We start from the raw sequence: 111,462 nt of genomic DNA, 5'->3' as shown, positions 1-111,462 counted from the left end.
GTCGGACGGCAATAAAGGTGTCAGGGTTGATGATGTACAGAAGGGAACACCTGCAGAGCAGGTCGGCCTGCAAAAAGATGATGTGATTATTGGCGTCAACCGCACGCGTGTACAGAGCCTGACAGAGATGCGTAAGGCACTGGAGAGCAAACCGCCGTTCCTGGCGCTTAACGTCGTGCGCGATGGTGAAAGTCTCTATCTGCTGCTGCGCTAAATCACGCCTTATCGCATAACGCGGATACAACCTCGTGTGTGTCCGCGTAACTCATGATATTCTGCCTCAGATCTTTTTTGCCGTGACTTAACACCATGTTTCTTAAACTCTTGCGTTCGGTAGTTCTGGGGCTGATCGTCGCAGGTATTTTACTGGCGGTGATGCCTGCATTGCGTATTGGCAGCGGCCTGCTTTCCGAACCGGAAAACAGTGCGGCTCAAACGCCATTCAGCTTCAATCAGGGCGTGCGCCGCGCCGTTCCGGCAGTGGTTAACGTCTATAATCGCAGCGCGTCCAGCAGCAATGGGCGAGGCATCACTACGCTCGGTTCCGGCGTTATTATGAATAACAAAGGCTATATTCTGACCAACCGCCATGTTATCAATGGTGCCGATCAGATTATCGTTGCGTTACAGGATGGACGTTTTTTTGAAGCAATGCTGGTAGGTTCTGACAGCCTGACCGATTTGGCAGTGTTGAAGATCACCGCGGCCAATCTGCCGGTCATCCCCATCAATCCTAAGCGCGTGGCCCACGTTGGCGATATCGTGATGGCCATCGGCAACCCTTACAATCTTGGTCAAACCGTAACGCAGGGCATCATCAGCGCTACCGGGCGCATCGGTTTAAGCCCTTCCGGACGCCAGAATTTTTTACAGACCGATGCCTCGATTAACCGCGGCAACTCCGGCGGCGCGTTGATTAATTCGCTGGGAGAGCTGATGGGTATCAATACTCTCTCCTTTGATAAGAGCAACGATGGCGAAACACCGGAAGGTATCGGCTTTGCGATCCCTACCGCGCTCGCTACCCGAATTATGGATAAGCTAATCCGTGACGGACGGGTTATCCGCGGCTATATCGGTATCACCGGACGCGAAGTGCCGCCGCTGCACGGTCAGAATGCAGGCATCGATCGTATTCAGGGAATCGTCGTAAACAACGTTGCGCCGGACGGCCCGGCAGCAAAAGCAGGTATTCAGGCCAACGATTTAATTGTCAGCGTGAATGGCAAACCGGCGGTTTCCGCCCAGGAAACGATGGATCAGGTAGCAGAAATCCGTCCGGGTTCAGTTATTGATGTACAGGTGATTCGTAACGATAACCGTCTGACGCTGCCGGTAACAATTCAGGAATACCCGGCAGCCAACTGACCTTCTTAACTGTTGGAAAAGCGCTGGTTAATCGACAAATATCGGCCCTGCCGGGTAACGGGCAAGAAACCCTGTGATAGCTAACAGCGCCCACAGCTTCGCCCAGCTAAACTGCTGGGCGCTCAATTCGTTATCTAACGTCAGCAACGCGGTAATGCCCTTCTCACCCAGCACGCCGCCCATCCAAAGCAAACGTTGAGCCTGTTGACGCACGCCGGGCACATCACTTTTCCAGGCCAGCAGATGGAGCAATGTTTGTTGTATACAGACATCGCTTGAGTGTCGATCGCGTAGCAGACGACGCCACGCAGGTAACGCCACACTACGTATTGTATAAAAGCCGCCACGGGCTTCACTATCAATCGCAGGTAGGTCAATACAAAGCTGACTTGCCAGATCGCATAAACGATTACAGGTTAGCGGCTGATCCAGCGCAGCCATCCGTCCCGCTGCGGCACACAGCACGCCGAAACCCTGTAACCACAACGTTGAAGCCTGCACTAATTGATTGGGTAAAGCCGTCAATGCAATGTCCTGTTGTGCTTGCTGCTCGCCACATTGATAACAATCTTTCAGCAGGTGTTGCCAGTTATGTGGCAGCTCTGGGTGATCCAGCAGCGTCAACGAGGGTTGCAGGCGATCAAGATCCTCCAGCGACGTCAACACATCGTGAATAACTTTTCCTTTTATTGAGACAGGCATTTCAGTTGCCGTTTGTATATTCATTGCTCCGTTCCTTCCTGGCCAGGAAAAGGCCACGGCCCTTTCCTGGCGCATTATCACATTACCATCACATATTTAAGCATCACGCCCGCCGCAATAGCCGACCCGATAACCCCGGCCACATTCGGGCCCATCGCGTGCATCAGCAGGAAGTTCTGTGCATCCGCCTCCAGCCCCAGCTTGTTCGAGACGCGCGCCGCCATCGGCACCGCCGACACCCCCGCCGAGCCTATCAGCGGGTTGATTTTGCGTCGGCTGAACAGGTTCAGCAGCTTCGCCATCAGCACCCCCGCCGCAGTCCCGATGCCGAACGCAATCACTCCCAGCACCAGAATACCCAGCGTCTGCGGCTGCAAGAACTTGTCTGCCACCAGCTTCGCTCCTACCGACAGGCCGAGGAAAATGGTTACGATGTTAATCAGCGCGTTCTGTACCGTATCGCTCAGGCGCTCTACCACGCCGCTCTCACGCATCAGGTTACCAAAGCAGAACATTCCCAGCAGCGGTGCCGCGTCTGGCAGCAGCAGCGCCACCAGCAGCAGCAACACTGCCGGAAACAGAATTTTCTCCCGTCGGCTCACCGTGCGCAGCTGCACCATGCGGATTTTCCGCTCTGTCTCACTGGTTAGCAGCTTCATGATGGGCGGCTGTATCAGCGGCACCAGCGCCATGTAGGAGTAGGCGGCCACCGCTATCGCTCCCAACAGCTCCGGTGCCAGCCTGCTGGCAAGGTAGATGGCCGTCGGGCCATCCGCGCCGCCGATGATGCCAATGGCCGCCGCCTGCGGCAGAGTGAAGTGGATAATCCCCAGCGTGTTCAGCGCCAGCGCGCCGAGTACGGTGGCAAAGATGCCGAACTGCGCCGCCGCGCCCAACAGCAGGGTGCGCGGGTTAGCCAGCAGCGGTCCGAAGTCGGTCATCGCGCCGACGCCCATAAATATCACCAGCGGTGCCACGCCGGAGCCTATCGCCGCCTGGTAAAACAGCGCCAGCACTCCGTCGGCATAGCCCATGTCCACCGCCAGCGCCTGCGCCTGGTACTGCACCGACGGCAGCGCCAGCGCCAGGGCCGCCTTAATCGCCGCGACGTCGGGTGCGCAGTGGAGCTTTGCGGCAACCACCGTCAGCTCTGCGGGACTCCCGTGTGCCAGCAGGCTCTCCAGCGCGGTCATTGCCATGCCCGCCTCCGGGATGTTGGACAATAACCCGCCGAAGCCAATCGGCAGCAGCAGTAGCGGCTCAAACTTCTTCGCAATTGCCAGCCACAGCAGCAGCAGGCTCACCAGCAGCATCACCGCCTGGCCTGCGCCGAGGTGCATCAGGCCCATCCCCTGCAGCAGGGCGTTCAGACTTTCCATTTTTCGCTCTCCGTTACGCCAGCTGCATCAGGGTGTCACCCACCGCCACGGCATCGCCAGCCTTGACCCGGATGCCGCACACGGTGCCCGCGCGTGCGGCGCGGATTTCGGTTTCCATCTTCATCGCCTCCAGCAGCAGCAGCACGTCACCCTCCGCTACGCGCTGTCCCTCGGTGACCGTGAGCTTCCAGATAGTGCCTGCCAGCGGCGCGCTGACCGGCGTGCCGGTGTTACCGGTGTCAGTGGCAGAGCCCGCAGGCGTTGCCGTAGTTTCAGCGGCCTGGCTGACATCGCCGCCCTCGCTAACTTTCACCACGAAAGCCTTACCCTCCAGCTCCACGGTATACACGCCTGCGGTGTTTCTTTCTGCGGCGGACTTTTGCACTGCCGCTGCCGGGTTAGTGTCCTGAGCCTGCGGCACCGGCTCAAATGCCGCCGGGTTGCCGCGGTTGTCCAGGAACTTCAGGCCGGGCTGCGGGAACAGCGCCACGGTCAGCACGTCCTCAATGGCGTCTTCCGCCAGCGCGATGCCCTTTTCCTTCGCCTGCTGCCGCACCTCCGCCTCTAACGTCGCCAGCTCCGGCGTCAGCACATCCGCCGGACGGCAGGTTAACGGCTCGCTGCCCTCCAGCACACGGGCTTGCAGCGTGGCGTTAACCGGCGCGGGCGTTCTTCCGTACTCCCCTTTCAGGATCCCGGCGGTTTCCTTCGCAATGCTTTTATAGCGTTCGCCGGTGAGCACGTTAAGTACCGCCTGAGTACCGACAATCTGTGAGGTGGGCGTAACCAGCGGGATAAAACCGAGATCCTCGCGCACGCGGGGAATTTCCGCCAGCACCGCCTCCAGCCTGTCGACGGCGTTCTGCTGCCTGAGCTGGCTTTCCAGGTTGGTGAGCATCCCGCCCGGAACCTGCGCCACGAGGATACGGCTGTCGGTGCCCTTCAGCTGGCCTTCAAAAGCGTGATATTTTTTACGCACCCCACGAAAATAAGCCGCGATACCCTCCAGCCTGTCGAGGTCCAGCCCGGTGTCATATTGCGTGCCCGCCAGCGTAGCAACCAGCGCCTCGGTAGCCGGGTGGCCATAGGTGCCGCTCATGGAGGAGATAGCGGCGTCGACGCCTTCCGCGCCCGCCTCGATAGCCTTCAGCAGGGCCATCTCCGCCATGCCGGTGGTGGCGTGGCAGTGCAGATGCAGGCGCACGTCGTAACGCTTTTTGATTTCGCTGACCAGCTCATACGCGGCACCTGGCGTCAGGATGCCGGACATGTCCTTGATGGCGACGGAGTCGACGCCAATTTCCAGCAGCTGCTCCGTCAGGTCGAGCCAGGTTTGCAGCGTATGTACCGGGCTGGTGGTGTAGGAAATAGTACCCTGCGCATGCGCACCGCACCGGCGCACCGCCTGCAAAGCGGCCTTCATGTTGCGCGGATCGTTCATGGCATCGAACACGCGGAACACGTTCATACCGTTCTTCACGGTACGCTCAACAAAGCGCTCCACTACGTCGTCGGCGTAGTGTCGGTAGCCGAGCAGATTCTGCCCGCGCAGCAGCATCTGTAGTGGGGTGTTGGGCAGCGCCTTTTTCAACTCACGCAGGCGAACCCAGGGGTCCTCGCCGAGAAAGCGAATGCAGGCGTCAAAGGTGGCGCCGCCCCAGCACTCCAGGGACCAGTAGCCCACGGCATCCAGCTCAGCAGCAATGGGAAGCATGTCGTCAAGGCGCAAACGGGTGGCGAACAGCGACTGGTGGGCGTCACGCAGGACGACGTCGGTAATGGCAACGGTCATAGGGACCTCCGGTTATCAGGGGTTAAGGCGACGGTGGTGGTGAACGGCGGCGGCGATGACCGGCTTCAGACGGGCAAAGTCACCAGCGGGTACGGCGGGCGCTGACGCCGGTTGTGGCGGGACGACAGTTTCTGGAAAAAAACGATTAACCGCAGCGGACATGCCGCGAATGGCAAGAATCAGCAGCAGCAGAAAAAGCATCACAAACCCCATGCCGAGAAACATTAGGGTAATACCTTCGCTTAATAGCGCTGTATCAGTCATAAAAGGGCCTTCAAAAATAAGGCACGATAAGGCGTTAATTATGAGGTAACAAAAGATATTCTCCGTTCTGCTTCGGTAATATCTCCCCCGCCCTCAATAAATTTCCGCCTGTTATCGTGCGTCTGATTTACTTTTTGGTTATTTGATGAAACTTACGTTCTGGCATATTTCATCAGCAACGATATCTTTACGTTGATTAAAAATAATCTTGTTCTGTTCAAACAGATTATTACCATGCGTATCGATCGAGACGATTAATGGGCCAAACTCTTTTACCCGACAAACCCACAACGTTTCCGGCATTCCTAAATCACGCCACTGTGCATCTTCAATTTCTTCGACACATACGGCAGCAACGACTGCGCAACCGGCGGGAAACACACAATGCAACGCTTTATGCTGTGCGCATCCCTCTTCTGTACCTTTTCCCATACCGCCTTTGCCGACGATAAGTTTTACGCCGGTTTTGGCAATAAATTCTTTCTCAAATTTTTCCATGCGCATACTGGTAGTAGGCCCAACGGAAACCATTTCAAATTTATCTTCGCTGCCAGCAATCGGACGTACAATGGGACCAGCATGTAAAATAGCCCCGCCGTCAATATTAACCGGCAGCTGACGCCCTCCCTCAATTAAGCGGCGATGCGCCACATCGCGGCAGGTAACAATATGTCCATTCAGGTAAATAATATCGCCCGCTTTAATATCGGCTAAGTCTTCATCTTTAATTGGCGTAGTGAGTATTTTCTTCGTCATCAGAAAGTGACTCCTGTATGAGATAAAATGGTATAGTTCAAATCTTTATCAAAAACGATATGTCCTTTACGATGCGACCAGCAGCCGACATTCACCGCCACGCCGATAGTGGAAGGGTGACGCGCCGTATTTTCAATATTAACGCCCATTACAGACGTATTGCCTGACATGCCCTGTGGCCCCAGACCAATTTTGTTAATACCTTCTTCAAGCATTTTTTCCAGCGCGGCGGCACGTTCATTATCGTTATGACTACCAACCGGACGCATCAGCGCTTTTTTCGATAGCAGTGCTGCCGTTTCTACCGAAGTAGCCACACCCACGCCAACCAGCAGCGGCGGGCAGGCATTGAGGCCATAGCTGGTCATCACATCCAGCACAAAACGCGTGACGCCTTCATAACCGGCACCCGGCATCAGCACCATTGCCTTACCGGGCAGCGAACAACCGCCACCGGCCATATAGGTATAAATGGTGCACTGGTCAGAATCGGGAACGATTTCCCAAAATACCGTTGGCGTTCCTTTACCTACGTTTTTTCCGGTGTTGTATTCATCAAACGTTTCCACGCTGTTGTGGCGCAGCGGGGAATCAACGGTTGCCTTGATTACCGCCTCACGCAGGAGCGCTTCCAGTTCACCGATCAGCGGAAAATGCGTGCCGCACTCCACCAGAAACTGAATCACGCCGGTATCCTGACAGGAAGGACGATCCAGCTCTTTTGCCAGACGCTGGTTATCAAACATGGTGGTAAAGATAACGTTTGCCAGCTGGCTGGTTTCTTTAGTCTGTAGATCCTCCAATTTGGCGGTAACATCGTCAGGCAGAACTTTGCCGGTATATCCCACAAACCTGGCCATAATGTCGGTCATGTGGGATATCTGTGCGCTTTTGCTCATAAATACTCCTTCTTAATCAGAAATTTTTCTGTTAATTACGGGTGAAAAGGGAAAAGGATTGGCAGCAGAATCAGGCTGACAATGGTGGAAACCAGGATGAGAGGCAGGCCCGCTTTGGCGTAATCGACAAACTTATAGCCGCCTGCCGACAGCACCATCATGTTGGCGGGCATCCCGATGGGCGTCGCATAGGCGCAGGAGCCGCCAATAACCGTTGCCATCAATACCGCGCGCGGATCGGCACCCATACCTGCGGCAATGGAGAGACTCACCGGCACCAGCAGCGCCGTGGTTGCCGTGTTGGACATAAAATTGGTCATAATGACGGAGAGAGTAAAGATCACGACCAGCAGCATAAAAGGCGAAGAGTTTTGCCCCAGCATGCCGATCACGTAATCTGCTACCAGCTTTCCGGCCCCGGTGGTTTCCAGCGCCTGTGCCAGCGCCAGCGTGCCGCCGAAGATAAAAATGGTTTGAGAATCAATAGCGTTATAAGCCTGTTTTTCACTCAGCACGCCGCTAATAACCAATACCAGTGCGCCGATACAGCCGATAATGGCGAGGCTGATACCAATCTGCTTTTCGAAAATCATGCCGAGAATTGTGACAATCAATATCACCAGCGACAGTAACTGTTTCCACGCCGGGACATGGCTGTAATCGCGCTGCTCGCCCAGGCCGCCAACCGCACCGCTATTGGGATTATTAGGTAAGAATTTGTAGCCCAGCGTCAGAAAATAAAGGATGCCGCAAATCAGCATCGGCATGCCGATCTTTGCATATTCAAAAAAGCCAAAGCTGCCACCGATATTCTGCAAGGCGGACTGCGCAATCAGGTTGCCTGGCGCGCCGATCATCGACAGATTTCCGCCCAGCGCCGCAGCGAAAACTAACGGCATTAACAGGCGCGAACGTGCGAAGCCCGATTTAGCCGCCACGCCAATGACCACCGGAATTAATACGGCAGCGGTGCCGGTATTCGAAAGCACGCCGGACATCAGACCGGTCACCAGCATGATGGTGAAGATGAGCTGCTTTTCTGTTTTAGCGAAGCGGGTAATTACACCGCCCACTTTATTCGCCATACCGGTTTCAAACAGCGCCCCGCCGACGATAAACATCGCCACAAACAGAATCACATTGGTATCAATAAAGCCGGAAAAGGCCTGCTTCATATCCAGCACCCCGGTGAGCACCAACGCTACACAGATCACCATCGAAGTGACCGCCAGCGGCACCTTTTCCCAGACAAACATCACAATAGCGAAAACCAGCAGAGCAAGCGTAATCGTAATAGGTTCCATAAGATACATCCATTATATATGATATTGTATCCAAAATTATGTAGCCAAAAGTATTCCCACATAAAAAGTAAGTCAATCATTTTCCTGAAAACACAACGGGTTTGGGATCTTCGTCAAAATCGAAGGCGGGATCGGATCGTAAAAACGGTGAACAGCGACGGAGAACGTAAAAAAATGGGGTGATATACGCCTACGGTCTCTTCGCAGGCGGAATAGCCGTTTAGACGGCGGGATCGTCAATATAGCGGGTCAGCATATTTTCCATTGAGCGGATAATATGGTCGCGCATGCGGCAACGCGCCAGCTCTTCGTTATGCTGCTCCAGCGCCTGTAAAATACCCTGATGCTCCTGAATGGAAAGCGTTGCGTACTCTTCTTCAGTTACGTTCTGTCCCATCGACAGGCCGTTCCACATATTGGAAAGCAGCATCTTCATTTTCTCATTGCCTGCCGTATTCCAGATTTCCATATGGAATGCCTGATTCAAATCGGAATATTCGGCAGAATTATTGGCCGCCAGCGCTTTTTCTGCGGCATAGTGGATCTCCGCAATACGCGAAATATCGGTACCGGGGCGCGATGCTTTTGCCACCGCCTCACTTTCTAACAAAGCGCGGATCTCATAATGTTCGCGGATCGTCTGCTCATTGATCCCCAGCACTACCGCCCCTTTATTGGGGCGCACTTTGATCAGGCCATCAGCGGCGAGGATTTGAAAGGCTTCACGCACCGGCATACTGGAAACCCCCACCATGCTGGCGATACCTTCCAGGGTAATTTCCTGGCCTTCAGCTAACTGCCGCGACAGAATAGCCTTACGTAATACCGCTGCTACCAGCTCTTTTGCTGGCAGGAGCTTAATTTTACCTAACTTAAACTTCTGCACTTTCCCAGGCCTTCATATGTTGACGCATCATTTCTGCTAATGAGAGAAAATAATGCTGCGTAGAATGTGCAATGCCGTCACGATCGTTTGCACCAATGGCGGCGGCCAGTTCACTTAACAGCTGTGCCGATTCTTGTTTATCTTCCTTGAGATATAAAATGACGTAAGAAATGTAACCATCAAGGAACTGTTGATAAGCCTTACGTAAGTAACGATTATCAATATATGAAATAAGCGTCAAATGAAAATCAAGCTCACGCGTTTTTTCCTCCTGATAAGCCAAATCCCTTGCGCACAGACGTAGCGACTCGCCTGCCGTGGCGGGAACTAAGGCGAATAGCTCCGCCGCCATCACGGCAATGATACGGAAAATATGGCTGACATCATCGGGCTCAAGCCGCGACACCTGCATATGACGGTTCGGCAGTCGAATGAGAAATCCTTCCTGTTCAAGCGACTGCAAGGCTTCACGCACCGGCATGCGAGAGAGTCCCAGCTGCTCCGCAATACTCTCCTGCGCTAGCTCTTCTCCGGCTTTAATATTGCCGGAAAGAATTTCGTAGCGAATCATCTGAGTAATGTGATCCCTGGTCTGCTTTCTTTCGATTTTTTTCACAGCGTCCTCGTTTGTTGCCGGTTAAAACGCGGGAAGTTTAGCAGATTTAGCCAGAGGTTTAGCAATGAAGCGTAGGGAGATGGCGGGGTAAAAGGGCCGGAACAGGGGTTCCGACCACACAGAGAGTAGAGAAAAAATGATTATTTAACGAACGCTTCGCCCAGCTCTATATCTTTTTTCAGCGTCTCTAACATGCCTTGTAGTGCGCTTTGCTCATAGGCGCTCAGCTTGCCGAGCGGACGCCGTTCGATCACGCCCTCTTTCCCTAACAGCAGCGGCTGAGAGAAGAAACGTGCATATTCGCCGTCGCCTTCAACGTAAGCGTACTCAATAACATTGCTTTCTCCCTGTAGCGCGCGTACCAGCGACAGCCCAAAACGTGCCGCCGCCTGGCCCATCGACAACGTAGCCGATCCTCCGCCCGCTTTGGCCTCCACCACTTCCGTACCGGCATTCTGAATACGCTTCGTTAAATCAGCGACTTCCTGCTCGCTAAACGAGACGCCATGGATTTGTGAAAGCAGTGGCAGAATAGTGACCCCGGAATGCCCGCCCACGACAGGCACTTCCAGCTCGTCAGGCTGCTTGCCTTTCAGCTCTGCAACGAAAGTATTGGCGCGGATAATATCCAGCGTGGTTACACCAAACAGGCGGTTTTTATCGTAAACGCCCGCTTTTTTCAGCACCTCGGCGGCAATAGCGACTGTGGTATTGACCGGATTAGTAATGATCCCAATCAATGCGTGTGGACAGGTTTCCGCTACCTGCTCAATCAAATTACGAACGATACCGGCATTAACATTAAACAGATCGGAACGATCCATTCCGGGCTTACGTGCCACGCCCGCTGAAATTAGCACTACGTCAGCTCCCTGTAATGCAGGAGTGGCATCTTCACCGCTGAAACCCTGGATTTTTACTGGCGTAGGGATATGGCTTAAATCAACAGCCACACCGGGCGTAACAGGCGCGATATCGTACAGGGAAAGTTCTGAACCCGCAGGTAACTGGGTTTTAAGCAGAAGTGCAAGTGCCTGGCCGATACCACCAGCCGCACCGAGAACCGCAACTTTCATCCTAAACTCCTTATTATCGTGAGCAGAAAAATGCCGGAATCCAGCGGAGTTATCATGCTGGATAGCCTGAGGAGTAATAGCGAGAAGTTCATCCTTATTTTGCGGCTCAGGACACAAACGGCCGGTAAAGTGGACGAAAAAGACGCTATGACGTACAGGCCAGATAATGACCGTAATCGGATGCTGAAATATTAAACAATATTACCTTAGCTGTTAGTTCTTATCATAACAACATCAATTCTATAACAACTTTGTCACTTTTTCCGCCATAGCTATGCGGCTGCAGCAAATTTTATCTTGCGCAAAACTCTGGTAAAATGCGCGCCCTCTGCGCCATAACGTCTTTATCCGTTGCGGTTCATTTGCATAAAAATTCATGTAATTGCATAATAATGTATCGCCTGCTGGCCGGGCTTCACTGCATTTTTATATTATCGGTAGCCTATGCGTAATCCATCGAAACAAGAAGATCTGATTAAAGCCTTCAAAGCTTTGCTGAAAGAGGAAAAATTCAGCTCGCAGGGTGAAATTGTGACCGCCCTGCAGGAAGAAGGCTTCGACAACATTAATCAGTCGAAAGTCTCCCGTATGCTAACCAAGTTTGGTGCCGTACGTACCCGTAACGCCAAAATGGAGATGGTTTACTGCCTGCCTGCGGAACTGGGCGTGCCCACTACCACCTCGCCGCTAAAAAATCTGGTACTGGATATCGATTACAACGAGGCACTGGTGGTGATTCATACCAGCCCCGGTGCCGCTCAGCTGATTGCTCGTCTGCTTGATTCTTTAGGCAAGGCGGAAGGCATCCTCGGCACCATTGCCGGTGATGACACGATCTTTATCACTCCAGCCCGCGCTTTTACCGTTAAGCAGCTTTACGAAGCCATTCTGGCGCTGTTTGAGCAGGAACTGTAACCCAGAAGATCATTAGCGTTGCACGCTAATGATCTCCGTTGTTTCCTTTATGTATGCTATGTATGCCGCATCTGTTTCTGTCATAAACCGCTGACTGCCTCTCCTCTCTTTTTTCCGCCCCGATCGCCAGTTCTCTCAGCACACTATGGCATAAGCCTGACGTTTTCATTTTCGTCACCAACCAATTTTTAGCATTTTATGCTGAACTGAGACGATAGTATCAAGAAACAATCTGCTAATAAGCAGCACACCAGGTAGATCTATCGTTAAACAAAGCACGAATAGATAAAGTCGCTTATGTTGCTGTTTTGATAAATATTTAACCGTAAAAGTACAATTTATAGCCTCTTTTAATAACTTTAAGTTATAAAAAAATAACTTGAAGCCAGAGAGTTACAACAAAACATTATTAGGCAGATATTAATTTCGTACGTTATTAGATCTATACTTGTTTTCGTGATGTTAATCACATTATCAAAAAGAGAAAAATAAAAGACGAGGAAAAAATCATGAAAATTACCACTACCATCGCCGCAGTAAGCCTGCTATCCGCCCTGTCATTCGGCACCATGGCAGCAGAATCTGTTAGTGCTCAACAAGCCCAAAATATGCAGCCTGTAGGCATTGTTACTATGAGCGGCGTTGCGGGCGTACCGATGGATATTCATCAGGCGTTAAGCACTAAAGCGGAAAATCAGGGTGCCAGTGCTTATCGCATTATCGAAGCGCGCAATCAGGACACCTGGCACGTTACCGCCGAGCTTTATAAATAAGCCCCGTTGACGCATCAGCACACCCTACAACTGAAACAGGCAGCCCCAGAAATAATAACCGCTATTAAGCCATCCCGGCTGCCGCATAAACGCTACTCTGGAGTGAAGATATGAAAACCACATTTACCCTTGCTGCTTTAGGTCTGGCATCAGTACTCTCTTTCGGTGCCAGCGCTGCCGACCTGGTTACCCAACAGGATGTCAACAGCCAAAACTTACAGTCGATCGGCACCATCACCGTCAGCGGTATAGATGGCAGCCCGTCCTCAATTCGTCAGCATCTGTCAAAACAGGCCGATAAACGGGGCGCATCCGCCTATCGCGTTGTTGAAGCCTATAACAACGGCAACTACCACGCCACGGCAGAGATTTATAAGTAATTCCTCGTCGATAAGTGACGAACCTTTGGCCCGTTCGCCGGGCCTTTTTTATTTCTGCATCCGGCAGAGCTACGCCTGACGGATGTTAAAGCGGAGCTGGCCTTCCAGCTCCTCTTCTGCTTCATCAAACAGCAGAATCAGCGCGCCGTAGCGTCTTTTCTGGCCCGCGCCCAGATGAATAAACTCAATTTCTACCGGTAGCGGCAACACAGATTCAATGACCGCATCCCACAGGGAGTCGAGGTCGAAAATCAACGAATCTGACAGCGTGAAACGCTCGCAAAACTGACGATAGAAGTGCGCCTGGTCGACAATCTCATTAAAATCAAACGTCTCTTTCCTCATGCCGGTTGCTCCGTCATGCTGGAACGGGCGCTCTCACGCCCGTCTGGGTTATAAACCGCCAATGTGCAGCGCTTTGACTTCCAGATATTCCTCAATACCTAATACCGATCCTTCACGTCCCAGTCCGGACTCCTTCACGCCGCCAAAGGGTGCCAGCTCGGTGGAGACCGCACATTCGTTAATGCCGATCATGCCACTTTCCAGCGCGGCGGCGACGCGGAAAACGCGTTGCAGATTCTGCGTATAAAAATAGGCCGCCAGGCCATATTCCGTCGCGTTAGCGCGTTGGATCACCTCTTCTTCACTGGAAAAACGGAAGCAGGCAGCTACCGGACCAAAGGTTTCTTCACGCGCCAGCTTCATCTTTTCATCGGCATCGGCGATGACTGTCGGCTGCCAGAAATTACCGCCCAGTTCGTGACGTGCGCCGCCTGTCACAATGCGACCGCCTTTCGCCTGAGCATCTTTTACATGCTCTTCAACCTTTTCAACTGCTTCTTTGTTAATTAACGGCCCAACGACCACACCTTCATCCATGCCGTTACCTACCCGCAGTTTTTTCACCTCTTCCGCCAGCTGGTTAACGAAGCGATCGTACACGGCATCATGAATAAAGAAGCGGTTTACGCTAACGCAGACCTGACCGGCATTGCGGAATTTATTGGCGATGGCACCCTTAACCGCAGCATCGATATCGGCATCGTCGAAAACGATATAGGGCGCGTTGCCGCCCAGTTCCATTGAGATCTTTTTCATCGTCTCCGCCGCGTTACGCATCAGCGTTTTGCCGACGGCGGTTGAACCGGTAAACGAGATTTTACGCACTGCGCCGCTGGCCATGATCGCATCGCTGATGGCGTGCGTATCACCGGCGACGCCGTTCAGCACACCGTCAGGCACGCCCGCTTTCTGCGCCAGCGCCAGCAGGGCAAACGCGGAAAGCGGCGTATTATTGGCAGGCTTGATAATACCGGTGCAGCCAGCGGCCAGCGCCGGGCCCAGCTTGCGCGTCAGCATCGCCATCGGAAAATTCCACGGCGTGATCGCCGCGACGACGCCAATTGGCTCACGCGTCGCCAGAATGCGGGCCCCACTTTTAGCAGGCGGAATAATTTCGCCGTTGATGCGTTTCGCCTGCTCAGCAAACCATTGAATAAAGCTGGCGGCATATTCCACTTCGCCTTCTGCCTCTTTCAGCGGCTTCCCCTGCTCCGCCGTCATCAGTTTTCCCAGCCAGCTTTTATTTTCGATAATCAGCTGATACCAGCGGTAGAGGATTTCCGAACGCTGCTTCGCCGTTAGCGCGCGCCAGGCAGGAAAAGCTCGCTCCGCCGCCGCAATCGCCTGCTCGGTCTCTTTTTTACCGCCTTTTGCCACCTGAGCAATGGTTTCGCCCGTCGCGGGATTGAGCACCGCAAAGGTTTCATTCAGCGTGATCCACTGACCGTTAATCAGACAGCCCGTTTGAAAAAGGTCACTATCGTGGAGAGAATACGCCATTTCTTTACTCCTGTTAGTCATCCCGGTCTGCAAAGTATAGTTGGCAAAGGCCGCGCTTTCGGCTCGCGCCCGGAACGAAGGAGAAAAATGGCACCCTGCGGTGCCATTGGCGTATCAGATATTGATCAGGGTGTGCTGATATTTCTTCAGCATATCGGCGAGACGTTTCACCGGCTCGGTGACGCTCAGCGGCGCTTCATACTGCGCCAGCTTCTGCTGGTAGATATCAAACTCGCTCAGCAGGCGCTGATAGTAGTAACGGCGCCTGTCATCGCTACGGGAAGCGATGACCCGATCGGCGGTATAGCGCAGCTGTTTATGATACGCCGAGAGCTCGGCATTTACCGGGATCTCCGCGTTACGCAGCCGCTGGTGACCGATAATCAGCGTCAGCGCCAGACGATATTTATCAATGTCGCCAGGGAACAGATTCAGCAGCAGAAACAACTGCTGATAGAGCGCGGGTAGATGGTTCTCTTTGCGCCGAGCCTGGTTGGTGGTCAGCGCGGAAACCGCCGCGTACATAAAGCGGTTCAGCAGGGTTCTGCCGGTACGGGCGCGGGAATTGTCACGGATAATCAGAATCACCATCAGCGCGACAAAACAGCCGATCACCTGCCCCAGCACGCTATCAAGAAAAGCACCGATGGAGAAAGTCATCGGATTATCCAGCACCAGCACATTAAGCGTGCCGACAAAGGCCCCCAGCGTTCCCAGCTGTCGCCGCTGAATAAAGATCCCGGCGACAAACGCCAGCGTTCCCATCGCAATACAAAGCAGCAGCATACTCTGCTGGGTGGCGGGCATAATCACCATAAAATAGAGCGCCCCCAGCGGCACCGCAACCGTCATGCCGTAGAGAAAATCTTTCGCCATCATCAGCGGATTGGGCGCACGCATCGCCAGGGCGGTGATAACTGCCAGCATAATCATACAGCCGCTGCCGGAGGTCCAGCCGGTATAGAGCCAGAACAGCGACCCCAGCGCGGTAGCGACAAAGGTGCGGATGCCGTTGATCATCGCGTGATGGGTTTCTGCCGAACGGGCGCGCACCACCTCAACCTCGGCGCTCAGCAGCGCCTCTTCCTGCTGGCTGATGCTGCTGTTGGTCTGTACGCCTTTTAACAACATTAAATATTGTGTAGCCGCACCAACCCAGCTGGACAGCGTTACCGGCGTGCTCTTGCTGCCGGAAGCGCTGATAATCCGCCGCAGGTTTTTTAAATGCTTATGTAAATCGGCAAGGCTGTTCACCTCTTTTTCTATCAACAGCCGATACTGCGGTGGAATATATTCCGGGCGTGAGTTCTGAATCAGGAACGTTTCTGCCGCCTGGGTAATCAGCGTCAGCGAAAGGGTATGCAACGCCTTCAGGCGACGATTGGCGCGCTGCCAGCGTGAGGATTCCATAGAAAGCTGGCTGCGCATACCGTTAAGGGTGGTAGTACGGCGTACCAGATTGCCCCACGCCTTATCCACCTCATCTTTATCACCGTGCGCCACACAGATTTGTAGCAGGCGATATTGATCCAGCAGCAGCGACTCGATCTCTTTATCGATCACCTTCTTGATCGAGCGCGGTGAGAAAACCATATCCGCCAGGATCGCGCAGACGATGCCGATCACGATCTCGCTACAGCGTTCGACGGCAAACTGCGGTGCCAGCATCGGCGTACCGCCGGGGAACATATCGACGCTGACCACGATGATTAGCGCGGTATAGCCTGCCAGCCCCAGAGCATAAGAGTTTTCAACGCGAATTAGAGAGGAGAGCCAGACGCAGACGCCCGCCCAGATACAGCAGAGCAGCAGCATTACTACCGGCGCGCGGATAGTGGCGATCATGATCGTCAGCGCCGCCAGGCAGCCGAGAAAGGTGCCGATGATACGCAGCATGCCGCGATGACGCAGCGCGCCGGAATAAGGATCGCCGCCCGCAGCGAAGGCCGTGCCGCCCGCCACAATCCCGGCGGTCATGATCGCCCAGCGCGGGGTTTCCAGATTAAAATGAAACCCCACCAGCAGCGCCGTCAAAATAGCGAATGTCAGCTTAACCGGAAAGCGTAATCGTTCGAGTTGCATCACGCCCTCGCTTAGCCGAACTCACGCAGGCGGTGCAGCAACCGGGAAAGCGGCGAACGCGGTGCCTGCTGGCGATCGTTTTCGCCAGTGACCACTACCGTGGCGGTAGTACCGGCGGGATAGAGGTTACCCTGCTGGCGATCGAGACGAATTTTAACCGGCACGCGCTGCGCCAGACGCACCCACTCCAGGTTGGAATCGATGGTTGCCATACCCTTGCTATCCACGCTGCTGCTGCTGTTGGTGACGCCAGCGGCGATAGAATCCACCGTACCATGCAGCACGCGTTCGCTACCCAGCGGCGTAATTTCAGCGCGGTAGCCGGGGCGAATGCCCTCCAGCTTGGTCTCTTCCATATAAGCCACAACGTAGTAGGAGTTCTGTTTTACCAGCGCAACCGATGTGGTGCCGCGATTAATAAATTCGCCGGTAAAGACGTTCAGGTTAGTGACCCAGCCATCTGCAGGCGCACGGATTACAGTGCGTTCAAGATCCAGCTTTGCCAGATCGCGCGAGGCCTGCGCCTTTGCCAGCTGATGTTCGGTGGTTTGCAGATCGTTATTTGACTGTTCGATCGCTTCACGCGACATGGCGATCACGCCCAGCTTGTTACGCCGTGCCGCCTCGCGTCGTTTTTCATCAACAACGGTGCGATAGTACTGCACATCCGCCTCCGCCTCTTCCAGCGCCTTTTGAAAACGCGGCTGATCGATGGTGAAGAGCACCTCACCCTTTTTAACGTGCTGGTTATCCTGCACGCGTACGTCAGTCACCAGGCCTGTGACATCGGGCGCAATCGCCACCACATCCGCCGCAAATTTAGCATCACGGGTCCAGGGCGATTCGGTATAAAAAGCCCAGGCGCGAAACACGACGATAACGGCTATCACCACCAGAATCAGAGTAATGGCATAGCGCGCAATTTTTCTTATTAGAGCTTTCACTTATAACCTCAGACGAACAGACGAGATACCAGGTAGAACAGGCAGCAATAGAGTGCGGTGTTAAACAGCGCTGGATGCCAGACAAAATCATACAGGCCGACCGGCAGCAGCAGACGACGCACCACCCAGAACAGCAGTAGCGAAACGATGATTTCAAAGAATATCGGCGGGAACGACAGCCCAAACACGACAATAACCGGTAACACACTCATTTTTTATCCTTGTTGATACGCAACCGAGCTATTCCGTTATGCCAACACGAAGCCAGCCTGCTGATACAGGACCTTTCACATTACGGGTTGATGATGGTCGGACGACAGGTACACTGTCAGACGAATATCAGAACCTAAAGCATAGCGTGTATGACATATCTTGACACAGAAGGTGAGTAACCAGACGGCAACCCGGCGTCATAGTGTAACGCGCCTGAAGACAGGTTATCTACATAATGTGATCTAAATCACTTTTAAGCCAGAGTGAATAATGGAACGTCTAAAAGGCATGTCAGTTTTTGCCAAAGTGGTTGAATTAGGCTCCTTTACTGCCGCCGCAAGGCAGTTACAGATGAGTGTCTCTTCTATCAGCCAGATTGTCGCTAAACTGGAAAATGAGCTACAGGTGAAGCTGTTGAACCGCAGCACACGCAGTCTCGGCCTGACCGAAGCGGGCCGCATTTACTATCAGGGCTGTCGCCGCATGCTCTCCGAGGCGCAACAGGTGCATGAACAGCTGTATGCCTTTAACAACTCCCCTATCGGCACCCTGCGCATCGGCAGTTCGTCTACCATGGCGCAAAATGTACTGGCGACCATGACGGCGGAGATGCTTCAGGAATATCCCGGCCTGACGGTTAATCTGGTGACGGGCATCCCCGCACCCGATCTGATAGCCGACGGCCTCGATATGGTGATACGTGTAGGCGCGCTACAGGATTCCAGCTTCTTTTCACGGCGGCTGGGATCGATGCCAATGGTGGTTTGCGCCGCAAAACATTACCTTGAGCAGCACGGCACGCCGGAGAAGCCGTCCGATATCGCCAATTTCTCCTGGCTGGAATATAGCGTGCGCCCGGACAGCAATTTCGAGCTTATTGCGCCGGAAGGCATCAGTACGCATCTTTCGCCACAGGGGCGTTTCGTGACGAATGATTCACAAACGCTGATCCGCTGGCTGAAGGCGGGATGCGGTATTGCTTATGTGCCGCTGATGTGGGTGATTGATGAGATTAAAGCTGGCGAGGTGGAAATTCTGTTCCGCCGCTATCAGTCCGATCCGCGTCCGGTTTACGCGCTCTATACGCAGAAGGATAAACTGCCGCTGAAGGTGCAGGTCTGTATCGATTATCTCAGCGCCTGGTTCAAAAAGGTGGCGCAAATCTATCAGGAGCACCGCAACGGCGGTTAAGATTTGCCCCTCTGATAACGTCATCAGGGGGGCGATTTTTCAGGCGGTGCCGCCTACGGTCAGACGATCCAGCTTCAGCGTCGGCTGGCCTACGCCAACCGGCAGGCTCTGCCCCTCTTTGCCGCAAACGCCGACGCCTTTATCCAGCGCCAAATCGTTGCCAACCATCGAGATCTGTTGCATTGCTTCAATGCCGGAGCCGATCAACGTCGCGCCTTTCACCGGTCGCGTCACTTTGCCTTTTTCGATCAGGTAGGCTTCCGAAGTAGAGAAAACAAACTTTCCGGAGGTAATATCCACCTGGCCGCCGCCGAAGTTAGGCGCATAGAGACCATACTCGACGCTTTCAATAATTTCCTGCGGCGTCGACTGCCCGCCGAGCATATAGGTATTGGTCATGCGCGGCATCGGCAGATGCGCATAGGATTCGCGACGCCCGTTGCCGGTAGGCGGGACGCCCATCAGACGTGCGTTAAGCTTGTCCTGCATATAACCTTTCAGTACACCGTTTTCAATCAGCACATTGTACTGGCCCGGCACGCCTTCATCATCAATGGCTAACGAACCGCGCAGGCCGCTTAAAGTGCCATCATCCACCACCGTACAAAGCTCAGAAGCGACCAGCTTGCCCATTTGGCCGCTGAACACTGAAGTGCCACGACGATTGAAATCACCTTCCAGACCGTGGCCTACCGCTTCATGCAGCAGCACGCCAGGCCAGCCAGCGCCCAGCACTACCGGGATCGAGCCTGCCGGGGCAGCAACTGCGGAAAGGTTAACCAGCGCCATACGCACCGCTTCCCGCGCCCAGCGTTCCGCCCGAACTTCGCCCTCTTCATCAGCAAGGAAGAAATCGTAGCCGGTACGCCCGCCGCCGCCGCTGGAACCGCGCTCGCGCTTGCCATCTTCTTCTACCTGTACGCTAACCGACAGGCGCACCAGCGGGCGCACGTCCGCCGCCAGCGTCCCGTCTGTGGCTGCTACCAGCACCAGTTCATACACACCGGTGAGGCTGGCGCTGACTTCCTGTACGCGCTTGTCTGCCGCCCGCGCCGCGCTATCAACGCGGTGCAACAGGGCAATTTTCTCTTCCCGCGACAGGCTTTGCAGCGGATCGTGGGCAGGATAGAGCGCGCGATGGGCTACCGCCGCCAGGGTTCGCGCCTGCCCGTTGCCCTGCTCGCGCACGATGCTACGGGCCGCCTGCGCGCTCTGCTGTAACGCAGCCAGCGTGATCTGGTCTGCATAGGCGAAACCCGTTTTCTCACCGCTGACGGCACGCACGCCGACGCCCTGATCGATATTCCAGGAGCCATCTTTTATGATACGGTCTTCCAGCACCCAGGATTCGTGGTAGCTGGATTGAAAATAGAGATCGGCATAATCCAGACGACGTTCTGAAAGCTGCCCAAGCAGGGTGAACAGATCCTGCTGATTGATGTTGTTCGCAGTTAGCAATTGCTCACTTACCAGATTCAGAGTCATCGTTTCTCACTCGTTATGTGACGTTATGCTATAGCCTGCGGTAATTCCCCTGCGGCGTCAAATTCACTTCGCGCTCTTTTCACGCGGCTTACGCAAGACTTCATTGATTTCCGGCTTATCCAGCGGACCGCTGATGTGGTAGCGCAGTAAAGAGATTTTATTCCACAGCGGTCCCAGCACCTTACTGGCGGCAAAGACCGCCGCGCCTACCACCGGATTAATCACAAAAGCGGTCGCCACACCCACCGATGCAGAAATTTCAGGTGCTACTACCGCTTCCATATCGATCTGCCGCTGCACCAGATCGATTTTACCCTGCATAGCGATATCCGCTTCCAGCCCATCGACCAGCAAATTATCGGTGCGCATTACCCCGTCTTTGATCCACGCCGTGCCGTTGATCGAATCGAACCAGAACCCTTCACTGAAGGTGTCGCTGAAGTCAAAACGCATTTTACGTAGCAGCGCATCGAAGCTAACCAGACGCAACAGCTGACCAGCGCGGCCGCTGCTGACATCGGCAATCTGCCCTTTTCCGAGATGGGTTTTTAATACACCGCTTAGCGAGGATTCCACCGGTTGCCAGGGGGCGTCACGCCAGTGCAGATCGTAATCAATGATAAAAGAAGCGTTACGCATCGGCGTGCTGACGCCAAACCAGTTGGTGGCATCGTTGATGTTTTTACCGCTTAGCTTACCTTTAAGCGAGGTGCGCTGTTCGTCGGCTCGATTAACCCACTCACCGTTTATTTGCAGGCGGGCGTTGCCGGTATCCACTAAACCATTAGTAAGTACTAACGTATCTTTTTGTGGCGTCAGGTTTCCGCTAATCCGCCCAAAATTCTGTCCCCGCAGCCAACACTCATCGCAGCTAAGCTGCAAAGCGGGCCAGCCAGCAAAGTTTATCTTTCCGCTATCCAGCGAGGGCGCAGTATCTTTTTGCGCTGTGGCCGATGAAGAAGTATCGCTTTTGCTCTGCCATTCCGGGTTGTAATAGAGACGCCGGAGATGTGCAAGCCAGGGACCACTGGTGGGAATATCCAGCTTTCCGCTAATTTCACGCCCTTCGGCCTCGACCTGCATAGCGCCTGCCATCAGTTGACGCAAAGTCACTTGCGTGTCGCGCCACTGCTGGCCCGCCAGCTGAAGGGAAGGCGTACTTAGCGTAATATCGCCCGGCAACGCGCTCTGGCTAAAAGAGGTTTCTGTATGCGCCCCAGACTTATGTCCTGCTCCAGAGGATTCTTTACCAGCCATCAGCAGCTTCACCCAGCTGTCGCCATCCAGCGGCGGCAGTTGCAAAAGCATTCCGCGTGTTTCAGGCAGCGCGGGCATAGCTTCTGCATCATTACGCCAGACGCCCCGCTCGAGGCGCAGCTGTTTCCCCAGCAGCCAGCGGCTGTTAAAACGCTGCTGATTCGCCAGTACGCCCTGTAAATCGAAGTGGTGCAGATCGCCAGTCACGGAAACTTTCAACGGGAGCGGTTCGCCGCTCGCTTTTGCCAACGGAGTAGGTAAGTGACTACTTACATCTTTTAAGTCCCCTGCCACATCGATTTTGTAATTCGCGCCATTGCCGTTATGCGGCAGCGTTATTGCCACCTCACCCTGCCAGGGTAAAGTGCCGCTCAGCTGATGGCTGACGGCGGCGGGCAACGGTGAGAGCTGGTTAACCTGCCAGTCTGCCGCCAGGTTAACACCAATACGGTACGCCTCCGGCTGCTCCTGCGTATTGAAGGTGACGTTCACCGGCTGCCCGAACCAGTTCGCCCGCAGCGTATCACTGCGTAAATTGCCGTTATCGTAAGTAAAGCTGCCGCTCAGCCCGGTAAGCTGCGTGCCCAGCGGCGCAACAAACAGTGAGTTATTATTCAGCTGCACATCGCCTGTGGCATGCACCAGTTTACCGTTCAGCGGGATATCGAGTTTCAGATGCCCACCGGTCTGCCCGCCCAGCTGTAGCTCGTCAAGCGCAGCGCCTAATGACGGCTGTAACGGCGTCTGATGGAAATAGTCACGAATATCGGCCGCCTCGCCGCGCAGATCGCCGTTGATGATCAGCTTCTGTTTCAGGTAGTCCGGTATGATCGCACTGACATTGTTTGCCTGCACTTTACCCAGCATCGCCTGTTGCGCTTTCATCCACAGGCCGTCATTAACAAAATCGAGATCGATATCGAGCTTGTCGATAGCGGGCCAGCCTGGCTGGAAGGCGTAGCTGGCATTACGCAGCGGCACCCAGACTTCAAACATGCCATCATTGTGGCGGAAGGGGAAAAGTTTGGGGTTACCGGCAAACAGCAGCGTGGCATTATTGACCTCGCCGCCTTTAATCGCGCCGCTCAGATAGTTGGTCAGGCCAGTGCCCATCAGCGGTTCCGGGAAGTAGCGCCAGGCGTCTCCGGCGTGCGTAACATTAATGCCCGCCAGAATATCGAGCTGTGGCGGCTGGCCCGCTGCCTGACGATAGCTAAAATCACCCTTTGCCCACAACGAGCGCGCCTGGACATCCAACTGCCTGCCCTGTAGCGCCAGGGCATTTTTACTATGCTGCCAGTTCAACGTGCCGGTGGCCTCTTTTACCTCCAGCGGCGCACGGAACATGGTGCCGTAAGGCATTACCGCATCCCTGACGCTGAATTCAAGGCGTCCGTCAGGCAAACTGCCGCTCAGTCGCCCGGCAACGTGCTGCGCGCCCGGCAGCAGATGCCAGTGCTGCCAGTTCATATCATGCCAGCGTGCCTGGAAGCGGCTCTGCTCCGGCTGGTGCAGCGGCACATCCAGCGCCAGCGTATCAATGGTTCCCTGCGGTTGCAGGGTACGCCAGTTTTTCAGCAGCTGCGGCGACAGGCGGGAAAAAAGCGGAATCAAGGGTTCGAGACGTTGCAGGTTCAGCCCCGTTGCGCGCACGCGCAGCTCCTCTTCGGCCTGCGTACCTGGCGCATCTGCGCGCTGCGGCAGCCACGCCAGCGCAAAATGCCCTTTTGGCCATGCCTTGCCATCGGTGCGCAAACTGTTTTGCGGCATGGTAACGGTCCAGCCGCTGCGCCAACGCGCCAGGTGCAGCGTCAGATTATCCACTTCCAGCCGGTGCGGCTGTTTATCGCCCTGCCAGTGCGCACCGCCCTGTTTCAACCAGACATCACCATCATAAATTTCGCCCTCTTTCAGGCTGAGCCAGGCTGCCAGGCTGAAACGCGCACGCTGTAAGGTGGTGTTATCACGCATCCACTGCCCCAGCCAGGGCTTAACATCCACGTCGTCAGCCTGCATCCAGACGCGCCCGCTGTTCAGCAGGCCATTTTCATCGCGCAAATCCAGCCGCACCTGCACGATGCCGTGCTGCCCGGTAAAGCTGGAAAGGCTGACTTCGCCTTCTGCACGATGCCGCGCTTTTTCATTCAGCCAGCTCAGACGGGGAATAGCCAGCTCGGCGCGTTGGCCGGAAGGCGTCTGGAAACGTATGCGGCTGTCACGTAAATCAAAGTGATCGAACTGGCGCAGGAAGAGATCGTTTATCTGCCCCGCCTTCAGGGTGTGGTTGTTTTGATCGTTACTGATGAGCGGAGAACGGCTGTCGAGATCGAGCTGCCAGAAGGTAAGTTCACGAAACTGCCAGCGCAGGTGCAGCAGCGACTGCCAGATATCAAGCGCCAGCGTAACGCGATCGATGGTAAGCGAGCCGCCGTCAGGAAGCGTTACCGCCAGCTGATGGGCATCCAGCGTTGGGCCAAAATTTTCCCAGCGCCCCTGCAACATCGCGGCGTTGACTGGCAAACCGGTAGCGGAAGAGACGGCATCCAGCACAATATCGCGGTGACGATCGATTTGCGGCATCAACAACCGCAGGCCGCTGACCAGTAGCGCCACGATGACAATCAACGCTGCGCCTGTAAGTAACAGGATCCTGGGCAGTTGCCTCACACACCTCTCCTTGTCTTGCGCACACTGAACGGTTAAATAAGCTGTCTTATCTTCCCGAAGATGCGCTAGCCGCCGCTGTCAGGGAGAAGCAGGTCACTCTAGTTTACCTGAAACAGGCGCGCATTTTTAGCGCTTGACGGGAGAGAAACCGGTAAAATCTGGTCAAAATATTAACCAGATTTTACATCATCACAACGTCGAACTGCTCCTGGGTATAGAGCGGCTCAACCTGCACCTTAACCTGCTTGCCAACAAACAGCTCAACCTCTGCCAGCGCGTGCGACTCTTCGCTTTTCAGCGCCTCGCCTACGGTGGGTGATACGTAAACCAGGAAACGATCGGTATCGTAGGCATGATGAACGCGCACAATTTCACGCATGATTTCGTAGCAGACGGTTTCAACCGTTTTCAGCGTGCCGCGCCCTTTACAAACCGGGCAATCCTGACACAGCACATGCTCAATGCTTTCACGGGTGCGTTTACGCGTCATCTCTACCAGCCCCAGCGCGGAGAAGCCGTTAATGCTGGTTTTCACACGATCTTTACTCAGCGCACTGTCAAGCGAATGCAACACGCGGCGACGGTGTTCTTCGTTATTCATATCGATAAAATCGATGATGATGATGCCGCCAAGATTGCGCAGCCTTAGCTGGCGGGCAATCGCCTGCGTCGCCTCAATATTGGTATTGAAGATGGTTTCATCGAGATTGCGATGGCCGACAAAGGCACCGGTATTGATATCAATGGTGGTCATCGCTTCCGTCTGATCGATGATCAAATAGCCGCCCGACTTCAGCTCTACTTTGCGATCGAGTGCACGCTGGATCTCATTCTCTACGTCATAGAGATCGAATATCGGCTGCTTGCCGCTGTAGTGCTCCAGCTTGGCCGTCATTTCGGGGATATATTCGGATGTGAATTCCAGCAGCAGCTCGTAGGTCAGGCGTGAATCAACACGAATACGATCGAGCGCGGCACCGGCAAAATCACGCAGGACGCGCTGCGCCAGCGCCAGTTCGCCATACAGACGACAGCGGGTTTTATTACGCTTTTTGCGCTCAATGACTTTCGTCCACAGACGCTTAAGGAAAGCGGCATCCTGCGCCAGCTCCTCTTCGCCGATGCCTTCCGCTGCGGTACGAATAATAAAACCGCCCTGCTCATCACAGTAGCCGGAAACCACCGCTTTCAACCTGTCGCGCTCCGCCTCGCTCTCAATGCGCTGCGACACGCCGACATGCGAAGCACCAGGCATAAACACCAGATAGCGCGAAGGCAGGGTAATATCGGTGGTCAGACGCGCCCCTTTAGTGCCCAGCGGATCTTTCACCACCTGCACCATCAGATCCTGTCCCTGGCGTACCAGCTCAGCAATATCCCGGACGCTAAAGTTTTTCTGCTCTTCGCCCGCTACGCACTCGGTGTGCGGCATAATATCGGAGGCGTGCAAAAAGGCGGCTTTATCCAGACCGATATCGACGAAGGCGGCCTGCATGCCAGGCAGAACGCGGCTCACGCGTCCTTTATAGATATTACCAACGATACCGCGCTTCGCTTCGCGTTCGATATGGATTTCCTGCAGGATACCGCCGTCAATATAAGCCACGCGCGTTTCGGATGGCGTGACGTTTACCAGTAGCTCAGCCGTCATCATGACCTCTCACCCACCTCACGCAGTGATTGAAAATGGCTGAACAACTCGTGCGTTTCCACCAGCGGCAGGCCAACCACAGCGTGATAGCTTCCATTAATTTTTCTGACAAAGTTGCCGCCAAGCCCCTGAATACCATAGGCGCCAGCTTTGTCCATCGGTTCGCCGCTGGCGATATAGTCATGAATATCTTGCGGCGTCAGCAGGCGGAAGGTCACCTCCGTCTGCACCAGACAATCCAGTTCATGTTGACGATCCGCCAGCGCCACCGCCGTCATCACCTGATGCGTGTTACCTGACAGACGCATAAGCATTTCTGCTGCATGTGCCGCATCGCGCGGCTTTTCCAGCACTTCACCGTTCAGTACCACAATGGTATCCGCACCCAGCACCGGCAGATCCTGCGGTGCGACTGCAACGCCCGCCTGCGCCTTTTCCCGCGCCAGGCGACGCACATAATGTTGCGCGCTCTCTTCTGCACGACGCTGCTCTTCAACCTCGGTCAGGAGACGCTCAAAACGCAGGCCAAGCTGCGCTAACAGTTCACGTCGACGCGGTGAACCGGAGGCAAGATAAAGGGATAACATAGTTGTCCTTATTGCACTGCGAATTGACGACGAATTTTTCTCATCAATAAGAATAGCCACGGCCACAAAATACCGTCGATAACGCTGCTCCAGAAAATTTCCGGGCGAAACGAGATATTAATTACCAGGAACTCGGCCCAGAAAACAATCACGTTCATGGCCAGAGATAGCACCATAACCATTAACGCCTGTTGCCACAACGCCAGGTTACGGAAAAGCTGGAATTTAAACGCCACCAGATAGGCGATAATGCTGAGCGCCAGCGCGCGCACGCCCAGCGTTGAGCCGGAGATGAGGTCCATAATGCCCCCCATCAGAAAGCCGGTGCCGACGCTAACCCGATGCGGCAGCGCCAGCAGCCAGTAAATCAGAATCAACAGCAGCCAGGAGGGACGAAACATATAGAGTTCATCCGGCCAGGGCATGATTTGCAGCACCAGCGCGACAAGAAACGAGAGCCAGATGACCCAGCGGCCGTGACTGCGATAGCGACTCAAGGCTGACCTCCCGATACGCCGTTTCTGGCACCGGCGGATGAATTAGCAGCTGGCGCGCCAGCGTTTGGTGCTGTGTCGTTGACCTGTGGTGGCAGGGGCGGCCCCATTTCTCCCGCTGGCGGCAGCACCTGCGGCATCATCTGCATCAAGCGTTCATTAGCAACCCGATGCACTTCATCCGGTGCCATTGGCAGATCGCCGTTACGATCGGCTCCCCACAGCAGCAGCAGATAGCGCAGACGCTGTAAGCCCGCTGTCGGACGCGCCTGAATCACCGTATAGGCCCGCTGTGTATCTACCTTTACAGACGACACTACCGCTACCGGATAACCTTCAGGGAAACGCCCGCCCAGACCGGATGTCACCAGCACATCGCCAACGCGAATATCGGTATTGCCCGGCAGATGTTCCAGCTGTAAATCTTCCGTACAGCCGTTACCGGCTGCGATCACCCGGATATCGTTACGCAGCACCTGGATCGGCAGCGCATGGGACGCGTCGCAAATCAGCAGCACGCGGCTGGTCATCTGCCCGACGGCAATAACCTGCCCCACCACGCCTTTATCGCTAATCACCGGCTGCCCTTCATAGACGCCGTTAATACTGCCTTTATCGATAACTACCTGATCGGTATAGGGATCGGTTCCGGTAGAGATCACCTGCGTTACCATCTTTTGCTCGTCCTGACGCAGCGGCGAGCCCAGCAGTTCGCGCAGGCGCGCATTTTCCTGCCGGTATTGCCCCAGCATCAGCAGCTCGCTATTCTTCAGAAAAAGTTCGCGCTGTAGCGCCTTATTCTCTTGCTCCAGCTGCTGACGCGAGGCCAGCGTTTCAGCAACGCTGTCCAGAATTTGTCGTGGCCCGTTGGCCAGGAAATAGAACGGACTGACCGCCGTATCCATGTAGTTACGGACTTGGGTAAACGAACCCACGCGGCTGTCGGCAACAATAATGCCGACGGCAACGATAACCGCCAGAAAAAGACGGAGCTGCAGGGAAGGCCCCCTGCTGAAAATTGGCTTCATAAACTCTGCGTATTCCCCGACATCAAGAAAAGGGAGCGTGGCTTGCGCTTCGGCTCCCTTCTGGCGAAATTATTCTTCGCTGAACAAATCGCCGCCGTGCATGTCGATCATTTCCAACGCTTTACCACCACCGCGCGCTACGCAGGTCAGCGGATCTTCCGCTACCACGACCGGAATGCCGGTCTCTTCCATCAGCAGACGATCCAGGTTGCGCAGCAGCGCGCCGCCGCCGGTGAGCACCATACCGCGTTCTGAAATATCAGAGGCCAGCTCTGGCGGGCACTGTTCCAGCGCGACCATAACTGCGCTAACGATGCCGGTCAGCGGCTCCTGCAATGCTTCCAGGATCTCATTGGAGTTCAGCGTAAAGCCACGCGGCACACCCTCAGCCAGATTACGCCCGCGCACTTCGATTTCACGCACTTCGTCGCCCGGATAGGCGGAACCGATTTCGTGCTTGATACGCTCAGCGGTCGCTTCACCGATCAATGAACCGTAGTTACGACGCACATAATTAATGATCGCTTCATCGAAGCGGTCGCCGCCGATACGTACGGAAGAGGAGTAAACCACGCCGTTGAGAGAAATGACCGCCACTTCAGTGGTACCGCCACCGATATCCACAACCATCGAACCTGTCGCTTCTGACACCGGCAGACCAGCACCGATCGCCGCCGCCATCGGCTCTTCAATCAGGAAAACTTCGCGCGCGCCTGCGCCCTGAGCGGATTCGCGGATAGCGCGACGTTCAACCTGCGTAGCGCCAACCGGCACGCACACCAGCACACGTGGGCTGGGACGCATAAAGCTGTTGCTGTGCACCTGCTTAATAAAGTGCTGCAGCATCTTTTCGGTAACAAAGAAATCGGCGATGACGCCATCTTTCATCGGACGGATAGCGGCAATATTGCCCGGCGTACGGCCAAGCATCTGTTTTGCGTCATGGCCAACTGCCGCAACGCTCTTTGGGGAGCCGGCACGATCCTGACGGATAGCAACAACGGAGGGCTCATTCAGCACGATGCCCTGGCCTTTGACATAAATCAGGGTATTCGCAGTACCCAGGTCAATGGACAAGTCGTTGGAAAACATGCCACGAAATTTTTTAAACATACTAAAGGATAATCCTGCAAGCTGGGGGCGGAAAATAAAATCCGCTTACTTTACCAACCACGCGAAGCCGCCACAAGGCGCAAAAACGTTCTACTTCGGTGAAAAATCAAGCTATCTCGCGCTTGTTCTCTGCCTGGCGCAGCAGGGCCACAATATTTAGCCATAAAACCAGCTAAATGCCCGCAAGAGCGGGCTGGTAAGCGGACATAACGGTTATAAAATTTAACATTTAATTTCCACAGCGGTTACCCGCCGTAAATGGCCGCCGGCTCCATAACCGCGCGTCATTATGGCAAATCATCCGGTTAAACCCGAACTCTTTGCGAATATTTTTTCACGTTGCTATCCACCAGCTGCGAAGTGGAAAAGAAATCCCCCTGACCGCCTGCCACGCCCAGTGTCGCCAGCGTTTGCCACTCTTCTCGCGTTCGCACGCCTGCGGCAAAAACCTGCGTTGGCGTCATCTTGCAGACTTCCAGTAAACTTTTTACAAACAGCTGGTTTTCCGTACGCCGCTCGATATTACGTACCAGGCCGGGATGCAGCTTGATTAGCTCAACGCCTGCCAGCGTAATATAAGAGGTGCTAACCACGGTCAGCCCGGCCTGATTCACCGCCAGGCGACAGCCAAAACCTTTTAATAAACGCAGCGCTGGCTGCAATCGGTTGAAGTGTTGACACACTTCCGCCTCTGCAAGTTCAAATAAAAAACGCTGACGCTGCGATTTTGTACACTGCAACAGGATATCACGCAGCGCGCGTCGGAAACCTGGCTGTAATAATGAGTCGATGGTGACGGGCACGGCCAGCGTCTCTTCTGGCCAGCGCAGTGACAGTTTCATAATGTTCTGCATCAGCTGGCGGTCATAGGCTTCTGCCAATCCCATCTGCTGCACCAGCGGCATAAACTCGGCAGCCAACAGTTCTTTCTCACCGTCAAAAATACGCGGCAGCAGTTCACGGTGATGGACATGCCCGTTACGCAGCACCGCCGGTTTTTGATAAAGCCGTGGGCCGCCGCGCTTCAGCGTATGCTCCAGCAACGTGCGCCACTTAACACTGCCGCGCCCGCCGTCGCTATCCGAGCCTTCACCGGTAACCCAGGTGTTCCCTCCCTGCAACGAGGCGTGACGGGTAGCCTGTTCTACGCTCTCCAGCACCTGCTGCGTTGTCTGCCCGCTGCGCCAGGCGCTGATGCCGATATGGATCATATTTTGCCGATCGATCATCGGCGCTGGCGGTAACGCATCCACGGCCTTAATCAGCTGGGCGGCGATGCCATCTGCCTCTTTCAGCGTGCGATGCGGCAACAACACCATAAAATCGCTGCGGAAATAGCGTGCCAGTAGCGCGCCAGGATAACGCATAACAAAAGTAGAAAGCATGTTCACTAGCGAAAAGAGATATTCCTGTAGCGCAGCGCTGCCCCACGTCTCGCTCAGGCTGTCAAAATCAGGCAGACGAATCATCATCACCACGCCGTGGGTGCCAACTTTCTCCTGATCTTCCAACAGCGTTGCCAGCTGGTTGTCAAAGAACAGGCGGTTATTCAGCCCCGTAGCGGCATCCTGAGCGGTGAAGGCGCGGATCAACGTATCAATGCGGATACGCTGCTCTCCCGCCTCCTGCAAATCTTCCAGCAACAAATCGAGAGCCAGCGACGCTTTTTGCGGCCATTCATTAACATTGCCGCGCCCGATGCCGCGACGCTCACCGGCAATAATCCGTTCGGCGCGCCGTTCCAGACTTTCCATCCCTCTCAACTGCCGCCAGAGCCAGCGGTGCGTGGGCACCAGCAGCAGCATCATTACGCCTGCCACCAGCAACATAATGATCAGCGTGGTAGATCCAATAAAGGAACGGAAGAAAGTATCGGCGGGATCGAGCAGGTCGACACGTAACGTCCAGCCCTGCTGGTGTTGCAGAGGCAGTTCGTAACGGCGAAAACGGTTAGGCGCATCTTCCAGCAGCGGATGCTGATGGCGCGAGAGCTTCAGCGCGACGCTTTGTGGTGTATGAATCTCCAGATGTTCAATATCCAGCAGCGGCATAGTATGCCGCAGCCAGGGGGAAAGATTATCGACCTGTTGCATCAACAGCGCCCGATCGATTTCAGTTGCCAGCGTCTGCACCTGGTTTTCTACGCGCTCGCCGCGCAGCCAGAAAAAACTCAGCGCGCAGCCGGCAACCATTAAAACCAGTGCCAGAGTAATAAGTAGCGCGATAAACGTTGACAGTTTGGTGGTTAATCGCATCCCTGTGCCTTTTTCGCTGCGTTTATGACCTCGCCGTTGACGTACAAAGCGGGGATCGGTTAGTTAACGATCTGAAACTATCTGCACCGTCAGCGTTAAATAACCGCAGCAGCCTGCAGTTTATTTGCGGCTGGTCAGACGCTGCGCCCATTCGGCGAGTATAGTTGCCAGAGACCTTATGGTTACCATTGAAAATTAACTTTCAGGAGAATCTCATGCAGGCCTTACTGATTGAACAGTCTGACGGCGCGTATAAAACGGTATTGAGTGAAGTTTCACCGCAACAGCTGCCGCCGGGTAACGTAACCGTGGATGTTAACTGGTCGAGCATCAACTATAAAGATGCGCTCGCCATTACCGGGAAAGGAAAAATTATTCGCCACTTTCCGATGGTGCCCGGCATTGATTTTGCCGGTACGGTTCATCACAGTGAAGATCCGCGCTTTCACGTAGGCCAACAGGTGTTGCTGACCGGCTTCGGCGTTGGCGAAACGCACTGGGGCGGTCTGGCAGAACAGGCACGGGTGAACGGTGACTGGCTGGTCGCACTGCCGGAAGGATTGAGTGAACGCCAGGCGATGATTCTCGGCACCGCAGGCTTTACCGCTATGCTCTGCGTGATGGCGCTGGAAGATGGCGGCGTAACGCCCGATAAAGGTGACGTGCTGGTCACCGGTGCCAGCGGCGGCGTCGGCAGCACGGCAGTTGCTCTGCTGAGCGCGCTGGGCTATCAGGTTACGGCGGTCAGCGGGCGTGAAAGCAACGGCGATTACCTGCGTCAGCTCGGTGCTGCTCAGGTTCTGCCGCGGAGCGAATTCGCAGCAGAAGGCCGTCCGCTGGAAAAACAACGTTGGGCTGGTGCGATCGATACCGTTGGCGGTAACGTGCTGGCTAATATTCTGGCACAGGTGCACTATTCTGGCACCGTTGCTGCGTGCGGCCTGGCGGGTGGTTTCACCTTACCCACGACGGTGATGCCTTTTATTCTGCGCAATGTACGGTTACAGGGCGTCGATTCTGTGCAAACGCCAGCGGCGCGACGTACTGAAGCCTGGAAACGCCTGGTCAAAACTATCCCGGCCAGCTTTTACCAGCACGCCACTACCGAAATTTCTTTACAGGAAGCACCGGACGTGGCTCGCCGGTTACTGAATAATGAAGTGACCGGACGTACGCTGGTGAAAATCAGTAAGGCCTAAGCCAGCCAGGAAATTTCATATTTTTGTGCAAAAAGTCGCGATATCGCGGCTTTTTATTTCATGCTTACTCATCTGCTCCCCACGTTATCGTCGGGAAACTGCACAGGAGTAACGCCATGAAGCCCGTTAATAAACTTACCGAAGCGGACGTCACGCCCGAATCAATTTTTTATCAGCAGCGCCGTCAGGTGCTGAAAGCGCTGGGTTTAGGCGCAGCCGCGCTTACGCTTCCCGGCGGCGCTCGCGCTGATTTACTCTCCTGGTTTAAAGGTAACGATCGCCCACCTGCTCCGGCAGGCCGCCCGCTCGATTTTAGCAAACCAGACATCTGGCAGGCGCAGCTACCGCTGACGCCGGAAGATAAGGTCAGCGGCTATAATAACTTTTATGAGTTTGGCCTGGATAAAGCCGATCCCGCCGCCAATGCTGGCAGCCTGCAAACGGATAACTGGAAAGTTCGTATTGATGGCGAGGTGGCAAAACCACTGACGCTGGATATGGACGACATTTTTAAACGTTTCCCTCAGCAGCAACGTATTTATCGCATGCGCTGCGTCGAAGCGTGGTCGATGGTCATTCCCTGGGTCGGTTTTGAACTGGGGCAGCTGTTAAAAGCGGCAGAGCCAACCAGCAACGCGCGTTATGTCGCTTTCCAGACGGTTTATGCACCCGATCAGATGCCTGGTCAGAAAGATCGCTTTATTGGCGGCGGGCTGGACTACCCTTATGTTGAAGGGCTAAGGCTTGATGAGGCGATGCATCCATTAACGCTGCTTTCCACCGGCGTCTACGGCAAAGCGCTGCCGCCGCAAAATGGCGCGCCGATTCGCCTGACAGTACCGTGGAAATATGGCTTTAAGGGCATAAAATCCATCGTACATATCAAGCTGACGCGCGATCGCCCACCAACCACCTGGAATCAGTTAGCGCCGGATGAATATGGTTTTTTCGCTAATGTGAACCCAAAAGTCGATCACCCGCGCTGGTCACAGGCCAGCGAACGCTTTATCGGCAACGGCGGCATTCTGGATGTGAAGCGTCAGCCGACGCTGCCGTTTAACGGCTATGGCGATCGGGTTGCTGCACTTTATCGCGGGCTCGACTTACGGGAGAACTACTGAGTGCGCCTGACGTTAAAACAGATTACCGGCCTGAAAGTCCTGCTCCATCTGGCCGGATTGCTGCCGTTGCTGTGGCTGATTTTCGCCGTATTGCAGGGCAGCGGCCTGAGCGCCGATCCGGCAAAAGATATACAGCATTTTACCGGACGTATGGCGCTCAAGTTTCTGCTCGCCACGCTACTGATATCACCGCTGGCGCGTTATGCCCGCCAGCCGCTGCTGATGCGGGTACGGCGGCTGGTCGGCCTGTGGTGTTTCGCCTGGGCTACGCTGCATCTGGTAAGTTATGCGCTGCTGGAATTGGGCCTTTCTAATTTATCACTGCTCGGTTCAGAACTGATCTCCCGTCCTTATCTTACGCTGGGGATTATCAGCTGGCTGATTCTGCTGGCGCTGGCGTTGACCTCACTGCAAATAGCGCAGCGAAAGCTAGGCCGTCGCTGGCAATTGCTCCACAACACCCTCTATTTGGTAGCTGTTTTAGCGCCAATACATTATGTCTGGTCAGTTAAAACCCTGTCGCCTCAGCCGCTGATTTACGCGTTACTGGCCCTTATTCTCCTCGCCTGGCGCTATAAAAAATTCTGGCGCTGGTTTGCAAAATAGCGGCACAATCTGTGCCGCAGCCCGCATATTTGCCGCATTACGCTAAAAGTTCGCTGTTATCAGGTTGATAAACTTCGCAGATAAGACCAGTATTTAGCTGCGAAAAGTAACGAAATAGATATAATGCCCGGCTTCAGTTGCAATGATGCTTCATTTTTCGCCTTGATAAAGGTGACAAATGGCTTCTCACAAGGTATTTTACGCGATGCCTCGATTATTGCAGGAGATAGCAGCAAAATGGCGCACAATTTTCACATTCTGCTTTTGAACGGCCCCAACCTCAATTTACTGGGGACACGTGAGCCAGAAAAGTATGGGCATACCACGCTGACCGGGATCGTTGACGATCTGACATCGCAGGCCAGCGCGCTGAATGTGAAACTGAGCCATTTGCAGTCGAATGCAGAACACGTTCTGATTGAGCGTATTCACGAGGCGAGAGGCAATGTCGATTATATTGTCATCAATCCGGCGGCTTTTACTCATACCAGCGTGGCGCTACGCGATGCGCTGCTGGCGGTCGATATCCCTTTTATCGAGGTGCATATTACCAACGTACACGCCCGCGAGCCTTTTCGCCACCATTCCTGGCTTTCTGATATTGCTGCCGGCGTAATCTGTGGACTTGGCGTCGACGGTTACTCCTGGGCTTTACAAACGGCAGTAAAACGCCTGTCAAAATCAAATTAAATAGAGTACGGAACCACACTCATGGATATTCGTAAGATTAAAAAACTGATCGAACTGGTTGAAGAATCCGGTATCGCCGAACTTGAAATTTCCGAAGGCGAGGAATCCGTTCGCATCAGCCGCGCACCTGCAGCTCCCGCTTACCCGATGATGCAGCAGGCCTATGTTGCCCCTGCACCGCAGCCTGCTCTGGCTACTGCCGTCGCACCAGCCAGCGCCCCGGCAATGGAAGCGCCAGCCGCTGCGGAACTGAGCGGCCACATCGTTCGCTCTCCGATGGTCGGCACTTTCTATCGCACGCCGAGCCCGGACGCGAAAGCCTTTGTGGAAGTCGGTCAGAAAGTGAATATCGGCGATACCCTGTGCATCGTTGAAGCCATGAAGATGATGAACCAGATCGAAGCAGACAAGGCTGGCGTGGTTAAAGCTATCCTGGTCGAAAGCGGTCAACCTGTTGAGTTTGACGAGCCGCTGGTCGTCATCGAATAACGAGGCGCACCATGCTGGATAAAATTGTTATTGCCAACCGTGGTGAGATCGCCCTGCGCATTTTACGTGCCTGTAAAGAACTGGGCATTAAAACCGTAGCGGTGCACTCCACGGCGGATCGCGATCTGAAACATGTGCTGCTGGCGGACGAAACGGTCTGCATCGGTCCGGCGCAGTCAGTAAAAAGTTATCTGAATATCCCGGCGCTGATCTCCGCAGCGGAAATCACCGGCGCGGTGGCGATTCACCCCGGCTACGGCTTTTTGTCAGAAAACGCCGACTTTGCCGAACAGGTTGAGCGCTCCGGCTTTATCTTTATCGGTCCGCGTGCCGAAACCATCCGTCTGATGGGGGATAAAGTTTCCGCTATTAACGCGATGAAAAAAGCGGGCGTGCCTTGCGTACCGGGTTCTGATGGCCCGCTGGGCGACGATATGGATAAGAACCGCGCCATTGCTAAACGCATCGGCTATCCGGTAATTATCAAAGCCTCCGGCGGCGGCGGCGGACGCGGTATGCGCGTCGTTCGCAGCGATAAAGAGCTGGAAAACTCCATCAGCATGACGCGTGCGGAAGCGAAAGCCGCTTTCAATAACGACATGGTTTACATGGAGAAATACCTCGAAAACCCACGCCACATCGAGGTTCAGGTATTAGCAGATGGTCAGGGCAACGCTATTTATCTGGCCGAGCGTGACTGCTCCATGCAGCGCCGTCATCAGAAAGTGGTGGAAGAAGCCCCTGCGCCAGGTATTACCAGCGAAATGCGCCGTTACATTGGCGAACGCTGCACCCGTGCCTGCGTGGAAATCGGCTATCGCGGTGCAGGTACTTTCGAATTCCTGTATGAAAACGGCGAGTTCTACTTCATCGAGATGAACACCCGTATTCAGGTAGAACATCCGGTAACCGAGATGATTACCGGCGTGGATCTGATCAAAGAGCAGCTGCGTATCGCTGCCGGCCAGCCGCTCTCCATTAAACAGGAAGAAGTGGTAGTAAAAGGCCACGCGGTGGAGTGCCGTATCAACGCGGAAGATCCTAATACCTTCCTGCCGAGTCCGGGCAAAATCACTCGCTTCCATGCGCCGGGTGGTTTCGGCGTGCGCTGGGAATCGCATATCTATGCCGGTTACAGCGTGCCGCCTTACTACGATTCCATGATCGGTAAATTAATCACCTACGGTGAAAACCGTGACGTGGCGATTGCCCGCATGAAAAACGCACTGGCTGAACTGATCATCGACGGTATCAAAACCAACGTTGAGTTGCAGATGAAGATCATGTGCGATGAAAACTTCCAGCACGGTGGAACCAATATCCACTATCTGGAGAAAAAGCTGGGTCTGGTGGAGAAGTAATTCTCCCGTTGCCCCATTTGAGGCCGGCTTGTCCGGCCTTTTCTCTTTCTGGTTTCGTTCATAATGAAAGGCACGATTATGGATGCGCGCTTTATTCAGGCACACCGCGAGGCCCGCTGGTCTTTTTGGCTGGCGGTAGCGTATCTGACAGTATGGGCTCTGTGCGCCTGGCTGGGCGGCATGCAGCCGGGCATTACCGGGCTGCCGCGCTGGTTTGAACTCTCCTGTCTGTTTGCTCCGCTGCTGTTTATTTTTCTCTGCTGGCTGATGATTCGCACCTGCTTCCGCGATATTCCGCTGGAGGATGAACATGCAAGCTGAAGTGATTCTTCCCCTGTTGGGTTATCTGCTGCTGATCGCGGCGCTTTCCGTCTATGCGGTGCGCAAGCGTAGTCAGGGGCGCTTTCTCAATGAATATTTTCTCGGCGGGCGCTCGATGGGTGGTTTTGTGTTGGCGATGACGCTGACCACCACCTATATCAGCGCCAGTTCGTTTATCGGCGGGCCGGGCGCGGCTTATAAATATGGCCTCGGCTGGGTATTACTGTCGGTTATTCAGGTGCCTGCGGTCTGGCTGTCACTGGGCGTTCTGGGCAAAAAATTCGCTATTCTGGCACGGCGCTATAACGCGGTAACGCTCAACGATATGCTCTACGCCCGCTACCGCAGCACGCTGCTGGTCTGGCTGGCGAGCCTCAGCCTGCTGGTAGCCTTTATCGGCGCAATGACGGTACAGTTTATCGGCGGTGCCCGGCTGCTGGAGACGGCGGCTGGCGTACCCTACGATACCGGTCTGTTGGTTTTCGGTCTTACCATTGCGCTCTATACCGCTTTTGGCGGCTTTCGCGCCAGCGTGTTGAACGATGCTATGCAGGGCCTGGTGATGCTGGCGGGCACCTTTCTGCTACTGTTTGCGGTGATCCATACCGCTGGCGGTATGCACGCCGCCGTTACGAAACTACAGCGGATCGATCCGCGCCTGATTACACCGCAGGGTGTAGACGACATCATCAATCCGACCTTTCTCGCCTCTTTTGTTGTGCTGGTCTGCTTTGGCGTGATTGGCCTGCCGCACACCGCCGTACGCTGTATCTCCTATAAAGACAGCAAAGCGGTGCATCGCGGCATTCTGCTCGGCACGATAGTGATGACGATTCTGGTGCTGGGGATGCATCTGGCGGGTGCGCTGGGGCGGGCGATCCTGCCCGATATTTCGATTCCGGACCGCGTAATTCCGACGTTGATGCTGACCGTGCTGCCGCCGTTTGCCGCCGGTATCTTCCTCGCCGCGCCGATGGCCGCCATTATGTCCACCATCAACGCGCAGCTGCTGCAATCCTCCGCAACGATCGTGAAAGACCTCTATCTGCGCCTCTATCCACAACAGTTGCACAATGAGTTACGCCTGCGCCGCCTCTCCGGGATGATTACCCTGGTGCTGGGGCTGCTGCTGCTGCTGGCGGCATGGAACCCGCCCGATATGATTATCTGGCTCAACCTGCTGGCGTTTGGCGGCCTGGAAGCAGTATTCCTCTGGCCGCTGGTGCTGGGGCTGTATTGGGAGAAAGCGAATGCCGCGGGTGCCTTAAGCGCGATGATTATCGGCGCGGTATCCTATACGCTGCTGGCGGCGCTACATCTGGAGCCGGGAGGCTTCCATCCCATCGTGCCAGCCCTGCTGTTAAGCCTGCTGGCGTTTATTATTGGTAATCTGTTTGGCCGTCCAGCACCTGCTGCGGACAATGCTTCCACCGTATAAATAAAGAGAATTGCTATGCCCTGGATACAAATAAAGATCAATACTACCGGCGCGGATGCAGAAGCGCTGGGTGACCTGTTAATGGAACAGGGTGCCGTGTCGGTAACCTTCCAGGATACGCACGACACGCCGGTTTTTGAGCCGCTGCCTGGCGAGACGCGCCTGTGGGGTGATACCGACGCGATCGGCCTGTTTGATGCAGAAACGGATATGGCAGAGATCGTCAGCCTGCTGGAGCAGGATCCGCTGCTCGGACAAGGCTTTCGCCATAAGATCGAGCAGATCGAAGATAAAGACTGGGAACGCGAGTGGATGGAAAATTTTCATCCCATGCGCTTTGGTCAGCGGCTGTGGATCTGCCCCAGCTGGCGCGACGTGCCCGATCCTGATGCGGTAAATGTGATGCTCGATCCGGGCCTGGCCTTCGGCACCGGTACGCATCCCACGACGGCGCTCTGCCTGAGCTGGCTGGATGGTCTGAATCTGCAGGGCAAAACGGTCATCGATTTTGGCTGTGGTTCCGGCATTTTGGCTATCGCTGCGCTGAAGCTCGGCGCGGCTCAGGCAATCGGTATCGATATCGATCCGCAGGCGATTCAGGCCAGCCGAGATAATGCAGAACGCAACGGCGTCTCCGACCGACTGGCGCTCTATCTGCCCCACCAGCAGCCAGCCGAGCTCAGTGCCGATGTGGTAGTCGCGAATATTCTCGCCGGACCGCTGCGCGAGCTGGCACCACAGATTAGCGCCCTGCCGAAAAGCGGCGGGCATCTGGGGCTTTCCGGCATTCTCGCCAGCCAGGCCGAGAGCGTATGTGAAGCCTATGCCGAACGCTTCGCGCTCGATCCGGTAGCGGAAAAAGAGGAGTGGTGCCGTATTACTGGCATTTGCCGTTAACGTTCTCCATCATTGAGCGCGCTGCAAGCCACTATCGTAGCGCGCCATTTCCCTTTTCCGCTTTTCTATTAATTCAGGGACGATTATTTTTTGTACTATCCCTAAGAATTAAGGCGATATCGCTTTAATCACCAAGGCGCACAAGACGCCCGTATTAATCCAAATAAGGAATATCAGGATGCGAAATAAATCAACCGCACTACTGGGCTTGCTGCTGGCATGGACAACGTCAGCAGCTGCGGCTCCTCACTGGTCATATGAAGGCCAGACCTCGCCAGAAAACTGGGGCAAACTCAATGAACAGTGGCAAACCTGTAACGCAGGCAAGTATCAGTCGCCGATAGATATCAGAAACCCGGTAGCTGGCAATCTGCCGCCGTTAGATCTCAACTTTTCCACCCATGCCAAAACCATCATCAACAATGGTCACACGGTTCAGATTGCCGTTGAGGATGAAGATGATTTCAAACTGGATGAGCAACGCTGGGTCTTAAAGCAGTTCCATTTCCATGCCCCCAGCGAAAACCATATCAACGGACAAAGCTTTCCGCTTGAAATCCACTTCGTGCACGCCAACAGCGAAGATGAGCTGGCGGTAATTGCAGTGATGATGACGCCGGGTAAAGCTAATACCGCGCTGGAAACCATTCTGAATGTGCTGCCTGAGCAGGAAAACCAGGAAGTGCCGTTAAACCAGAAGTTCGCTCTGGAGTCGCTTTTCCCACAGGATAAGCACTATTACCGTTTCAGCGGCTCACTTACCACGCCGCCCTGTAGCGAAGGCGTTATCTGGCTGGTAATGAAGCAGCCTGTTGAAGCCTCCGAAGCACAGCTGAAACGCTTTACTGAGGCGCTGCGTCACTCCAACAACCGTCCGTTGCAGCCGCTGCACGGTCGTCAAATCGTTCACTAACGGCAGTTTCTTACCTGCCCAGACGCGTGATTCCTTCTGAAAGTTCGGTTTTACGCGTCTGAAACCGCCTTTTAGAGTGCGGAGGCGATCACAATTTAAGAAAAATCTTTGCTCACAATTTCAGCTTATATTTATAATTGCCTGTTTTTAAAAGAAAAGTTTTTATTGAACGAACAGTAGCCTACATTTCCATGATTTTTCCCCGCTGATTGTTCAAAGTTTGGCCTTTCATCTTCGCTAAAAAATGCGTAATATACGCCGCCTTGCGAGTAGATATGGTCACTTCTTTTTCATGCGCATTGGACAACACCAGCTCCGTAACCAATTGATAGCCGCTCCGATGGCCGGTATTACCGATAAGCCTTTCAGGACGCTCTGCTATCAGATGGGAGCCGGTATGACCGTTTCTGAGATGATGTCGTCGAACCCAGAGGTTTGGGCCAGCGATAAATCTCGTTTGCGTATGGTACACAGTGACGAGCCCGGAATTCGCACCGTGCAAATTGCCGGTTGCGATCCTGATGATATGGCCGAAGCGGCGCGGATTAATGTGGCATCCGGCGCACAGGTTATTGATATCAATATGGGCTGCCCGGCAAAAAAGGTAAATCGTAAGATGGCCGGCTCTGCCTTACTGCAGTATCCCGACGTGGTGAAAAGTATTCTTACCGCGGTGGTAAATGCCGTAGACGTACCGGTGACCTTAAAGATACGTACCGGCTGGGACAGAGAAAACCGTAATTGCACTGAAATTGCCCAATTGGCTGAACGTTGTGGTATCCAGGCCCTGACCATTCATGGACGTACCCGCGCCTGTTTGTTCAACGGCAATGCTGAATACGACAGCATTCGGACAGTTAAGCAGAACGTTTCCATTCCGGTTATCGCGAACGGAGACATTACTGACCCGCACAAGGCCAGAGCGGTGCTCGACTATACGGGGGCTGATGCCCTGATGATAGGCCGCGCCGCTCAGGGAAGACCGTGGATCTTCCGGGAAATCCAGCATTATCTGGACACTGGGGAGTTGCTCCCACCCATGCCACTGGCAGAAGTGAAGCGCTTGCTCATCGAGCACATACGGGAACTGCACGACTTTTACGGTCACGGCAAGGGATACCGTATTGCACGAAAACACGTCTCCTGGTATCTCCAGGAGCACGCCCCGAACGACCAGTTTCGGCGCACATTCAACGCCATAGAGGATGCCAGCGAACAGCTGGAGGCGTTGGAGGCATACTTCGAAAAACTTGCGTAAACGAAATAAAGAGCTGACAGAACTATGTTCGAACAACGCGTAAATTCTGACGTACTGACCGTTTCTACCGTTAACTCACAGGATCAGGTAACGCAAAAGCCGCTGCGTGATTCGGTAAAACAGGCACTGAAGAACTATTTTGCTCAACTGAATGGTCAGGATGTGAATGACCTGTATGAGCTGGTACTGGCTGAAGTAGAGCAGCCTCTGTTGGACATGGTGATGCAATATACCCGTGGCAACCAGACCCGTGCAGCCCTGATGATGGGCATCAACCGCGGTACGCTGCGTAAGAAACTGAAAAAATACGGTATGAACTAATCCTCACCGCCGTAAAAAAGGCGCTCCTTCGGGATGCGCCTTTTTTATTGCCTGGATCTTATTTTTTGTCGACTTTTTGTAAATTTAGGTTTACCTGCCTAACTTCTCCATCCTACCGCTGTCTGAGTATCTGTACCGCGATTGATTGAAATCCGATTGACATCATTATGCGTTACAACCTTTTTTATTGCATAAGTGAGAGTCATGAAATCGTCGCCACAATTTAGTTTTGATCTGCTACATCCTCGCTATTGGTTGAATTGGTTTGGTCTTATCGTTCTGTTCCTGCTGGTACAACTTCCCTTTCCAATGATTGAACGACTTGGCGTCTGGATGGGGCGCACCTCAATGCGTTTTCTTCCACGGCGAGTACGCATTACGCGCCGTAACCTTGAACTCTGCTTTCCGGACCTCAGCCCTTACGAACTGGATCAGCGTATCGTGCATAACTTCGAATCATTAGGCATGGGCCTGATGGAAACCGGCATGGCATGGTTCTGGCCAGATAGCCGGGTTAAACGCTGGTTTACCGTTAATGGCCTGCATAACCTGCAGGCGGCGCAGCAGAACAAACGTGGCGCGCTGATCATTGGCGTACATTTTATGTCGCTGGAGCTGGGCGGGCGCACGATGGGGCTATGTCAGCCAATGATGGCAATGTATCGTCCCCATAACAGTAAACTAATGGAGTGGGTACAAACCAAAGGTCGCACCCGCTCGAATAAAGCGATGATAGATCGTCGCGATCTGCGCGGCATGGTGAAAGCCCTGAAACAGGGCGAAGCGGTCTGGTTTGCTCCCGATCAGGATTACGGTCCGAAAGGTAGCGTGTTCGCTCCGCTATTTGCGGTGCCTCAGGCAGCGACCACCAGCGGTACTTTTATGCTTGCTCGCCTGGCACGTCCGGCAATGATTACCGTAGTGCTGATTCGTAAAGAACGCGGTCAGGGCTATGAACTGGTGATTCAGCCACAGCTGGAAGATTATCCGCTGGATGATGAACAGGCTGCCGCCGCCTATATGAATAAAATTATCGAGCGGGAAATCCTGCGTGCGCCCAGCCAGTATTTATGGCTGCACCGCCGGTTTAAGACACGCCCGACTGGCACCGCCTCTCTTTATTAAGCTATCTCATCCTTATAGCCCGTCCGTTGCCAGACTGACGGGCTTTTTTTTATCCCACCGGTGCAATCTGCATTAACGCGCGCCAGCTCACATTGTCGAAACGGAAAAGATCTCATTGCACACTTTGTGATCGCATCGACTTACGCTGCATCATACTGGTGCGCGATAGTAACCTGACCATCCAGTTACGCTGAGTTATCACCACTCTCTTCCCCGAATTCAGGAATCTATCACTCTGGCACCTTCTTTGCAGAGTAGTGGATGGCTGACCGCCGCAGACAGGAAAAGCGCATTTCCGCGCTCGTCACAACAACAATAACGCCCATGCCACACAGGATAATGTATGAATAAGAAAATGCTTTCCGCTTTGGTCACCGCCGCGTCGCTGTTCGCTGTGGCGAATCAGGCTCACGCCGGGACAACGCTTGACGCAATTAAGAAGAAAGGGTTTGTGCAGTGCGGGATCAGCGATGGTCTGCCGGGTTTTTCCTACGCTGACGCTAGCGGAAAATTTACCGGCCTGGATGTGGATATCTGCCGGGCTACCGCTGCCGCGATATTTGGCGATGCCACTAAGGTTAAATATACGCCACTGACGGCTAAAGAGCGCTTTACCGCCTTACAGTCTGGCGAAGTGGACATTTTGTCGCGCAATACCACCTGGACTTCATCACGTGATGGCGGCATGGGCTTCCTGTTTGCTGGCGTGAACTACTATGACGGCATCGGTTTTCTGACCCACAACAAAGCGGGCCTGAGGAGTGCCAAAGAACTGGACGGCGCAACCGTCTGTATCCAGGCCGGCACTGATACTGAACTGAACGTGGCTGACTATTTCAAAGCCAACAAGATGCAGTACACCCCGGTTACTTTCGATCGCTCGGACGAATCGGCCAAGGCGCTCGACAGCGGGCGCTGCGATACTCTTGCCTCTGACCAGTCGCAGCTTTATGCGCTGCGGATCAAACTAGGCAAACCGGATGAATTTATTGTCCTGCCGGAAGTGATCTCAAAAGAGCCGCTGGGCCCGCTGGTACGCCGCGGCGACGATGAGTGGTTTACCATCGTGAAGTGGTCTTTTTACGCCATGCTGAATGCTGAAGAGATGGGTATCAGCGCTAAAAACGTAGATCAAATGGCCGCTAAACCTACTACGCCTGATATGGCGCATCTGCTGGGTAGCGAAGGCGATTTTGGCAAGGATTTGAAGTTAGATAACAAGTGGGCCTACAACATTATCAAGCAGGTCGGCAATTACCAGGAGAGTTTCGATCGCAACGTTGGTAAAGACAGCCCGCTGAAAATTGCCCGTGGTCAGAATGCGCTCTGGAAAGATGGCGGAATTCAGTACGCGCCGCCCGTGCGCTAACTTCCATTATTAAACCGGGCGTCATTGCGGCGCCCACGCCGGTATTCTCGTTATTGAGGTTTATCATGCTGCAACGTTCAGGCATGAAAAGGGATTTTTCATTCTCAAATCCGGCGGTTCGCGCCTGGCTTTATCAGATCCTGGCGATCATTACCGTTTTAGCTGCAGTGGGTTACCTTATCCATAATAGCGTAGCCAATCTGGCAAACCGCGGCATAACCTCCGGCTTCGGCTTTTTAGAACGCAACGCTGGCTTTGGCATTGTGCAGCATCTTATCGATTATTCGGAAGGTGATACCTATGCCCGCGTTTTCCTGGTCGGATTAACCAATACGCTGCTGGTTTCCGCCCTCTGTATTTTATTCGCTTCGGTGCTTGGCTTTTTTATCGGCCTGGCGAGGCTCTCTGATAACTGGCTGCTGCGTAAACTCTCCACTATCTACATTGAGATCTTCCGTAATATTCCGCCGCTGCTGCAAATCTTTTTTTGGTATTTCGCCGTCCTGCGTAACCTGCCCGGCCCGCGCCAGGCCATCAGCGCGTTCGATCTGGCATTTATCAGTAATCGTGGACTCTATATTCCCTGGCCGGAATACAGCGCGGGAACCGTCCCTTTTATTATCGCGCTACTGCTGGCATTCATCCTTTCAGCGGCGCTGTTTCGTTATCACCGACGCTATCAGCTAAAAACCGGACGGCTACGCCGCACCTGGCCCGCGGCGCTGGCGATGCTGATAGTGTTTCCCGGAATATCATACCTGTTGTTTGGTGCGGCGATACACTGGGACGTGCCTGCCCTGCGCGGCTTTAATTTTCGTGGCGGCTTTGCGTTAATCCCTGAGCTGGCAGCGCTGACGCTGGCGCTCTCTATCTATACCTCTTCGTTTATTGCCGAGGTCATTCGCTCCGGCATCCAGTCGGTACCGCACGGCCAGCATGAGGCAGCAATGTCGCTCGGCCTGCCAAACCCGGTAACGCTACGGCAGGTGATTATCCCGCAGGCGATGCGGGTCATTATTCCGCCGTTAACCAGCCAGTACCTGAATATTGTTAAAAACTCTTCTCTGGCCGCCGCCATTGGCTATCCCGATATGGTGTCGCTGTTTGCCGGAACGGTGCTGAATCAAACCGGCCAGGCAATTGAAACCATCGCGATCACTATGGCGGTTTACCTGACTATCAGTTTGCTGATTTCTCTGCTGATGAATATCTACAACCGCAAAATCGCGCTGGTTGAGCATTAAAAGGTACGCACTATGACAACAGTCACGACTGATCATCTCCCTCCGGTACCGACGAACGTACTAATGCGCGCTGTCCAATGGATGCGTAAGAATCTCTTTTCCAGCTGGTTTAACTCAATCCTGACTTTGCTGTGTTTGTGGCTATTCTGGCAGATTATACCGCCTGCACTGAACTGGCTGCTTTTGCAGGCTAACTGGGTGGGCGACAGCCGGGCTGACTGCACCAAAGATGGTGCCTGTTGGGTGTTTATCCATGCACGCTTTGGCCAGTTTATGTATGGACTCTATCCTCATGAACTGCGCTGGCGCATTAACCTGACGCTGGCGATCGGCGTGCTTTCACTGATTCCGATGTTTATTCGCCTCCTTCCCCGGCGCGGTCGCTACATCGCCGCCTGGGCCGTTATCTATCCGCTATTTGTCTGGCTGATGCTTTATGGTGGGCTGTTTGGGCTGGAGCGCGTCGAAACACGCCAGTGGGGTGGCTTAACGCTGACGCTGATTATCGCCGCGGTGGGCATCGCTGGCGCATTGCCGTTGGGTATTCTGCTGGCATTGGGCCGACGCTCATCGATGCCGATAGTCAGAACGCTCTCAACAATCTTTATTGAGTTCTGGCGTGGCGTACCGCTGATTACCGTTTTATTTATGTCATCGGTTATGCTGCCGCTCTTTATGGCGGAAGGGACTTCCATCGATAAGCTGGTAAGGGCGCTGGTCGGCATTATTCTGTTCCAGTCCGCTTATGTTGCTGAAGTGGTCAGGGGCGGACTACAGGCGCTGCCAAAAGGACAAACTGAAGCAGCAGAATCGCTGGCGTTAGGCTACTGGAAAACGCAGCTGCTGGTGATCTTGCCGCAGGCGCTAAAGCTCACCATTCCCGGACTGGTCAATACCATTATTGCGCTGTTTAAAGATACCAGTCTGGTCATCATTATCGGCCTGTTCGATCTTTTTAGTAGCGTACAGCAGGCTACCGTCGATCCTGAATGGCTGGGGATGTCCACGGAAGGCTATGTATTCGCCGCGCTGATCTACTGGATCTTCTGTTTCAGCATGTCGCGCTACAGCCAGCATCTGGAAAAACGTTTTCACACCGGGCGTAAACCTTATTAAGGATCACATCATGCCATCCGTAACGCACTCCACTGAAGCGATGATCACGCTCGAAAACGTGAATAAATGGTACGGTCAGTTTCACGTGCTGAAGAATATTAATCTAACGGTTAAACCACGAGAACGTATTGTATTATGCGGGCCGTCCGGTTCAGGAAAATCAACCACGATACGCTGTATTAATCATCTGGAAGAGCATCAGCAAGGGCGCATCGTCGTGGACGGCATTCATCTGAATGAGGACTTACGCAATATAGAGAAAGTACGCACGGAAGTAGGGATGGTATTTCAACACTTTAACCTGTTTCCTCATCTGACCGTTTTACAAAACTGTACGCTGGCACCGCTCTGGGTACGCAAAATCGCCAGAAAAGAAGCGGAAGAGCTCGCTATGCATTATCTGCAACGGGTGCGGATCGCTGAGCATGCGCATAAGTTTCCAGGACAACTTTCCGGTGGTCAACAACAGCGCGTAGCGATTGCACGTTCGCTCTGCATGAAGCCGAAAATCATGCTGTTTGATGAGCCGACGTCTGCGCTCGATCCTGAAATGGTTAAGGAAGTGCTGGATACCATGATAGGACTGGCAGAGGATGGCATGACGATGCTTTGCGTTACTCACGAAATGGGATTTGCCCGCACCGTTGCCGATCGCGTAATTTTTATGGATAGCGGGGAGATCGTTGAACAGGCACCGCCGCAAGAGTTTTTTGCCCATCCTCGCTCAGAAAGAACGCGCAAATTTCTGTCGCAGGTTATACATTAGCTGGGCGCAGCCCTGGCAAACGCCGGGGCGTTTCATTACCGTCTGCTGTAGTAAAGCCGATACGACAGAAACGAAAAAGCCTCAGCTTTCGCTGAGGCTTCGTCGTTTGTTTGATGCCTGGCAGTTCCCTACTCTCGCATGGGGAAGCCCCACACTACCATCGGCGCTACGGCGTTTCACTTCTGAGTTCGGCATGGGGTCAGGTGGGACCACCGCGCTCTTGCCGCCAGGCAAATTCTTTATAAGCTGTCAAAGACGACTTATTTAATCTTTTTTAAAGGGGCCGCAATCTTGCTCGCCCTGCGTAAAACTGGTGCTGATACCCAGAGTCGAACTGGGGACCTCACCCTTACCAAGGGTGCGCTCTACCAACTGAGCCATATCAGCACACTAAATTTGATGCCTGGCAGTTCCCTACTCTCGCATGGGGAAGCCCCACACTACCATCGGCGCTGCGGCGTTTCACTTCTGAGTTCGGCATGGGGTCAGGTGGGACCACCGCGCTCTCGCCGCCAGGCAAATTCTTGTCGCCGGAACGCGCTTTTACCCGCTCCCGCTTGATGCTTTAATCCGGTGAACAAACTGAAAATTCTCGCGTCTCTCTCTTTCCCCAAAACGCTTCCGGCGTTGTAAGGTTAAGCCTCACGGGTCATTAGTACCGGTCAGCTCAACGCATCGCTGCGCTTACACACCCGGCCTATCAACGTCGTCGTCTTCAACGTCCCTTCAGGAGGCTCAAAGGCCTCAGGGAAGACTCATCTCGAGGCAAGTTTCGTGCTTAGATGCTTTCAGCACTTATCTCTTCCGCACGTAGCTACCGGGCAGTGCCATTGGCATGACAACCCGTACACCAGCGGTGCGTTCACTCCGGTCCTCTCGTACTAGGAGCAACCCCTCTCAGTCTTCCAGCGCCCACGGCAGATAGGGACCGAACTGTCTCACGACGTTCTAAACCCAGCTCGCGTACCACTTTAAATGGCGAACAGCCATACCCTTGGGACCTACTTCAGCCCCAGGATGTGATGAGCCGACATCGAGGTGCCAAACACCGCCGTCGATATGAACTCTTGGGCGGTATCAGCCTGTTATCCCCGGAGTACCTTTTATCCGTTGAGCGATGGCCCTTCCATTCAGAACCACCGGATCACTATGACCTGCTTTCGCACCTGCCCGAGCCGTCACTCTCGCAGTCAAGCCAGCTTATGCCATTGCACTAACCTCACGATGTCCGACCGTGATTAGCTGACCTTCGTACTCCTCCGTTACGCTTTGGGAGGAGACCGCCCCAGTCAAACTACCCACCAGACACTGTCCGCAGCCCGGGTAACGGGCCTACGTTAGAACACCAGCCATTAAAGGGTGGTATTTCAAGGGCGGCTCCACGCGGACTGGCGTCCGCGCTTCAAAGCCTCCCACCTATCCTGCACATCAAGGACCGGTGTTCAGTGTCAAGCTGTAGTAAAGGTTCACGGGGTCTTTCCGTCTTGCCGCGGGTACACTGCATCTTCACAGCGAGTTCAATTTCACTGAGTCTCGGGTGGAGACAGCCTGGCCATCATTACGCCATTCGTGCAGGTCGGAACTTACCCGACAAGGAATTTCGCTACCTTAGGACCGTTATAGTTACGGCCGCCGTTTACCGGGGCTTCGATCAAGAGCTTCGCGTTGCCGCTGACCCCATCAATTAACCTTCCGGCACCGGGCAGGCGTCACACCGTATACGTCCACTTTCGTGTTTGCACAGTGCTGTGTTTTTAATAAACAGTTGCAGCCAGCTGGTATCTTCGACTGGCCTCGGCTCCGGGAGCAAGTCCCCTCACCTACGCGCCAGCGTGCCTTCTCCCGAAGTTACGGCACCATTTTGCCTAGTTCCTTCACCCGAGTTCTCTCAAGCGCCTTGGTATTCTCTACCTGACCACCTGTGTCGGTTTGGGGTACGATTCCGCGTTACCTGGAGCTTAGAGGCTTTTCCTGGAAGCAGGGCATTTGTTGCTTCAGCGCCGTAGCGCCTCGTCATCACGCCTCAGCCTTAAGCATCCGGATTTGCCTGGATGCTCAGCCTACACGCTTAAACCGGGACAACCGTCGCCCGGCCAACATAGCCTTCTCCGTCCCCCCTTCGCAGTAACGCCGAGTACGGGAATATTAACCCGTTTCCCATCGACTACGCCTTTCGGCCTCGCCTTAGGGGTCGACTCACCCTGCCCCGATTAACGTTGGACAGGAACCCTTGGTCTTCCGGCGAGCGGGCTTTTCACCCGCTTTATCGTTACTTATGTCAGCATTCGCACTTCTGATACCTCCAGCATGCCTCACAGCACACCTTCGCAGGCTTACAGAACGCTCCCCTACCCAACAACACTTACGTGTCGCTGCCGCAGCTTCGGTGCATGGTTTAGCCCCGTTACATCTTCCGCGCAGGCCGACTCGACCAGTGAGCTATTACGCTTTCTTTAAATGATGGCTGCTTCTAAGCCAACATCCTGGCTGTCTGGGCCTTCCCACATCGTTTCCCACTTAACCATGACTTTGGGACCTTAGCTGGCGGTCTGGGTTGTTTCCCTCTTCACGACGGACGTTAGCACCCGCCGTGTGTCTCCCGTGATAACATTCTCCGGTATTCGCAGTTTGCATCGGGTTGGTAAGCCGGGATGGCCCCCTAGCCGAAACAGTGCTCTACCCCCGGAGATGAATTCACGAGGCGCTACCTAAATAGCTTTCGGGGAGAACCAGCTATCTCCCGGTTTGATTGGCCTTTCACCCCCAGCCACAGGTCATCCGCTAATTTTTCAACATTAGTCGGTTCGGTCCTCCAGTTAGTGTTACCCAACCTTCAACCTGCCCATGGCTAGATCACCGGGTTTCGGGTCTATACCCTGCAACTTAGCGCCCGGTTAAGACTCGGTTTCCCTTCGGCTCCCCTATGCGGTTAACCTTGCTACAGAATATAAGTCGCTGACCCATTATACAAAAGGTACGCAGTCACCTAACAAGTAGGCTCCCACTGCTTGTACGTACACGGTTTCAGGTTCTGTTTCACTCCCCTCGCCGGGGTTCTTTTCGCCTTTCCCTCACGGTACTGGTTCACTATCGGTCAGTCAGGAGTATTTAGCCTTGGAGGATGGTCCCCCCATGTTCAGACAGGATACCACGTGTCCCGCCCTACTCGTCGAACTCACAGCGCATGCGCTTTTGTGTACGGGACTGTCACCCTGTACCGTGCGCCTTTCCAGACGCTTCCACTAACACACGCGCTGATTCAGGTTCTGGGCTCTTCCCCGTTCGCTCGCCGCTACTCAGGGAATCTCGGTTGATTTCTTTTCCTCGGGGTACTTAGATGTTTCAGTTCCCCCGGTTCGCCTCATGCCACTATGTATTCATGACATGATAGTGCAACGGATTGCACTGGGTTTCCCCATTCGGGTATCGCCGGTTATTGCGGTTCATATCACCTTGCCGGCGCTTATCGCAGATTAGCACGCCCTTCATCGCCTCTGACTGCCAGGGCATCCACCGTGTACGCTTCGTCGCTTAACCTCACAACCCGCAAGCGTCTCGTGAGACACTTACCGGCGCGAGAAATTGAGAGACTCTGAACGGCTTCTGTAAAAAAGCCGCTCTTTCAAATTTTCAGCTTGTTCCGGATTGTTAAAGAGCAATACTTCACAATACATTCGTGAATGTATTCTGAAGTGGTCATCAACCTGGGCGTTGATGGTGGAGCTAAGCGGGATCGAACCGCTGACCTCCTGCGTGCAAAGCAGGCGCTCTCCCAGCTGAGCTATAGCCCCAGATATTTCGGTAAAACCCGCACACCGTAATTCTTTCTCAGGCAAGGCATACGTTCGGGAAGTTTACTTCGGTAAACGACCGGACGTATAACGCAGCATGAGGAAGAATTTGGTAGGCCTGAGTGGACTTGAACCACCGACCTCACCCTTATCAGGGGTGCGCTCTAACCACCTGAGCTACAAGCCTGCCGGGGTTTTACTGCTCATTATTTCTATCAGACAATCTGTGTGAGCACTTCACCGAATGGTATCCGCTGGTAAGGAGGTGATCCAACCGCAGGTTCCCCTACGGTTACCTTGTTACGACTTCACCCCAGTCATGAATCACAAAGTGGTAAGCGCCCTCCCGAAGGTTAAGCTACCTACTTCTTTTGCAACCCACTCCCATGGTGTGACGGGCGGTGTGTACAAGGCCCGGGAACGTATTCACCGTGGCATTCTGATCCACGATTACTAGCGATTCCGACTTCACGGAGTCGAGTTGCAGACTCCGATCCGGACTACGACGCACTTTGTGAGGTCCGCTTGCTCTCGCGAGGTCGCTTCTCTTTGTATGCGCCATTGTAGCACGTGTGTAGCCCTGGTCGTAAGGGCCATGATGACTTGACGTCATCCCCACCTTCCTCCGGTTTATCACCGGCAGTCTCCTTTGAGTTCCCGCCATCACGCGCTGGCAACAAAGGATAAGGGTTGCGCTCGTTGCGGGACTTAACCCAACATTTCACAACACGAGCTGACGACAGCCATGCAGCACCTGTCTCACGGCTCCCGAAGGCACAACCGCATCTCTGCAGTCTTCCGTGGATGTCAAGACCAGGTAAGGTTCTTCGCGTTGCATCGAATTAAACCACATGCTCCACCGCTTGTGCGGGCCCCCGTCAATTCATTTGAGTTTTAACCTTGCGGCCGTACTCCCCAGGCGGTCGACTTAACGCGTTAGCTCCGGAAGCCACGAGTCAAGCTCACAGCCTCCAAGTCGACATCGTTTACGGCGTGGACTACCAGGGTATCTAATCCTGTTTGCTCCCCACGCTTTCGCACCTGAGCGTCAGTCTTCGTCCAGGGGGCCGCCTTCGCCACCGGTATTCCTCCAGATCTCTACGCATTTCACCGCTACACCTGGAATTCTACCCCCCTCTACGAGACTCAAGCCTGCCAGTTTCGGATGCAGTTCCCGGGTTGAGCCCGGGGATTTCACATCCGACTTGACAGACCGCCTGCGTGCGCTTTACGCCCAGTAATTCCGATTAACGCTTGCACCCTCCGTATTACCGCGGCTGCTGGCACGGAGTTAGCCGGTGCTTCTTCTGCGGGTAACGTCAATGACGAGCCGTATTAAGGCTCATCCCTTCCTCCCCGCTGAAAGTACTTTACAACCCGAAGGCCTTCTTCATACACGCGGCATGGCTGCATCAGGCTTGCGCCCATTGTGCAATATTCCCCACTGCTGCCTCCCGTAGGAGTCTGGACCGTGTCTCAGTTCCAGTGTGGCTGGTCATCCTCTCAGACCAGCTAGGGATCGTCGCCTTGGTGAGCCGTTACCCCACCAACAAGCTAATCCCATCTGGGCACATCCGATGGCGTGAGGCCCGAAGGTCCCCCACTTTGGTCCGCAGACGTTATGCGGTATTAGCCACCGTTTCCAGTGGTTATCCCCCTCCATCGGGCAGTTTCCCAGACATTACTCACCCGTCCGCCACTCGTCGGCAAAGAAGCAAGCTTCTTCCCGCTACCGTTCGACTTGCATGTGTTAGGCCTGCCGCCAGCGTTCAATCTGAGCCATGATCAAACTCTTCAATTAAAGTCTGATGCTCAGAGAAAAACGTCGTAATGAATTACGTGTTCACTCAGAGACTTTGATACTGCAATTAGTTTGCGATATCCGTTCCGTGAGTGCCCACACAGATTGTCTGATAAATTGTTAAAGAGCAGTGCAACAGGGCGCTTCGCCGTGCTGCGAGGTGGCGTATATTACGCTTTCCTCTTTCAGAGTCAACCCCTTTTTCAGGAAGTTTTTCTCCGGCGATTCAGAACCGCTGAACCGCTCAACACCGCGTGGCGTAAGCCGTTGTGCCGTGTCGATGGAGGCGCATTATAGGGATCCGAATTCGTAGCACAAGACTTTTTTCGATCTTTTTTTGCGGTTGCTTTCTTTTCGCACTTTTCGCTGCGTTCTTATGCGATCGGCTTAAAATTCCCGCACAATATCAAGGTACGCTCAGATTATTATCCGCTACGCTGCCCGCAACCTGTTAAGGAGAAAAAGCATGTCCTCAGTTTTACGCCCGTTTAAGGAAACTTTTCCACGCCTCGGCGATCGTGTCATGGTGGATACCGCCAGCGTCGTCATTGGCGACGTCACGCTGAATGATGACGTCAGCATCTGGCCATTGGTTGCGATACGTGGAGACGTGAATAAAGTCGTGATTGGCAAACGCAGTAATATTCAGGACGGCAGTGTTCTGCACGTCACCCACAAATCCGCCAGCCAGCCAGAGGGTTTCCCCTTAATCATTGGTGAAGAGGTCACCGTTGGTCATAAGGCGATGTTACACGGCTGTACTATTGGTAACCGCGTGCTGGTTGGAATGGGCTCGATAGTACTGGATGGCGCTATTGTAGAAGATGAGGTCATGATTGGTGCCGGCAGCCTTGTTCCCCCGGGAAAACGTCTTGAGAAAGGTTATCTCTATTTAGGTAGCCCGGTAAAACAAATTCGCCCGCTGAATGAGAAAGAGATCGAAGGCCTACGTTACTCAGCGAACAATTATGTCCGCTGGAAAGATGACTATCTGGCTCAGGAAAGCCAAATCCAACCCTGACTATCTTCCTGTTGGTCTTCAATCAAAGCTTGCGCCTGATCTTCCAGATCCCAACGGTGTTGCTGAAATATCGCCAGTGGTTCGTTATTGCCACCGAACCGCTGGAGTAAAACACTTCCTGAAATAGCACAGGTTAACTGGAAGCCATTCACCATAGCGGGAAAACAAACTGCTTGCCGCTGTTCATCCCAGCTTTCACGATCGGGAAACTGTATTGCCTGATTCATGCTGACAGCTCAGCCTGCAAACGATTAATTACTGGTTCAATTTCTGGCATAACCTGATGCCAGAGCAGAAAGGCATGCGCCGCCTGCCCCACCAGCATACCTAACCCATCAGCCATTGCCGTCGCGCCAGCCTGCTGACACCAGCGTAAAAAAGGCGTAGCGCCCTTCTGATAAAACATGTCATAACAGCGCGTATCCGTCTGGATTAGCGTCGCAGGCAACTGCGGAATATCGCCGTTCACCCCGCTGGAGGTGGCATTGATAATCAAATCAAAATGCCTGCTGGACAATTCAGTTGGCGCCAACGCATCAATTTCACCGGTATGGGCAAAAATAGCGGCCAGTTCACTGGCTCGCGCCGGTGTACGGTTAGTTAGCGTCAGCGTGCAGCCAAAAGAGAGTAAAGGCAGAATTACGCCCCGTGCCGCGCCACCAGCACCAATCAGCAACACGTTATCTCCGGGTTTTATCAGCGCCAGCCTTTGTAGATCGCTGAGTAGACCAATGCCATCGGTATTATCTCCAAGCAGGCGGCCATCTGCGCGCTGATGCAACGTATTAACGGCTCCCGCCAGCGCTGCCCGTTCGGTAAGCTCATCGGCCAGTTCATACGCCTGTTGTTTAAACGGCAACGTAATATTCGCGCCACGTCCTCCCTGTTGCAGGAAGTGTTGAACCGTTTGGCTAAAACTATCGAGCGGAGAAAGCAAACTGCCATAGCGATGTTCAATCCCCGTCTGCTGCGCAAAACAGCGATGAATTAGCGGCGACTTGCTATGTGAAATCGGATTGCCGATGACAACAAAATTATCCATTCCCTATCCCTGACGAATAATGTCGCCGCTGATAATATCGCGAATTTCTGAAGGATTAAGGCGCCCGCCGGTCTCACCATGTAACACCGGAAAATGTTTACCAAATTGCTGCAGCACCTCTTCCACATTACGGCAGGGCGGCTGGCCGCTCAGGTTAGCGCTGGTAGAAACCAGCGGCTTGCCAAATGCGCGACAAAGCGCCTGCACTGCCGGATGAGCGCTAACGCGTACTGCCAGCGTATCAAAACGCCCTGTCAGCCAGCGCGGCGTTTGCGGAAGTGCTGGCAGAACCCAGGTTACCGGCCCCGGCCAGGTTGCAAACATCTTTTCACGCTGCACAACCGACAGTTCACGGTCTGAAACGTAAGGTTCGAGCTGCTGATAGTCCGCAGCGATGAGAATTAATCCTTTTTCTACTGGACGTTGTTTAAACGCCAGTAATTCCATAACCGACTTTTCATTATCCGGATCGCAGCCCAGGCCGAATACCGCTTCTGTGGGATAGGCAATTACCGCCTGTTGTTGAAGCTGTTGTACGCACCAGTCGAGAGTTCCGGGAAGAAGTTGTTTATTCACTGCTGTTTCCTGCACTAACGGGTTTACCGCAGGCTTTACTGGCGCAAAAGCGCTTCAGACCCTGAGCGGTTTTTTTCTCAATTAATAAGGGGAAGTGACAGAAAGCACAAGATCCTTCTTTTGGCGTAAAATTTACCGCAAACTGACAATCAGGATAGCGATCGCAGGCGTGGAAAGTTTTACCAAAGCGCGAACGGCGCTGTACAAGATGACCTTGCTGACACTGCGGACAGGCAATACTGGTTTCATCCGGACGATCGATCGTTTCGGTATGTTCGCATTCAGGATACTGGCTGCAGCCGATAAACATGCCATAGCGGCCCTGCCGTAATACCAGATCGGCCTGACACAACGGACAATGCTGCCCCTCCAGAACCTTAACAATATGCCCATCCGCCTGATTTTTTAGCGGGCGAACATAGTCGCAATCTGGATAATGCGAACATCCAAGAAAAGGCCCATGCTTTCCGGAGCGAATAACGAGCTCTGCCCCACAAACGGGGCAGGGTTCATATTTTCGCACTGTGAAAAGTGCTGGTTTACTCATTATGTTGTGCCACTGAGATAGAACTCAGTGCATCATTCCTTCATTAGCGTCAAAAAGCAGTTCTTCCATTTGCTGATAGGCATTTTCGCATCCTGGGATGTTAAACAGCACCATCAACACCACCCATTTTAGATCTTCCAGATCGAACTCAAGCGTATCCAGAGCCATTATCCGTTCGATAACCATTTCGCGCGTTTCCAGATTGAGCACCTGAATCTGCTCAAGAAACAGAATGAAACCGCGACAGCTGGCATCAAGACGCTGACATTCCTGATCGGTATAGATACGCATCGAGAGCGGATCGGTGGTCAGCAGTATCGGCGCAACAAGGCCTTCCTGATAATCTGCTAGTTTTTCCAGCCAGTTCAACGCATTATAAATATCATCACGATGAAAGCCAGCATCGGCCAGATCGTCCGTCAGTTTATCCTGATCAACGCGCATCTCTGCTTCGCTGTGAATATAAGTTTCAAACAAGTACATTAGTACGTCGAACATGGCCTGCCCTCCTTAATCGGACATAGCCGCCGGGTACAGCTGCGATCCATCCTGCTAACTCCAGCTCAAGCAGTTTAGCTATGATGGCTGGCACAGGTTGGCCGGCACGTTCAGCGACGACGTCAACAGGTGTAACCTCATCTCCTACGTTAGCCAACACCTCGGCAAATGGCAATGGACCATCAGCATTGTCTGAAGAATTAATTCTATTCTGTGCAGGAAGCGGTAACCAATGAAGCGAACTGTTCAGCTGTTCAATGATGTTATTCGGATGCGCTACCAGAAAAGCACCCTGTTGAATGAGCCAGTGACTACCTTCGCTGGCCTGGCTGCCTAACGGCCCCGGTAACGCATAAATCTCACGATTCTGCTCTAATGCATAGCGTGCGGTCACCAGCGAACCGCTTTTAAGCGTCGCCTCAACCACCAGCACACCACGACTAAGCCCGCTAATAATACGATTACGGCGCGGGAAATTGTGAGCATAAGGCAACGTGCAAAGAGGAAACTCGGAAACCAACGCACCGCCTGCGGCAATAATTTCTTCCGCTAAGCCCTTATGAGTAGTGGGATAAATCTGCTCCAGCCCGCTTCCCAGTACGGCAATGGTTTTGCCATTGACGGCAAGCGCCGCCCGATGCGCCACTGCATCAATGCCTCGCGCTAAACCGCTGGTAATAGTCAATCCACTTAACGCAAGGCCTTGAGTAAAGTAATCCCCCCATTGCCTGCCATAATGTGACGCATTACGGCTACCGACAATTGCCAGCTGCGGTGACGCCAGCAATAGCGGATCGCCGCGTACCAAAATAGCAGCCGGATAACGCGTAATATCCTTTAGCTGTGGTGGATAACGCGCATCATCGGCGGTAAGCAAATGATGTCCCTGGCGCTCGAGCCAACGCTGCGTATGTTCGATATGTTTTTCAGGCACTGATTCAAAAGCCTGCGCCTGCTCACAATTAAGGCCAGCAGCCAGATAAAGACCGGCGTCACCACATTCGTTTTCAATTAATACCGTTGCCGCCCGCAGCATTTTTTCGCCGCATATTCCTTTTACACTCATCAGGCGTAGCCATACTTCTGCGGATGTCATTTAGCTTTCTCTCCTGGCGTGCATCAGCCCGTCTCTCCCTTGCCGCAATGCTGTCAATCAAGGTGTGAAATGTCTACAATAAGAGGTAACGATGGTTTCTTCTCTGAATACAGATCTGGAAAGTTATGTCAGTCTTGCATGTATTACATTATCCCGACGAGCGTCTTCGCATCGTCGCGCAGCCGGTAGCAGAAGTGAATGCAGAAATTCAGCGTATCGTCGATGATATGTTCGAAACAATGTACGCCGAAGAAGGGATTGGCCTGGCCGCTACGCAAGTAGATATCCACCAGCGCATTATCGTTATCGACGTATCGGAAAACCGAGATGAACGTCTGGTGCTGATTAACCCTGAACTGCTGGAAAAAAGTGGCGAAACAGGAATTGAAGAAGGCTGCCTCTCCATTCCTGAGCAGCGGGCGCTGGTGCCGCGTTCTGCGCGCGTTAAAATCCGGGCGCTGGATCGCGAGGGTAAATCGTTCGAGCTGGAAACGGATGGGTTATTGGCTATCTGCATCCAACATGAAATGGATCATTTGGTCGGTAAATTATTTGTCGATTATTTATCTCCGCTCAAACGCCAGCGCATTCGTCAAAAACTGGAAAAATTAGCTCGCCTTAATGCGCGTGCTTCCTGATAGTTAAGGAATAACGTGTCTGAATCGCTAAAAATTATATTTGCTGGTACGCCTGATTTTGCAGCACGTCACCTCGACGCGCTGTTGACGTCTGACCACCAGGTTGTTGGGGTTTTTACCCAGCCCGATCGCCCTGCCGGGCGCGGTAATAAATTAACACCCAGCCCGGTAAAACAGCTGGCGTTACAGCATGGACTATCGGTATTCCAGCCTAAATCGCTGCGTCCGGCCGACAGCCAGCAGCTGGTTGCTGAATTACAGGCTGATATTATGGTTGTTGTCGCCTATGGACTGATTCTGCCGCAGGCGGTACTGGATATGCCCCGTCTGGGCTGTATCAACGTGCACGGCTCCCTGCTTCCGCGCTGGCGCGGCGCGGCACCAATCCAACGCTCGCTGTGGGCTGGCGATAGTGAGACTGGCGTTACCATCATGCAGATGGATGCGGGACTGGATACCGGAGCTATGCTGTTGAAACTGGCATGCCCGATTTTAGCCGGGGATACCAGCGCAACGCTTTATGACAAGCTGGCAACCCTGGGCCCACAGGGGCTTCTGGAAACACTGACGCAGTTAAACGAAGGTAGCATCAAACCTCAGGCACAGGATGATGCGCTCGCGACTTATGCTGAAAAGCTAAGTAAAGAAGAGGCCCGGCTTGACTGGACGTTATCAGCCGCTCAGCTGGAACGCTGTATCCGTGCCTTTAATCCCTGGCCCGTTAGCTACTTCATGATTGAAGAGCAGCCGGTTAAAGTCTGGCAGGCTAACGTGCTGCCAGCACAGGACCAGCATCAGCCCGGTGAAATCATCGCAGCGGATAAAAATGGTATTCAGGTTGCTACTGCAGAAGGTTTGCTAAACATTCAGACCCTACAGCCTGCGGGTAAAAAGGCTATGTCAGCCCAGGATATTTTGAATTCGCGCCGCGAGTGGTTTACACCCGGCACCCGCCTCGCCTGATCTAAAGCCCGGTCTGTTAGCCGGGCTTGATTTATTGATGATTCAACTATGAAAAAAACGATCAACCTCCGCAGCCTGGCGGCACAAACGCTTGAGCGCGTGGTGGAACAAGGTCAGTCTTTAAGCAACCTGTTGCCCACCGCACAGAAAAATCTTTCTGATAAAGATAGTGCTCTGCTACAGGAACTCTGCTTTGGCGTGCTGCGTACTTTACCGCTGCTGGAGGCGGCTGTTCAGCAACTGATGTCACGTCCTCTGACTGGCAAGCAGCGCTCGCTGCACTTTCTGATTATGGTCGGCCTTTATCAGCTTCTGTATACACGCATTCCACCCCATGCTGCACTGGCGGAAACGGTCGAGGGTGCCGCCGTACTGAAACGTCCTCAGCTAAAAGGGTTGATTAACGGCGTTTTACGTCAGTTTCAGCGCCAGCAAGAAACGTTGATGCCGCAGCTTGAACAGGGAGCACCGCGTTCTCTTCACCCGGCATGGCTGTTAAAACGCTTGCAGCAGGCATGGCCAGAACAGTGGCAGCAAATCATCGAGGCAAATAATCAGCGCCCACCGATGTGGTTGCGCGTAAACCGCCGTCATCATAGTCGCGAAGCATGGCTGACCCTGTTACAAGCCAGCGGTAACAATGCAACACCGCATGCCAGTTATCCTGATGCTCTCATGCTGGAACAACCTACATCGGTAGCCCAGCTGCCGGGCTTCGAGCACGGTTGGGTGACTGTACAGGATGCTTCAGCTCAGGGCTGTGTCACTTTTCTCGATCCGCACAATGGCGAGACAATTCTCGATTTGTGTGCCGCACCAGGCGGTAAAACAACGCATATTCTGGAAGCCGCTCCTGAAGCTCGCGTAATGGCAGTAGATGTGGATGCACAACGTTTGAAGCGTGTGCATGAAAATTTAAAACGCCTGGGTATGCAGGCGGAAGTTAAACAGGGCGACGGACGTTTTCCTGAACAGTGGTGTGGCAATATACAGTTCGATCGTATTTTGCTGGATGCCCCCTGCTCCGCCACGGGCGTTATTCGTCGCCATCCTGACATTAAATGGCTAAGGCGCGATCGTGATGTCGCAGAACTTGCGGCATTACAGCGTGAAATTCTGGATGCTATCTGGCCCTACCTGAAAACTGGCGGTACCCTGTTGTATGCCACCTGCTCAGTTTTACCTGAGGAGAATCACTTACAGATTGAGCAGTTTCTTGCCCGCCATGCAGATGCAGAAGAGATACCGTTGGATAACAGCCCTCATGCCGGGTTACAAAACTACCCGCATCCACAGGGTGGCGATGGATTCTTTTACGCTAAGCTAATAAAAAAATAACGTAGCGCACGCTGCGGCAATTCATAAAGTTGAAACAACGATGAAGATAATCATTCTCGGAGCAGGTCAGGTAGGCGGTACGCTGGCTGAAAACCTGGTGGGCGAAAATAACGATATCACCGTAGTGGATACGGATGCGCTGCGCCTGCGTCAGTTACAGGATAAATTCGATTTACGTGTAGTACAGGGGCACGGTTCTCATCCACGGATTCTGCGGGAAGCAGGTGCGCAGGATGCCGATATGTTGGTTGCCGTTACCAGCTCAGATGAAACCAATATGATTGCCTGTCAGATCGCTTATACCCTCTTCAATACGCCTAATCGCATTGCCCGTATCCGTGCTGCCGATTACATCCGCGATGCAGACAAACTCTTTATCCCTGAAGCGGTACCCATCGATCACCTGATAGCTCCGGAGCAGCTGGTCATTGATAATATTTATCGTCTGATTGAATACCCCGGAGCGCTGCAGGTGGTCAACTTTGCTGAAGGTAAAGTCAGTCTGGCAGTGGTCAAAGCTTATTACGGTGGCCCATTGATCGGTAACGCGCTCTCTATAATGCGTGAGCATATGCCACATATAGATACTCGCGTTGCTGCTATTTTTCGCCAGGATCGTCCCATTCGTCCACAGGGATCAACAATTGTCGAAGCGGGCGATGAAGTCTTCTTTATTGCGGCCAGCCAGCATATCCGCGCGGTAATGAGTGAAATGCAGCGGCTGGAGAAACCTTATAAACGCATCATGTTAGTTGGCGGCGGGAATATCGGTTATGGCCTGGCACAGCGGCTGGAAAAAAATTACAGCGTAAAACTGATTGAACGTAATCAGCAACGTGCCGCAGAACTGGCAGAACGGCTACAGGACACCATTGTTTTTTATGGCGATGCTTCGGATCAGGAATTGCTGGCTGAAGAGCATATCGATCAGGTTGATCTTTTTATTGCCGTCACCAACGATGATGAAGCGAATATCATGTCCGCGATGCTCGCTAAAAAAATGGGTGCCAAAAAAGTGATGGTGTTGATCCAGCGGCGCGCCTATGTCGATCTGGTTCAGGGCAGCGTGATCGATATTGCGATCTCTCCACAACAGGCCACGATCTCTGCATTACTGGGCCACGTGCGTAAGGCAGATATTGTCAGCGTTTCTTCGCTAAGGCGCGGTGTCGCTGAAGCCATCGAAGCAATTGCCCACGGTGATGAAACAACCTCTCGTGTTGTCGGGCGTCTGATTGAAGATATTAAGCTACCACCGGGGACTATCATTGGTGCCGTGGTACGAGGCGATGATGTCATGATCGCCAATGACAATCTGCGTATCGAGCAGGGCGACCACGTGATTATGTTTTTGACCGACAAAAAATTTGTATCGGATGTAGAACGACTCTTCCAGCCCAGCCCCTTCTTCTTATAGCCTATACGGACAGCATGCCCGTTTGCTGTCCGCGAGTATTTCATTTTGTGATAATTCAGTTCTTTAATATTCGGTCATGGCAAACTGTGATTCGTTTGTTAGACTTTACACTTTGGCAATGGAAAGGAGCTGTTTATGAGTTTTTTCAAAGAATTCCGTGATTTTGCGATGCGCGGTAATGTCGTCGATCTCGCAGTGGGCGTCATCATCGGTGCGGCGTTCGGCAAAATTGTTTCATCGCTGGTGGCAAATATCATTATGCCGCCGCTGGGCCTGTTGATTGGCGGGGTAGATTTCAAACAATTTACCTGGGTATTGAAGGCGGCGCAGGGAGATACTCCCGCGGTTGTCATGGAGTACGGGATTTTTCTGCAAAACGTCTTCGACTTCGTCATCATCGCCTTCGCTATTTTCGTTGCGATTAAATTGATGAATAAGCTTCATACCAAGAAGGAAGTGGAAAAACCGGCTCCGAAACCCAGCGCAGAAGAAACGCTGTTAACTGAAATACGTGACTTACTGAAGCAGCAGAACGATAAAAACTGATATCAGCCAGCCGTTGCGAAGAGAGTAACGCTTTTACTCATCTTTTTTATCGCTTCGCTATTAAGCAGAAAGCCAGTGGTAAAGTCTGCTTTACCACTGGCCTCCCAGCCCGCCTTTTTGCAATGTTTATCTTTACGTCGATAGCTACCCTTACCTTTTACATTAGTCTCAACGCGCGTCTTAAAAAGCGGATCGTGTAACAGCGCCTCAAGCGCATTATCTTTGATCTTACCTTTTTTATGTTGGTAACCGGACATGGTATCTCCTCAAGTGTTGTCGGCTATCTATATAGAATCACTTCACTCTTTATTCAAGGCTAAGCAGAATATTTCTGTTTATAGCCCTATCGACCATCATAGAGCGTTAAAGGAAGGCTCTACTCTTTCTCCAGTTTTTTTCCAATAGCCTCACGATAGGCTCCTGAAAGAAAATGGGTGCTCATCCCTGCCTGAAGAAGCTTTATTTCCAGTAGACGTAATTTTTTAAGGCAGGCCGCATGGTTTTTATCAGCAGGATCCAGATTTTCAATCAAATCATTAAGCTCCAGCGCTTCACGCCGCATTTCCAGTTCAGGCGGCAGATAACCGGCATTTTTCAACAGGCGATAACCAGCGCGTAATTCTGAGGGAACGTGGCTGTCATCATCCAGAACCAGCGGCGCACCCTCACCAGGTAATCCCGACAGCTCGCCTTTCTTCTGGGCATCAAGGATATGTTGCTCAGCAAGTTGATCCAGCAACCACATAGCCAGCTCCAAAAAAGAAAATAACAGCATAGCGCAAAGGCTGTGAGTGTAAAGCCATAGCAAACAGGCATAAAAAAACCGGGCACAAGGGCCCGGTCTTTTTATTATACAGCAGATTACTCTGCTGCAGCTTCTGCTTGAGCTTCTGGACGATCAACCAGCTCGATGTAAGCCATCGGAGCGTTGTCACCAGCACGGAAGCCACACTTCAGAATGCGAGTGTAACCACCGGCACGGCTCGCGAAACGCGGGCCCAGCTCGTTAAACAGTTTTGCCACGATCTCGTTATCACGAGTACGGGCGAATGCCAGACGACGATTAGCTACGCTGTCGGTCTTGGCAAGAGTAATCAGCGGCTCAACTACGCGACGCAGCTCTTTCGCTTTCGGCAGGGTCGTCTTGATGATCTCATGACGAACCAAAGAGCCGGCCATGTTGCGGAACATAGCCTGACGATGGCTGCTGTTGCGGTTCAGTTGACGACCACTCTTACGATGGCGCATGACCTTATCCTTCTCAGTAAAACCTTAACCTGCGATCCGGTTATTCATCAGCAATGCTTGCCGGCGGCCAGTTTTCCAGGCGCATGCCCAGAGAAAGACCACGTGAGGCCAGCACGTCTTTAATCTCGGTAAGAGATTTTTTACCCAGGTTAGGCGTTTTGAGCAGCTCAACCTCGGTACGCTGTACCAGATCACCGATGTAGTGGATAGCTTCTGCCTTGAGGCAGTTAGCAGAGCGGACAGTCAATTCCAGATCGTCAACAGGGCGCAGCAGGATCGGATCGAATTCTGGTTTCTCTTCTTTAACTTCCGGCTGACGTACATCACGCAGGTCAACAAAAGCTTCGAGTTGTTCAGCCAGAATGGTTGCCGCACGACGAATCGCCTCTTCAGGATCGATTGTGCCGTTGGTTTCCATTTCGATGACCAGCTTGTCCAGGTCGGTACGCTGTTCTACACGCGCAGCTTCAACATTGTAGGCGATACGGTCTACAGGGCTGTAGCAGGCGTCGACTAACAGACGGCCGATCGGGCGCTCATCTTCTTCCGAATGAATTCGGGCAGAAGCCGGCACATAACCACGGCCACGCTGAACTTTGATACGCATATTAATAGATGCGTTTTCATCAGTCAGGTGGCAGATCACGTGCTGCGGCTTGACGATTTCGACATCACCATCATGGGTGATGTCGGCTGCAGTCACAGGGCCAATGCCAGATTTATTCAGAGTAATGATAACTTCATCTTTACCCTGAACTCTTACCGCCAGCCCTTTCAGGTTAAGCAGGATTTCCAGGATATCTTCCTGTACACCCTCTTTGGTGCTGTACTCATGAAGTACACCATCAATCTCAACCTCGGTCACCGCGCAACCCGGCATGGATGACAGCAGAATACGGCGCAGTGCGTTACCAAGAGTATGGCCAAAGCCACGCTCTAAAGGCTCAAGGGTCACCTTGGCGTGCGTCGAACTCAATTGCTCGATATCTACCAGGCGCGGTTTTAGAAACTCTGTCACAGAACCCTGCATTGTGTCCTCTCTTTGGTACTAAGCTTTACTTGGAGTAAAGCTCGACGATCAGGTGTTCGTTAATGTCCGCAGACAGATCGGTACGTTCAGGAATACGCTTGAACACACCTTCCATCTTAGTTGCATCAACTTCCAGCCAGGTTGGCTTTTCACGCTGCTCAGCCAGCTCCAGAGCGGCTTTCACGCGAGACTGCTTTTTGGCTTTCTCGCGGATGCTGACTACGTCATTCGGAGATACCTGATAAGAAGCGATGTTAACAACGCGACCGTTTACCATTACAGATTTATGGCTAACCAGCTGACGTGCTTCTGCACGAGTGGCACCAAAGCCCATACGATAAACAACGTTATCCAGACGACCTTCCAGCAGAGCCAACAGGTTTTCACCGGTGTTGCCTTTCAGACGTGCTGCTTCTTTGTAATAGTTACGGAACTGACGCTCCAGCACGCCGTAGATACGACGAACTTTTTGCTTTTCACGTAACTGACCGCCGTAGTCAGACAGACGCGGTTTACGCGCACCGTGCTGGCCAGGGGCTTGTTCAATTTTACACTTGGAATCAATCGCGCGAACGCCAGACTTCAGGAACAGGTCTGTGCCCTCACGACGGCTCAGCTTGAGCTTAGGACCCAAATATCTTGCCATTTTCTTTCTCCAACTATCCTAAAAACGGGCGTTATACGCGACGTTTTTTCGGCGGACGACAACCGTTGTGAGGGATCGGAGTCACATCAGTAATATTAGTGATGCGGAAACCTGCGGCGTTCAGAGCACGAATGGTAGATTCGCGACCCGGACCCGGACCCTTAACCATAACTTCCAGGTTCTTAATACCGTAATCTTTCACGGCCTCTGCGCAACGCTCAGCAGCAACCTGTGCAGCGAACGGCGTAGATTTACGAGAACCACGGAAGCCGGAACCACCGGCAGTTGCCCAACCCAGTGCGTTACCCTGACGGTCAGTAATGGTAACGATGGTGTTGTTAAAAGAAGCATGGACATGAGCCACGCCATCTGAGACTTGTTTTCTTACACGCTTACGTGCACGAACTGGTGCCTTTGCCATTATTCAATCACCCCGATTATTTCTTGATCGGTTTGCGCGGACCCTTACGGGTACGGGCGTTGGTCTTAGTACGCTGACCGCGCACTGGCAGACCACGACGATGACGCAAACCGCGATAGCAACCAAGGTCCATCAGACGTTTGATGCTCATGCTAACTTCACGGCGCAGATCACCTTCAACGACAAATTTGGCAACTTCGTCACGCAGCGTGTCGATTTGTTCTTCAGACAGCTCACTGATCTTAACATCTTCAGCGATACCCGCAGCAGCACAGATGGCCTTGGAGCGAGTCTTGCCGACACCGTAGATCGACGTTAAAGCGATTACGGTATGTTTCTGATCAGGAATGTTAATGCCTGCTATACGGGCCACTATGCACTCCTATAAATTATATATGCGCTCCATACTGAAAAGCCCGTTTTCAGGATACTCAAATGGAAACGCACAGACATACAAAAGATTGGCTGGCTAATCTAGCCAGCTCAACCTGACTTTGCAAGAAAAATATGCGAGAAAATCAGCCCTGGCGCTGTTTGTGCTTAGGCTCGGCACTGCAAATCACGCGTACAACGCCGTCGCGACGAATGATTTTGCAGTTACGACATAATTTCTTGACGGAAGCACGAACTTTCATTTTTACTCTCCGTAACTTCTCAAGCGCCTGAATTAACGGCTATAGCCTTTCAGGTTTGCTTTCTTCAATGCAGACTCGTATTGACTGGACATCATCAGAGTTTGCACTTGAGCCATAAAGTCCATGATGACAACAACGACGATAAGCAGTGAAGTCCCACCGAAGTAGAACGGTACTTTCATCGCATCACGCATGAACTCCGGGATCAGGCAGATGAAAGTAATGTAGAGCGCACCGACCAACGTCAGACGCGTCATCACTTTATCGATGTACTTCGCCGTTTGCTCTCCCGGACGAATTCCTGGTACAAATGCACCGGACTTCTTCAGGTTATCTGCTGTTTCACGCGGGTTGAAAACCAACGCCGTATAGAAGAAACAGAAGAAGATGATTGCAGTCGCATAGAGTAGCACATAAAGCGGCTGTCCTGGCTGTAAATACATCGAAATAGTTGTCAGCCAGTTCCATCCTGTACCGCCACCGAACCATGAAGCGATGGTAGCCGGAAACAGAATAATGCTTGAGGCGAAGATTGCCGGGATAACCCCTGCCATATTCACTTTCAGCGGTAAATGTGTACTCTGCGCAGCATAGACACGACGGCCTTGCTGACGTTTCGCATAGTTCACCACAATGCGGCGTTGACCACGCTCAACGAAAACAACGAAGAAGGTCACTGCAAATACGAGAACTGCAACCAACAGCAACAGAAGGAAGTGCAGGTCGCCTTGCCGCGCTTGCTCGATGGTATGGCCAATGGCCGGCGGGAGACCCGCAACGATACCAGCAAAGATTATGATGGAAATACCGTTGCCGATACCCCGTTCAGTAATCTGTTCGCCCAGCCACATCAGGAACATGGTTCCCGTTACCAGGCTGACAACAGCGGTAAAGTAGAAGGCAAAGCCCGGATTAATTACCAGGCCTTGCATCCCAGGCATATTCGGCAGACCGGTAGCAATACCGATCGACTGAAAGATTGCCAATACCAACGTTCCGTAACGGGTGTACTGGCTAATCTTACGACGACCAGCCTCCCCTTCTTTCTTTATTTCTGCCAGCGCGGGATGAACCACCGTTAACAGCTGGATAATAATTGATGCCGAAATATACGGCATGATACCCAGAGCAAAGATAGAAGCACGGCTTAAAGCACCACCAGAGAACATGTTAAACATTTCAATGATGGTACCACGCTGTTGCTCAAGCAGTTTGGCAAGTACAGTGGCATCAATACCAGGGATCGGAATAAAAGAGCCAATGCGGAAAACAATCAGCGCACCGATGACAAACAAAAGTCTGCGTTTCAGTTCGCCGAAACCGCCCTTGGCACTTTGAAAATCTAATCCTGGTTGCTTAGCCATCTGCTACTTATTCCTCAATTTTACCGCCAGCAGCTTCGATTGCAGCACGAGCGCCTTTAGTGACACGCAGACCGCGAACCGTTACCGGTGCAGAAACTTCGCCAGACAGAATCACTTTCGCAAATTCAATCTGAGTACCGATGATGTTTGCTGCTTTCAGCGTATTCAGGTCAACGATACCGCCTTCCACTTTCGCCAGCTCAGACAGGCGAACTTCCGCCGTAATCATAGCTTTACGAGAAGTGAAGCCGAATTTCGGCAGACGACGGTACAGCGGCATCTGGCCGCCTTCGAAGCCACGACGTACGCCACCGCCAGAACGAGACTTCTGACCTTTGTGACCGCGGCCGCCGGTTTTACCGAGACCAGAACCGATACCACGACCCAGGCGTTTACCTGCCTGTTTTGAGCCTTCGGCCGGAGACAGAGTATTCAAACGCATCTGTTACTCCTCCACTTTAACCATGTAGGAAACCGCGTTAACCATACCGCGAACAGCAGGCGTGTCTTCACGCTCAACGGTGTGGCCAATGCGACGCAGACCCAGGCCAAGCAGCGTTGCCTTATGCTTAGGCAAACGGCCGATTGCACTGCGGGTTTGAGTAATTTTGATCGTCTTTGCCATGGTCAATTACCCCAGAATTTCTTCAACGGATTTACCACGCTTGGCAGCGACCATTTCCGGAGATTTCATATTTTCCAGGCCATCGATAGTTGCACGAACCACGTTAATCGGGTTGGTGGAACCATAGGCTTTAGCCAGAACGTTATGAACTCCAGCGACTTCCAGAACGGCGCGCATTGCACCACCGGCGATGATACCGGTACCTTCAGAAGCCGGCTGCATGAACACACGGGAACCTGTGTGCGCACCTTTAACAGGGTGCTGCAGGGTGCCGTTAGTCAGCGCGACGTTAATCATGTTGCGACGGGCTTTTTCCATCGCTTTCTGGATCGCTGCCGGTACTTCACGCGCTTTACCGTAACCAAAACCTACGCGACCGTTACCATCACCCACTACAGTCAGTGCGGTGAAGGAGAAAATACGGCCACCTTTAACAGTTTTAGATACGCGGTTTACCGCGATCAGTTTTTCCTGCAGTTCGCCAGCTTGTTTCTCGATGTGTGCCATCTTAGACCTCTACCTTAGAACTGAAGGCCAGCTTCACGGGCAGCTTCTGCCAGTGCCTGGACGCGACCATGATATTGGAAACCGGAACGGTCGAAAGCAACGTCTTTGATGCCTTTTTCCAGCGCGCGCTCAGCGATAGCTTTACCTACAGCAGACGCAGCGTCTTTGTTGCCGGTGTACTTCAGTTGTTCAGAGATAGCTTTTTCTACAGTAGAAGCAGCAACCAGAACTTCAGAGCCATTCGGGGCGATGACCTGTGCGTAAATGTGACGCGGGGTACGATGTACCACCAGGCGAGTAGCACCCAGCTCTTTGATCTTGCGACGTGCGCGGGTCGCACGACGGATACGAGCAGATTTCTTATCCATAGTGTTACCTTACTTCTTCTTAGCCTCTTTGGTACGCACGACTTCGTCGGCGTAACGAACACCCTTGCCTTTATAAGGCTCAGGACGACGGTAGGCGCGCAGGTCAGCCGCAACCTGGCCGATCAGCTGTTTATCAGCACCTTTCAGTACGATTTCAGTCTGAGTCGGACATTCTGCAGTGATGCCCGCAGGCAGTACGTGATCTACCGGGTGAGAAAAGCCCAGAGACAGATTCACGACATTGCCTTTAACGGCTGCACGATAACCTACACCAACCAGCTGCAGCTTCTTAGTGAAGCCTTCGGTAACACCGATAACCATTGCGTTCAGCAGCGCGCGAGTAGTACCCGCCTGCGCCCAGCCATCAACGAAACCTTCGCGCGGAGCGAAAGTCAGTGTGTTGTCAGCCTGCTTAACTTCAACAGCATTATTGATAGTACGAGTCAGCTCGCCGTTTTTACCTTTAATCGAAATTACCTGACCGTTGAGTTTTACCTCTACGCCGGCAGGAACAACGACAGGTGCTTTAGCAACACGAGACATTTTTTCCTCCGATTAAGCTACGTAGCAGATAATTTCGCCACCAAGACCAGCCTGGCGCGCTGCACGATCAGTCATAACACCTTTAGAGGTAGAAACAACAGCAATACCCAGTCCAGCCATTACCTTCGGCAGCTCATCTTTTTTCTTATAGATGCGCAGGCCTGGACGGCTAACACGTTGAATGCTTTCTACCACAGCTTTACCCTGGAAATACTTAAGAGTCAGTTCCAGTTCCGGCTTGATGTCGCCTTCGATTTTGAAATCTTCAATATAACCTTCTTCCTTCAGCACGTTGGCGATTGCCACTTTCAGCTTGGAGGAAGGCATGGTGACCGCAACTTTGTTCGCGGCCTGACCGTTACGGATACGGGTCAGCATATCCGCGATCGGATCTTGCATGCTCATCTGTCTTTACTCCCGTGATTCAATTGGTGACAATTACCAGCTAGCCTTTTTCAGACCCGGAATTTCACCGCGCATGGCGGCTTCACGGACCTTGATACGGCTCAACCCGAACTTCCGCAGGAAACCATGCGGACGACCTGTTTGACGGCAGCGGTTACGCTGACGAGACGGGCTGGAATCACGCGGCAGACTCTGCAGCTTGAGAACAGCGTTCCAACGATCTTCGTCGGAGGCGTTCACATCAGAAATGATCGCTTTCAGTTCAGCGCGTTTCGCGAAGAATTTGTCTGCTAATTTCTCACGCTTGACTTCGCGTGCTTTCATTGATTGCTTAGCCATTAAGTAACCCCACCTTACTTGCGGAACGGGAAGTCAAAGGCAGCCAGCAGAGCACGGCCTTCATCATCAGATTTCGCAGTAGTGGTAATGGTGATATCCAAACCACGAACGCGATCGACTTTGTCATAGTCGATTTCTGGGAAGATGATCTGCTCACGGACGCCCATGCTGTAGTTACCACGACCATCGAAAGACTTAGCGGACAGGCCGCGGAAGTCACGAATACGCGGTACAGCAATAGTGACCAGACGCTCAAAGAACTCCCACATGCGTTCGCCACGCAGGGTTACTTTACAGCCGATCGGATAGCCCTGACGGATTTTGAAGCCTGCAACTGATTTGCGTGCTTTGGTGACCAGCGGTTTTTGACCGGAGATTGCTGCCAGGTCTGCTACTGCGTTATCCAGCAGCTTTTTGTCAGCGATCGCTTCACCAACACCCATATTCAGGGTGATCTTCTCGACCCGAGGGACTTGCATGACAGAATTGTAGCCAAACTCAGTCATGAGTTTTTTAACTACTTCGTCTTTGTAGTAATCATGCAGTTTCGCCATCGTACTACTCCAAATTACTTGATAGTTTCGCTGTTAGACTTGAAGAAACGGACTTTTTTGCCGTCTTCGAATCTAAAGCCTACACGGTCAGCCTTACCGGTAGCCGCATTGAAGATTGCAACGTTAGAAACCTGAATTGCAGCTTCTTTTTCAACGATGCCACCTGGTTGATTCAGAGCCGGAACCGGCTTCTGATGTTTTTTCACCAGGTTGATACCTTCAACAATGACCTTGCCAGAAGACAGGACATTTTTTACTTTACCGCGCTTACCTTTATCTTTACCGGTCAGCACGATAACTTCGTCATTACGACGGATTTTCGCTGCCATTCTTCGCTCCTTAGAGTACTTCTGGTGCCAGGGAGATAATTTTCATGAACTTTTCATTACGAAGTTCACGAGTTACCGGCCCAAAAATACGCGTTCCGATTGGCTGCTCGCTGTTATTGTTCAGAATAACGCATGCATTACCATCGAAGCGAATGACAGAACCGTCAGGGCGACGAACACCCTTCCTGGTGCGCACCACTACCGCCTTAAGCACATCACCTTTTTTCACTTTACCACGCGGAATTGCTTCCTTGATGGTAACTTTGATGATGTCGCCTACGCCTGCGTAGCGACGGTGCGAGCCACCCAGAACCTTGATACACATTACGCGACGTGCACCGGAGTTGTCGGCGACGTTCAGCATAGTCTGTTCTTGGATCATTTTAGTGCTCCGCTAATGTCAACTACTACTTCGGGACCCAAACTGCAGGTCGTTAGAAAGCCCCATAATTGAGGGCGCGGCATTATAACACCGGTTCTCTCAGATGGGTAGAAAAAATAAACGGCTCTTTCGAGCCGTTTATCTTATTTTTTAAGAAAGGGAATTCTATTACAGAACCGCTTTCTCTACAACGCGAACCAGCGTCCAGGACTTAGTCTTGGAAAGCGGACGGCATTCGCGGATTTCCACCACGTCGCCGATACCGCATTCGTTGTTCTCGTCATGGATGTGCAGCTTAGTCGTACGCTTAATGAATTTACCGTAGATCGGGTGTTTCACGAAACGTTCGATAGCAACAACTGCAGATTTCTGCATTTTATCACTAACAACACGACCTTGCAGAGTACGAATTTTATCGGTCATTACGCACCCGCCTTCTCATTCAGTAAAGTTTTAACGCGTGCAACATCACGGCGCACATTTTTCAGCAGATGGGTCTGCTGCAGCTGGCCAGATGCTGCCTGCATGCGCAGGTTAAACTGTTCACGCAGCAGGTTCAGCAGCTCAGTGTTCAGCTCTTCAATGCTTTTTTCACGCAGCTCTTTTGCTTTCATTACATCACCGTCTTAGTAACAAAGGTGGTTTTGATAGGCAGTTTTGCTGCTGCCAGCTTGAATGCTTCACGGGCCAGCTCCTCCGGTACACCGTCCATTTCATACAGGACTTTACCCGGCTGGATTAAGGCAACCCAATACTCCACGTTACCTTTACCTTTACCCATACGCACTTCCAGCGGCTTCTCGGTGATCGGTTTGTCCGGGAATACACGGATCCAGATCTTACCTTGACGCTTAACTGCACGGGTCATAGCACGACGTGCTGCTTCGATCTGACGAGCAGTCAGACGACCACGGCCAACAGCTTTCAGACCGAAAGTACCGAAGCTCACATCCGTACCGGCAGCCAGACCACGGTTGCGGCCTTTGTGCACTTTACGGAATTTTGTACGCTTTGGTTGTAACATCAGCGACTCTCCTTACTTACGGCCTTTACGCTGCTGCTTTTTCGGTTGAGCAGCCGGTTTTTCCGGTTGTTCAACAGCAGCCATACCACCCAGGATCTCACCTTTGAAGATCCATACCTTAACGCCGATTACACCATAAGTGGTGTGCGCTTCTGAGGTGTTGTAGTCAATGTCAGCACGCAGAGTGTGCAACGGCACGCGACCTTCGCGGTACCATTCGGTACGTGCGATTTCTGCGCCGCCCAGACGGCCACTAACTTCAACTTTGATACCTTTCGCGCCCAGACGCATTGCGTTCTGTACAGCACGCTTCATCGCACGACGGAACATAACGCGACGTTCCAGCTGAGAAGTGATGCTGTCAGCAACCAATTTCGCGTCCAGTTCCGGTTTACGGACTTCAGCGATATTGATCTGTGCCGGTACGCCAGCGATATTCGCTACGACCGTACGCAGTTTTTCTACGTCTTCGCCTTTCTTACCGATAACGATACCAGGACGAGCGGTGTGAATGGTCACACGAATGCTTTTCGCCGGACGTTCGATAACGATGCGCGATACAGACGCTTTAGCCAGTTCTTTAGTCAGGAACTGACGCACTTTAAAATCGCTGTCCAGGTTGTCAGCGAATTCTTTGGTATTAGCGAACCAGGTAGAGTTCCAGGGTTTAACAATACCCAGTCGAATACCATTAGGATGTACTTTCTGACCCATTGCTAGTCTCCAGAGTCTCAGCGATCGGACACAACCACAGTAATGTGGCTGGTGCGCTTCAGGATGCGATCTGCACGACCTTTCGCACGCGGCATAATGCGCTTCATGCTTGGGCCTTCGTCGACGAAGATTTTCGCGACTTTCAGATCGTCGATGTCAGCGCCATCGTTGTGTTCGGCGTTAGCAATGGCAGATTCCAGGACCTTCTTGACCAGTACAGCAGCTTTTTTGTTGGTGTAGGTCAGGATGTCCAGAGCCTGCGACACTTTCTTACCGCGAATCAGGTCAGCCACCAGGCGAACCTTTTGAGCAGAAGAACGAGCGTGGCGATGTTGAGCAATAGTTTCCATCTCTTCCTCCTGCCTTAGCGTTTCTTGGCTTTTTTATCAGCCGCGTGACCGCGATAAGTACGAGTCGGCGCGAATTCACCCAGCTTGTGACCAACCATTTCGTCGGAAACAAAGACAGGTACGTGCTGACGACCATTATGGACAGCGATGGTCAAACCGATCATATTTGGAAAGATCGTTGAACGACGGGACCAAGTGCGCAGGGGCTTCTTGTCACCGCTTTCCACCGCTTTCTCTACCTTCTTCAGCAAGTGCAGGTCAATAAAAGGACCTTTCTTGAGAGAACGTGGCATGGCTTATCCTCTAATATTATTTGCTACGGCGACGTACGATAAATTTATCGGTACGCTTGTTGCTACGGGTCTTCTTACCTTTGGTCTGTACGCCCCACGGGGTTACCGGGTGCTTACCAAAGTTACGACCTTCACCACCACCGTGCGGGTGATCTACTGGGTTCATCGCAGTACCGCGAACGGTCGGACGAACACCACGCCAGCGGGCAGCACCTGCTTTACCCAGAACGCGCAGCATATGCTCAGCGTTACCAACTTCGCCCAGGGTTGCGCGGCAGTCAGCTTCGACTTTACGCATTTCGCCTGAACGCAGACGCAGGGTCACGTAAGAACCTTCACGCGCAACGATCTGCACGTAAGCACCAGCAGAGCGAGCAATCTGACCGCCTTTGCCTGGTTTCATTTCTACGTTATGCACGGTGGAACCAACTGGGATGTTACGCATCGGCAGGGCGTTACCTGCTTTGATCGCAGCATCAACGCCAGACTGAATCTGGTCGCCAGCTTTCAGGCCTTTCGGGGCCAGGATATAACGGCGCTCGCCGTCTTTGTACAGAACCAGCGCGATGTTCGCGGAACGGTTCGGATCGTACTCAAGACGTTCAACAACAGCCGGGATACCATCTTTGTTGCGTTTGAAGTCAACCAGACGGTAAGCCTGCTTATGACCACCACCGATGTGACGGGTAGTGATGCGGCCATTGTTGTTACGGCCACCGGATTTGCTGTTTTTTTCCAGCAGCGGAGCAAATGGTTTGCCCTTGTGCAGCTCTGGGTTCACCACTTTAACTACGTGGCGACGACCCGGAGATGTCGGTTTACATTTAACAATTGCCATTGTTCTTCTCCTCCGACTTACTCTGCGCCGCCGACGAAGTCCAGATTCTGGCCTTCTTTCAGGGTGACGTAAGCTTTCTTCCAGTCGCTACGACGACCAATACGCTGTCCATGACGCTTAACTTTACCCTTAACGATCAGGGTGTTTACGTCTTCGACTTCAACTTCGAAAAGTTTCTGCACAGCGGCTTTGATTTCTGCTTTGGACGCGTCTTTCGCAACTTTGAGAACGATGGTGTTGGTTTTTTCCATCGCAGTAGACGCTTTTTCAGAAACGTGCGGCGCGCGCAGCACTTTCAGCAGACGTTCTTCACGGATCATGCCAGCATCTCCTCAACTTGCTTAACTGCGTCAGCAGTCATAACGACTTTGTCGAAGGCGATCAGGCTAACCGGATCGATACCCGCTGCATCACGCACGTCAACCTTGTACAGGTTACGAGCGGCCAGGAACAGATTTTCATCCAGTTCACCGGTGATGATCAGCACGTCTTCCAGCGCCATATCTTTCAGTTTCTGTACCAGCAGCTTGGTTTTCGGTGCTTCTACAGAGAACTTCTCGACAACGATCAGACGTTCTTGACGTACCAGTTCGGACAGAATGCTTTTCAGCGCGCCGCGGTACATCTTTTTGTTAACTTTTTGACTGTGGTCCTGCGGCTTAGCAGCGAAGGTCACGCCACCTGAACGCCAGATCGGGCTCTTAACAGAACCTGAACGCGCACGGCCGGTGCCTTTCTGGCGCCACGGTTTCTTACCAGAACCAGTGACTTCAGCACGGGTTTTCTGAGCACGAGTGCCCTGACGTGCACCAGCTGCGTAAGCAACAACAACCTGATGTACCAGCGCTTCGTTGAAATCACGACCGAAGGTAGTTTCGGAAACAGTCAGCGCGCTTTGCGCGTCTTTCATTACTAATTCCATTCCTCGCCCCCTCACGCCTTAACAGCTGGTTTAACGATCAGGTCGCTACCGGTTGCACCCGGGACAGCACCTTTCACCAGCAGCAGGTTGCGCTCAGCGTCAACACGTACTACGTCCAGGCTCTGAACGGTTACGCGCTCATTACCCAGCTGACCTGCCATTTTTTTGCCTTTGAACACTTTGCCCGGAGTCTGGTTCTGACCGATAGAACCCGGAACGCGGTGAGACAAGGAGTTACCGTGAGTAGCATCCTGAGTACGGAAGTTCCAGCGCTTAACAGTACCGGCAAAACCTTTACCTTTGGACGTACCAGTCACGTCAACTTTTTTAACGTCAGCGAAAATTTCAACGCTGATGTCCTGACCTACGGTATATTCTTCACCTTCAGCGGTGCGGAATTCCCACAGACCACGGCCAGCTTCTACGCCAGCTTTAGCAAAATGACCTGCTTCAGGTTTGGTCACGCGGTTCGCTTTTTTCGTACCGGTGGTTACCTGGATTGCGCGGTAGCCGTCGCTGTCCAGACCTTTAACCTGAGTAACACGGTTTGCTTCAACTTCGATTACGGTTACAGGGATAGATACGCCGTCTTCAGTGAAGATGCGGGTCATACCCACTTTTTTACCGACTAAACCAATCATTGTTTCAACCTCTCAATCGCTCGATGACCTGATTAACCCAGGCTGATCTGCACGTCTACACCGGCAGCCAGATCCAGACGCATCAGAGCATCAACGGTTTTTTCAGTTGGCTCAACGATGTCAACCAGACGCTTGTGAGTGCGGATTTCGTACTGATCGCGCGCGTCTTTGTTAACGTGCGGAGAAATCAGAACGGTAAAGCGCTCTTTGCGGGTCGGCAGCGGGATGGGACCACGCACCTGCGCACCAGTGCGCTTGGCGGTCTCAACGATTTCCGCGGTTGATTGATCGATCAGGCGATGATCAAACGCTTTAAGACGGATACGGATTCTTTGGTTCTGCATGAGACCAGAGCTCCAATTATTTTATAAACGAAAAGAATTACTCCTCGCACCCATTACGATTGATGGGGGAGTGTAATCGTTAAGCATATAACTCCCCAATCGGGAGTATTGTCAGGCGGGGCGATATCCGACCAGCCTGCGATTCTGCTCGAATCGCACCCGCAATATCAGCAGGCCCGCGCATTATACGGGAATTTGTTCAGATAGCAACCCATCAGGCGGTGCCAGGGCAAAAAAGTGGAAGCCAGCCCTGGCCCTGACTGGCAAACGCGCAACCCGCTAACTTTCTTTACTGCCTCTCTTCCCGTTATCACCGATGCCAAAAGACAGCGTTAACTGTTCTCTTTAGGATGGAATTTCCGTTATCAACCAGAGAGCATCTTTATGATCATTTTTTTTGCTGCCCTGGCAGGTTTAGCAACGGGCAGCTTTCTCTGCCTGGCAGCCGATCGCTACTATCCGGGCCTTAATGAGCGTCAGTGGCTGGTGCGGTTGCTTGCTCCTCCTTCCCGATGCCACCATTGCCAGAGGCGGATCAAACTCTACGACCTCATCCCTTTTTATAGCTGGGTACGCTTGCGGGGGCGCTGTCGCTATTGCGATTGTAGAATCCCGTGTCGTTTATTGATCGTCGAGGTAGTGACCTGTACGCTTTTCAGTTTGCTGGCGATGAGCGCGCCTTCCCCACATGCGTTAATCTTCGCGCTATTGTTTACCGCACTCCTCATACTATTAAGCCTCATTGACTGGCGCCATTTACTACTGCCGGATGCACTTACTCTTCCCCTGCTCTGGCTGGGCCTGCTTTATCATTTGTTATTCAGTCAGGAAAAATTGCCTGCGGCCGTGATCGGCGCGATTAGTGGCTGGCTGGCGCTGTGGTTGCTCTATTGGTTTTTTTTGCTTATCACCCGACGCGAAGGGCTGGGTTATGGTGATTTGAAGCTGTATGCGGCATTAGGAGCCTGGTGCGGCTGGCAGATGTTACCCTTGATTGCAATTGGGGCTGCCTTAGGCGGATTACTTCTTTTCCTGCATAACAGAAGATGGAAAGGCGGCGCCGGTGTGCTTCACCAGCAGCCTTTCGGGCCCTGCTTATCGTTGGGCGGGTGGATCACCTTCTTTGGCTTATGGCAGGAAGAAGGCGCTATTTTTCTTCTCTGATTTGTGCCTGCAGGTAGTTCTGGATACCCATTTTTTGTATCAGATCCAGTTCCGTTTCCAGCCAGTCGATGTGGTGTTCTTCATCCGCCAGAATTTCAATCATCATATCGCGGCTTACGTAATCGTGAATTTGATCGGCCCAGGCGATAGCCTCACGCAGATCCTTTGCGCCTTCCAGCTCTAATGCCAGATCGGAACGCAGCATTTCTTCCACGTCTTCACCAATACGCAGACGGCCGAAATCCTGTAAATTGGGAAGACCTTCAAGAAAAAGTATGCGCTCAATATATTTATCCGCATGCTTCATCTCATCAATTGACTCATGGTACTCAACGTCATTCAGACGCATCAGTCCCCAGTTTTTAAACATTCGTGCGTGGAGAAAGTACTGGTTTATCGCAACCAGCTCATTTCCCAGCAGTTTATTAAGATAGTTTATAATTTTGGCATCGCCTTTCATCTTTCTTTCCTCCGCTTCCAGTTAAATAGAGCGTAGATGTGGTTAGAAAGAAGTCAAAAAGGCAACGGAAAAAATCTTTTCTCAGGCGATCTCGTCATACAGCGGCAAGTTCTGCATCTCATCATTCATAATTTCACGTACCGCGCGGATACATTTACCGCACTGGTTACCTACCGGTACGAAATGACGCAGCTGTTGAAAGGATACGGGCTGATAGCGGCGGACAACTTCACGCACGGTTTTATCGCTGATGGCATTACATAAACAGACGTACATTTACCTGCTCCAGTATAAATACTGAGCGCATTCTAAATGAGAATGGTTTTTATTTCAAACCTGGTTTTTGTATGGTTTTAATGCGGGTGTGTAACAGACAGATATAAAAAAGGGCGCCGAAGCGCCCTCTTTAAGCACACAGACACCGAAGCATCCGTTTTTATATCGCTAATTAAGCGATAACGCGTGCAACAACGCCCGCGCCAACGGTACGGCCACCTTCGCGGATTGCGAAACGCAGACCGTCGTCCATTGCGATCGGGTGGATCAGGGTAACAACCATTTTGATGTTGTCGCCCGGCATTACCATTTCAACGCCTTCCGGCAGTTCGATGGTGCCCGTTACGTCAGTAGTACGGAAGTAGAACTGCGGACGGTAGCCTTTGAAGAACGGAGTGTGACGGCCGCCTTCGTCTTTGGACAGAATGTACACTTCAGATTCGAACTGGGTGTGCGGCTTGATGGAGCCCGGCTTAGCCAGAACCTGACCACGCTCGATCTCTTCACGTTTGATACCACGCAGCAGAACACCAACGTTCTCACCAGCCTGACCCTGATCCAGCAGTTTGCGGAACATTTCAACGCCGGTACAGGTAGATTTCGCAGTATCTTTGATACCCACGATTTCAACTTCTTCACCAACTTTGATTACGCCACGCTCAACACGACCGGTAACAACGGTACCACGGCCAGAGATGGAGAATACGTCTTCGATCGGCAGCAGGAACGGCAGATCGATAGCGCGCTGCGGATCAGGGATGTAGGTATCCAGGTGACCAGCCAGCTCGATGATTTTTTCTTCCCACTCTGCTTCGCCTTCCAGCGCTTTCAGCGCAGAACCGCGAACGATCGGAGTGTCGTCGCCCGGGAAGTCGTACTGAGACAGCAGGTCACGCACTTCCATCTCAACCAGTTCCAGCAGCTCTTCGTCATCAACCATGTCGCATTTGTTCAGGAACACGATGATGTACGGAACGCCTACCTGACGACCCAGCAGGATGTGCTCACGGGTCTGCGGCATCGGGCCGTCAGTCGCAGCAACAACCAGGATAGCGCCGTCCATTTGAGCAGCACCAGTGATCATGTTTTTCACGTAGTCGGCGTGGCCCGGGCAGTCAACGTGCGCGTAGTGACGAGACGGGGTTTCATATTCAACGTGAGAGGTGTTGATGGTGATACCACGTGCCTTCTCTTCCGGCGCGTTATCGATCTGATCGAACGCACGAGCCTGACCACCGTAAGTTTTGGACAGAACGGTAGTGATAGCTGCGGTCAGAGTGGTTTTACCGTGGTCAACGTGGCCGATAGTACCAACGTTAACGTGCGTTTTGTTACGCTGAAATTGCTCTTTCGCCATGGCGATATTCCTTACTGTTATGCCCTCATCCGTGATGAGGGCATCTGTTCACTATTCTAAAACCGTAGCTTATTTGCCACGAGCTTCAATAACGGCCTGAGCGACGTTGTTCGGCGCTTCCGCGTACTTCAGGAACTCCATGGAGTAAGAAGCACGGCCCTGGGTCTGAGAACGCAGGTCAGTAGCATAACCGAACATTTCAGACAGCGGTACCTGAGCGCGAACGGTTTTACCGGTAGCGGTATCATCCATACCTTCGATGATGCCGCGACGACGGTTCAGGTCACCGATTACGTCACCCATGTTCTCTTCCGGCGTTTCAACTTCAACCTTCATGATCGGCTCAAGCAGAACAGGCTTCGCTTTCTTAAAGCCGTCTTTAAACGCCAGAGACGCAGCCAGTTTAAACGCCAGTTCAGAGGAGTCCACATCGTGGTAAGAACCAAAGTGCAGACGAATGCCCAGATCAACTACCGGATAACCAGCCAGCGGACCAGATTTCAGCTGCTCCTGGATACCTTTGTCAACAGCCGGGATGTATTCACCAGGAATTACACCGCCTTTGATATCGTTGACAAATTCGTAGCCTTTACCGCCCGGCTCCAGCGGGTACATATCGATCACAACGTGACCATACTGACCGCGACCACCAGACTGTTTCGCGTGTTTACCTTCGACATCCTTGATGGTGTCGCGGATAGTTTCACGATAAGCAACCTGCGGTTTACCGACGTTAGCTTCAACGTTGAACTCGCGTTTCATACGGTCAACGATGATGTCGAGGTGCAGCTCACCCATACCAGCGATGATGGTCTGGTTAGATTCTTCGTCAGTCCACACGCGGAATGACGGGTCTTCTTTCGCCAGACGGCCCAGAGCCAGACCCATTTTTTCCTGGTCAGCTTTGGTTTTCGGCTCAACCGCGATAGAGATAACCGGCTCCGGGAACTCCATACGTTCCAGGATGATCGGGTTGCTCGGATCGCACAGGGTATCACCGGTGATCACGTCTTTCAGACCGATCGCCGCAGCGATGTCGCCCGCACGAACTTCTTTAATCTCTTCACGTTTGTTAGCATGCATCTGTACGATACGGCCAAAACGCTCACGCTGTGATTTCACAGAGTTCAGTACGGTATCACCTGAGTTTACCACGCCAGAATAAACGCGGAAGAAGGTCAGGTTACCAACGAACGGGTCGTTCGCGATTTTGAACGCCAGAGCAGCAAACGGCTCGTTGTCGTCAGAGTGACGCTCTGCCGGCGTATCTTTACCGTCATCCAGCATACCTTTGATAGCCGGTACGTCGGTCGGTGCTGGCAGGAATTCAACTACCGCATCCAGCATCGCCTGAACACCTTTGTTCTTAAATGCAGAACCACAGGTAACCAGGATGATTTCGTTATTCAGCACGCGCTGACGCAGTGCTTTTTTGATCTCTTCTTCAGTCAGCTCTTCGCCGCCGAGGTATTTCTCCATCAGCTCTTCAGAAGCTTCAGCTGCAGATTCGATCAGGTTCTGATGCCATTCTTCAGCCAGGTCAACCATGTCAGCCGGGATATCTTCGTATTCGAAGGTTACGCCCTGGTCTGCATCGTTCCAGTTGATGGCTTTCATTTTGATCAGGTCAACAACGCCGGTAAACTTCTCTTCTGCACCGATAGCCAGCTGCAGAGGAACCGGGTTTGCACCCAGACGGGTTTTGATCTGACCAACAACTTTCAGGAAGTTAGCGCCCATGCGGTCCATTTTGTTAACGAACGCGATGCGCGGAACTTTATATTTGTTAGCCTGACGCCATACGGTTTCAGACTGCGGCTGAACACCACCAACCGCACAGTAAACCATTACCGCGCCATCAAGAACACGCATGGAACGTTCTACTTCGATGGTGAAGTCAACGTGTCCCGGGGTGTCGATGATGTTGATGCGGTGCGGCTCAAACTGTTTAGCCATACCAGACCAGAACGCGGTGGTCGCTGCAGAAGTAATGGTGATACCACGCTCCTGCTCCTGCGCCATCCAGTCCATGGTCGCAGCGCCATCATGCACTTCACCGATTTTGTGGTTAACACCGGTGTAGAACAGGATACGCTCGGTGGTCGTGGTCTTACCGGCGTCGATGTGAGCACTGATACCGATGTTACGGTACCGTGAAATGGGTGTTGTACGAGCCATTTGATTCCTCTGATTCTCGGACGTTCAAAATAAGTCAGCCCCAGCGGGTTGGCTAATTGAGCGCCCGCTGGGTTAACAATAACTACGTGGTTATTACCAGCGGTAGTGAGCGAACGCCTTGTTGGCTTCGGCCATACGGTGAACGTCTTCACGTTTCTTCACTGCTGTACCTTTGTTCTCAGCAGCATCAGAAAGTTCGTTCGCCAGGCGCAGAGCCATCGATTTATCACCGCGTTTACGAGCAGCTTCTACGATCCAACGCATTGCCAGCGCATTACGACGGACCGGACGGACTTCAACTGGTACCTGATAAGTTGAACCGCCAACGCGACGTGACTTAACTTCTACAGTCGGACGTACGTTGTCGAGAGCGACTTCGAAAGCTTCCAGTTCGGTTTTACCAGAACGCTGAGCCAGGGTCTCCAGCGCGGTATACACGATTGCTTCAGCAGTAGATTTTTTACCATCTACCATCAGGATATTGACAAATTTGGCCAGCAGCTCAGATCCGAATTTCGGATCTGGCAGGATTTTACGTTGACCAATGACGCGACGACGTGGCATGGAAATACTCCGTTGATAATTCAGGATTGTCCAAAACTCTACGAGTTTATTTTGACATTTAAGTTAAAACGTTTGGCCTTACTTAACGGAGAACCATTAAGCCTTCGGCTTCTTCACGCCATACTTGGAGCGAGCCTGCTTACGGTCTTTAACACCAGAGCAGTCAAGCGCGCCACGAACGGTGTGGTAACGCACACCCGGCAGGTCTTTAACACGACCGCCACGAATCAGGATTACGGAGTGTTCCTGCAGGTTGTGGCCTTCGCCACCGATGTAGGAGGTCACTTCGAAACCATTAGTTAAACGCACACGGCAAACTTTACGCAGTGCGGAGTTTGGTTTTTTCGGAGTAGTGGTGTACACACGAGTACAAACACCACGTTTTTGCGGGCAAGCTTCCAGCGCAGGCACGTTGCTTTTAGCAACCTTGCGTACGCGCGGTTTGCGAACCAGCTGGTTAACTGTTGCCATTAAATAGCTCCTGGATTTAGCTTTTGCTTCGTAAACACGTAATAAATCGCCCCGTATTAATACGAGGACGCAGAATTTTAGGGCTGAGTAGAAAAGGTGTCAAGAAATAACCAGCGTCTTATACTCACCAGGGCATTTGCTGCTTATGATTTAGCGTGAGCGTAACGAAATCATTATAGTCAATTGCCGTGATTTCGGGTGATAATTGAGCAGTTAAACCTCTGGCAAGCAGATCGTCACGCAGCGCCCAGATCCGCGCCGGAGAGTTCAGTAGCGGAGCCAGCATATTGCTGCCCTGTAGCCCTGCCAGCACGCCATCCTGCATCAACAGTAGATCGTCTCCCGGCTGCAGCATACGCAGCAGCAAAGTATAATCGCACTGAAAAGGTGAGCTGTTCAGCGTATGCAGCATAGTGATACCTCAGAACGTCAGGATATGGTCAGCCTCAGCGAGGCGGGCACGCAGCGCGGCGCTTTCTAACACCTCTGCATTCAGTACCCTTTCACTTTCTGGCGTTAGCCCACGCTCCGCCAGCGACTGCGCGCACAGATAGCAGTGCTCGACATCATACAGCGGCAGTACGCCAAAGGTAGCGATATAGTTACGCGCCAGCACTTTCTCCGGCTGCTGTCCGGCGGTGAGTTGCAGTACACCATCGCCGATAAAAAAAAGTGAAACCTGCTCGCAGAGCGCGGCGGTTGCCAGCGCAGCATCCAGCCCTTCCCGTCCGCTGCTGCTGCCGTGAGGCGCACGCGTAAAAACAAAAGCGATCGATTTCATCAGAACTGTACCACTCTGTCGCTGGTTAACGCCGCTTCCGCCAGCGCGCCCAGCCCAGCCAGCACGAAACCAGGCTGCAGATTTGCCGCTGGCAGGCCTAAACTTGCAGCTTCCTGTTCATCAGTCACGCCACGCCTTAAGGCGGCGGCAACACAGATATTCAGCGTCACGCCCTGTTGTTGTAGCGACTGCCAGGCGCGCACCAGATCAAACTCGTCACTGGCGGGTGCCGTCAGCTGATTACCGTTAAGCACACCTTCCCGGTAAAAGAAGACGCTATGTAGCTGATGCCCTGCCGCCAGTAACGCTTGAGCAAACAACAGCGCGCTGCTGGCCTGCTGAGTACCATAAGCGGGGCCGGTAACCAACAGCGTATAGCGCATCAGCGTTCCTGCCCCTGTATATCTTCGCTCTTAAACTGGCGGATGTAGAGATAGACCGTGTGCTTAGAGATATTCAGCCGGTCTGCCACCTGGTTAATCGCATCTTTGATATCGAAGATACCTTTTTCATACAGGTTCAGCACGATTTGGCGATTCTTCATATTATTCGCCACGTTGCGATCGGCACTCACCTCTTCGATGGTGAATTCCAGCGTCTGCGTCACCAAATCCTTCCACGGATGAGGCAAAGTTGACCGGCGAGGCGACGTCAGGCGTTTCTGGCGGCATAAAGGTCGATATGATTTGCGAGAAAGGTACATCAAGGTTCATATTGATGCACAGCAGGCCAATCACGCGCTGCTGACTATTGCGTATCGCTATCGTCACCGATTTCATCAGTACCCCGCTTTTTGCACGGGTGAAATAGGCACGTGAAACGTTGCTGTCGGCACCGGTCATGTCGTGCAACATACGTAACGCCAGATCGGTAATCGGCGAGCCGACTTTACGTCCGGTATGCTCCCCGTTAGCGATGCGTACTGCGGAACATTTTAAATCTTCCAGCGAATGCAACACGATTTCACAGTGCGAGCCGATCAGCATCGCCAGCCCATCGACCACGGCTTCATAAGATTTCAGAATATCGTAGTCGGCCTGTTCAAATGGATGCTGTTCCAGCAAATCGACATCGGTCAGATCGCCAGGATTGAATGGATTAGACATGAAAGACATTACCCCTAATTGGCTGGAGCCTGTCTCAGCGCGGCCAGGGCAGACTCGTCATACAAATTTGCGCAGCGCTAGTCTGGCAAATGTCTGCGGCATATGCCAGATTTTTGTCCGAACGAGGGCATCTCTCAATAAAATGAGAACCGCCGCGTAAACGCGGCGGCTAAAAAGTTACTGTGCTTTTTTATCGTCGGCAACCGGAGCCTGCGTCTTCGCATCGGCTTTCGGTGCCGGTTTGATATCCAGTAGTTCGACATCAAACACCAGCGTAGAGTTAGGCGGAATACCCGGCACGCCGTTTTTACCGTAAGCCAGCTGCGGCGGGATAACTAACTTGATTTTACCGCCTTTTTTCACGTGCTTCAGGCCTTCAGTCCAGCCCGGAATAACACCATCCAGACGGAAAGAGAGCGGTTCACCGCGATTATAGGAGTTATCAAATTCAGTGCCGTCGATCAGCGCCCCTTTGTAGTTAACTACAACCGTGTCGCTGTCTTTCGGCGTATCACCGCTACCTTCTTTTTCTACCTGATAAAGCAGGCCGCTATCGGTTTTCTTCACGCCTTTCTGCTTAGCAAATTTAGCGGCGAACTCCTGGCCTTTATCGGCGTTTTCTTTCGCGTCTTTTTCCATCTTCGCCTGAGCGGCGCTCTTCACGCGACCTTCAAACGATTGTAGCGTCTGTTCAATTTCCTGATCGGAGAGCTTGCTCTTACCGGCAAACGCATCCTGAACGCCAGCAATCAGCTGCGTTTTGTCCAGCTTAATGCCCAGTTTTTCCTGCTCTTTCAGTGAGTTTTCCATATAGCGGCCAAGCGATGCGCCCAGCGCATAAGCGGACTGCTGATTCTCATCTTTAAAAGCAGCATTTTTAGTGGCCTGTGGCGCAGCCTGTTCAGCCGGTGCGGAGTCTGCTGCCAATGCCAGCGGCGCGTTAAACGCAGTGGCCATCGTGGCGGCTAACATTGTAATTTTAAACAGTGATTTCATCCATTATCTCCAAAACCGAAGCCTCTCACCCCGGCGATCGTTGCAGGCCATTAAGCCAGTACTATTACTGTGCGGAACAAATTACCATGCCCGCCCGGCAAACTTAAGTGTACTTCCGACCCTTTTTATGTCGGGAAGTTTCAGGTGATGTGACGCCAAAGCTGTGCTTTTTCAACCGTCGCAGGCAAAATCTCATTATCAGGCAACGGTGCGCACTTTTCTACAGAGATCTCATTCGGAACGCCGGGCGCACGCAACAGGAGGAACGCTTATGCAGCAAGATAAGTTTGAACAGCGGTTAGAGCTGCTGGAAAGCAAGCTGGCTTTTCAGGAACAAACGATTGAAGATTTAAACCAAACGGTCGTGCAGCACGAAATGGAAATGGCCAAAATGCGCGAACAGATACGTTTACTGACTGATAAGTTAAAGGCTGCGGCCCCGTCGCTGATGGCGCATCCGTCGGAAGAGACGCCACCGCCACACTACTGACCAGGCAATAAAAAAAGCACCGGCTGTTCGGTGCTTTTCTTCAGTAATCATTTCATCGTGCGGTGAGTGATTAGTGTTGACAGCCGCAGCCACCGTGTCCACCACCACCGCAGCAGCCATTTTTACCGCCGTGGCTGTGACCATGGTCGTGATCGTGGTCATGATGGTGATCGTGTTCGCCGTGAACGTGACCGTGGGCCAGCTCTTCCGGAGTCGCTTCACGAATAGCTACCACTTCTACATGGAAGTTCAGGTTCTGACCAGCCAGCATGTGGTTTCCATCAACCACTACATGATCGTCTTCCACTTCGGTGATTTCAACCGGTACCGGACCCTGGTCAGTTTCTGCCAGGAAGCGCATGCCAACCTGCAGTTCGTCTACGCCCATAAAGACATCTTTCGGTACGCGCTGAACCAGATTGTCGTCATACTGGCCGTAAGCGTCATTTGCGGCGATATGCACATCAAACTTGTCACCAATTTCATGATCTTCCAGGGCTTTTTCCAGACCAGAAATCAGGGAACCATGACCGTGCAGATAGTCCAACGGTGCGCTCACCGGAGACTCGTCGACCAATACACCGTCTTCTGTACGTACCTGGTAAGCCAGGCTGACCACCAGGTCTTTTGCTACTTTCATGATAACTCCTAACCGTTGAGAGCTTTGATCCCGACTCATTGGTCTATTTGCGTGCAATAACACCAACCAGAAAGATCCAGATGCTGACCCCTTGCGTCCCATAAGGTTTACGCGCAGGCAATGTTAACAATGCAGATTGTAACGGAATTCATTGCCGCTGTAAGGGTAAGCTTATAAAAAAGCTGAGCTGTGCCACTACTCTGGATGAAAAACGCCGATAACTTGCTCCTGCGCGCGTACCCGATCGCGTACCTGCTTATCCGCTTCGCGCATTTGATGGCCGCATTTCACGCACTCCACCACATCGACATTGTTTTCACGCCACATCGCCAGCGTGTCTTTTTCCTGGCAGTGCGGGCAGGCCGCACCGGCAATAAAACGTTTACGCATTTTTCTTTCCTGTGGTTTCTTGTTACCACCCTTAACGGCGTGGATTATTCAGACTCATCCCAGCCGTCTAACTGGCGTTTCTCTTGCTGCATCTCCCGCTGGAAAATATCTTCCAGTTCGCGTCGCGCTTCACGCGCACGTGATATTTGCGCATTATCCGTCTGGTTTGGCACCAGCTCGCGTAGCATACGCATATCGAGCCGCCGGAAATGTAGCTGCGCACGGTGAGCCTGATGCGGATGCATTCCCAGGCTCATTAATGTCTTTCGGCCCAGCTCCAGCGCGCTGGAGAAGGTTTCACGGGAAAACTGAGCAACGCCCGCCTGCAATAGCTCATGCGCCTCAACGCGCCCGCGCGCGCCAGAATCTGCAGATGGGGAAAATGCTGCTGGCAGAGATGAACGATGTTCATCGTATCTTCCGGTTCATTACAAGTAATCACGATCGATTGTGCGCTGGCGGCACCGGCGGCACGCAGCAGTTCCAGTTCCGTCGCATCCCCATAGTATACTTTATAACCATACTTACGCATTAAACTCACGGCGCTAATATCACGCTCCAGCACCGTAATACGCTTTTTATTTGCCATCAGCAGGCGGCCTATCACCTGACCAAAACGCCCAAAACCGACCACAATCACCTGCGGCTGATCGTCATCAACCCAGGGCTTTTCCGCCTGCTCATCCGTCTCGTTAAAACGGCGCACCAGAATGCGATCCACGCCCTGCATCAGCAGCGGCGTCGTCATCATAGAGAGCGTCACGGTGACCAAAAGCAGCGGCAGCTGATCGCCATGAAACAGTCCCGCAGAGGAGGCGGCAGAAAACAGTACAAAGGCGAACTCACCGCCCTGGCTCAGCACGCCCGCAAACTGCAAACGTTCCGAACTGCGCAGGCCGTAAATTCGTGCCAGCAGGTAAAGCACCAGGGTTTTTACCGCCACCAGCGCCAGCACACCTGTCAATATCGCCAGCAGATGCGTATAGAGTACGCCCAGATTCAACGCCATGCCGACTGAAATAAAGAACAGACCAAGCAATAGCCCTTTAAAAGGCTCGATAGCGATCTCCAGCTCGTGGCGATACTCGCTTTCCGCCAGCAAAATGCCAGAGATAAAGGTACCAAGCGCCATAGAAAGTCCCAGCGCATCCATAAACAGCGCCGAGCTGAGCACCAGCAGTAGCGAAGCGGCGGTAAATACCTCACGCACTCCGGAGGCGGCGATATAGCGAAAACCAGGCCGCAGCAGCAGCCTGCCGCCGATCAGCATCACGGCAAAGGCCAACACCTTCATGCCGATTTTCATCCAGTCGGTATGACCGCTATCGGTGCCCGCCAGCAGCGGTACCAGCGCCAGCGCCGGAATCACCGCCAGATCCTGAAACAGCAGCACCGAAAAGCCAAGCTGCCCCGCTTCGCTGCGATTCATACCTTTATCGCGCATCAGCTGTAACGCCATCGCGGTAGATGACATCGCCAGGCCAATGCCGCCAATAATGGCGGCCTGCCAGGAGAAATCGGTGAGCAACAGCAGCCCGCCCAGCACCGCGGCGCTGAAAATCACCTGGGCAGCGCCAACGCCGAAGATCGATCGCCGCAGCGCCCACAGCTTCGAAGGATTCAGCTCCAGGCCAATCAGGAACATCAGGAATACCACGCCCAGTTCAGAGAAGTGCAGGATCTCCTCAACGTCGCTGATAAATCCCAGCCCCCAGGGACCAATGGCAATGCCCGCCAGCAGATAACCTAATACTGAACCGATACCCAACCGGGCAGCAATCGGCACCGCAACCACCGCAGCGAACAGGTAAACCACGCCCGCCGTTAGTAACGTTTCGCCTTCCATCTATGCCACTCCTGCCGGTAAAGGAGAAGAGAGCCACGCTTCATAAGCCTGGGCGTAGTTTTTCATTATCTCTGGCGGCTGGCGACGCGCCCAGTAGATCACCATCGGCGTCAGCCAGTGCATGCGGCACATCTGCGCCGTCAGCTCAAACGGACGCATTATTTCGTTCATTGAATAGCGGTTGGGGCCATCCTGCTGATAGGCCGCTTCCGGCTCACCGGTGGTGATGATGCTGCGCCAGTTATTTTCCCTCCAGCATGTTGCCGCCCGGCCCACTGGCAAACCCGCGCGACAGCACGCGATCCAGCCACTCTTTTAACAATGCCGGGCAGCTCCAGGTATAAAGGGGATGCTGGAAAACGATAATTTGATGCTCCCCGCAACAGCTGCTGTTCATGGTGAATATCGATAAAAAAATCGGGGTAGTGCGCGTACAGATCATGTACGGTAACGTGCGATAACTGCTGCGCCGGCTGTAGCAAGACTCGATTAGCAATCGAATCCTGTGATTCCGGATGGGCATACAGCAGCAAAACCTTAGGCAGCTGCGACATCTCTCCCCTCCAAATCGTCGTCATGATGCAGGATTTCCGCTACCATGCACGACATAACGGAATCAGTGATTCCAGACTGATTATGATGACAATAAATTAACATATTCTGACAATACGGCGCTTATGATTGTATTCTCCTCGTTACAAATCCGACGTGGTACCCGCGTACTGCTGGACAATGCCACCGCCACCATTAACCCAGGGCAGAAAGTTGGCCTGGTCGGTAAAAACGGCTGCGGTAAATCGACGCTGCTGGCGTTGTTAAAAAACGAACTCAGCGCCGATGCCGGAAGCGTAACCTTTCCCGGCAACTGGTCTCTGGCATGGGTAAACCAGGAAACGCCAGCGCTGCCGGTTGCCGCCATTGAGTATGTTATTGACGGCGATCGTGAATATCGTCAGCTGGAGTCCGAATTACAGCGCGCCAATGAAAAAAATGACGGCAACGCCATTGCGCTGCTGCACGGCAAGCTGGACGCGATTCAGGCATGGAGCATACAGGCGCGCGCTGCCAGCCTGCTTCACGGTTTGGGCTTTAGTCAGGAGCAGCTACAGCGTCCGGTTAGCGATTTTTCCGGCGGCTGGCGAATGCGTCTTAACCTGGCGCAGGCGCTACTCTGCCGCTCCGATCTGCTGCTGCTGGATGAACCGACCAACCACCTCGATCTCGATGCCGTTATCTGGCTGGAACGCTGGCTGAAAAGCTACAGCGGCACGCTAATCCTGATCTCCCACGACCGCGATTTTCTCGATCCGGTGGTGGATAAAATTCTGCATATCGAGCAGCAGAGCCTGTTCGAATATACCGGCAACTACAGTTCCTTCGAGCAACAGCGCGCCGTCAAACTTTCGCAGCAGCAGTCACAATATGAGCATCAGCAGCGCAAAGTGGCGCACCTGCAAAGCTATATCGATCGCTTCCGCGCCAAAGCCAGCAAGGCGAAACAGGCGCAGAGCCGCATCAAAATGCTGGAGCGCATGGAGCTAATCTCACCGGCGCACGTCGATAATCCCTTTAGCTTCAGCTTTCGTGAGCCGGAAAGCCTGCCGAATCCGCTGCTGAATATGGAGAAAGTCAGCGCGGGCTACGGCGAACGGATCGTTCTGGATTCGATCAAGCTCAACCTGGTGCCCGGATCGCGCATCGGCCTGTTGGGCCGCAACGGTGCCGGTAAATCAACATTGATCAAACTGCTGGCGGGCGAGCTGGCACCGCAAAAAGGCGAAATCGGCCTCGCCAAAGGCGTACAGCTTGGTTATTTCGCCCAGCATCAGCTGGAATATTTGCGCGCGGACGAATCGCCTTTACAGCACCTGGCGCGTCAGGCACCCAAGCTGCCGGAACAGCAGCTGCGCGATTATCTCGGTGGCTTCGGCTTCCAGGGCGACAAAGTTACCGAACCGACGGTACGTTTTTCCGGTGGCGAGAAAGCGCGCCTGGTGCTGGCACTGGTTGTCTGGCAGCGCCCTAACCTGTTGCTGCTGGATGAACCGACTAACCACCTCGATCTCGATATGCGTCAGGCGTTAACCGAAGCGCTGATCGATTTTGAAGGCGCACTGGTGGTGGTATCGCACGATCGTCACCTGCTGCGATCCACCACTGACGATCTCTATCTGGTGCATGACGGTAAGGTTGAAGCTTTCGCTGGCGATCTGGACGACTATCAGCAGTGGCTCAGCGAACAGCAAAAACAGCAGGCGCAACAGGAGAGCGAGCCGAAACAGGAGAGCGGCAACAGCGCGCAGGCACGTAAAGATCAGAAGCGGCGCGAAGCGGAACTGCGGGCGCAAACTCAGCCGCTGCGTAAACAGATCGAAAAGCTGGAAAAAGAGATGGAGAAACTCAATACCCAGCTGGCGGAGGCGGAAGCGAAGCTGGCCGACTCGGCCATATACGATCCGGCCCGTAAAGCTGACCTGACCGCTGCGCTCCAGCAGCAGGCCACGACGAAATCTGCGCTGGAAGATCGGGAAATAGCCTGGCTGGATGCCCAGGAACAGCTGGAAGCGATGCTTGCCTCCTGACATCCGACCGTTGCAAACGGCAGCGGCCCATAAGCGGGCCGCTGTTATCGATACGCAATCATAACGCTCTGTTAGTTCTGTTTTTCAACCGATTATTCATCCCTTCGTCTTAATTGCCTTACCTAATCTGCGCGATAAAACGGCTTATCACCAAGAATGGTGGCGCGGTGCATAATGCGCCTTGTCGGTAAATAATCCGCATTGGCGTAATGCTGCGTTACCCGGTTATCCCAGATTGCCACATCATTTGCCCGCCAGCGCCAGCGCACCTGAAATTCCGGTTTATTAATATGGGCAAACAGGAAACTGAGCAGCGCCTCGCTCTCCTTCGGCGCAAGATCGACAATGCGCGTGGTAAAGCCTTCATTAACAAATAGCGCCTGCTTTCCGCTGACCGGATGAGTACGTACAACCGGATGCAGCAGCGGCGGATGGTTAACTGCCGCCTGTTGCCAGCGCGCATGCTGTTCCGGCGTATCGCGGTGCTTATGTTCCGGGAACGATTTAGTGAAGCTATGCTCCGCCTGTAGGCCACTCAGCAACCGACGCAGCGGCGGTGACAGCGCCTCAAAAGCAGCAATACCGCTGGCCCATAGCGTATCACCACCCTGTTCCGGTACCTGCTTCGCCGCCAGAATCGCACCGGCTGGTGGCGTGGCGATGAAGGTGACATCGGTATGCCAGTTATCGTTATCCGGCGGATTGCCGTTATGGGTATCCAGTACAATAATTTCTTCCACGTCCTCGGCATGCGGATAAACCGGATGAATGTGCAGATCGCCGAAGCGCGCTGCCAGCACCCGCTGCTGCACCGGCGTTAATGGCTGTTCGCGCAGAAACAGCACCTGATGCCGGATCAGCGCGTGCCAAAGCTGTTCGAACTGCGCATCGTTAAGCGGGCGAGAAAGCTCGAGGTTATCAATCTGCGCGCCGATATGCGGCCCCAGCGCGGTAATCGTCAGACGTTCGTTCATTGCTGTTCTCCATGCCAGGGCGTCAGCCGACGCTGTAGCGTCCGCAGGCCCAGTTCTAAACCGAATGCGATTAACGCAATCACCAGGATGCCCGCCAACACCACATCCGTGGCGAGAAACTCACCGGCAGACTGCACCATAAAGCCCAATCCGCGCGTAGCGGCAATCAGCTCAGCCGCCACCAGCGTTGACCAGCCAACGCCAAGTCCGATACGCAGGCCGGTTAAAATCTCCGGCAACGCGCCGGGCAGAATCACGAAGCGCAGCAGCTGCCAGCGGCTGGCACCTAACGATTGCGCAGCGCGCAGTCGCACCTGCTGAGCGCTTTTTACTCCCTGTAGCGTAGCGAGCGTCACCGGCGCGAAAATCGCCAGATAAATCAGCAGTATCTTTGAGGTTTCACCGATGCCGAACCAGATCACCATCAGCGGCAGATAGGCCAGCGGCGGCACCGGACGATACAGTTCAATCAGCGGATCGAGGATGCCATGAGCGGTTCTGCTCAACCCCATAGCAATACCGGTTGGTACGCCAATCACTACCGCCGCCAGCAGCGCCAGCAAAATACGCCCCAGACTGGCAGCCAGATGCTGCCACAGCGTGGCGTCCATAAATCCCTGGGCGCTGGCGACAACCCGCAGCTGATGCAACACCTGCTGCGGCGGCGGTAAAAACAGCGGCGCAATCAGATGCAGCGCTGTTACCAGCCACCACAGCGCCAGCACCACTACCAGCGTGGCGACGCTCAGCGTCAGCCGCCGGGAAAGCGGCCAGCGCCAGCGCACACGCGGTACGGTTTGTTTATCAACGGCCTGTATGCTCATGAAAACGCCTCGCGCTGTTGAAATACCCGACTCAGGACATACTCCCGCTGAGCGATAAAAAGAGGATCGGATTTAATCGAACGGCACGATTCACCGGCGGCGAAGCGACGTCCAAAATCGAGCCGCAGTCGCTCGCTGATGCGCCCCGGCCCCGGCGTCAGCAGAATCAGCTCGCTGGCAAGAAACACAGCTTCTTCGATATCGTGGGTAATCAGCAGGATCTGCTTGCCGCTGTCGCGCCACAGCCGTAGTAGTAGCTCCTGCATCTGTTCGCGGGTAAAAGCATCCAGCGCGCCGAAAGGCTCATCCAGCAGCAATAGCGCGGGATCGGCAGCCAGCGCACGGGCGATGCCGACACGCTGTCGCATCCCGCCGGAAAGTTGCCAGATAAAACGTTTTTCCGCGCCCTCCAGCCCGACCTGTTTCAGCTTTTTCGCCGCGATCTCACGGCGCGTTACGCCATCAATGCCCGCCAGCTGTAGGCCAAAAGCGACGTTATCCAACACGTTGCGCCAGGGCAGCAGTCCTTCATGCTGAAACACTACGCCACGCTCTGCGCCAGGCCCGGTAACCGGTTTCCCCGCCAGGGTGATGCTGCCCTCCTCCAGCGGCAGAAAACCAGCTATCAGGTTCAGCAACGTGGTTTTGCCGCAGCCGGAAGGACCAAGCACTACCGCCAGCTCCCCGGCATCCAGCGTCAGGTTAATATCCTGCAATGCCAGCTGACCGTGATAACGCGCGCTAAGATGTGAAAGCGAAAGCATGGCGGTTCCCCTTACTGTTGCGCCAGCGGGCGTACAAAACGGTCGGTGACGTAGCTGCTGTAGTCCGGCGCTACCTGCGCCACTTTGCCCTGCTGCTGAAGAAACTTCGCCGTATCGCCAATGGCCTTGCTTACCGGCTGGCCGAGCTGCGCAAGCTGCTGTTGAACGCCCAGATAGGTATTGCCCTCCACCAGACCAGGCACCTGATCGACTGACGCTCCGCTCAGGCGAGAGAGCGTGGCCAGATGCTGCGACTGTTGTAGCCACTGCTGCGGATGGTCAAGGTAGGCCTGCTGCGCTGCCAGTGCGCTACGGGCAAAGGCGGTAACAATTTCCGGATGCTGTGCGGCAAAATCTTTACGCACAACCCAGACATCCAGCGTCGGCGCACCCCATTTGCCCACCTGCGCCGAATCGGTCAGCACGCTACCGGTTTTCTCCAGCTCATTAACCGCAGGTGCCCAGACGTAGGCACCATCAATTTCGCCGCGCTGCCAGGCGGCAATAATGGCGGGCGGCTGTAGGTTAATAATTTTCAGCTGGTTAGGACTAATGCCCCAATGCTTCAGCGCTGCCAGCAGGCTGTAATGGGTAGTGGAAATAAACGGCACCGCGATACGTTTGCCAATTAAATCCTGCGGCGAGGTGATTTTCTTATTCACCACCAGCGCCTCTGAATTGCCCAGCTGCGAAGCAAGCAGGAAAACTTCAATCGGCAATTGCTGACTTGCTGCAACCGCCAGGGGACTGGATCCAATATTGCCAATCTGTACATCACCAGAGGCGAGTGCACGTACTACACTGGATCCACTATCGAATTTACGCCACTCAACATGCGCACCGCTTTCCCTGGCAAAGGTGTTATCTGCCTGCGCCACCTTTGCTGGTTCCGCCGAGGTTTGCCAGGCGACGGTAACGTCAACCGCCTGCGCCTGTTCCGCTACCAGCAATAAAGTGGTCGCCATTACTAAAATTCGCGTAAGACTCATCATTGTTGCGTTCCGCCCGTTGTTATTATCGTCATGGCTACGTTGTAACTGAGATGTGAACGCAAGCTGAAGTAATTAAAAATTATGTTTAATCACTAATAATACTTAGAAAAGATACCGATATATTTATCTGGAATTCGCAAATGTGGAATTTATGAAATGATAAGGGGTCCTAAATTAACTACGTTTTATCGCGACGTTTTTCAGGCCATCTGTTAAGAGTTTGTCAGAGGGTTTTTCATGTCGATTGAGAAAGTAGCCCGTCTTGCGGGTGTTTCTACCGCAACCGTTTCACGCGTGCTGAACGGTTATTCGGGCGTTCGGCCTGCAACCCGTGAGCGTGTGCTGGCCGCTATCGCCGCCAGTCAGTACCAGCCCAATCTGCTGGCGCGCCAGCTGCGCACCTCGCAAAGCCGTATGCTGCTGGTGCTGGTCTCCAATATCATTAATCCTTTTTGTTCGCACGTGGTGCGTGGCATTGAGGCAGAAGCGGAAGCGCATGGCTACCATATTTTACTTTGCAACTCCGATTCCCAACCCCAGCGCGAATCTGCTTATCTGGCGTTGCTGAGCGGTAAAGTGGTTGATGGCGTGATTACTATGGATGCCGTGACTAACCTGCCCGGCCTGCGGCAGATGATCGGCGATTCCCCCTGGGTACAGTGTGCCGAAGGCAATCCCGATGCCGAAGCGTCTTCAGTCACGATCGATAATCACCAGGCAGGACGCGAGGCGGTAGCGCATCTGGCGCAGCAGGGACGACAACGCATCGCGATGATTAACGGCGATCCGCGCTATCTTTACGCACAACAGCGTGAAATGGGTTACCGGGCAGCGCTTACGGCGCACAATCTAAACTGGGGCGGCGTGGAATACGCCAATGAAGTGGAATGCGAAGCAGGTTACGCGGCTATGGCGCGCCTGCTGGATCGTGGAGATCCACCAGATGCAATCTTTGCCGTCTCGGATGTGCTGGCGGTGGGTGCCATCCACTGTATTCGTCAGCGTCAGCTGCGGGTTCCAGAGGATATCGCGGTGCTGGGTTTTGACGGCCTGCCGTGGAGCGCCATGCTATCGCCACCGCTCAGCACGCTGGAACAGCCGATGCACCAGCTGGGGGTGCGCAGCGTACAGATGCTGCTCCAGCGCATTCGGGACCCACGCGCACCGCGTATTCATGAGCAGCTCTCCTGCCAGCTGATCGTGCGCGCTTCCAGTCAGCTAGTGCCAGATTAACAGCACGCAGGCGGCGGTGAGTGCGCCCATCGCCAGGTTAAAGATTTTCCAGGCACGTCGGCTACGCAGCAAACGTCCTATCAGCGTGCCGAAACCGAGCCAGATAACGCCGGCTACCAGATTAACCAGCGCCATGCCAAAGCTGATCGCCAGTACAGAACCGCGATAGGCCTCGCCCGCCAGGCTAAAGCTGGCAACGGCACCCAGCGCCATCAGCCAGGCTTTTGGATTAACCAGTTGCAGTACGCCTCCCTGCCAGAACGGCATTGGACGCGAGGGAGCCTCGCCCATTTCCAGCTGTTCATAGGCGGCCGTCGCAATCTTCCAGGCAAGCCAGAGCAGATAGAGGCTGCCAGCGATTTTCAGAAACAGATGCAGTGATGGATAAAGCAGGATCAGGCTACCGACGCCAAAGGCAACCAGCAACAACATGAGCTGCATACCCAGCATAATGCCGATCATCAGCGGCATAGAGCGCAAAAAGCCAAAATTGGCCCCAGCGGTAGTCAGTAACATATTATTAGGGCCAGGCGTGATCGCCGCGACCCACAGAAAGCCCAACATTGAAAAAAACAGACTCAGTTCCATGTGGCGGGTGCCCCTCACCCTGTAAAATGGTCAACCTGTCGAAGCTATCAGCGTGCCAGGAAACGTACAAGCCCCAGATGATGAAATTTAATCACGTCCGTGAATATCCTTTTATCCCTATGAAAGGATTACATAATCCTCACCTGCAAACGGTGATGCCGCGCCTGTTCCGCCGCCGCGCGCTGCTGAAGCCACACTGGCAGCGCCTTGATTTGCCTGACGGCGACTTTCTCGATCTCGCGTGGAGTGAGGATCCATCCACGGCGGTCCACAAGCCGCGCGCGGTGTTATTTCACGGTCTGGAGGGCAATTTTAACAGTCCTTACGCGCATGGGCTGTTGCAGGCCTGGCGGCAGCGCGGCTGGCTTGGCGTGGTGATGCATTTTCGCGGTTGCAGCGGCGTGCCCAATCGTCTGGGGCGCATCTACCACTCCGGCGAAACTGAAGATGCCAGCTATTTTCTGCAATGGCTACGTACCACTTTTGGCCCGGTGCCTACTGCCGCCGTCGGCGTCTCGCTGGGCGGCAATATGCTGGCCTGTCTGATGGGTAAACAGGGCGAGGATTGCCTGCTGGATGCAGGCGTAGTGGTTTCCGCACCTCTGATGCTGGAGCCGTGCAGCGCGAAGCTGGAACGGGGTTTCTCGCGCGTCTATCAGCGCTACCTGCTGGGTCAGCTTAAACTCAATGCCAGACGCAAGCTGCACGCCTGGCCCGGCACGCTGCCGATAGATCTGGCGCAGCTTAACGCATTAAAGCGCCTGCGTGATTTTGATGATGCCATTACCGCCCGCGCTCACGGCTTCGCCGACGCCGGTGATTACTATCGGCGCGCCAGCGCCATGCCGCTACTGCCCGGTGTACGTAAACCGCTGCTGATCATCCACGCCAAAGACGATCCTTTTATGACCGACGATGTGATTCCCGATCTGAGCCGGTTACCTGCTAACATTGAGTATCAACTGACGGAATATGGCGGTCACGTCGGCTTTGTCGCTGGCACGCTGCGCCACCCACAAATGTGGCTGGAACAGCGCATTCCGCAATGGCTTTCACCTTATCTGGACAATTAAGCTGTGATAATTCCCTGGCAAGATATTTCCCCGGAAACCTTAGATAACCTGATTGAAGCTTTCGTCCTGCGCGAGGGCACCGACTATGGCGAGCAGGAGCGTTCGCTGGCGGAAAAAGTTGAAGATGTATATCGCCAGCTAAAAAGCGGTGAGGCGGTGCTGGTGTGGTCTGAGCTACATGAAACGGTCAACATCATGCCGCGCGGTCAGTTTCGCGGTTAGCCGGGCGCATACTTCGCTCTGTGCGCCACATCACATTAATACGCTTTCGCCCGGTACGCCTGATGATGACACTTCCGGGCTAAACGTGGTAACAATGCTTATCACCCCGATATCACCCAGAGAGTAGCTATGTCAGCCAGGCATCCCATTATCGCGGTGACCGGCTCCAGCGGAGCGGGAACCACCACTACCAGTCTTGCCTTTCGCAAGATCTTTCAGCAGCTCAATCTGCACGCCGCCGAGCTGGAGGGTGACAGCTTTCACCGCTATACGCGCCCGGAAATGGATATGGCGATCCGCAAGGCACGCGATTTGGGCCGCCACATCAGCTATTTTGGTCCGGAGGCCAATGATTTCGGTCTGCTGGAGCAAACCTTTATCGAATATGGAGCCAGCGGACGCGGTCAGTCACGCAAATATCTGCACACCTATGATGAGGCGGTGCCGTGGAATCAGGTGCCCGGCACTTTTACGCCGTGGCAGCCGCTGCCGGAGCCAACGGACGTCCTGTTCTACGAGGGGCTGCACGGTGGCGTTGTGACTCAACAGCATAACGTTGCAGAACAGGTAGATCTGCTGGTTGGCGTGGTGCCCATCGTTAACCTTGAGTGGATTCAGAAACTGGTGCGCGATACCAGCGAACGCGGACATTCCCGCGAGGCGGTGATGGATTCGGTGGTGCGCTCGATGGAAGATTACATCAACTACATTACGCCGCAGTTCTCCCGCACTCACATTAACTTCCAGCGCGTGCCTACGGTCGATACCTCGAACCCTTTTGCTGCCCGCGCGATTCCTTCGCTGGATGAAAGCTTTGTCGTCATCCACTTTCGCGGACTGGAGAACATCGATTTCCCTTATCTGCTGGCGATGCTACAGGGCTCGTTTATTTCGCATATCAATACGCTGGTAGTACCCGGCGGCAAAATGGGGCTGGCGATGGAATTGATCATGCTGCCGCTGGTACAACGTCTGGTTGAAGGAAAGCAGGTTGCTTAAGGATGTCAGGCAATCTCCATGCATTCGTAGCTGTGGGTAATGGCAACACCCTTACCCAGCATAATCGCTACGGAACAATATTTTTCCGCAGAAAGCTCAACGGCGCGCGCTACCGCTTTGTCACTCAGCCCTTTACCGCTGACGATAAAGTGCAGGTTGATGCGGGTAAATATGCGCGGAGCCTGCTCGTGTCGCTCGGAGGTCAGCCGCACCTCGCAGTCGGTGACCGCGTTTCGGCCTTTTTGCAGGATCGATACTACGTCAACGGCGCTGCAACCGCCCGCTGCCATCAGCACCATTTCCATGGGGCTCGGCGCTTTATCGCCGGAGTTACCATCCATCAGAACCTGATGCCCTGAAGCGGACTCGCCTAAAAAAGTGAGTCCTTCCACCCATTTTACTCGTGCCTGCATATTCATTATTCCCGGGATAATGCCGCTTACTGTCAGCCTACGCTTTCAGCAGCTAAACGGCAATTGTCCGATTCACCTCAAGCTGAAGCGAGACAACAGGAGACACCAGGATAAAGCTGTGCTACAAACAAAGCTGTAATATTTTCGTTCTCAGAAACGAAAACGGGACTTTTTCACGCCCTGGCGCGCCAGAATTGCCCGGATAAATTTCCAACAGAAAACGCTTTACCATTTCAACGCCTGACAGGGAAACTGCCCCCTGTATTTAGGGCACGATTACAACAGAGGATAACAGCGAATGGTTCTCGGCAAACCGCAAACAGACCCTACTCTCGAATGGTTCCTGTCACATTGCCATATCCACAAATATCCATCAAAAAGTACGTTGATTCACCAGGGTGAAAAGGCCGAAACGCTCTATTACATCGTAAAAGGTGCAGTCGCGGTGCTGATCAAGGATGAAGAAGGCAAAGAGATGATCCTCTCCTACCTCAACCAAGGTGATTTCATTGGCGAGCTTGGCCTGTTCGAAGAAGGCCAGGAACGCAGCGCATGGGTACGGGCAAAAACCGCTTGTGAAGTGGCTGAGATTTCCTACAAAAAATTTCGTCAGCTGATTCAGGTGAATCCTGATATCCTGATGCGGCTGTCTGCTCAGATGGCGCGTCGTCTGCAGGTTACCTCGGAGAAAGTGGGCAATTTAGCTTTCCTCGACGTTACGGGCCGCATCGCACAGACGCTGCTTAATCTGGCAAAACAGCCTGATGCCATGACCCACCCGGACGGTATGCAGATCAAAATCACCCGTCAGGAGATCGGCCAGATTGTCGGCTGCTCACGTGAAACGGTGGGACGCATCCTGAAAATGTTGGAGGATCAAAATCTGATCTCCGCTCATGGTAAGACGATTGTCGTTTACGGCACCCGTTAAGCTTAATTGATCGCACGGCGTGGTGCCCTGCATCACGCCGTGTTTATTTTTGTGATGTGGTGATGTGGCGGAGAATTATCTACCATCCTGAAGTGAACTATGCGCTGCGTCAGACGCTGGTGCTCTGTTTGCCGGTGGCGATCGGCTGGCTGTTAGGGGATTTGCAAAAGGGACTGCTGTTTTCGCTGGTGCCCGCCTGCTGCAATATCGCCGGGCTGGATACGCCGCATAAACGCTTCTTCAAACGGCTGATCGTTGGCGGCTCGCTCTTCGCGCTCAGCAGCTTTCTTATTCAGTGGCTCTCGCTGCACCATATTCCGCTGCCCGTCACCCTCTTTACTATGGCTCTGCTGCTGGGCGTTACCGGTGAAATCGGGCCGCTACATGCCCGTCTGCTTCCAGCCTCGCTGATTGCCGCGATTTTCACTCTCGGCCTGGTGGGGCAAATGCCCATCTGGGTGCCGCCGCTGCTCTATATCGCAGGTACTTTCTGGTATGGGCTGTTTAACTGGCTCTGGTTTCGTCTCTGGAAAGAACAGCCGCTGCGTGAAACGCTAAGCCTGCTCTACCGTGAGCTGGCCGACTACTGTGAAGCAAAATATACCCTGCTCACGCAGCTTACCGATCCGGAAAAAGCGCTGCCGCCGCTGCTGGCGCGCCAGCAAAAAGCGGTCGATCTGATCAATACCTGCTATCAGCAAATGCATATGCTGGCCGCCAATCGCGATCACAGCCATCAACGTCTGACGCGCGCCTTTCAGGTCGCGCTCGATCTACAGGAGCACATTTCCGTCAGCCTGCATCAGCCAAAAGAAGTACAGAAGCTGGTAGAGCAGAGCCACGCGGAGGCGGTGATTCGCTGGAACGCACAAACCATCGCTGCCCGATTGCGTGAGCTGGCGGACGATATGCTCTATCACCGTATGCCGCCGCGCTTCAGTATGGAAAAACCGCTGCTGGGCCTGGAAAAAATTGCGCGTCAGCATCCTGAAAATCCGGTTGGTCATTTTTGCTATTACCACTTCAGCCGCATCGCCCGCGTGCTGCGCACGCAGCGCCCACTCTACCGACGTGATTTACTGGCAGACAGGCAGCGACGGCTTCCGTTATTGCCCGCGTTGCGCAGCTACCTCTCCTTAAAATCGGCTGCGCTACGCACCGCCGGACGTTTTGCCGTAATGCTGGTATTCGGTAGCGTGCTGGCGCTGGCGTTTAATGTGCCTAAGCCGTGGTGGATTCTGATGACCATTATGTTCGTCAGCCAGAACGGCTACCGCGCCACGCGCGTGCGTATCCAGCACCGCGCCATCGGCACGCTCGCCGGACTGGCTATCGCCGCCGCTACGCTGCGCTTTTCAGTGCCGGAATCGGTGGTACTGTCGATCATGCTGGTGATTACGCTGGTCAGCTACCTCTTTATCCGCAAGTATTACGGTTGGGCGACGATTGGTTTTACCGTTACCGCAGTTTATTCATTACAGCTGCTGGCGCTCAACGGCGCGCAGTTTCTGCTGCCGCGTCTGATGGATACGCTGGTAGGCTGCTGTATCGCCTTCGGCGGGATGGTGTGGCTGTGGCCGCAGTGGCAGAGCGGGCTGCTACGCCAAAACGCGCATGATGCGCTGGAAGCCGATCAGGAAGCGCTGCGCATGTTGCTGGGCGATGAGCATTCACCACAGAAGCTTGCCTGGCAGCGTGTGCTGGTAAATCAGGCGCACAATGCCCTGTTTAACTCGCTGAATCAGGCAATGCAGGAACCAGCCTTTAACACTCGCTATCTGAACGATATGAAGCTGTGGGTCACCCACAGCCAGTTTATCGTTGAGCATATTAACGCCATGACGATCCTGGCACGTGAACACACGATGCTGACACCGGAGCTGGCCCAACGTTATCTGCAATCCTGTGAAATTGCGCTACAGCGCTGCCAGCAGCGGCTGGAGTATGACGGCCCTGGTCAGGAAACCAATATCCTGGAGAGTCAACACAGCGGTCAGGAGAGCGGTGCGGTCACAATTATGGAACGCCACGTCAGACGCATTCTTGAGCATCTGTCGGTAATGCACACCATCTCTTCGCTTGCCTGGAGCCAGCGGCCACAGCACGGTAAATGGCTGGTACGGCGGCTGCGCAAAGGATAAAAAAGCGCGCCTGCTGGCGCGCCGTGTTCAGCCTGCGTTTAACGCTTTTTCTGCCGCCCTGGCAAAACGCGCCATGCCGTCGCCGATATCCGCCAGCGGAATTACCAGCGAAGGCGCAAAACGGATCACGTCAGTGCCAGCCGTCAGCACCATAACGCCTTCGGTTGCGGCGGCGTGTAAAATGTCACGCGCTTTTCCCTGATACTGCGGTTTTAGCTGCGCGCCAATCAGTAGCCCTTTGCCCCGTACCTCGCTAAACAGCTCCAGTTTGGTGTTGATTGCTTCCAGCGCCTCGATAAAGCGCTGACGCCGCTGCGCCACGCCTTCCAGTACCTGCGGCGTATTAATGATATCCAGCGCCGCTTCTGCTACGGCGCAGGCCAGCGGATTGCCGCCGTAGGTGGTGCCATGCACGCCGGGCGACATCGCTGAGGCGATTTCTTCCGTGGTCAGCATCGCGCTAACCGGGAAGCCGCCGCCCAGCGCTTTCGCCGTGGTAAGAATATCGGGACGAATATCGTAGTGCTCATAAGCGAACAGCTTACCGCTGCGCCCCATCCCGCTCTGTACTTCATCCAGCACCAGCAGCGCCTGATGACGATCGCATAGCTGACGCAGCCCCTGCATAAACGCCTGCGTAGCGGGCAACACCCCTCCTTCGCCCTGAATCGGCTCGACCACCACCGCGCAGGTGTGATCGTCAATTACCGCTTTCACCGCCTCGAGATCGTTAAAGGGCACATGGATAATATCTGCCGGTTTCGGTCCGAAGCCGTCAGAATATTTAGGCTGTCCACCGACAGAAACGGTAAACAGCGTGCGGCCATGAAAAGCATTATGGAAAGCAATAATTTTACTTTTATAGGGAGAGTGGCGCGTAGCGGCATAATAGCGGGCCAGCTTGAAGGCGGCCTCGTTGGCTTCAGCACCGGAGTTAGCGAAGAAAACGCGCTCGGCAAAGGTAGCATTGATCAGTTTGCTGGCCAGACGCAGCGCCGGTTCGTTAGTAAATACGTTGCTGGTATGCCACAGCGTCTCGCCCTGGGTTTTCAACGCCTCCACCAGCGCCGGATGGCAGTGGCCCAGGGCAGTGACGGCGATGCCGCCGGAAAAATCGATATACTCTTTGCCATCGCGATCCCAAACGCGGCTACCTTTTCCTCTGACCGGCACAAACTGCGCTGGTGCATAAACAGGCAAAATCACCTTATCAAACGTCTCACGCGTTACCGTTAATTTGTCTGCTACCATTCGCTACCTCTTCTGCTGAGCCATCAAACCTCAATGAAAAAATAATCAATAAAAGTGCATAATAAGTCAAATGAATTTACCAGTCGCCGCTGCGACTTTCGGCTGACGTAGCAAAAAATTAGCTAATAGCTGGTGCCCCTGCTGGCTGAGAATACTTTCCGGGTGAAACTGCACGCCTTCCACATCCAGCGTGGTATGCCGTAGCCCCATAATTTCGTCAGGCTGGTCATCACGCAAACTCCAGGCGGTGACTTCCAGGCAATCTGGCAGCGTCTCTTTTTCCACAATCAGCGAATGATAACGCGTCACGGTAAGCGGCTGCGCCAGGCCAGCGAACAGGCCACGCTGCTGATGTTTAATAGCGGAGGTTTTACCGTGCATCACCTGACGTGCGCGGATAACACGCGCGCCAAATACCTGTGCCAGCGCCTGATGTCCGAGACATACGCCCAGCACCGGCAGTTTTCCGGCAAAGGCGCGTATGGCATCAAGGGAGATACCTGACTCGTCAGGCGAACAGGGGCCGGGAGAGATAACGAGATGCGTCAACGGCAGCGACTGCATCTCGGCAAGGGAAATTTCATCATTACGGCGCACCAGCACTTCTGCACCCAGCTCGCAGAAATACTGGTAGAGGTTCCAGGTAAAGGAGTCGTAATTATCAATAAGCAGCAGCATTGTTGCTCCGGGTTGGGACAAAACGCTGCCATTCTACGCGCTTACTTCACCTCGCTCACTACGCTGGCAAAGATATTAGTTAGCGCCTGTAAATCACCGCTCACGCTCTCTTTATTCGCTTTCAGCCACGCCTCTCGATCGGTTTTGCTCCAGTCGATATCATATCCGGCGTGAATGATCAGCTGTTCAAAGAACAGACGCTGTGCGCGCCCGTTACCGTCGCGGAACGGATGCAGCATGTTAATTTCACAATAATAGTGCGCCAGCCGCGCAACAAATTGCTCAAACGGCAGATCGGCCAGGCCGTTCTCCTCCTCCAGCGCTTCCATCAGCGCATTGCCCTCTTTTTCAATATATTCAAAGTGGCAAAACGGTGTATCGTCCAGGTAGAGATCGATTTCTCGGATTTCTCCGGCCCAGTCATAAAGATCCTGAAACAGCGTGCGATGAATCAGGCAGAGATAAGGGAAACCAAGATTGCGCGGCCCCAGTTCGATCGTTGCGGCACGCAGCGAGGTGAAAGCGGCTTCCGCTTTTTGCAGTTGGGCAGCATCGTGAATATCGAGGCGGTTGCGCAGCACATCATCGTTTTGCCAGTAGTAAGGATCGCGTTCGGTCATTGCGTTAGCCGCCATATTGCCTCCATAACGTCTGCAGACGTTCTGTGGCCTGCCCGGTATCCAGCGTGACTTCTACAAACATTAAGCCTTCCAGTTTGCTACTGGCCAGAAAATTGGCGTTACGCCGCTGCTGCCACAGCGTGGCTTTCTGCTTTTCGGTCAGTTTTGTTGGCATGCTGCCTCCGGTCAGGGAAAAGATGACCTAAGTATAAGCAGCAAAACGGGGCTCTGCTGGCGGAGGCATAGCCGCCGCGGGCGCGGCGGCATAATGATCAGGGCAGGACTTTAGCGGAAAGGATAACAACGGGCTTGCTGGGAACGTTCTGGTAAGGACCAATATTTTTGGTCGGCACCTGCGAAATTTTATCCGCCACGTCCATACCTTTTACCACTTTACCGAAAACGGCGTAGCCGAAATCGCGCTGGCCGTGATCAAGGAAAGCGTTATCGGTCACATTGATAAAGAACTGGCTGGTCGCGCTGTCTTTTTCTGCGGTACGCGCCATCGCGATAGTGCCACGCGTATTACGCAGGCCATTGTCCGCTTCATTTTTAATCGGGCTGTTGGTAGGCTTCTGCTGCATATCGCTGGTGAAGCCGCCGCCCTGGATCATAAAGCCGGGGATAACGCGGTGAAAAGTTGTATTGTTGTAAAAGCCGCTATTAACGTAATCAACAAAATTCTTAACTGACACCGGCGCTTTTTGATTATTCAGTTCAAGTTCGATATTACCGGCGGAGGTGGTCAGGAGGACATGCGTATCGCCTTGCGCAGCGAAGCCGGGGACAGAAAAAGCAGACAGCGCGATGAGTGCCGCAACCGCTGTCAAAGTACGTTTCACCATGAAATATTCCTTACTGTGGCCACAAAATCCAAACGAAATTGATTGTAAAGAGCATGTAGAGTAAGAGCCAGCGTTTTACCTTTATTTACGTAAACAACGTTTTGGCGCAAACGTTAACTACTGGCAATAAATGGTGATTTAAATCACATTATTGATGAAATCAACAAAGGTTGTTTCATCGCTAGTTTGATCGCAAATAAAATTTCTTTACACTTCTCCCTGACAATCCCCTGTGCTGACTCAGGCAGGTTCCTTTGGCTCAAGGTCCCCCAACTATGACAAATCGTAACCGCATTGGACTGACGTGGATCAGTTTCTTTTCCTATGCGCTCACCGGCGCGCTGGTTATCGTCACCGGGATGGTGTTAGGCGATATCGCTAACTATTTCCAGCTTCCGGTTTCTGAAATGAGCAACACCTTCACTTTTCTTAACACCGGTATCCTGGCGGCAGTCTTTCTTAACGCCTGGCTGATGGAGATTGTGCCGCTGAAGCGCCAGCTGATTTTCGGCTTTGTGCTGATGGTGCTGGCAGTGCTTGGCCTGATGACCAGCCACAGCCTCGCTATTTTCTCCGCCTGTATGTTCGTGCTGGGCGTGGTGAGTGGGATTACGATGTCGATCGGCACCTTCCTGATCACCCATCTTTACGAAGGGCGTCAACGCGGATCGCGTCTGCTGTTTACCGACTCCTTCTTTAGCATGGCCGGTACGATTTTCCCGGTGATCGCCGGTATGCTGCTGGCGCGCCATCTGCCCTGGTATTGGGTTTACGTCTGCATTGGCATCATCTATCTGGCGATCTTCCTGCTGACGCTCACCGTTGAATTTCCGGTGCTGGGTAAAAAACAGCATGATGCACAGCCAGTAGCGAAAGAAAAATGGGGCGTTGGCGTGCTGCTGTTATCCATTGCCGCCCTCTGCTATATCCTCGGACAGCTTGGTTTTATCTCCTGGGTGCCGGAATACGCAACTAAAACCATGGGCATGGATATCAGCGCCGCCGGGCAGCTGGTAGGGAACTTCTGGACCTCTTATATGATCGGGATGTGGGCGTTTAGCTTTATTCTGCGCTTCTTCGATCTGCAACGCATTCTGATGGTGCTGGCCGCGCTGGCGACTCTGCTAATGTACTGGTTCGTCAGCAGCAACGATGCAGCAATGCTGAAGTGGATTATTATCGGCCTGGGCTTCTTCTCCAGCGCGATCTATACCACCATCATTACGCTCGGTTCTCAGCAAACTAAAGTCTCTTCGCCGAAGCTGGTTAACTTTATTCTGACCTGCGGTACTGTAGGCACCATGCTGACCTTCGTGGTCACCGGGCCGATTGTGGCGAAAGGCGGCGCGCACGCGGCGCTGGCAACCGCTAACGGCCTCTACGCCGTGGTATTCGTGATGTGTCTGCTGCTGGGCTTTGTTACGAAGCATCGTCAGAACGGCCACGCCGATCATTAATACTTCCGGGCGGAATATGGTGGTTTCGCCCGATAACCGGCTTATAAGACTAAGCGTACCGCGATCGCGTTACGCTTTATCGCCTTCTTTTATTTCAGGCTGCGGATAGACTGTGCCCGTTTCGTAATCCCATCCCGAACGCGTTTCACTCCCTTTTTCTCCGTTTTCCCCCTGCTTCCAGTGCTGCCAGATATAGCGCGAACCCTGAAATTCATAATTGACCAGCGATCCCTCCATACCAAACCCTCCCTGCATGTAAAGATGCATTGGCTGAACGTTTTCCAGCGTCAGCCGAAAGACTTCGTACGAGTTATCTTCCATGCTCCATGCAGAGAGCACGAGCTCTTTTATCGTCTCTTCGTTTGAGATGAGATTGGCCAGTTCAACGGTTGCCCGATCCAGGCGGCAGCTGACGCTGAGCGGGGAATACGTCGGCTTACCGTGCGCATCTACGGAATAATCACGTAGAAAGCTATAAGAATAATGTTCAACCTCTATCCACCCCTGGTGCAGAGCTTCCCTGCATTCGCCCTCTACGCCATCAATCTTCAGATACATTTTATAGACTTTATCTTCCATCAACTGGCTACCTTTATTTATCAACGATCCGATGAATTTATTTATCGGGCCAGTTTAATCTCTTTTCTGTCGGGCAAAATATGAGCAGACATTAAAGATAAATTGCAATTTAGTTTTTGTTAGCGCAGCACGAAAAGGGGCAAATATTAACGGCGACGGCTTCTTTATCGAAGCGATCGCTGCTGCTTAAGTACACAGTACGCTGGCGCAACTATCACGCCCTTTAAGGATTAGATACGTATACTTAGCTAACACGATTTAGCAACAAATTCGCAACTTGCTATATTTGCTAAGTGTCAGATAATAAACATATTAATAAAATACCCAGCTAATCAAGCACCTACTCACTAAGGAGTATTTTAAGCCTCAATTGATGTATATCAATAAGCAAGCTAATGGTCGCGTTATTGTGGCACCAATTAGCTTAAAATTGAGGCAAAAATGAGCACTGTCAAACTCGCCATCATTGGTAATGGCATGGTTGGCCACCGCTTCATTGAAGAATTAATCGATAAGGCTGAACCGGGCCAGTTCGATATTACCGTCTTCTGTGAAGAGCCCCGTGTGGCTTACGACCGCGTCCATCTCTCCGCATACTTTTCCCATCACACCGTTGAAGAACTGTCGCTGGTGCGTGAAGGCTATTATGAAAAACATGGCATTCACCTCTTGCTGGGCGAACGCGCGATCACGCTTAACCGTAAGGAAAAAGTGATCCACTCCAGCAGCGGCCGCGCCGTGGTGTATGACAAATTAATCATGGCTACCGGCTCTTATCCCTGGATTCCGCCAATCAAAGGCTCCGATGGCCCGGACTGCTTTGTCTACCGTACCATTGAAGATCTCAACGCCATCGAAGAGTGTTCACGCCGCAGTAAAAGCGGTGCGGTGATCGGCGGCGGTCTGCTTGGGCTGGAAGCGGCTGGCGCGCTGAAAAACCTCGGCATTGAAACCCACGTTATCGAATTTGCACCGGTGTTGATGGCTGAACAGCTTGATGCGATGGGCGGTAGCCAGCTGCGTCGTAAAATCGAACAGATGGGCGTACAGGTTCACACCAGCAAAAATACGCAAAATATCGTTCATCACGCGAAAGGTAAAACGCTGGAATTCGCTGATGGCAGTGAGCTAGATGTCGATTTTGTTGTCTTCTCTACCGGTATTCGCGCCCAGGATAAACTGGCACGTCAAAGCGACCTGCCGGTCGGTACACGCGGCGGGATCCTGATTAACGATTTCTGTCAGAGTGCCGATCCGGATATTTATGCCATCGGCGAATGCGCCGCCTGGAATGAAAAAATCTTTGGTCTGGTAGCGCCAGGCTACAAAATGGCGCAGGTCGCCAGCGATCACCTGCTCGGTAGGGAAAATCGCTTTGCCGGTGCTGATATGAGCGCCAAGCTGAAACTGCTGGGCGTGGACGTTGGCGGCATTGGCGATGCGCATGGCCGCACTCCAGGTGCGCGCAGCTATGTTTACCTCAATGAAAAATCGGGCGTCTACAAACGCCTGGTCGTAAGCCAGGATAATAAACATCTGCTGGGCGCGGTACTGGTTGGCGATACCAGCGATTATGGTCAGCTGTTGCAGCTGATGCTGAACCAGGTTGCCCTGCCGGATAATCC

The 111,462-nt window shown here is 53.4% G+C and carries 123 protein-coding genes, 3 tRNA genes, 4 rRNA genes and 3 pseudogenes (2 of these 133 cut by a window edge); 40 read left to right on the top strand and 93 right to left on the bottom strand.

The window, feature by feature from the left end; translation table 11 throughout:
• Both degQ and degS read left to right on the top strand, forming a co-directional pair.
• Positions 1–214: the 3' end of a serine endoprotease DegQ gene (gene degQ, locus C7M51_RS20020; protein WP_160623248.1), read on the top strand. The gene continues 1,163 nt to the left of window position 1, outside the view; only the last 214 of its 1,377 coding nucleotides appear in the window; the start codon falls outside the window, past its left edge; the stop codon is at positions 212–214.
• Positions 215–309: 95 nt separating this feature from the next.
• Positions 310–1,368 carry an outer membrane-stress sensor serine endopeptidase DegS gene (gene degS, locus C7M51_RS20015; RefSeq protein ID WP_160623247.1) on the top strand — a complete coding sequence of 353 codons (1,059 nt, stop codon included), beginning with the start codon at positions 310–312 and terminating at the stop codon, positions 1,366–1,368.
• Between the two features lie 27 nt (positions 1,369–1,395).
• On the opposite strand, the gene C7M51_RS20010 is transcribed toward degS, so the two are convergent.
• The 10 genes from C7M51_RS20010 to mdh form a co-directional block, all read right to left on the bottom strand.
• Positions 1,396–2,094, bottom strand: a complete 699-nt coding sequence (locus C7M51_RS20010) for a hypothetical protein (protein ID WP_160623246.1) — start codon at positions 2,092–2,094, stop codon at positions 1,396–1,398.
• Between the two features lie 53 nt (positions 2,095–2,147).
• The gene (locus C7M51_RS20005) at positions 2,148–3,449 is read right to left on the bottom strand and encodes an oxaloacetate decarboxylase subunit beta (RefSeq protein ID WP_160623245.1); all 1,302 of its coding nucleotides are present in this window, start codon (positions 3,447–3,449) and stop codon (positions 2,148–2,150) included.
• A gap of 13 nt (positions 3,450–3,462) precedes the next feature.
• Positions 3,463–5,241: a sodium-extruding oxaloacetate decarboxylase subunit alpha gene (oadA, locus tag C7M51_RS20000; RefSeq protein ID WP_160623244.1), complete on the bottom strand. Its 1,779-nt coding sequence runs from the start codon at positions 5,239–5,241 to the stop codon at positions 3,463–3,465.
• Positions 5,242–5,256: 15 nt separating this feature from the next.
• Complete coding sequence (locus tag C7M51_RS19995; RefSeq protein WP_160623243.1) at positions 5,257–5,505, bottom strand: oxaloacetate decarboxylase subunit gamma; 249 nt, start codon at positions 5,503–5,505, stop codon at positions 5,257–5,259.
• Between the two features lie 138 nt (positions 5,506–5,643).
• Positions 5,644–6,261, bottom strand: coding sequence for a L(+)-tartrate dehydratase subunit beta (gene ttdB / locus C7M51_RS19990; RefSeq protein WP_160623242.1), 618 nt, complete (start codon positions 6,259–6,261; stop codon positions 5,644–5,646).
• Complete coding sequence (gene ttdA / locus C7M51_RS19985) at positions 6,261–7,160, bottom strand: L(+)-tartrate dehydratase subunit alpha (protein WP_160623241.1); 900 nt, start codon at positions 7,158–7,160, stop codon at positions 6,261–6,263. Before ttdA ends, ttdB begins: the two co-directional genes overlap by 1 nt.
• A 35-nt stretch (positions 7,161–7,195) precedes the next feature.
• Complete coding sequence (locus tag C7M51_RS19980; protein ID WP_160623240.1) at positions 7,196–8,464, bottom strand: SLC13 family permease; 1,269 nt, start codon at positions 8,462–8,464, stop codon at positions 7,196–7,198.
• 220 nt (positions 8,465–8,684) lie between these two features.
• Positions 8,685–9,350, bottom strand: a complete 666-nt coding sequence (locus C7M51_RS19975; RefSeq protein WP_160623239.1) for a GntR family transcriptional regulator — start codon at positions 9,348–9,350, stop codon at positions 8,685–8,687.
• Complete coding sequence (locus tag C7M51_RS19970) at positions 9,337–9,966, bottom strand: GntR family transcriptional regulator (RefSeq protein WP_160623238.1); 630 nt, start codon at positions 9,964–9,966, stop codon at positions 9,337–9,339. Before C7M51_RS19970 ends, C7M51_RS19975 begins: the two co-directional genes overlap by 14 nt.
• Before the next feature lie 140 nt (positions 9,967–10,106).
• Complete coding sequence (gene mdh / locus C7M51_RS19965; protein WP_160623237.1) at positions 10,107–11,042, bottom strand: malate dehydrogenase; 936 nt, start codon at positions 11,040–11,042, stop codon at positions 10,107–10,109.
• A 444-nt stretch (positions 11,043–11,486) separates the two neighbouring features.
• Here mdh and argR point away from each other — a divergent pair, with 444 nt between their 5' ends.
• The 3 genes from argR (at position 11,487) to yhcN (C7M51_RS19950) (ending at position 13,110) form a co-directional block, all read left to right on the top strand.
• Positions 11,487–11,957, top strand: a complete 471-nt coding sequence (argR, locus tag C7M51_RS19960; protein ID WP_160623236.1) for a transcriptional regulator ArgR — start codon at positions 11,487–11,489, stop codon at positions 11,955–11,957.
• Between the two features lie 509 nt (positions 11,958–12,466).
• Positions 12,467–12,730 (top strand): peroxide/acid stress response protein YhcN, encoded by a 264-nt coding sequence (gene yhcN, locus C7M51_RS19955; protein ID WP_160623235.1) that lies wholly within the window; start codon positions 12,467–12,469, stop codon positions 12,728–12,730.
• Positions 12,731–12,840: 110 nt separating this feature from the next.
• Positions 12,841–13,110, top strand: coding sequence for a peroxide/acid stress response protein YhcN (gene yhcN, locus C7M51_RS19950; protein ID WP_160623234.1), 270 nt, complete (start codon positions 12,841–12,843; stop codon positions 13,108–13,110).
• Between the two features lie 69 nt (positions 13,111–13,179).
• Here the strand turns inward: yhcN (C7M51_RS19950) and C7M51_RS19945 are convergent, their stop codons facing one another.
• The 5 genes from C7M51_RS19945 to aaeX form a co-directional block, all read right to left on the bottom strand.
• Positions 13,180–13,455, bottom strand: a complete 276-nt coding sequence (locus C7M51_RS19945) for a barstar family protein (RefSeq protein WP_160623233.1) — start codon at positions 13,453–13,455, stop codon at positions 13,180–13,182.
• A 48-nt stretch (positions 13,456–13,503) separates the two neighbouring features.
• Entirely contained in the window at positions 13,504–14,955 is a 1,452-nt protein-coding gene (locus tag C7M51_RS19940; protein WP_160623232.1) for an NAD-dependent succinate-semialdehyde dehydrogenase, read from the bottom strand.
• A gap of 114 nt (positions 14,956–15,069) precedes the next feature.
• On the bottom strand, positions 15,070–17,037 hold the full coding sequence (gene aaeB / locus C7M51_RS19935; protein ID WP_160623231.1) for a p-hydroxybenzoic acid efflux pump subunit AaeB: 1,968 nt from the start codon (positions 17,035–17,037) through the stop codon (positions 15,070–15,072).
• Positions 17,038–17,048: 11 nt separating this feature from the next.
• On the bottom strand, positions 17,049–17,981 hold the full coding sequence (aaeA, locus tag C7M51_RS19930; protein ID WP_160623230.1) for a p-hydroxybenzoic acid efflux pump subunit AaeA: 933 nt from the start codon (positions 17,979–17,981) through the stop codon (positions 17,049–17,051).
• A gap of 8 nt (positions 17,982–17,989) precedes the next feature.
• A complete protein-coding gene (aaeX, locus tag C7M51_RS19925; RefSeq protein WP_160623229.1) occupies positions 17,990–18,193 on the bottom strand; it encodes a p-hydroxybenzoic acid efflux pump operon protein AaeX in 204 nt (67 codons plus the stop codon).
• A 271-nt stretch (positions 18,194–18,464) separates the two neighbouring features.
• Here aaeX and aaeR point away from each other — a divergent pair, with 271 nt between their 5' ends.
• Positions 18,465–19,385, top strand: a complete 921-nt coding sequence (gene aaeR / locus C7M51_RS19920; RefSeq protein ID WP_160623228.1) for an HTH-type transcriptional activator AaeR — start codon at positions 18,465–18,467, stop codon at positions 19,383–19,385.
• Between the two features lie 39 nt (positions 19,386–19,424).
• On the opposite strand, the gene tldD is transcribed toward aaeR, so the two are convergent.
• The 8 genes from tldD to csrD form a co-directional block, all read right to left on the bottom strand.
• Complete coding sequence (gene tldD / locus C7M51_RS19915) at positions 19,425–20,870, bottom strand: metalloprotease TldD (protein WP_160623227.1); 1,446 nt, start codon at positions 20,868–20,870, stop codon at positions 19,425–19,427.
• Between the two features lie 63 nt (positions 20,871–20,933).
• Positions 20,934–24,794: an AsmA2 domain-containing protein YhdP gene (gene yhdP / locus C7M51_RS19910; protein WP_160623226.1), complete on the bottom strand. Its 3,861-nt coding sequence runs from the start codon at positions 24,792–24,794 to the stop codon at positions 20,934–20,936.
• Between the two features lie 181 nt (positions 24,795–24,975).
• Positions 24,976–26,445, bottom strand: a complete 1,470-nt coding sequence (gene rng / locus C7M51_RS19905) for a ribonuclease G (protein ID WP_160623716.1) — start codon at positions 26,443–26,445, stop codon at positions 24,976–24,978.
• Complete coding sequence (locus C7M51_RS19900) at positions 26,445–27,032, bottom strand: Maf family protein (protein WP_160623225.1); 588 nt, start codon at positions 27,030–27,032, stop codon at positions 26,445–26,447. The genes rng and C7M51_RS19900 overlap by 1 nt, the downstream gene beginning before the upstream one ends.
• Before the next feature lie 8 nt (positions 27,033–27,040).
• Positions 27,041–27,529 carry a rod shape-determining protein MreD gene (mreD, locus tag C7M51_RS19895; RefSeq protein WP_160623224.1) on the bottom strand — a complete coding sequence of 163 codons (489 nt, stop codon included), beginning with the start codon at positions 27,527–27,529 and terminating at the stop codon, positions 27,041–27,043.
• On the bottom strand, positions 27,526–28,554 hold the full coding sequence (mreC, locus tag C7M51_RS19890; protein WP_160623223.1) for a rod shape-determining protein MreC: 1,029 nt from the start codon (positions 28,552–28,554) through the stop codon (positions 27,526–27,528). The genes mreD and mreC overlap by 4 nt, the downstream gene beginning before the upstream one ends.
• Positions 28,555–28,623: 69 nt before the next feature.
• Entirely contained in the window at positions 28,624–29,667 is a 1,044-nt protein-coding gene (gene mreB, locus C7M51_RS19885; protein ID WP_003855260.1) for a rod shape-determining protein MreB, read from the bottom strand.
• Between the two features lie 305 nt (positions 29,668–29,972).
• On the bottom strand, positions 29,973–31,922 hold the full coding sequence (gene csrD, locus C7M51_RS19880) for an RNase E specificity factor CsrD (protein ID WP_160623222.1): 1,950 nt from the start codon (positions 31,920–31,922) through the stop codon (positions 29,973–29,975).
• Between the two features lie 215 nt (positions 31,923–32,137).
• Here csrD and acuI point away from each other — a divergent pair, with 215 nt between their 5' ends.
• The 17 genes from acuI to C7M51_RS19795 all read left to right on the top strand — a co-directional run bounded on the left by acuI (position 32,138) and on the right by C7M51_RS19795 (position 48,156).
• A complete protein-coding gene (acuI, locus tag C7M51_RS19875; RefSeq protein WP_160623221.1) occupies positions 32,138–33,121 on the top strand; it encodes an acrylyl-CoA reductase (NADPH) in 984 nt (327 codons plus the stop codon).
• Between the two features lie 116 nt (positions 33,122–33,237).
• Positions 33,238–34,242 (top strand): protein-methionine-sulfoxide reductase catalytic subunit MsrP, encoded by a 1,005-nt coding sequence (gene msrP, locus C7M51_RS19870; protein ID WP_160623220.1) that lies wholly within the window; start codon positions 33,238–33,240, stop codon positions 34,240–34,242.
• The gene (gene msrQ, locus C7M51_RS19865) at positions 34,243–34,848 is read left to right on the top strand and encodes a protein-methionine-sulfoxide reductase heme-binding subunit MsrQ (protein WP_160623219.1); all 606 of its coding nucleotides are present in this window, start codon (positions 34,243–34,245) and stop codon (positions 34,846–34,848) included.
• A 237-nt stretch (positions 34,849–35,085) separates the two neighbouring features.
• Positions 35,086–35,538 (top strand): type II 3-dehydroquinate dehydratase, encoded by a 453-nt coding sequence (gene aroQ, locus C7M51_RS19860; protein WP_160623218.1) that lies wholly within the window; start codon positions 35,086–35,088, stop codon positions 35,536–35,538.
• Between the two features lie 21 nt (positions 35,539–35,559).
• A complete protein-coding gene (gene accB / locus C7M51_RS19855; protein ID WP_160623217.1) occupies positions 35,560–36,027 on the top strand; it encodes an acetyl-CoA carboxylase biotin carboxyl carrier protein in 468 nt (155 codons plus the stop codon).
• An 11-nt stretch (positions 36,028–36,038) separates the two neighbouring features.
• The gene (accC, locus tag C7M51_RS19850) at positions 36,039–37,388 is read left to right on the top strand and encodes an acetyl-CoA carboxylase biotin carboxylase subunit (RefSeq protein ID WP_160623216.1); all 1,350 of its coding nucleotides are present in this window, start codon (positions 36,039–36,041) and stop codon (positions 37,386–37,388) included.
• Between the two features lie 78 nt (positions 37,389–37,466).
• The gene (locus C7M51_RS19845; RefSeq protein ID WP_160623715.1) at positions 37,467–37,709 is read left to right on the top strand and encodes a YhdT family protein; all 243 of its coding nucleotides are present in this window, start codon (positions 37,467–37,469) and stop codon (positions 37,707–37,709) included.
• Positions 37,699–39,147: a sodium/pantothenate symporter gene (panF, locus tag C7M51_RS19840; protein ID WP_160623215.1), complete on the top strand. Its 1,449-nt coding sequence runs from the start codon at positions 37,699–37,701 to the stop codon at positions 39,145–39,147. The genes C7M51_RS19845 and panF overlap by 11 nt, the downstream gene beginning before the upstream one ends.
• Positions 39,148–39,162: 15 nt before the next feature.
• Positions 39,163–40,044 carry a 50S ribosomal protein L11 methyltransferase gene (prmA, locus tag C7M51_RS19835; RefSeq protein WP_160623214.1) on the top strand — a complete coding sequence of 294 codons (882 nt, stop codon included), beginning with the start codon at positions 39,163–39,165 and terminating at the stop codon, positions 40,042–40,044.
• 178 nt (positions 40,045–40,222) lie between these two features.
• Positions 40,223–40,957, top strand: coding sequence for a carbonic anhydrase (locus tag C7M51_RS19830; protein ID WP_160623213.1), 735 nt, complete (start codon positions 40,223–40,225; stop codon positions 40,955–40,957).
• 292 nt (positions 40,958–41,249) lie between these two features.
• A complete protein-coding gene (gene dusB, locus C7M51_RS19825) occupies positions 41,250–42,215 on the top strand; it encodes a tRNA dihydrouridine synthase DusB (protein ID WP_160623212.1) in 966 nt (321 codons plus the stop codon).
• A gap of 24 nt (positions 42,216–42,239) precedes the next feature.
• A complete protein-coding gene (fis, locus tag C7M51_RS19820; protein ID WP_000462905.1) occupies positions 42,240–42,536 on the top strand; it encodes a DNA-binding transcriptional regulator Fis in 297 nt (98 codons plus the stop codon).
• A gap of 204 nt (positions 42,537–42,740) precedes the next feature.
• Positions 42,741–43,661: a kdo(2)-lipid IV(A) palmitoleoyltransferase gene (gene lpxP, locus C7M51_RS19815; RefSeq protein ID WP_160623211.1), complete on the top strand. Its 921-nt coding sequence runs from the start codon at positions 42,741–42,743 to the stop codon at positions 43,659–43,661.
• 343 nt (positions 43,662–44,004) lie between these two features.
• Positions 44,005–45,030, top strand: a complete 1,026-nt coding sequence (locus tag C7M51_RS19810; protein WP_160623210.1) for an amino acid ABC transporter substrate-binding protein — start codon at positions 44,005–44,007, stop codon at positions 45,028–45,030.
• A gap of 65 nt (positions 45,031–45,095) precedes the next feature.
• A complete protein-coding gene (locus tag C7M51_RS19805) occupies positions 45,096–46,274 on the top strand; it encodes an amino acid ABC transporter permease (protein WP_160623209.1) in 1,179 nt (392 codons plus the stop codon).
• 63 nt (positions 46,275–46,337) lie between these two features.
• Complete coding sequence (locus C7M51_RS19800) at positions 46,338–47,390, top strand: amino acid ABC transporter permease (protein ID WP_425280984.1); 1,053 nt, start codon at positions 46,338–46,340, stop codon at positions 47,388–47,390.
• Between the two features lie 10 nt (positions 47,391–47,400).
• Positions 47,401–48,156: an amino acid ABC transporter ATP-binding protein gene (locus C7M51_RS19795; RefSeq protein WP_160623207.1), complete on the top strand. Its 756-nt coding sequence runs from the start codon at positions 47,401–47,403 to the stop codon at positions 48,154–48,156.
• A 115-nt stretch (positions 48,157–48,271) separates the two neighbouring features.
• Here C7M51_RS19795 and rrf (C7M51_RS19790) read toward each other — a convergent pair.
• From rrf (C7M51_RS19790) to C7M51_RS19760, 7 genes are all read right to left on the bottom strand, one after another.
• Positions 48,272–48,387: ribosomal RNA gene (gene rrf / locus C7M51_RS19790) — 5S ribosomal RNA — on the bottom strand.
• Positions 48,388–48,467: 80 nt separating this feature from the next.
• Positions 48,468–48,543: transfer RNA gene (locus C7M51_RS19785), tRNA-Thr, on the bottom strand.
• Positions 48,544–48,557: 14 nt separating this feature from the next.
• Positions 48,558–48,673 (bottom strand): 5S ribosomal RNA (gene rrf, locus C7M51_RS19780).
• Positions 48,674–48,787: 114 nt separating this feature from the next.
• Positions 48,788–51,693, bottom strand: a 23S ribosomal RNA gene (locus tag C7M51_RS19775).
• A 178-nt stretch (positions 51,694–51,871) separates the two neighbouring features.
• Positions 51,872–51,947: transfer RNA gene (locus C7M51_RS19770), tRNA-Ala, on the bottom strand.
• Positions 51,948–52,057: 110 nt separating this feature from the next.
• Positions 52,058–52,134, bottom strand: a tRNA-Ile gene (locus C7M51_RS19765).
• Between the two features lie 71 nt (positions 52,135–52,205).
• Positions 52,206–53,748: ribosomal RNA gene (locus C7M51_RS19760) — 16S ribosomal RNA — on the bottom strand.
• Together the 16S, 23S and 5S rRNA genes with 3 tRNA genes alongside form the textbook arrangement of a ribosomal RNA operon.
• 466 nt (positions 53,749–54,214) lie before the next feature.
• Between C7M51_RS19760 and C7M51_RS19755 the strand changes: the two genes are divergently transcribed.
• Positions 54,215–54,769 carry a gamma carbonic anhydrase family protein gene (locus C7M51_RS19755; protein ID WP_160623206.1) on the top strand — a complete coding sequence of 185 codons (555 nt, stop codon included), beginning with the start codon at positions 54,215–54,217 and terminating at the stop codon, positions 54,767–54,769.
• On the opposite strand, the gene C7M51_RS19750 is transcribed toward C7M51_RS19755, so the two are convergent.
• The 6 genes from C7M51_RS19750 to dprA are packed head-to-tail and all read right to left on the bottom strand — an operon-like array spanning position 54,745 to position 58,528.
• Complete coding sequence (locus C7M51_RS19750; RefSeq protein ID WP_160623205.1) at positions 54,745–54,996, bottom strand: DUF1488 family protein; 252 nt, start codon at positions 54,994–54,996, stop codon at positions 54,745–54,747. The two genes, C7M51_RS19755 and C7M51_RS19750, sit on opposite strands and share 25 nt — an antisense overlap.
• A complete protein-coding gene (aroE, locus tag C7M51_RS19745) occupies positions 54,993–55,811 on the bottom strand; it encodes a shikimate dehydrogenase (RefSeq protein WP_160623204.1) in 819 nt (272 codons plus the stop codon). The genes C7M51_RS19750 and aroE overlap by 4 nt, the downstream gene beginning before the upstream one ends.
• A gap of 3 nt (positions 55,812–55,814) precedes the next feature.
• The gene (gene tsaC, locus C7M51_RS19740; protein ID WP_160623203.1) at positions 55,815–56,387 is read right to left on the bottom strand and encodes an L-threonylcarbamoyladenylate synthase type 1 TsaC; all 573 of its coding nucleotides are present in this window, start codon (positions 56,385–56,387) and stop codon (positions 55,815–55,817) included.
• Complete coding sequence (locus C7M51_RS19735; protein ID WP_160623202.1) at positions 56,380–56,934, bottom strand: DNA topoisomerase family protein; 555 nt, start codon at positions 56,932–56,934, stop codon at positions 56,380–56,382. Before C7M51_RS19735 ends, tsaC begins: the two co-directional genes overlap by 8 nt.
• 24 nt (positions 56,935–56,958) lie before the next feature.
• Positions 56,959–57,432, bottom strand: a complete 474-nt coding sequence (gene smg / locus C7M51_RS19730) for a DUF494 family protein Smg (protein ID WP_160623201.1) — start codon at positions 57,430–57,432, stop codon at positions 56,959–56,961.
• The gene (dprA, locus tag C7M51_RS19725; protein ID WP_160623200.1) at positions 57,404–58,528 is read right to left on the bottom strand and encodes a DNA-protecting protein DprA; all 1,125 of its coding nucleotides are present in this window, start codon (positions 58,526–58,528) and stop codon (positions 57,404–57,406) included. Before dprA ends, smg begins: the two co-directional genes overlap by 29 nt.
• A 125-nt stretch (positions 58,529–58,653) precedes the next feature.
• Between dprA and def the strand changes: the two genes are divergently transcribed.
• The 5 genes from def (at position 58,654) to mscL (ending at position 63,430) form a co-directional block, all read left to right on the top strand.
• Positions 58,654–59,166, top strand: coding sequence for a peptide deformylase (gene def, locus C7M51_RS19720; protein WP_160623199.1), 513 nt, complete (start codon positions 58,654–58,656; stop codon positions 59,164–59,166).
• 15 nt (positions 59,167–59,181) lie between these two features.
• Positions 59,182–60,129, top strand: coding sequence for a methionyl-tRNA formyltransferase (fmt, locus tag C7M51_RS19715; protein WP_160623198.1), 948 nt, complete (start codon positions 59,182–59,184; stop codon positions 60,127–60,129).
• Between the two features lie 48 nt (positions 60,130–60,177).
• Positions 60,178–61,467, top strand: coding sequence for a 16S rRNA (cytosine(967)-C(5))-methyltransferase RsmB (gene rsmB, locus C7M51_RS19710; protein ID WP_160623197.1), 1,290 nt, complete (start codon positions 60,178–60,180; stop codon positions 61,465–61,467).
• Positions 61,468–61,507: 40 nt separating this feature from the next.
• Positions 61,508–62,884, top strand: coding sequence for a Trk system potassium transporter TrkA (trkA, locus tag C7M51_RS19705; protein WP_160623196.1), 1,377 nt, complete (start codon positions 61,508–61,510; stop codon positions 62,882–62,884).
• A gap of 135 nt (positions 62,885–63,019) precedes the next feature.
• On the top strand, positions 63,020–63,430 hold the full coding sequence (mscL, locus tag C7M51_RS19700; protein WP_160623195.1) for a large-conductance mechanosensitive channel protein MscL: 411 nt from the start codon (positions 63,020–63,022) through the stop codon (positions 63,428–63,430).
• 2 nt (positions 63,431–63,432) lie between these two features.
• Here mscL and C7M51_RS19695 read toward each other — a convergent pair whose 3' ends face one another.
• The 30 genes from C7M51_RS19695 to rpsJ form a co-directional block, all read right to left on the bottom strand.
• Positions 63,433–63,687 (bottom strand): alternative ribosome-rescue factor A, encoded by a 255-nt coding sequence (locus C7M51_RS19695; protein ID WP_160623194.1) that lies wholly within the window; start codon positions 63,685–63,687, stop codon positions 63,433–63,435.
• Between the two features lie 119 nt (positions 63,688–63,806).
• Positions 63,807–64,175: a DnaJ family domain-containing protein gene (locus tag C7M51_RS19690; protein WP_160623193.1), complete on the bottom strand. Its 369-nt coding sequence runs from the start codon at positions 64,173–64,175 to the stop codon at positions 63,807–63,809.
• A 116-nt stretch (positions 64,176–64,291) separates the two neighbouring features.
• Complete coding sequence (rplQ, locus tag C7M51_RS19685) at positions 64,292–64,678, bottom strand: 50S ribosomal protein L17 (protein WP_003850180.1); 387 nt, start codon at positions 64,676–64,678, stop codon at positions 64,292–64,294.
• 40 nt (positions 64,679–64,718) lie between these two features.
• Positions 64,719–65,708: a DNA-directed RNA polymerase subunit alpha gene (locus C7M51_RS19680; protein ID WP_038629771.1), complete on the bottom strand. Its 990-nt coding sequence runs from the start codon at positions 65,706–65,708 to the stop codon at positions 64,719–64,721.
• Between the two features lie 25 nt (positions 65,709–65,733).
• A complete protein-coding gene (rpsD, locus tag C7M51_RS19675) occupies positions 65,734–66,354 on the bottom strand; it encodes a 30S ribosomal protein S4 (RefSeq protein WP_010618555.1) in 621 nt (206 codons plus the stop codon).
• 31 nt (positions 66,355–66,385) lie between these two features.
• On the bottom strand, positions 66,386–66,775 hold the full coding sequence (rpsK, locus tag C7M51_RS19670) for a 30S ribosomal protein S11 (protein ID WP_004160563.1): 390 nt from the start codon (positions 66,773–66,775) through the stop codon (positions 66,386–66,388).
• A gap of 16 nt (positions 66,776–66,791) precedes the next feature.
• Positions 66,792–67,148: a 30S ribosomal protein S13 gene (gene rpsM, locus C7M51_RS19665; RefSeq protein WP_002438688.1), complete on the bottom strand. Its 357-nt coding sequence runs from the start codon at positions 67,146–67,148 to the stop codon at positions 66,792–66,794.
• Positions 67,149–67,293: 145 nt separating this feature from the next.
• The gene (gene rpmJ / locus C7M51_RS19660; RefSeq protein WP_004160566.1) at positions 67,294–67,410 is read right to left on the bottom strand and encodes a 50S ribosomal protein L36; all 117 of its coding nucleotides are present in this window, start codon (positions 67,408–67,410) and stop codon (positions 67,294–67,296) included.
• A gap of 32 nt (positions 67,411–67,442) precedes the next feature.
• Positions 67,443–68,774, bottom strand: coding sequence for a preprotein translocase subunit SecY (gene secY / locus C7M51_RS19655; protein ID WP_085068456.1), 1,332 nt, complete (start codon positions 68,772–68,774; stop codon positions 67,443–67,445).
• 7 nt (positions 68,775–68,781) lie between these two features.
• On the bottom strand, positions 68,782–69,216 hold the full coding sequence (gene rplO, locus C7M51_RS19650) for a 50S ribosomal protein L15 (RefSeq protein WP_160623192.1): 435 nt from the start codon (positions 69,214–69,216) through the stop codon (positions 68,782–68,784).
• A gap of 3 nt (positions 69,217–69,219) precedes the next feature.
• Positions 69,220–69,399, bottom strand: coding sequence for a 50S ribosomal protein L30 (gene rpmD, locus C7M51_RS19645; RefSeq protein WP_004846568.1), 180 nt, complete (start codon positions 69,397–69,399; stop codon positions 69,220–69,222).
• A gap of 6 nt (positions 69,400–69,405) precedes the next feature.
• Positions 69,406–69,906 (bottom strand): 30S ribosomal protein S5, encoded by a 501-nt coding sequence (gene rpsE / locus C7M51_RS19640; protein ID WP_038629766.1) that lies wholly within the window; start codon positions 69,904–69,906, stop codon positions 69,406–69,408.
• Between the two features lie 14 nt (positions 69,907–69,920).
• Positions 69,921–70,274 (bottom strand): 50S ribosomal protein L18, encoded by a 354-nt coding sequence (rplR, locus tag C7M51_RS19635; RefSeq protein ID WP_038629765.1) that lies wholly within the window; start codon positions 70,272–70,274, stop codon positions 69,921–69,923.
• Between the two features lie 9 nt (positions 70,275–70,283).
• Positions 70,284–70,817 carry a 50S ribosomal protein L6 gene (gene rplF, locus C7M51_RS19630; protein ID WP_141178027.1) on the bottom strand — a complete coding sequence of 178 codons (534 nt, stop codon included), beginning with the start codon at positions 70,815–70,817 and terminating at the stop codon, positions 70,284–70,286.
• A gap of 12 nt (positions 70,818–70,829) precedes the next feature.
• Positions 70,830–71,222, bottom strand: coding sequence for a 30S ribosomal protein S8 (gene rpsH / locus C7M51_RS19625; RefSeq protein WP_017374146.1), 393 nt, complete (start codon positions 71,220–71,222; stop codon positions 70,830–70,832).
• A gap of 33 nt (positions 71,223–71,255) precedes the next feature.
• On the bottom strand, positions 71,256–71,561 hold the full coding sequence (rpsN, locus tag C7M51_RS19620; protein ID WP_038629763.1) for a 30S ribosomal protein S14: 306 nt from the start codon (positions 71,559–71,561) through the stop codon (positions 71,256–71,258).
• A 14-nt stretch (positions 71,562–71,575) separates the two neighbouring features.
• Positions 71,576–72,115 carry a 50S ribosomal protein L5 gene (gene rplE / locus C7M51_RS19615; protein WP_038629762.1) on the bottom strand — a complete coding sequence of 180 codons (540 nt, stop codon included), beginning with the start codon at positions 72,113–72,115 and terminating at the stop codon, positions 71,576–71,578.
• Positions 72,116–72,129: 14 nt separating this feature from the next.
• Complete coding sequence (gene rplX / locus C7M51_RS19610; RefSeq protein ID WP_038629761.1) at positions 72,130–72,444, bottom strand: 50S ribosomal protein L24; 315 nt, start codon at positions 72,442–72,444, stop codon at positions 72,130–72,132.
• A 10-nt stretch (positions 72,445–72,454) separates the two neighbouring features.
• Positions 72,455–72,826: a 50S ribosomal protein L14 gene (rplN, locus tag C7M51_RS19605; RefSeq protein WP_038629760.1), complete on the bottom strand. Its 372-nt coding sequence runs from the start codon at positions 72,824–72,826 to the stop codon at positions 72,455–72,457.
• A gap of 168 nt (positions 72,827–72,994) precedes the next feature.
• Positions 72,995–73,249 (bottom strand): 30S ribosomal protein S17, encoded by a 255-nt coding sequence (gene rpsQ / locus C7M51_RS19600; RefSeq protein ID WP_013510766.1) that lies wholly within the window; start codon positions 73,247–73,249, stop codon positions 72,995–72,997.
• Positions 73,249–73,440 carry a 50S ribosomal protein L29 gene (gene rpmC / locus C7M51_RS19595; RefSeq protein ID WP_160623191.1) on the bottom strand — a complete coding sequence of 64 codons (192 nt, stop codon included), beginning with the start codon at positions 73,438–73,440 and terminating at the stop codon, positions 73,249–73,251. Before rpmC ends, rpsQ begins: the two co-directional genes overlap by 1 nt.
• A complete protein-coding gene (gene rplP / locus C7M51_RS19590; protein ID WP_008927134.1) occupies positions 73,440–73,850 on the bottom strand; it encodes a 50S ribosomal protein L16 in 411 nt (136 codons plus the stop codon). The genes rpmC and rplP overlap by 1 nt, the downstream gene beginning before the upstream one ends.
• Positions 73,851–73,862: 12 nt before the next feature.
• A complete protein-coding gene (gene rpsC / locus C7M51_RS19585; protein WP_038629758.1) occupies positions 73,863–74,564 on the bottom strand; it encodes a 30S ribosomal protein S3 in 702 nt (233 codons plus the stop codon).
• A 17-nt stretch (positions 74,565–74,581) separates the two neighbouring features.
• A complete protein-coding gene (gene rplV, locus C7M51_RS19580) occupies positions 74,582–74,914 on the bottom strand; it encodes a 50S ribosomal protein L22 (RefSeq protein ID WP_007891659.1) in 333 nt (110 codons plus the stop codon).
• Positions 74,915–74,928: 14 nt separating this feature from the next.
• Positions 74,929–75,207 (bottom strand): 30S ribosomal protein S19, encoded by a 279-nt coding sequence (gene rpsS, locus C7M51_RS19575; RefSeq protein WP_004929772.1) that lies wholly within the window; start codon positions 75,205–75,207, stop codon positions 74,929–74,931.
• Positions 75,208–75,223: 16 nt separating this feature from the next.
• On the bottom strand, positions 75,224–76,045 hold the full coding sequence (rplB, locus tag C7M51_RS19570) for a 50S ribosomal protein L2 (RefSeq protein WP_160623190.1): 822 nt from the start codon (positions 76,043–76,045) through the stop codon (positions 75,224–75,226).
• A gap of 17 nt (positions 76,046–76,062) precedes the next feature.
• Positions 76,063–76,365 carry a 50S ribosomal protein L23 gene (rplW, locus tag C7M51_RS19565; protein WP_160623189.1) on the bottom strand — a complete coding sequence of 101 codons (303 nt, stop codon included), beginning with the start codon at positions 76,363–76,365 and terminating at the stop codon, positions 76,063–76,065.
• Positions 76,362–76,967 carry a 50S ribosomal protein L4 gene (gene rplD / locus C7M51_RS19560; protein WP_141178023.1) on the bottom strand — a complete coding sequence of 202 codons (606 nt, stop codon included), beginning with the start codon at positions 76,965–76,967 and terminating at the stop codon, positions 76,362–76,364. The genes rplW and rplD overlap by 4 nt, the downstream gene beginning before the upstream one ends.
• Positions 76,968–76,978: 11 nt before the next feature.
• Positions 76,979–77,608, bottom strand: a complete 630-nt coding sequence (gene rplC, locus C7M51_RS19555) for a 50S ribosomal protein L3 (protein WP_141178022.1) — start codon at positions 77,606–77,608, stop codon at positions 76,979–76,981.
• A 32-nt stretch (positions 77,609–77,640) separates the two neighbouring features.
• Positions 77,641–77,952, bottom strand: coding sequence for a 30S ribosomal protein S10 (gene rpsJ / locus C7M51_RS19550; RefSeq protein WP_001181005.1), 312 nt, complete (start codon positions 77,950–77,952; stop codon positions 77,641–77,643).
• Positions 77,953–78,336: 384 nt separating this feature from the next.
• Between rpsJ and C7M51_RS19545 the strand changes: the two genes are divergently transcribed.
• Positions 78,337–79,116 (top strand): prepilin peptidase, encoded by a 780-nt coding sequence (locus tag C7M51_RS19545; RefSeq protein WP_160623188.1) that lies wholly within the window; start codon positions 78,337–78,339, stop codon positions 79,114–79,116.
• Here the strand turns inward: C7M51_RS19545 and bfr are convergent.
• The 11 genes and pseudogenes from bfr to fkpA all read right to left on the bottom strand — a co-directional run bounded on the left by bfr (position 79,100) and on the right by fkpA (position 87,305).
• On the bottom strand, positions 79,100–79,576 hold the full coding sequence (bfr, locus tag C7M51_RS19540) for a bacterioferritin (RefSeq protein ID WP_160623187.1): 477 nt from the start codon (positions 79,574–79,576) through the stop codon (positions 79,100–79,102). The genes C7M51_RS19545 and bfr overlap by 17 nt on opposite strands.
• Positions 79,577–79,657: 81 nt before the next feature.
• A complete protein-coding gene (gene bfd / locus C7M51_RS19535) occupies positions 79,658–79,852 on the bottom strand; it encodes a bacterioferritin-associated ferredoxin (RefSeq protein WP_160623186.1) in 195 nt (64 codons plus the stop codon).
• 172 nt (positions 79,853–80,024) lie between these two features.
• The gene (gene tuf, locus C7M51_RS19530) at positions 80,025–81,209 is read right to left on the bottom strand and encodes an elongation factor Tu (RefSeq protein WP_160623185.1); all 1,185 of its coding nucleotides are present in this window, start codon (positions 81,207–81,209) and stop codon (positions 80,025–80,027) included.
• 69 nt (positions 81,210–81,278) lie between these two features.
• Positions 81,279–83,387, bottom strand: coding sequence for an elongation factor G (gene fusA, locus C7M51_RS19525; protein ID WP_160623184.1), 2,109 nt, complete (start codon positions 83,385–83,387; stop codon positions 81,279–81,281).
• A gap of 93 nt (positions 83,388–83,480) precedes the next feature.
• Complete coding sequence (rpsG, locus tag C7M51_RS19520) at positions 83,481–83,951, bottom strand: 30S ribosomal protein S7 (protein WP_038629748.1); 471 nt, start codon at positions 83,949–83,951, stop codon at positions 83,481–83,483.
• A 96-nt stretch (positions 83,952–84,047) separates the two neighbouring features.
• Positions 84,048–84,422, bottom strand: a complete 375-nt coding sequence (rpsL, locus tag C7M51_RS19515) for a 30S ribosomal protein S12 (protein WP_003852912.1) — start codon at positions 84,420–84,422, stop codon at positions 84,048–84,050.
• 124 nt (positions 84,423–84,546) lie between these two features.
• Entirely contained in the window at positions 84,547–84,834 is a 288-nt protein-coding gene (gene tusB, locus C7M51_RS19510; RefSeq protein WP_160623183.1) for a sulfurtransferase complex subunit TusB, read from the bottom strand.
• Between the two features lie 9 nt (positions 84,835–84,843).
• The gene (gene tusC / locus C7M51_RS19505; RefSeq protein ID WP_160623182.1) at positions 84,844–85,203 is read right to left on the bottom strand and encodes a sulfurtransferase complex subunit TusC; all 360 of its coding nucleotides are present in this window, start codon (positions 85,201–85,203) and stop codon (positions 84,844–84,846) included.
• On the bottom strand, positions 85,203–85,586 hold the full coding sequence (gene tusD / locus C7M51_RS19500; RefSeq protein ID WP_160623181.1) for a sulfurtransferase complex subunit TusD: 384 nt from the start codon (positions 85,584–85,586) through the stop codon (positions 85,203–85,205). Before tusD ends, tusC begins: the two co-directional genes overlap by 1 nt.
• Positions 85,586–86,309, bottom strand: a pseudogene (locus C7M51_RS19495) (helix-turn-helix transcriptional regulator). Before C7M51_RS19495 ends, tusD begins: the two are co-directional and overlap by 1 nt.
• A 177-nt stretch (positions 86,310–86,486) precedes the next feature.
• Entirely contained in the window at positions 86,487–87,305 is an 819-nt protein-coding gene (gene fkpA, locus C7M51_RS19490) for an FKBP-type peptidyl-prolyl cis-trans isomerase (RefSeq protein ID WP_160623180.1), read from the bottom strand.
• Positions 87,306–87,576: 271 nt separating this feature from the next.
• Between fkpA and C7M51_RS19485 the strand changes: the two genes are divergently transcribed.
• Complete coding sequence (locus tag C7M51_RS19485; protein WP_160623179.1) at positions 87,577–87,795, top strand: protein SlyX; 219 nt, start codon at positions 87,577–87,579, stop codon at positions 87,793–87,795.
• Between the two features lie 70 nt (positions 87,796–87,865).
• Here the strand turns inward: C7M51_RS19485 and slyD are convergent, their stop codons facing one another.
• From slyD to kefG, 4 genes and pseudogenes are all read right to left on the bottom strand, one after another.
• Positions 87,866–88,435 (bottom strand): peptidylprolyl isomerase, encoded by a 570-nt coding sequence (gene slyD / locus C7M51_RS19480; RefSeq protein ID WP_160623178.1) that lies wholly within the window; start codon positions 88,433–88,435, stop codon positions 87,866–87,868.
• A gap of 195 nt (positions 88,436–88,630) precedes the next feature.
• Complete coding sequence (locus C7M51_RS19475) at positions 88,631–88,825, bottom strand: YheV family putative zinc ribbon protein (protein ID WP_160623177.1); 195 nt, start codon at positions 88,823–88,825, stop codon at positions 88,631–88,633.
• A gap of 44 nt (positions 88,826–88,869) precedes the next feature.
• Positions 88,870–90,671 (bottom strand): annotated as a pseudogene (gene kefB, locus C7M51_RS19470) (glutathione-regulated potassium-efflux system protein KefB).
• Positions 90,672–91,225, bottom strand: a pseudogene (kefG, locus tag C7M51_RS19465) (glutathione-regulated potassium-efflux system ancillary protein KefG). It abuts the pseudogene before it with no gap.
• Positions 91,226–91,348: 123 nt separating this feature from the next.
• Here kefG and C7M51_RS19460 point away from each other — a divergent pair.
• Entirely contained in the window at positions 91,349–93,253 is a 1,905-nt protein-coding gene (locus C7M51_RS19460) for an ABC transporter ATP-binding protein (RefSeq protein ID WP_160623176.1), read from the top strand.
• Between the two features lie 122 nt (positions 93,254–93,375).
• On the opposite strand, the gene tauD is transcribed toward C7M51_RS19460, so the two are convergent.
• The 4 genes from tauD to tauA are packed head-to-tail and all read right to left on the bottom strand — an operon-like array spanning position 93,376 to position 96,804.
• Complete coding sequence (gene tauD, locus C7M51_RS19455) at positions 93,376–94,227, bottom strand: taurine dioxygenase (RefSeq protein ID WP_160623175.1); 852 nt, start codon at positions 94,225–94,227, stop codon at positions 93,376–93,378.
• Positions 94,224–95,051, bottom strand: coding sequence for a taurine ABC transporter permease TauC (tauC, locus tag C7M51_RS19450; protein WP_160623174.1), 828 nt, complete (start codon positions 95,049–95,051; stop codon positions 94,224–94,226). Before tauC ends, tauD begins: the two co-directional genes overlap by 4 nt.
• The gene (tauB, locus tag C7M51_RS19445) at positions 95,048–95,815 is read right to left on the bottom strand and encodes a taurine ABC transporter ATP-binding subunit (protein ID WP_160623173.1); all 768 of its coding nucleotides are present in this window, start codon (positions 95,813–95,815) and stop codon (positions 95,048–95,050) included. The genes tauC and tauB overlap by 4 nt, the downstream gene beginning before the upstream one ends.
• An 11-nt stretch (positions 95,816–95,826) precedes the next feature.
• Positions 95,827–96,804 (bottom strand): taurine ABC transporter substrate-binding protein, encoded by a 978-nt coding sequence (gene tauA / locus C7M51_RS19440; RefSeq protein WP_160623714.1) that lies wholly within the window; start codon positions 96,802–96,804, stop codon positions 95,827–95,829.
• 240 nt (positions 96,805–97,044) lie between these two features.
• Between tauA and C7M51_RS19435 the strand changes: the two genes are divergently transcribed.
• Positions 97,045–98,040, top strand: coding sequence for a LacI family DNA-binding transcriptional regulator (locus C7M51_RS19435; RefSeq protein WP_160623172.1), 996 nt, complete (start codon positions 97,045–97,047; stop codon positions 98,038–98,040).
• On the opposite strand, the gene C7M51_RS19430 is transcribed toward C7M51_RS19435, so the two are convergent.
• Positions 98,026–98,628, bottom strand: coding sequence for a LysE family translocator (locus C7M51_RS19430; RefSeq protein WP_160623171.1), 603 nt, complete (start codon positions 98,626–98,628; stop codon positions 98,026–98,028). The genes C7M51_RS19435 and C7M51_RS19430 overlap by 15 nt on opposite strands.
• Before the next feature lie 80 nt (positions 98,629–98,708).
• On the opposite strand from C7M51_RS19430, the gene C7M51_RS19425 reads away from it, so the two are divergent.
• The 3 genes from C7M51_RS19425 (at position 98,709) to C7M51_RS19415 (ending at position 100,922) form a co-directional block, all read left to right on the top strand.
• Positions 98,709–99,701 (top strand): hydrolase, encoded by a 993-nt coding sequence (locus C7M51_RS19425; RefSeq protein WP_160623713.1) that lies wholly within the window; start codon positions 98,709–98,711, stop codon positions 99,699–99,701.
• Between the two features lie 3 nt (positions 99,702–99,704).
• Entirely contained in the window at positions 99,705–99,923 is a 219-nt protein-coding gene (locus tag C7M51_RS19420; protein ID WP_160623170.1) for a YheU family protein, read from the top strand.
• Between the two features lie 129 nt (positions 99,924–100,052).
• A complete protein-coding gene (locus tag C7M51_RS19415) occupies positions 100,053–100,922 on the top strand; it encodes a phosphoribulokinase (protein ID WP_141176461.1) in 870 nt (289 codons plus the stop codon).
• A 5-nt stretch (positions 100,923–100,927) separates the two neighbouring features.
• On the opposite strand, the gene C7M51_RS19410 is transcribed toward C7M51_RS19415, so the two are convergent.
• The gene (locus tag C7M51_RS19410; protein WP_160623169.1) at positions 100,928–101,335 is read right to left on the bottom strand and encodes an OsmC family protein; all 408 of its coding nucleotides are present in this window, start codon (positions 101,333–101,335) and stop codon (positions 100,928–100,930) included.
• A gap of 298 nt (positions 101,336–101,633) precedes the next feature.
• On the opposite strand from C7M51_RS19410, the gene crp reads away from it, so the two are divergent.
• Entirely contained in the window at positions 101,634–102,266 is a 633-nt protein-coding gene (gene crp, locus C7M51_RS19405; protein WP_013510795.1) for a cAMP-activated global transcriptional regulator CRP, read from the top strand.
• 62 nt (positions 102,267–102,328) lie between these two features.
• Complete coding sequence (locus tag C7M51_RS19400; protein WP_160623168.1) at positions 102,329–104,407, top strand: YccS/YhfK family putative transporter; 2,079 nt, start codon at positions 102,329–102,331, stop codon at positions 104,405–104,407.
• Positions 104,408–104,434: 27 nt separating this feature from the next.
• On the opposite strand, the gene argD is transcribed toward C7M51_RS19400, so the two are convergent.
• The 5 genes from argD to ppiA all read right to left on the bottom strand — a co-directional run bounded on the left by argD (position 104,435) and on the right by ppiA (position 107,801).
• Positions 104,435–105,658 carry a bifunctional acetylornithine/succinyldiaminopimelate transaminase gene (gene argD, locus C7M51_RS19395; RefSeq protein ID WP_160623167.1) on the bottom strand — a complete coding sequence of 408 codons (1,224 nt, stop codon included), beginning with the start codon at positions 105,656–105,658 and terminating at the stop codon, positions 104,435–104,437.
• Between the two features lie 66 nt (positions 105,659–105,724).
• Positions 105,725–106,336: an aminodeoxychorismate synthase component II gene (locus tag C7M51_RS19390; protein ID WP_160623166.1), complete on the bottom strand. Its 612-nt coding sequence runs from the start codon at positions 106,334–106,336 to the stop codon at positions 105,725–105,727.
• Between the two features lie 41 nt (positions 106,337–106,377).
• On the bottom strand, positions 106,378–106,971 hold the full coding sequence (locus tag C7M51_RS19385; protein WP_160623165.1) for a putative adenosine monophosphate-protein transferase Fic: 594 nt from the start codon (positions 106,969–106,971) through the stop codon (positions 106,378–106,380).
• Entirely contained in the window at positions 106,961–107,131 is a 171-nt protein-coding gene (locus tag C7M51_RS19380; protein WP_160623164.1) for a YhfG family protein, read from the bottom strand. The genes C7M51_RS19385 and C7M51_RS19380 overlap by 11 nt, the downstream gene beginning before the upstream one ends.
• 97 nt (positions 107,132–107,228) lie before the next feature.
• Positions 107,229–107,801 carry a peptidylprolyl isomerase A gene (gene ppiA / locus C7M51_RS19375; RefSeq protein WP_160623163.1) on the bottom strand — a complete coding sequence of 191 codons (573 nt, stop codon included), beginning with the start codon at positions 107,799–107,801 and terminating at the stop codon, positions 107,229–107,231.
• Between the two features lie 275 nt (positions 107,802–108,076).
• Here ppiA and tsgA point away from each other — a divergent pair, with 275 nt between their 5' ends.
• Positions 108,077–109,258 carry an MFS transporter TsgA gene (gene tsgA, locus C7M51_RS19370; RefSeq protein ID WP_160623162.1) on the top strand — a complete coding sequence of 394 codons (1,182 nt, stop codon included), beginning with the start codon at positions 108,077–108,079 and terminating at the stop codon, positions 109,256–109,258.
• Between the two features lie 69 nt (positions 109,259–109,327).
• Here tsgA and C7M51_RS19365 read toward each other — a convergent pair whose 3' ends face one another.
• Positions 109,328–109,837 (bottom strand): Hcp family type VI secretion system effector, encoded by a 510-nt coding sequence (locus tag C7M51_RS19365; protein ID WP_160623161.1) that lies wholly within the window; start codon positions 109,835–109,837, stop codon positions 109,328–109,330.
• Positions 109,838–110,278: 441 nt separating this feature from the next.
• On the opposite strand from C7M51_RS19365, the gene nirB reads away from it, so the two are divergent.
• A protein-coding gene (gene nirB / locus C7M51_RS19360; RefSeq protein ID WP_160623160.1) for a nitrite reductase large subunit NirB crosses the window boundary here: on the top strand, positions 110,279–111,462 show its 5' portion. It continues 1,360 nt past the right edge of the window; the window shows 1,184 of its 2,544 coding nt (coding positions 1–1,184); it begins with the start codon at positions 110,279–110,281; the stop codon falls past the right edge of the window.

The organism is Mixta intestinalis, from assembly GCF_009914055.1.
Taxonomy (GTDB): Bacteria; Pseudomonadota; Gammaproteobacteria; order Enterobacterales; family Enterobacteriaceae; genus Mixta; species Mixta intestinalis.
Note: the sequence above shows the minus strand (reverse complement) of the source record. Positions and strands in the feature narration are given on the sequence as shown.

What these genes read in the sequence shown, in the direction of transcription:
- degS (WP_160623247.1), top strand. Translation starts at nt 310, where the DNA reads ATGTTTCTTAAACTCTTGCGTTCGGTAGTTCTGGGGCTGATCGTCGCA.
- C7M51_RS20010 (WP_160623246.1), bottom strand. Translation starts at nt 2,094, where the DNA reads ATGAATATACAAACGGCAACTGAAATGCCTGTCTCAATAAAAGGAAAA.
- C7M51_RS20005 (WP_160623245.1), bottom strand. Translation starts at nt 3,449, where the DNA reads ATGGAAAGTCTGAACGCCCTGCTGCAGGGGATGGGCCTGATGCACCTC.
- oadA (WP_160623244.1), bottom strand. Translation starts at nt 5,241, where the DNA reads ATGACCGTTGCCATTACCGACGTCGTCCTGCGTGACGCCCACCAGTCG.
- C7M51_RS19995 (WP_160623243.1), bottom strand. Translation starts at nt 5,505, where the DNA reads ATGACTGATACAGCGCTATTAAGCGAAGGTATTACCCTAATGTTTCTC.
- ttdB (WP_160623242.1), bottom strand. Translation starts at nt 6,261, where the DNA reads ATGACGAAGAAAATACTCACTACGCCAATTAAAGATGAAGACTTAGCC.
- ttdA (WP_160623241.1), bottom strand. Translation starts at nt 7,160, where the DNA reads ATGAGCAAAAGCGCACAGATATCCCACATGACCGACATTATGGCCAGG.
- C7M51_RS19980 (WP_160623240.1), bottom strand. Translation starts at nt 8,464, where the DNA reads ATGGAACCTATTACGATTACGCTTGCTCTGCTGGTTTTCGCTATTGTG.
- mdh (WP_160623237.1), bottom strand. Translation starts at nt 11,042, where the DNA reads ATGAAAGTTGCGGTTCTCGGTGCGGCTGGTGGTATCGGCCAGGCACTT.
- argR (WP_160623236.1), top strand. Translation starts at nt 11,487, where the DNA reads ATGCGTAATCCATCGAAACAAGAAGATCTGATTAAAGCCTTCAAAGCT.
- yhcN (WP_160623235.1), top strand. Translation starts at nt 12,467, where the DNA reads ATGAAAATTACCACTACCATCGCCGCAGTAAGCCTGCTATCCGCCCTG.
- yhcN (WP_160623234.1), top strand. Translation starts at nt 12,841, where the DNA reads ATGAAAACCACATTTACCCTTGCTGCTTTAGGTCTGGCATCAGTACTC.
- C7M51_RS19945 (WP_160623233.1), bottom strand. Translation starts at nt 13,455, where the DNA reads ATGAGGAAAGAGACGTTTGATTTTAATGAGATTGTCGACCAGGCGCAC.
- C7M51_RS19940 (WP_160623232.1), bottom strand. Translation starts at nt 14,955, where the DNA reads ATGGCGTATTCTCTCCACGATAGTGACCTTTTTCAAACGGGCTGTCTG.
- aaeB (WP_160623231.1), bottom strand. Translation starts at nt 17,037, where the DNA reads ATGCAACTCGAACGATTACGCTTTCCGGTTAAGCTGACATTCGCTATT.
- aaeX (WP_160623229.1), bottom strand. Translation starts at nt 18,193, where the DNA reads ATGAGTGTGTTACCGGTTATTGTCGTGTTTGGGCTGTCGTTCCCGCCG.
- aaeR (WP_160623228.1), top strand. Translation starts at nt 18,465, where the DNA reads ATGGAACGTCTAAAAGGCATGTCAGTTTTTGCCAAAGTGGTTGAATTA.
- tldD (WP_160623227.1), bottom strand. Translation starts at nt 20,870, where the DNA reads ATGACTCTGAATCTGGTAAGTGAGCAATTGCTAACTGCGAACAACATC.
- rng (WP_160623716.1), bottom strand. Translation starts at nt 26,445, where the DNA reads ATGACGGCTGAGCTACTGGTAAACGTCACGCCATCCGAAACGCGCGTG.
- C7M51_RS19900 (WP_160623225.1), bottom strand. Translation starts at nt 27,032, where the DNA reads ATGTTATCCCTTTATCTTGCCTCCGGTTCACCGCGTCGACGTGAACTG.
- mreC (WP_160623223.1), bottom strand. Translation starts at nt 28,554, where the DNA reads ATGAAGCCAATTTTCAGCAGGGGGCCTTCCCTGCAGCTCCGTCTTTTT.
- mreB (WP_003855260.1), bottom strand. Translation starts at nt 29,667, where the DNA reads ATGTTTAAAAAATTTCGTGGCATGTTTTCCAACGACTTGTCCATTGAC.
- csrD (WP_160623222.1), bottom strand. Translation starts at nt 31,922, where the DNA reads ATGCGATTAACCACCAAACTGTCAACGTTTATCGCGCTACTTATTACT.
- acuI (WP_160623221.1), top strand. Translation starts at nt 32,138, where the DNA reads ATGCAGGCCTTACTGATTGAACAGTCTGACGGCGCGTATAAAACGGTA.
- msrP (WP_160623220.1), top strand. Translation starts at nt 33,238, where the DNA reads ATGAAGCCCGTTAATAAACTTACCGAAGCGGACGTCACGCCCGAATCA.
- aroQ (WP_160623218.1), top strand. Translation starts at nt 35,086, where the DNA reads ATGGCGCACAATTTTCACATTCTGCTTTTGAACGGCCCCAACCTCAAT.
- accB (WP_160623217.1), top strand. Translation starts at nt 35,560, where the DNA reads ATGGATATTCGTAAGATTAAAAAACTGATCGAACTGGTTGAAGAATCC.
- accC (WP_160623216.1), top strand. Translation starts at nt 36,039, where the DNA reads ATGCTGGATAAAATTGTTATTGCCAACCGTGGTGAGATCGCCCTGCGC.
- C7M51_RS19845 (WP_160623715.1), top strand. Translation starts at nt 37,467, where the DNA reads ATGGATGCGCGCTTTATTCAGGCACACCGCGAGGCCCGCTGGTCTTTT.
- panF (WP_160623215.1), top strand. Translation starts at nt 37,699, where the DNA reads ATGCAAGCTGAAGTGATTCTTCCCCTGTTGGGTTATCTGCTGCTGATC.
- prmA (WP_160623214.1), top strand. Translation starts at nt 39,163, where the DNA reads ATGCCCTGGATACAAATAAAGATCAATACTACCGGCGCGGATGCAGAA.
- C7M51_RS19830 (WP_160623213.1), top strand. Translation starts at nt 40,223, where the DNA reads ATGCGAAATAAATCAACCGCACTACTGGGCTTGCTGCTGGCATGGACA.
- dusB (WP_160623212.1), top strand. Translation starts at nt 41,250, where the DNA reads ATGCGCATTGGACAACACCAGCTCCGTAACCAATTGATAGCCGCTCCG.
- fis (WP_000462905.1), top strand. Translation starts at nt 42,240, where the DNA reads ATGTTCGAACAACGCGTAAATTCTGACGTACTGACCGTTTCTACCGTT.
- lpxP (WP_160623211.1), top strand. Translation starts at nt 42,741, where the DNA reads ATGAAATCGTCGCCACAATTTAGTTTTGATCTGCTACATCCTCGCTAT.
- C7M51_RS19810 (WP_160623210.1), top strand. Translation starts at nt 44,005, where the DNA reads ATGAATAAGAAAATGCTTTCCGCTTTGGTCACCGCCGCGTCGCTGTTC.
- C7M51_RS19805 (WP_160623209.1), top strand. Translation starts at nt 45,096, where the DNA reads ATGCTGCAACGTTCAGGCATGAAAAGGGATTTTTCATTCTCAAATCCG.
- C7M51_RS19800 (WP_425280984.1), top strand. Translation starts at nt 46,338, where the DNA reads ATGCGCGCTGTCCAATGGATGCGTAAGAATCTCTTTTCCAGCTGGTTT.
- C7M51_RS19795 (WP_160623207.1), top strand. Translation starts at nt 47,401, where the DNA reads ATGCCATCCGTAACGCACTCCACTGAAGCGATGATCACGCTCGAAAAC.
- C7M51_RS19755 (WP_160623206.1), top strand. Translation starts at nt 54,215, where the DNA reads ATGTCCTCAGTTTTACGCCCGTTTAAGGAAACTTTTCCACGCCTCGGC.
- C7M51_RS19750 (WP_160623205.1), bottom strand. Translation starts at nt 54,996, where the DNA reads ATGAATCAGGCAATACAGTTTCCCGATCGTGAAAGCTGGGATGAACAG.
- aroE (WP_160623204.1), bottom strand. Translation starts at nt 55,811, where the DNA reads ATGGATAATTTTGTTGTCATCGGCAATCCGATTTCACATAGCAAGTCG.
- C7M51_RS19735 (WP_160623202.1), bottom strand. Translation starts at nt 56,934, where the DNA reads ATGAGTAAACCAGCACTTTTCACAGTGCGAAAATATGAACCCTGCCCC.
- smg (WP_160623201.1), bottom strand. Translation starts at nt 57,432, where the DNA reads ATGTTCGACGTACTAATGTACTTGTTTGAAACTTATATTCACAGCGAA.
- dprA (WP_160623200.1), bottom strand. Translation starts at nt 58,528, where the DNA reads ATGACATCCGCAGAAGTATGGCTACGCCTGATGAGTGTAAAAGGAATA.
- def (WP_160623199.1), top strand. Translation starts at nt 58,654, where the DNA reads ATGTCAGTCTTGCATGTATTACATTATCCCGACGAGCGTCTTCGCATC.
- rsmB (WP_160623197.1), top strand. Translation starts at nt 60,178, where the DNA reads ATGAAAAAAACGATCAACCTCCGCAGCCTGGCGGCACAAACGCTTGAG.
- trkA (WP_160623196.1), top strand. Translation starts at nt 61,508, where the DNA reads ATGAAGATAATCATTCTCGGAGCAGGTCAGGTAGGCGGTACGCTGGCT.
- mscL (WP_160623195.1), top strand. Translation starts at nt 63,020, where the DNA reads ATGAGTTTTTTCAAAGAATTCCGTGATTTTGCGATGCGCGGTAATGTC.
- C7M51_RS19695 (WP_160623194.1), bottom strand. Translation starts at nt 63,687, where the DNA reads ATGTCCGGTTACCAACATAAAAAAGGTAAGATCAAAGATAATGCGCTT.
- C7M51_RS19690 (WP_160623193.1), bottom strand. Translation starts at nt 64,175, where the DNA reads ATGTGGTTGCTGGATCAACTTGCTGAGCAACATATCCTTGATGCCCAG.
- rplQ (WP_003850180.1), bottom strand. Translation starts at nt 64,678, where the DNA reads ATGCGCCATCGTAAGAGTGGTCGTCAACTGAACCGCAACAGCAGCCAT.
- C7M51_RS19680 (WP_038629771.1), bottom strand. Translation starts at nt 65,708, where the DNA reads ATGCAGGGTTCTGTGACAGAGTTTCTAAAACCGCGCCTGGTAGATATC.
- rpsD (WP_010618555.1), bottom strand. Translation starts at nt 66,354, where the DNA reads ATGGCAAGATATTTGGGTCCTAAGCTCAAGCTGAGCCGTCGTGAGGGC.
- rpsK (WP_004160563.1), bottom strand. Translation starts at nt 66,775, where the DNA reads ATGGCAAAGGCACCAGTTCGTGCACGTAAGCGTGTAAGAAAACAAGTC.
- rpmJ (WP_004160566.1), bottom strand. Translation starts at nt 67,410, where the DNA reads ATGAAAGTTCGTGCTTCCGTCAAGAAATTATGTCGTAACTGCAAAATC.
- secY (WP_085068456.1), bottom strand. Translation starts at nt 68,774, where the DNA reads ATGGCTAAGCAACCAGGATTAGATTTTCAAAGTGCCAAGGGCGGTTTC.
- rplO (WP_160623192.1), bottom strand. Translation starts at nt 69,216, where the DNA reads ATGCGTTTGAATACTCTGTCTCCGGCCGAAGGCTCAAAACAGGCAGGT.
- rpmD (WP_004846568.1), bottom strand. Translation starts at nt 69,399, where the DNA reads ATGGCAAAGACGATCAAAATTACTCAAACCCGCAGTGCAATCGGCCGT.
- rpsE (WP_038629766.1), bottom strand. Translation starts at nt 69,906, where the DNA reads ATGGCACACATCGAGAAACAAGCTGGCGAACTGCAGGAAAAACTGATC.
- rplR (WP_038629765.1), bottom strand. Translation starts at nt 70,274, where the DNA reads ATGGATAAGAAATCTGCTCGTATCCGTCGTGCGACCCGCGCACGTCGC.
- rplF (WP_141178027.1), bottom strand. Translation starts at nt 70,817, where the DNA reads ATGTCTCGTGTTGCTAAAGCACCTGTCGTTGTTCCTGCCGGCGTAGAG.
- rpsH (WP_017374146.1), bottom strand. Translation starts at nt 71,222, where the DNA reads ATGAGCATGCAAGATCCGATCGCGGATATGCTGACCCGTATCCGTAAC.
- rpsN (WP_038629763.1), bottom strand. Translation starts at nt 71,561, where the DNA reads ATGGCTAAGCAATCAATGAAAGCACGCGAAGTCAAGCGTGAGAAATTA.
- rplE (WP_038629762.1), bottom strand. Translation starts at nt 72,115, where the DNA reads ATGGCGAAACTGCATGATTACTACAAAGACGAAGTAGTTAAAAAACTC.
- rplX (WP_038629761.1), bottom strand. Translation starts at nt 72,444, where the DNA reads ATGGCAGCGAAAATCCGTCGTAATGACGAAGTTATCGTGCTGACCGGT.
- rplN (WP_038629760.1), bottom strand. Translation starts at nt 72,826, where the DNA reads ATGATCCAAGAACAGACTATGCTGAACGTCGCCGACAACTCCGGTGCA.
- rpsQ (WP_013510766.1), bottom strand. Translation starts at nt 73,249, where the DNA reads ATGACCGATAAAATTCGTACTCTGCAAGGTCGTGTTGTTAGTGATAAA.
- rpmC (WP_160623191.1), bottom strand. Translation starts at nt 73,440, where the DNA reads ATGAAAGCAAAAGAGCTGCGTGAAAAAAGCATTGAAGAGCTGAACACT.
- rplP (WP_008927134.1), bottom strand. Translation starts at nt 73,850, where the DNA reads ATGTTACAACCAAAGCGTACAAAATTCCGTAAAGTGCACAAAGGCCGC.
- rpsC (WP_038629758.1), bottom strand. Translation starts at nt 74,564, where the DNA reads ATGGGTCAGAAAGTACATCCTAATGGTATTCGACTGGGTATTGTTAAA.
- rplV (WP_007891659.1), bottom strand. Translation starts at nt 74,914, where the DNA reads ATGGAAACTATTGCTCAACATCGCCACGCTCGTTCTTCTGCTCAAAAG.
- rpsS (WP_004929772.1), bottom strand. Translation starts at nt 75,207, where the DNA reads ATGCCACGTTCTCTCAAGAAAGGTCCTTTTATTGACCTGCACTTGCTG.
- rplB (WP_160623190.1), bottom strand. Translation starts at nt 76,045, where the DNA reads ATGGCAATTGTTAAATGTAAACCGACATCTCCGGGTCGTCGCCACGTA.
- rplW (WP_160623189.1), bottom strand. Translation starts at nt 76,365, where the DNA reads ATGATCCGTGAAGAACGTCTGCTGAAAGTGCTGCGCGCGCCGCACGTT.
- rplD (WP_141178023.1), bottom strand. Translation starts at nt 76,967, where the DNA reads ATGGAATTAGTAATGAAAGACGCGCAAAGCGCGCTGACTGTTTCCGAA.
- rplC (WP_141178022.1), bottom strand. Translation starts at nt 77,608, where the DNA reads ATGATTGGTTTAGTCGGTAAAAAAGTGGGTATGACCCGCATCTTCACT.
- rpsJ (WP_001181005.1), bottom strand. Translation starts at nt 77,952, where the DNA reads ATGCAGAACCAAAGAATCCGTATCCGTCTTAAAGCGTTTGATCATCGC.
- C7M51_RS19545 (WP_160623188.1), top strand. Translation starts at nt 78,337, where the DNA reads ATGATCATTTTTTTTGCTGCCCTGGCAGGTTTAGCAACGGGCAGCTTT.
- bfr (WP_160623187.1), bottom strand. Translation starts at nt 79,576, where the DNA reads ATGAAAGGCGATGCCAAAATTATAAACTATCTTAATAAACTGCTGGGA.
- bfd (WP_160623186.1), bottom strand. Translation starts at nt 79,852, where the DNA reads ATGTACGTCTGTTTATGTAATGCCATCAGCGATAAAACCGTGCGTGAA.
- tuf (WP_160623185.1), bottom strand. Translation starts at nt 81,209, where the DNA reads ATGGCGAAAGAGCAATTTCAGCGTAACAAAACGCACGTTAACGTTGGT.
- fusA (WP_160623184.1), bottom strand. Translation starts at nt 83,387, where the DNA reads ATGGCTCGTACAACACCCATTTCACGGTACCGTAACATCGGTATCAGT.
- rpsG (WP_038629748.1), bottom strand. Translation starts at nt 83,951, where the DNA reads ATGCCACGTCGTCGCGTCATTGGTCAACGTAAAATCCTGCCAGATCCG.
- rpsL (WP_003852912.1), bottom strand. Translation starts at nt 84,422, where the DNA reads ATGGCAACAGTTAACCAGCTGGTTCGCAAACCGCGCGTACGCAAGGTT.
- tusB (WP_160623183.1), bottom strand. Translation starts at nt 84,834, where the DNA reads ATGCTGCATACGCTGAACAGCTCACCTTTTCAGTGCGATTATACTTTG.
- tusC (WP_160623182.1), bottom strand. Translation starts at nt 85,203, where the DNA reads ATGAAATCGATCGCTTTTGTTTTTACGCGTGCGCCTCACGGCAGCAGC.
- tusD (WP_160623181.1), bottom strand. Translation starts at nt 85,586, where the DNA reads ATGCGCTATACGCTGTTGGTTACCGGCCCCGCTTATGGTACTCAGCAG.
- fkpA (WP_160623180.1), bottom strand. Translation starts at nt 87,305, where the DNA reads ATGAAATCACTGTTTAAAATTACAATGTTAGCCGCCACGATGGCCACT.
- C7M51_RS19485 (WP_160623179.1), top strand. Translation starts at nt 87,577, where the DNA reads ATGCAGCAAGATAAGTTTGAACAGCGGTTAGAGCTGCTGGAAAGCAAG.
- slyD (WP_160623178.1), bottom strand. Translation starts at nt 88,435, where the DNA reads ATGAAAGTAGCAAAAGACCTGGTGGTCAGCCTGGCTTACCAGGTACGT.
- C7M51_RS19475 (WP_160623177.1), bottom strand. Translation starts at nt 88,825, where the DNA reads ATGCGTAAACGTTTTATTGCCGGTGCGGCCTGCCCGCACTGCCAGGAA.
- C7M51_RS19460 (WP_160623176.1), top strand. Translation starts at nt 91,349, where the DNA reads ATGATTGTATTCTCCTCGTTACAAATCCGACGTGGTACCCGCGTACTG.
- tauD (WP_160623175.1), bottom strand. Translation starts at nt 94,227, where the DNA reads ATGAACGAACGTCTGACGATTACCGCGCTGGGGCCGCATATCGGCGCG.
- tauC (WP_160623174.1), bottom strand. Translation starts at nt 95,051, where the DNA reads ATGAGCATACAGGCCGTTGATAAACAAACCGTACCGCGTGTGCGCTGG.
- tauB (WP_160623173.1), bottom strand. Translation starts at nt 95,815, where the DNA reads ATGCTTTCGCTTTCACATCTTAGCGCGCGTTATCACGGTCAGCTGGCA.
- tauA (WP_160623714.1), bottom strand. Translation starts at nt 96,804, where the DNA reads ATGAGTCTTACGCGAATTTTAGTAATGGCGACCACTTTATTGCTGGTA.
- C7M51_RS19435 (WP_160623172.1), top strand. Translation starts at nt 97,045, where the DNA reads ATGTCGATTGAGAAAGTAGCCCGTCTTGCGGGTGTTTCTACCGCAACC.
- C7M51_RS19430 (WP_160623171.1), bottom strand. Translation starts at nt 98,628, where the DNA reads ATGGAACTGAGTCTGTTTTTTTCAATGTTGGGCTTTCTGTGGGTCGCG.
- C7M51_RS19425 (WP_160623713.1), top strand. Translation starts at nt 98,709, where the DNA reads ATGAAATTTAATCACGTCCGTGAATATCCTTTTATCCCTATGAAAGGA.
- C7M51_RS19415 (WP_141176461.1), top strand. Translation starts at nt 100,053, where the DNA reads ATGTCAGCCAGGCATCCCATTATCGCGGTGACCGGCTCCAGCGGAGCG.
- C7M51_RS19410 (WP_160623169.1), bottom strand. Translation starts at nt 101,335, where the DNA reads ATGCAGGCACGAGTAAAATGGGTGGAAGGACTCACTTTTTTAGGCGAG.
- crp (WP_013510795.1), top strand. Translation starts at nt 101,634, where the DNA reads ATGGTTCTCGGCAAACCGCAAACAGACCCTACTCTCGAATGGTTCCTG.
- C7M51_RS19400 (WP_160623168.1), top strand. Translation starts at nt 102,329, where the DNA reads ATGTGGCGGAGAATTATCTACCATCCTGAAGTGAACTATGCGCTGCGT.
- argD (WP_160623167.1), bottom strand. Translation starts at nt 105,658, where the DNA reads ATGGTAGCAGACAAATTAACGGTAACGCGTGAGACGTTTGATAAGGTG.
- C7M51_RS19390 (WP_160623166.1), bottom strand. Translation starts at nt 106,336, where the DNA reads ATGCTGCTGCTTATTGATAATTACGACTCCTTTACCTGGAACCTCTAC.
- C7M51_RS19385 (WP_160623165.1), bottom strand. Translation starts at nt 106,971, where the DNA reads ATGGCGGCTAACGCAATGACCGAACGCGATCCTTACTACTGGCAAAAC.
- C7M51_RS19380 (WP_160623164.1), bottom strand. Translation starts at nt 107,131, where the DNA reads ATGCCAACAAAACTGACCGAAAAGCAGAAAGCCACGCTGTGGCAGCAG.
- ppiA (WP_160623163.1), bottom strand. Translation starts at nt 107,801, where the DNA reads ATGGTGAAACGTACTTTGACAGCGGTTGCGGCACTCATCGCGCTGTCT.
- tsgA (WP_160623162.1), top strand. Translation starts at nt 108,077, where the DNA reads ATGACAAATCGTAACCGCATTGGACTGACGTGGATCAGTTTCTTTTCC.
- C7M51_RS19365 (WP_160623161.1), bottom strand. Translation starts at nt 109,837, where the DNA reads ATGGAAGATAAAGTCTATAAAATGTATCTGAAGATTGATGGCGTAGAG.